96 protein-coding genes and 5 pseudogenes (1 of these 101 running past the window's edge) are annotated in these 115,343 nt (G+C 58.8%); 62 read left to right on the top strand and 39 right to left on the bottom strand.

What is annotated here, in order from left to right; translation table 11 throughout:
* Positions 1-241, bottom strand: partial view of a P-type conjugative transfer ATPase TrbB gene (gene trbB / locus RHSP_RS32750; RefSeq protein WP_004129936.1) — the 5' end (the start) only. It extends 737 nt beyond the left edge of the window; only the first 241 of its 978 coding nucleotides appear in the window; the start codon lies at positions 239-241; the stop codon falls past the left edge of the window.
* Between the two features lie 10 nt (positions 242-251).
* A complete protein-coding gene (gene traI / locus RHSP_RS32745) occupies positions 252-878 on the bottom strand; it encodes an acyl-homoserine-lactone synthase (RefSeq protein ID WP_004129933.1) in 627 nt (208 codons plus the stop codon).
* 389 nt (positions 879-1,267) lie between these two features.
* On the opposite strand from traI, the gene repA reads away from it, so the two are divergent.
* From repA to RHSP_RS32725, 4 genes are all read left to right on the top strand, one after another.
* Entirely contained in the window at positions 1,268-2,458 is a 1,191-nt protein-coding gene (gene repA, locus RHSP_RS32740; RefSeq protein ID WP_004129930.1) for a plasmid partitioning protein RepA, read from the top strand.
* Between the two features lie 84 nt (positions 2,459-2,542).
* Entirely contained in the window at positions 2,543-3,538 is a 996-nt protein-coding gene (gene repB, locus RHSP_RS32735) for a plasmid partitioning protein RepB (protein ID WP_004129927.1), read from the top strand.
* 156 nt (positions 3,539-3,694) lie between these two features.
* The gene (gene repC, locus RHSP_RS32730; protein ID WP_004129924.1) at positions 3,695-4,939 is read left to right on the top strand and encodes a plasmid replication protein RepC; all 1,245 of its coding nucleotides are present in this window, start codon (positions 3,695-3,697) and stop codon (positions 4,937-4,939) included.
* Positions 4,940-5,090: 151 nt separating this feature from the next.
* The gene (locus RHSP_RS32725; RefSeq protein WP_004129910.1) at positions 5,091-6,386 is read left to right on the top strand and encodes a hypothetical protein; all 1,296 of its coding nucleotides are present in this window, start codon (positions 5,091-5,093) and stop codon (positions 6,384-6,386) included.
* A 9-nt stretch (positions 6,387-6,395) separates the two neighbouring features.
* Here RHSP_RS32725 and RHSP_RS32720 read toward each other — a convergent pair whose 3' ends face one another.
* Together RHSP_RS32720 and RHSP_RS32715 are read right to left on the bottom strand one after the other, a co-directional pair.
* Positions 6,396-7,601: a hypothetical protein gene (locus RHSP_RS32720; protein WP_004129907.1), complete on the bottom strand. Its 1,206-nt coding sequence runs from the start codon at positions 7,599-7,601 to the stop codon at positions 6,396-6,398.
* Between the two features lie 26 nt (positions 7,602-7,627).
* On the bottom strand, positions 7,628-8,776 hold the full coding sequence (locus tag RHSP_RS32715) for a site-specific integrase (protein WP_004129904.1): 1,149 nt from the start codon (positions 8,774-8,776) through the stop codon (positions 7,628-7,630).
* Between the two features lie 199 nt (positions 8,777-8,975).
* On the opposite strand from RHSP_RS32715, the gene RHSP_RS32710 reads away from it, so the two are divergent.
* The 6 genes from RHSP_RS32710 to RHSP_RS32685 all read left to right on the top strand — a co-directional run bounded on the left by RHSP_RS32710 (position 8,976) and on the right by RHSP_RS32685 (position 17,635).
* Positions 8,976-10,130, top strand: coding sequence for an RHE_PE00001 family protein (locus RHSP_RS32710; protein ID WP_004129902.1), 1,155 nt, complete (start codon positions 8,976-8,978; stop codon positions 10,128-10,130).
* A 329-nt stretch (positions 10,131-10,459) separates the two neighbouring features.
* A complete protein-coding gene (locus tag RHSP_RS32705) occupies positions 10,460-12,397 on the top strand; it encodes an HAD hydrolase family protein (RefSeq protein WP_004129899.1) in 1,938 nt (645 codons plus the stop codon).
* The gene (locus RHSP_RS32700; RefSeq protein WP_004129896.1) at positions 12,394-13,521 is read left to right on the top strand and encodes a phosphoribosyltransferase-like protein; all 1,128 of its coding nucleotides are present in this window, start codon (positions 12,394-12,396) and stop codon (positions 13,519-13,521) included. Before RHSP_RS32705 ends, RHSP_RS32700 begins: the two co-directional genes overlap by 4 nt.
* Positions 13,522-13,528: 7 nt before the next feature.
* Entirely contained in the window at positions 13,529-15,442 is a 1,914-nt protein-coding gene (locus RHSP_RS32695; protein WP_004129894.1) for an ORC-CDC6 family AAA ATPase, read from the top strand.
* Positions 15,443-16,540 carry a hypothetical protein gene (locus tag RHSP_RS32690; RefSeq protein WP_004129891.1) on the top strand — a complete coding sequence of 366 codons (1,098 nt, stop codon included), beginning with the start codon at positions 15,443-15,445 and terminating at the stop codon, positions 16,538-16,540.
* An 18-nt stretch (positions 16,541-16,558) separates the two neighbouring features.
* A complete protein-coding gene (locus tag RHSP_RS32685) occupies positions 16,559-17,635 on the top strand; it encodes a carbohydrate kinase family protein (protein ID WP_004129889.1) in 1,077 nt (358 codons plus the stop codon).
* Positions 17,636-17,645: 10 nt separating this feature from the next.
* On the opposite strand, the gene RHSP_RS32680 is transcribed toward RHSP_RS32685, so the two are convergent.
* The 11 genes and pseudogenes from RHSP_RS32680 to RHSP_RS36150 form a co-directional block, all read right to left on the bottom strand.
* Positions 17,646-17,885, bottom strand: a complete 240-nt coding sequence (locus tag RHSP_RS32680) for a hypothetical protein (RefSeq protein ID WP_004129887.1) — start codon at positions 17,883-17,885, stop codon at positions 17,646-17,648.
* Complete coding sequence (locus RHSP_RS32675; protein ID WP_004129886.1) at positions 17,875-19,488, bottom strand: patatin-like phospholipase family protein; 1,614 nt, start codon at positions 19,486-19,488, stop codon at positions 17,875-17,877. The genes RHSP_RS32680 and RHSP_RS32675 overlap by 11 nt, the downstream gene beginning before the upstream one ends.
* A gap of 402 nt (positions 19,489-19,890) precedes the next feature.
* A complete protein-coding gene (locus RHSP_RS32670; RefSeq protein WP_004129884.1) occupies positions 19,891-21,597 on the bottom strand; it encodes a UvrD-helicase domain-containing protein in 1,707 nt (568 codons plus the stop codon).
* Between the two features lie 5 nt (positions 21,598-21,602).
* Positions 21,603-23,381: an ATP-dependent nuclease gene (locus RHSP_RS32665; protein ID WP_004129881.1), complete on the bottom strand. Its 1,779-nt coding sequence runs from the start codon at positions 23,379-23,381 to the stop codon at positions 21,603-21,605.
* Between the two features lie 163 nt (positions 23,382-23,544).
* Positions 23,545-24,429 (bottom strand): hypothetical protein, encoded by an 885-nt coding sequence (locus RHSP_RS32660; protein WP_004129878.1) that lies wholly within the window; start codon positions 24,427-24,429, stop codon positions 23,545-23,547.
* Positions 24,430-24,726: 297 nt separating this feature from the next.
* Complete coding sequence (locus RHSP_RS32655) at positions 24,727-25,335, bottom strand: hypothetical protein (RefSeq protein ID WP_004129870.1); 609 nt, start codon at positions 25,333-25,335, stop codon at positions 24,727-24,729.
* Positions 25,332-25,664 carry a hypothetical protein gene (locus tag RHSP_RS32650; protein ID WP_004129867.1) on the bottom strand — a complete coding sequence of 111 codons (333 nt, stop codon included), beginning with the start codon at positions 25,662-25,664 and terminating at the stop codon, positions 25,332-25,334. Before RHSP_RS32650 ends, RHSP_RS32655 begins: the two co-directional genes overlap by 4 nt.
* Positions 25,665-26,009: 345 nt before the next feature.
* A complete protein-coding gene (locus tag RHSP_RS32645) occupies positions 26,010-27,626 on the bottom strand; it encodes an amidohydrolase family protein (RefSeq protein WP_240535562.1) in 1,617 nt (538 codons plus the stop codon).
* A 179-nt stretch (positions 27,627-27,805) separates the two neighbouring features.
* Positions 27,806-28,972 carry an endonuclease/exonuclease/phosphatase family protein gene (locus tag RHSP_RS32640; RefSeq protein WP_240535561.1) on the bottom strand — a complete coding sequence of 389 codons (1,167 nt, stop codon included), beginning with the start codon at positions 28,970-28,972 and terminating at the stop codon, positions 27,806-27,808.
* 212 nt (positions 28,973-29,184) lie between these two features.
* Positions 29,185-29,690: pseudogene (locus RHSP_RS32635) on the bottom strand (SOS response-associated peptidase family protein); the annotation flags it as partial.
* Complete coding sequence (locus RHSP_RS36150; RefSeq protein WP_246451478.1) at positions 29,689-29,991, bottom strand: hypothetical protein; 303 nt, start codon at positions 29,989-29,991, stop codon at positions 29,689-29,691. The pseudogene RHSP_RS32635 and the gene RHSP_RS36150, both read right to left, overlap by 2 nt.
* 122 nt (positions 29,992-30,113) lie before the next feature.
* Between RHSP_RS36150 and RHSP_RS32630 the strand changes: the two are divergent.
* A pseudogene (locus RHSP_RS32630) lies at positions 30,114-30,422 on the top strand (hypothetical protein); the annotation flags it as partial.
* Positions 30,423-30,734: 312 nt separating this feature from the next.
* Here the strand turns inward: RHSP_RS32630 and RHSP_RS32625 are convergent.
* Together RHSP_RS32625 and ligD are read right to left on the bottom strand one after the other, a co-directional pair.
* Positions 30,735-31,508, bottom strand: coding sequence for an SOS response-associated peptidase (locus RHSP_RS32625; protein WP_004129855.1), 774 nt, complete (start codon positions 31,506-31,508; stop codon positions 30,735-30,737).
* A 61-nt stretch (positions 31,509-31,569) separates the two neighbouring features.
* Positions 31,570-32,622, bottom strand: a complete 1,053-nt coding sequence (ligD, locus tag RHSP_RS32620; RefSeq protein WP_004129850.1) for a non-homologous end-joining DNA ligase — start codon at positions 32,620-32,622, stop codon at positions 31,570-31,572.
* On the opposite strand from ligD, the gene RHSP_RS32615 reads away from it, so the two are divergent.
* From RHSP_RS32615 to RHSP_RS32600, 4 genes and pseudogenes are all read left to right on the top strand, one after another.
* Positions 32,621-32,806: a hypothetical protein gene (locus RHSP_RS32615; protein WP_037155997.1), complete on the top strand. Its 186-nt coding sequence runs from the start codon at positions 32,621-32,623 to the stop codon at positions 32,804-32,806. The two genes, ligD and RHSP_RS32615, sit on opposite strands and share 2 nt — an antisense overlap.
* Positions 32,807-32,898: 92 nt before the next feature.
* Complete coding sequence (locus tag RHSP_RS32610) at positions 32,899-33,651, top strand: ImuA family protein (protein WP_004129847.1); 753 nt, start codon at positions 32,899-32,901, stop codon at positions 33,649-33,651.
* The gene (locus tag RHSP_RS32605) at positions 33,572-35,083 is read left to right on the top strand and encodes a Y-family DNA polymerase (protein WP_037155994.1); all 1,512 of its coding nucleotides are present in this window, start codon (positions 33,572-33,574) and stop codon (positions 35,081-35,083) included. The genes RHSP_RS32610 and RHSP_RS32605 overlap by 80 nt, the downstream gene beginning before the upstream one ends.
* A pseudogene (locus tag RHSP_RS32600) lies at positions 35,080-38,335 on the top strand (error-prone DNA polymerase). Before RHSP_RS32605 ends, RHSP_RS32600 begins: the two are co-directional and overlap by 4 nt.
* Positions 38,336-38,522: 187 nt before the next feature.
* Here RHSP_RS32600 and RHSP_RS32595 read toward each other — a convergent pair.
* The 16 genes and pseudogenes from RHSP_RS32595 to RHSP_RS32520 form a co-directional block, all read right to left on the bottom strand.
* Positions 38,523-39,545: a TRAP transporter substrate-binding protein gene (locus RHSP_RS32595; RefSeq protein WP_004129841.1), complete on the bottom strand. Its 1,023-nt coding sequence runs from the start codon at positions 39,543-39,545 to the stop codon at positions 38,523-38,525.
* Positions 39,546-39,594: 49 nt separating this feature from the next.
* A complete protein-coding gene (locus RHSP_RS32590; RefSeq protein ID WP_004129840.1) occupies positions 39,595-41,466 on the bottom strand; it encodes a TRAP transporter large permease in 1,872 nt (623 codons plus the stop codon).
* 775 nt (positions 41,467-42,241) lie between these two features.
* Positions 42,242-44,083 carry a methyl-accepting chemotaxis protein gene (locus RHSP_RS32585; protein WP_240535560.1) on the bottom strand — a complete coding sequence of 614 codons (1,842 nt, stop codon included), beginning with the start codon at positions 44,081-44,083 and terminating at the stop codon, positions 42,242-42,244.
* A gap of 441 nt (positions 44,084-44,524) precedes the next feature.
* A complete protein-coding gene (locus RHSP_RS32580) occupies positions 44,525-45,802 on the bottom strand; it encodes a DUF3422 domain-containing protein (RefSeq protein ID WP_004129836.1) in 1,278 nt (425 codons plus the stop codon).
* 164 nt (positions 45,803-45,966) lie between these two features.
* Positions 45,967-46,800: pseudogene (locus RHSP_RS32575) on the bottom strand (NAD-dependent epimerase/dehydratase family protein).
* 98 nt (positions 46,801-46,898) lie between these two features.
* The gene (gene otnC / locus RHSP_RS32570) at positions 46,899-47,546 is read right to left on the bottom strand and encodes a 3-oxo-tetronate 4-phosphate decarboxylase (protein WP_004129830.1); all 648 of its coding nucleotides are present in this window, start codon (positions 47,544-47,546) and stop codon (positions 46,899-46,901) included.
* Entirely contained in the window at positions 47,543-48,817 is a 1,275-nt protein-coding gene (gene otnK / locus RHSP_RS32565) for a 3-oxo-tetronate kinase (RefSeq protein ID WP_004129826.1), read from the bottom strand. Before otnK ends, otnC begins: the two co-directional genes overlap by 4 nt.
* 3 nt (positions 48,818-48,820) lie before the next feature.
* Entirely contained in the window at positions 48,821-50,299 is a 1,479-nt protein-coding gene (locus RHSP_RS32560) for an aldehyde dehydrogenase (protein ID WP_028753517.1), read from the bottom strand.
* Between the two features lie 14 nt (positions 50,300-50,313).
* A complete protein-coding gene (locus RHSP_RS32555; RefSeq protein WP_004129810.1) occupies positions 50,314-51,024 on the bottom strand; it encodes a haloacid dehalogenase type II in 711 nt (236 codons plus the stop codon).
* Entirely contained in the window at positions 51,021-51,350 is a 330-nt protein-coding gene (locus RHSP_RS32550; protein WP_004129808.1) for a putative quinol monooxygenase, read from the bottom strand. The genes RHSP_RS32555 and RHSP_RS32550 overlap by 4 nt, the downstream gene beginning before the upstream one ends.
* The gene (locus RHSP_RS32545; RefSeq protein WP_004129804.1) at positions 51,347-52,462 is read right to left on the bottom strand and encodes an isocitrate/isopropylmalate dehydrogenase family protein; all 1,116 of its coding nucleotides are present in this window, start codon (positions 52,460-52,462) and stop codon (positions 51,347-51,349) included. Before RHSP_RS32545 ends, RHSP_RS32550 begins: the two co-directional genes overlap by 4 nt.
* Before the next feature lie 12 nt (positions 52,463-52,474).
* Complete coding sequence (locus tag RHSP_RS32540; protein WP_004129802.1) at positions 52,475-53,185, bottom strand: GntR family transcriptional regulator; 711 nt, start codon at positions 53,183-53,185, stop codon at positions 52,475-52,477.
* A 28-nt stretch (positions 53,186-53,213) separates the two neighbouring features.
* On the bottom strand, positions 53,214-54,074 hold the full coding sequence (locus tag RHSP_RS32535; protein WP_004129798.1) for an NAD-dependent epimerase/dehydratase family protein: 861 nt from the start codon (positions 54,072-54,074) through the stop codon (positions 53,214-53,216).
* A gap of 29 nt (positions 54,075-54,103) precedes the next feature.
* Positions 54,104-55,081, bottom strand: coding sequence for an ABC transporter permease (locus RHSP_RS32530; protein ID WP_004129795.1), 978 nt, complete (start codon positions 55,079-55,081; stop codon positions 54,104-54,106).
* Positions 55,071-56,654, bottom strand: coding sequence for a sugar ABC transporter ATP-binding protein (locus RHSP_RS32525; protein WP_004129793.1), 1,584 nt, complete (start codon positions 56,652-56,654; stop codon positions 55,071-55,073). The genes RHSP_RS32530 and RHSP_RS32525 overlap by 11 nt, the downstream gene beginning before the upstream one ends.
* A gap of 54 nt (positions 56,655-56,708) precedes the next feature.
* Entirely contained in the window at positions 56,709-57,839 is a 1,131-nt protein-coding gene (locus RHSP_RS32520) for a substrate-binding domain-containing protein (protein WP_004129791.1), read from the bottom strand.
* 443 nt (positions 57,840-58,282) lie between these two features.
* Here RHSP_RS32520 and tkt point away from each other — a divergent pair, with 443 nt between their 5' ends.
* The 5 genes from tkt to derI are packed head-to-tail and all read left to right on the top strand — an operon-like array spanning position 58,283 to position 63,648.
* Positions 58,283-60,292 carry a transketolase gene (tkt, locus tag RHSP_RS32515; protein WP_004129789.1) on the top strand — a complete coding sequence of 670 codons (2,010 nt, stop codon included), beginning with the start codon at positions 58,283-58,285 and terminating at the stop codon, positions 60,290-60,292.
* Complete coding sequence (locus tag RHSP_RS34430) at positions 60,289-61,311, top strand: class 1 fructose-bisphosphatase (protein WP_004129787.1); 1,023 nt, start codon at positions 60,289-60,291, stop codon at positions 61,309-61,311. Before tkt ends, RHSP_RS34430 begins: the two co-directional genes overlap by 4 nt.
* 6 nt (positions 61,312-61,317) lie before the next feature.
* A complete protein-coding gene (fba, locus tag RHSP_RS34425; RefSeq protein ID WP_004129785.1) occupies positions 61,318-62,367 on the top strand; it encodes a class II fructose-bisphosphate aldolase in 1,050 nt (349 codons plus the stop codon).
* Positions 62,368-62,409: 42 nt separating this feature from the next.
* A complete protein-coding gene (locus RHSP_RS32500; protein ID WP_037155982.1) occupies positions 62,410-63,180 on the top strand; it encodes a triose-phosphate isomerase in 771 nt (256 codons plus the stop codon).
* 12 nt (positions 63,181-63,192) lie between these two features.
* On the top strand, positions 63,193-63,648 hold the full coding sequence (gene derI / locus RHSP_RS32495) for a D-erythrulose-4-phosphate isomerase (protein WP_013984669.1): 456 nt from the start codon (positions 63,193-63,195) through the stop codon (positions 63,646-63,648).
* A gap of 216 nt (positions 63,649-63,864) precedes the next feature.
* Here the strand turns inward: derI and RHSP_RS32490 are convergent, their stop codons facing one another.
* A complete protein-coding gene (locus tag RHSP_RS32490; RefSeq protein WP_004129783.1) occupies positions 63,865-64,566 on the bottom strand; it encodes a FadR/GntR family transcriptional regulator in 702 nt (233 codons plus the stop codon).
* 100 nt (positions 64,567-64,666) lie between these two features.
* Positions 64,667-65,461, bottom strand: a complete 795-nt coding sequence (locus RHSP_RS32485; RefSeq protein ID WP_004129782.1) for an SDR family NAD(P)-dependent oxidoreductase — start codon at positions 65,459-65,461, stop codon at positions 64,667-64,669.
* 151 nt (positions 65,462-65,612) lie between these two features.
* Between RHSP_RS32485 and RHSP_RS32480 the strand changes: the two genes are divergently transcribed.
* From RHSP_RS32480 to RHSP_RS32420, 12 genes are all read left to right on the top strand, one after another.
* Entirely contained in the window at positions 65,613-66,965 is a 1,353-nt protein-coding gene (locus RHSP_RS32480; RefSeq protein ID WP_004129781.1) for a four-carbon acid sugar kinase family protein, read from the top strand.
* A gap of 10 nt (positions 66,966-66,975) precedes the next feature.
* Positions 66,976-67,863, top strand: a complete 888-nt coding sequence (locus tag RHSP_RS32475; protein WP_004129780.1) for a beta-keto acid cleavage family enzyme — start codon at positions 66,976-66,978, stop codon at positions 67,861-67,863.
* Positions 67,864-67,932: 69 nt separating this feature from the next.
* Positions 67,933-69,465, top strand: a complete 1,533-nt coding sequence (locus RHSP_RS32470; RefSeq protein ID WP_004129779.1) for a sugar ABC transporter ATP-binding protein — start codon at positions 67,933-67,935, stop codon at positions 69,463-69,465.
* A gap of 38 nt (positions 69,466-69,503) precedes the next feature.
* Positions 69,504-70,466 (top strand): ABC transporter permease, encoded by a 963-nt coding sequence (locus RHSP_RS32465; RefSeq protein WP_004129777.1) that lies wholly within the window; start codon positions 69,504-69,506, stop codon positions 70,464-70,466.
* A 95-nt stretch (positions 70,467-70,561) separates the two neighbouring features.
* Positions 70,562-71,560 carry a substrate-binding domain-containing protein gene (locus RHSP_RS32460; protein ID WP_004129775.1) on the top strand — a complete coding sequence of 333 codons (999 nt, stop codon included), beginning with the start codon at positions 70,562-70,564 and terminating at the stop codon, positions 71,558-71,560.
* Positions 71,561-71,624: 64 nt separating this feature from the next.
* Complete coding sequence (locus RHSP_RS32455) at positions 71,625-72,659, top strand: aldo/keto reductase (RefSeq protein ID WP_013984674.1); 1,035 nt, start codon at positions 71,625-71,627, stop codon at positions 72,657-72,659.
* Positions 72,660-72,664: 5 nt separating this feature from the next.
* Positions 72,665-73,948, top strand: a complete 1,284-nt coding sequence (gene oiaX / locus RHSP_RS32450) for a 3-oxo-isoapionate-4-phosphate decarboxylase OiaX (protein WP_013984675.1) — start codon at positions 72,665-72,667, stop codon at positions 73,946-73,948.
* Between the two features lie 3 nt (positions 73,949-73,951).
* The gene (locus tag RHSP_RS32445) at positions 73,952-74,932 is read left to right on the top strand and encodes an aldo/keto reductase (RefSeq protein WP_004129768.1); all 981 of its coding nucleotides are present in this window, start codon (positions 73,952-73,954) and stop codon (positions 74,930-74,932) included.
* A 121-nt stretch (positions 74,933-75,053) separates the two neighbouring features.
* A complete protein-coding gene (locus RHSP_RS32440) occupies positions 75,054-76,010 on the top strand; it encodes an L-threonylcarbamoyladenylate synthase (protein ID WP_004129766.1) in 957 nt (318 codons plus the stop codon).
* Positions 76,011-76,267: 257 nt separating this feature from the next.
* Positions 76,268-77,311 carry an aldo/keto reductase gene (locus RHSP_RS32430; RefSeq protein WP_037155979.1) on the top strand — a complete coding sequence of 348 codons (1,044 nt, stop codon included), beginning with the start codon at positions 76,268-76,270 and terminating at the stop codon, positions 77,309-77,311.
* Positions 77,308-77,814: a hypothetical protein gene (locus RHSP_RS32425; protein ID WP_234705240.1), complete on the top strand. Its 507-nt coding sequence runs from the start codon at positions 77,308-77,310 to the stop codon at positions 77,812-77,814. The genes RHSP_RS32430 and RHSP_RS32425 overlap by 4 nt, the downstream gene beginning before the upstream one ends.
* A complete protein-coding gene (locus tag RHSP_RS32420; protein WP_004129760.1) occupies positions 77,786-78,652 on the top strand; it encodes an N-acyl homoserine lactonase family protein in 867 nt (288 codons plus the stop codon). Before RHSP_RS32425 ends, RHSP_RS32420 begins: the two co-directional genes overlap by 29 nt.
* Before the next feature lie 105 nt (positions 78,653-78,757).
* Here the strand turns inward: RHSP_RS32420 and RHSP_RS35815 are convergent.
* Positions 78,758-78,914, bottom strand: a pseudogene (locus RHSP_RS35815) (Re/Si-specific NAD(P)(+) transhydrogenase subunit alpha); the annotation flags it as partial.
* A gap of 232 nt (positions 78,915-79,146) precedes the next feature.
* Here RHSP_RS35815 and RHSP_RS32410 point away from each other — a divergent pair.
* Complete coding sequence (locus RHSP_RS32410; protein ID WP_037155973.1) at positions 79,147-79,920, top strand: DeoR/GlpR family DNA-binding transcription regulator; 774 nt, start codon at positions 79,147-79,149, stop codon at positions 79,918-79,920.
* 108 nt (positions 79,921-80,028) lie between these two features.
* Here the strand turns inward: RHSP_RS32410 and RHSP_RS32405 are convergent, their stop codons facing one another.
* Both RHSP_RS32405 and RHSP_RS32400 read right to left on the bottom strand, forming a co-directional pair.
* Complete coding sequence (locus tag RHSP_RS32405; RefSeq protein ID WP_004129756.1) at positions 80,029-80,730, bottom strand: RibD family protein; 702 nt, start codon at positions 80,728-80,730, stop codon at positions 80,029-80,031.
* Between the two features lie 29 nt (positions 80,731-80,759).
* Complete coding sequence (locus tag RHSP_RS32400) at positions 80,760-81,611, bottom strand: SDR family NAD(P)-dependent oxidoreductase (RefSeq protein WP_004129754.1); 852 nt, start codon at positions 81,609-81,611, stop codon at positions 80,760-80,762.
* Between the two features lie 449 nt (positions 81,612-82,060).
* Here RHSP_RS32400 and RHSP_RS32395 point away from each other — a divergent pair, with 449 nt between their 5' ends.
* The 22 genes from RHSP_RS32395 (at position 82,061) to RHSP_RS32290 (ending at position 104,882) form a co-directional block, all read left to right on the top strand.
* Complete coding sequence (locus RHSP_RS32395) at positions 82,061-82,843, top strand: SDR family NAD(P)-dependent oxidoreductase (protein ID WP_004129752.1); 783 nt, start codon at positions 82,061-82,063, stop codon at positions 82,841-82,843.
* Between the two features lie 11 nt (positions 82,844-82,854).
* Positions 82,855-83,598, top strand: coding sequence for an SDR family oxidoreductase (locus tag RHSP_RS32390; RefSeq protein WP_004129750.1), 744 nt, complete (start codon positions 82,855-82,857; stop codon positions 83,596-83,598).
* 349 nt (positions 83,599-83,947) lie between these two features.
* Entirely contained in the window at positions 83,948-84,853 is a 906-nt protein-coding gene (locus RHSP_RS32385) for a LysR family transcriptional regulator (RefSeq protein ID WP_004129742.1), read from the top strand.
* A gap of 311 nt (positions 84,854-85,164) precedes the next feature.
* Entirely contained in the window at positions 85,165-86,667 is a 1,503-nt protein-coding gene (locus RHSP_RS32380) for an aminoacyl-histidine dipeptidase (RefSeq protein ID WP_004129739.1), read from the top strand.
* 9 nt (positions 86,668-86,676) lie between these two features.
* Complete coding sequence (locus RHSP_RS32375; protein WP_004129736.1) at positions 86,677-87,144, top strand: cupin domain-containing protein; 468 nt, start codon at positions 86,677-86,679, stop codon at positions 87,142-87,144.
* Entirely contained in the window at positions 87,144-87,548 is a 405-nt protein-coding gene (locus tag RHSP_RS32370) for a cupin domain-containing protein (RefSeq protein ID WP_004129732.1), read from the top strand. Before RHSP_RS32375 ends, RHSP_RS32370 begins: the two co-directional genes overlap by 1 nt.
* Before the next feature lie 92 nt (positions 87,549-87,640).
* Positions 87,641-88,711, top strand: coding sequence for a sugar ABC transporter substrate-binding protein (locus tag RHSP_RS32365; RefSeq protein ID WP_004129729.1), 1,071 nt, complete (start codon positions 87,641-87,643; stop codon positions 88,709-88,711).
* Positions 88,712-88,770: 59 nt separating this feature from the next.
* Positions 88,771-90,306, top strand: coding sequence for a sugar ABC transporter ATP-binding protein (locus tag RHSP_RS32360; RefSeq protein ID WP_004129726.1), 1,536 nt, complete (start codon positions 88,771-88,773; stop codon positions 90,304-90,306).
* Positions 90,299-91,273, top strand: a complete 975-nt coding sequence (locus tag RHSP_RS32355; RefSeq protein ID WP_004129723.1) for an ABC transporter permease — start codon at positions 90,299-90,301, stop codon at positions 91,271-91,273. Before RHSP_RS32360 ends, RHSP_RS32355 begins: the two co-directional genes overlap by 8 nt.
* A 10-nt stretch (positions 91,274-91,283) precedes the next feature.
* A complete protein-coding gene (gene araD / locus RHSP_RS32350; protein WP_004129720.1) occupies positions 91,284-91,988 on the top strand; it encodes an L-ribulose-5-phosphate 4-epimerase AraD in 705 nt (234 codons plus the stop codon).
* 7 nt (positions 91,989-91,995) lie between these two features.
* Positions 91,996-93,612, top strand: a complete 1,617-nt coding sequence (locus RHSP_RS32345) for a ribulokinase (protein ID WP_004129717.1) — start codon at positions 91,996-91,998, stop codon at positions 93,610-93,612.
* Between the two features lie 43 nt (positions 93,613-93,655).
* Positions 93,656-94,573, top strand: coding sequence for a LysR substrate-binding domain-containing protein (locus RHSP_RS32340; protein WP_013984691.1), 918 nt, complete (start codon positions 93,656-93,658; stop codon positions 94,571-94,573).
* A gap of 423 nt (positions 94,574-94,996) precedes the next feature.
* A complete protein-coding gene (locus tag RHSP_RS32335) occupies positions 94,997-95,680 on the top strand; it encodes a GntR family transcriptional regulator (RefSeq protein WP_013984692.1) in 684 nt (227 codons plus the stop codon).
* An 88-nt stretch (positions 95,681-95,768) separates the two neighbouring features.
* Positions 95,769-96,656: an NAD(P)-dependent oxidoreductase gene (locus tag RHSP_RS32330; protein WP_037155965.1), complete on the top strand. Its 888-nt coding sequence runs from the start codon at positions 95,769-95,771 to the stop codon at positions 96,654-96,656.
* A 190-nt stretch (positions 96,657-96,846) separates the two neighbouring features.
* Positions 96,847-97,176, top strand: a complete 330-nt coding sequence (locus RHSP_RS32325) for a carboxymuconolactone decarboxylase family protein (RefSeq protein ID WP_007636579.1) — start codon at positions 96,847-96,849, stop codon at positions 97,174-97,176.
* 79 nt (positions 97,177-97,255) lie between these two features.
* Positions 97,256-97,639 (top strand): hypothetical protein, encoded by a 384-nt coding sequence (locus RHSP_RS32320; protein ID WP_004129699.1) that lies wholly within the window; start codon positions 97,256-97,258, stop codon positions 97,637-97,639.
* A complete protein-coding gene (locus RHSP_RS32315; protein WP_004129697.1) occupies positions 97,636-98,532 on the top strand; it encodes an alpha/beta fold hydrolase in 897 nt (298 codons plus the stop codon). Before RHSP_RS32320 ends, RHSP_RS32315 begins: the two co-directional genes overlap by 4 nt.
* Before the next feature lie 25 nt (positions 98,533-98,557).
* On the top strand, positions 98,558-99,724 hold the full coding sequence (locus RHSP_RS32310; RefSeq protein ID WP_004129694.1) for an ABC transporter substrate-binding protein: 1,167 nt from the start codon (positions 98,558-98,560) through the stop codon (positions 99,722-99,724).
* Positions 99,725-99,814: 90 nt separating this feature from the next.
* Entirely contained in the window at positions 99,815-101,368 is a 1,554-nt protein-coding gene (locus RHSP_RS32305) for a sugar ABC transporter ATP-binding protein (protein WP_037155962.1), read from the top strand.
* Positions 101,365-102,339 carry an ABC transporter permease gene (locus tag RHSP_RS32300; RefSeq protein WP_004129689.1) on the top strand — a complete coding sequence of 325 codons (975 nt, stop codon included), beginning with the start codon at positions 101,365-101,367 and terminating at the stop codon, positions 102,337-102,339. The genes RHSP_RS32305 and RHSP_RS32300 overlap by 4 nt, the downstream gene beginning before the upstream one ends.
* A gap of 12 nt (positions 102,340-102,351) precedes the next feature.
* Complete coding sequence (locus RHSP_RS32295) at positions 102,352-103,371, top strand: ABC transporter permease (RefSeq protein WP_004129685.1); 1,020 nt, start codon at positions 102,352-102,354, stop codon at positions 103,369-103,371.
* A 23-nt stretch (positions 103,372-103,394) separates the two neighbouring features.
* Entirely contained in the window at positions 103,395-104,882 is a 1,488-nt protein-coding gene (locus tag RHSP_RS32290) for an NAD-dependent succinate-semialdehyde dehydrogenase (RefSeq protein WP_004129672.1), read from the top strand.
* Positions 104,883-105,648: 766 nt separating this feature from the next.
* On the opposite strand, the gene RHSP_RS32280 is transcribed toward RHSP_RS32290, so the two are convergent.
* Complete coding sequence (locus RHSP_RS32280; RefSeq protein WP_004129670.1) at positions 105,649-106,755, bottom strand: NAD(P)-dependent alcohol dehydrogenase; 1,107 nt, start codon at positions 106,753-106,755, stop codon at positions 105,649-105,651.
* 662 nt (positions 106,756-107,417) lie between these two features.
* Here RHSP_RS32280 and RHSP_RS32275 point away from each other — a divergent pair.
* The 7 genes from RHSP_RS32275 (at position 107,418) to RHSP_RS32245 (ending at position 114,868) form a co-directional block, all read left to right on the top strand.
* A complete protein-coding gene (locus RHSP_RS32275) occupies positions 107,418-108,506 on the top strand; it encodes an ABC transporter substrate-binding protein (RefSeq protein ID WP_004129668.1) in 1,089 nt (362 codons plus the stop codon).
* Between the two features lie 56 nt (positions 108,507-108,562).
* Positions 108,563-110,089 (top strand): sugar ABC transporter ATP-binding protein, encoded by a 1,527-nt coding sequence (locus tag RHSP_RS32270; RefSeq protein WP_028753489.1) that lies wholly within the window; start codon positions 108,563-108,565, stop codon positions 110,087-110,089.
* Between the two features lie 9 nt (positions 110,090-110,098).
* A complete protein-coding gene (locus RHSP_RS32265; RefSeq protein WP_004129665.1) occupies positions 110,099-111,040 on the top strand; it encodes an ABC transporter permease in 942 nt (313 codons plus the stop codon).
* A gap of 5 nt (positions 111,041-111,045) precedes the next feature.
* On the top strand, positions 111,046-112,044 hold the full coding sequence (locus tag RHSP_RS32260) for an ABC transporter permease (RefSeq protein ID WP_004129662.1): 999 nt from the start codon (positions 111,046-111,048) through the stop codon (positions 112,042-112,044).
* Positions 112,045-112,106: 62 nt separating this feature from the next.
* The gene (locus RHSP_RS32255) at positions 112,107-113,207 is read left to right on the top strand and encodes an NAD(P)-dependent alcohol dehydrogenase (RefSeq protein WP_004129660.1); all 1,101 of its coding nucleotides are present in this window, start codon (positions 112,107-112,109) and stop codon (positions 113,205-113,207) included.
* Between the two features lie 11 nt (positions 113,208-113,218).
* On the top strand, positions 113,219-113,530 hold the full coding sequence (locus RHSP_RS32250; RefSeq protein ID WP_037155958.1) for a putative quinol monooxygenase: 312 nt from the start codon (positions 113,219-113,221) through the stop codon (positions 113,528-113,530).
* 75 nt (positions 113,531-113,605) lie between these two features.
* Positions 113,606-114,868, top strand: coding sequence for an NAD(P)/FAD-dependent oxidoreductase (locus RHSP_RS32245; protein ID WP_004129653.1), 1,263 nt, complete (start codon positions 113,606-113,608; stop codon positions 114,866-114,868).
* Positions 114,869-115,343: the final 475 nt, after the last annotated feature.

Here is a 115,343-nt window from a genome sequence, read left to right as displayed (position 1 = left end):
GCTCGTTATCGACCTCGGACTGGAGCGAATGCGCCACGGTTCCGATAATCATTTCAGCACTTGCGGACGACATTTCTCCGGCGGGTACAACGCCATGGCCGAGTCGTTCGATGAACAGTTTGCCGTCCGGATTGAGCATGATTTCGACAACAGTCGAATCATCGAGCGCGACGCAGAGCTGATCGCCGAGCGCCTCCTGAAGCTTGCGGACGAGTCGAGGATGAGAACGAAGCTGGTTCACGGTTTTCTCCTTATGCTGCCTGACCCAGCGGACCATTGAATTGCGAGCGATAGCTGGACGGGCGGAGCCTCAGAAATGTTTCTACGTTCACCGGAAGGATCCCGGCGATGGCTGTAGTCACGCCGATACGGCTCGGATCGCCGATGCGCTGAAGCGGCCAGCCGACACGACCGAGAATGCGTTCGAACCGCAGGTCGGTCACCGTCACGATCTCGGTGATGCCGTTTGCGAGGCACCACTCGGTGATGCCGGCAAACATCGTCAGCGTTGCCTCATGCACTGAGCCTGCCCCCCTGCCCTCTTCAAGGGTCGTATCCACGCAGAAGCGGGAGCTCTCGATCATTGCAGGGTGTGCGTTCAGTCCGTCGCTCGGTAGCAGCGACGGAAAGATGTTCGTCACCATCGTCGGGCCAACGGCCGGCAGAAGCCGCGCGCAGCCGCTCACGTTGCCGAGGTCGGAGACGGCCAGGATGTAAGTGGGGTCAAGAGTATCGAAGCCGTCCGATTCCTCGCCATATACGACGTTGACCTCCCAGCCCAACCGCTCCGCGAAGACGCGAGCGCGTAGCTGGTGATGTTGCTGGATGAGCCGAGCTTCGTGAACATTCCGCGGTTTGTTGAGCGCGAAAACCTGCATGAATTTCTCCGTCGTCGTTGATCGGCTGAGAAGTCAGCATGGAACGGTACTGCGCGGTAGTTGGAGGATCATGCAATGACTGGCGAGTGAGTCGCTCCATGATGAGCGCCTTGTTTGCGGAAATCATGCCTCGTCGCCCTTAACGCGGTCGGCAAGTTTTGCAGGATTCACAGATAAACAGATAGAGAACGCCGCAGAACCTCTGGCTTGTTAACTCACGATTATTAAAGGAAAATCGGGCGGGATCGAATTTACCTGCGCGATGGCGTTAACCTCTTGTTAACCTTAAATGTCTTGCGGCTAGGTGGGAATCGGGAGATAGTTTCGCAAATGATGGCGTTCTAGCCATTTTTTCGAAAGTGTAGTCCTCCGGGGAATTAGTTCGCGAAATGACCAACATGTTGCCCAACAGATTTGATATCGAGATCGCCCAGCAAGGGGCGAAGATCTCAGGTGCGTTGCACATGTTGCGCAGCCAGCAGTATCCGCCGGACGCCCGCAAGGGACTGCGCAAGTTTCAGCTTGCGGAGGTTGCCGACTTCATGGGAGTAACCCAGACTCATCTCAGGCAGATCCATGCCGATGGCAAGGGGCCTGAAATAGAATCGGTTGGCGGACGCCGCTATTATACCGCCGATCAGATGCTTGAGCTCCGTGATTATCTTGAGGCCAACAAGAAATCCGACAAGAGATACTATGTTCCTAAGCGCAGAGAGGGCGAGCCGATGCAGATTGTGTCGGTGGTCAACTTCAAGGGCGGAAGCGGCAAGACCACAACGGCCGCACATCTTGCACAATATCTCGCCCTCACCGGGCATCGGGTGCTCGCGGTCGACCTCGATCCCCAGGCATCCCTGACCTCCCTCTTCGGGATCCAGCCGGAGCTTGATGATACGGCGTCTCTATATGAGGCTCTTCGCTTTGACGACGAGCGCAAGTCGATCGCCGATGTCATCCAGCCGACCAATATTCCCGGACTGGATGTCGTGCCAGCAAACCTGGTTCTTCAGGAATACGAGTATGACGTGCCGCTGGCGATCTCTTCCAAGAAAGGTGAGGACGGCCGACTGTTCTACATGCGGATCGCCAGCGCTCTGAAGCAGGTCGATGACAAATACGATGTGGTCGTCATCGATTGCCCTCCTCAGCTCGGTTATCTGACCATTACCGCGCTCATGGCGTCGACCGGGATCCTCATCACCATTCATCCTCAGATGCTGGACATCATGTCGATGAGCCAGTTTCTGATGATGCTCGGCGGGATCATGGGGCCCGTCGCCGAGGCCGGCGCCGAAATGCGTGTTCAGTGGTTCCGGTACCTCATCACGCGATTTGAACCCACGGATATCCCGCAGGCTCAGATGGTCGGGTTCATGCAGTCGATGTTTGCACAGCAGATGCTGAGAAACCACGTATTGAAGTCAACCGCGATTTCCGATGCGTCGATCAAGAAGCAGACTTTGTACGAGGTCGAGCGGGGTGAATTCGTCCGGGCGACATACGACCGGGCAATGGAGAGCCTGAACGCAGCCAACGCGGAGATCGTCGAGCTCATCCACGGCGTCTGGGGGCGAAAATGAGAGGATTGTCAGCCGTTTTTTTTAACGTTTTGTTCAACGTCGTCAGTGGCTTGTCGGTGTTGACCGCAGGTTGGGAGGGAACTCATGTCCCGTGAAAATCCGTTCGCCAAACTAGATATGGCTTCGATCTCGGCAAATCAAACGCCGACAAAGCCAGGCTACGGAATGACCGGAGCTGCGAAGACAGTTGTTCGCTCCATCGAGGATATGGCGGAGAGTACCAAAAAGCTTATGGAGGGTGAGGTAATCGTGGACCTGGATCCGCGATTGATCGACGTGTCCTTCGTCGCCGACCGACTGTCAGATGACGGCGAGGAGTTTCAGGAACTGCTCCAGGCTATCAAGGAGTCGGGTCAGATAACGCCTATTCTTGTTCGCCCGAGCTCGACAGATGCCAAACGATATATGGTCGTGTTCGGCCATCGTCGCCTGAAAGTCGCTCGCGAGCTTGGAGTGCCGGTCAAGGCAATCGTTAAGAAGCTCGACGATATTACCTCCGCCATTGTGCAAGGACAGGAGAACGCGGCCCGTTCAAACCTGTCTTTTATAGAGCGCGCGTTCTTCGCTCAGAACCTGATTGCGTCAGGAATGACAAAGGAAACGGTTCGTTCGTCACTCGCCGTCGATGAGGCAATGCTCTCCAAGATGCTTGCAGTTGTCGAGGCGGTGCCCGCGTCAGTGATCCAGGCTCTGGGTGCATCTAAGAAGATCGGGCGCGACAAATGGCTCAGCCTTCGGCAACTGGTTCTTGCCCCTGCCCTGTCCAAGGTTGCAGTAGAGCATACGGGGTCTGCTAACTTTCAAGAGCTTCCTGAAGGTGAGCGGTTCGATGAACTCCATGACTACCTGAAGCGATACAAGGCCAAGTCAGCTGCAAAGAAGCCGAAGGCAAACGTCCCCGTCCGGGAATGGACCTCTACCGATCGCGCACTAAACGTGGTGATGAATTCGAAGGCAAAGAAAGTTGCCATCGAGCTTACGAATGTTGAAGCCAGGCCTTTCAGCGAATGGCTGTCTTCCCACATGGGTCGTTTGTACGAGGAGTACAAAGGATCGAAAACTGAAACAAACGGAGACTGAACCGCAAAAGAAAAAGGCCCCCAAACGGCGAACCGTGGAAGCCTCTCTCGTCATCTCTAGCAGGATCGAGAATCGCATTTCCCGGAATCACAGTCAAGAGTCTTGGCGCCGATTTGGTGAGCGGATTTCCTTTGCCTGAAGCAAGGTGAGTGAAAAATGCAGACGGGACATGTGACGACGCCCTTTGGGCGGCGGCCGATGTCGCTTGCCCTGGTCAGAGGCCAGATGGCGATCGACAATCCGCAGCCAGGCACGCGTATCGAAAAGTGGAAAGTGTTTCGTGACGTGTGCGAGGCACGGGAACGCCTGGGAATCCAGGACCGGGCACTTGCCGTCCTTGATGCCCTCCTGACCTTTCACCCTCACGCGGAGCTCGATCCGAGCCAGGGGTTGGTCGTTTTCCCATCCAACGCCCAGCTGTCCGTGCGTGCCCACGGAATCACCGAGACGACACTCCGCCGACAACTCGCGGCACTTGTCAATGCCGGCCTTATTCTGCGGCGCGATAGCCCGAACGGTAAACGTTATGCGCACCGCAACCGCGATGGCGAGATCGAGCAGGCTTACGGGTTTGACCTGAGACCGCTGCTGGCTCGTGCCATGGAGCTCGCCCTGATGGCGCAGGACGTCGCCGCCGAACGCGCTCGTTTCCGCCGCGCAAAGGAAGCCCTCACGATCTGCCGTCGCGATGTGCGCAAGCTGATCTCGGCTGCCGTGGAAGAGGGCGCTACAGGGAACTGGGAACGGGTGGAATCTGAGTATGTCAGTATTCTCGCCCGCCTCCCACGCTATCCGAACCGTGCGCAGGTCGAGATTACGCTCGACGAGATGGAGCTCTTGCGGGACGAGGTTCTCAACATCCTGGAAACACAGCTAAAAACTGAAGATATGTATGGCAATGCCATTCACAATGCCTGCCACATACAGAATTCAAATACCGAATCCATAAATGAAATTGAACCTAGCTCTCGAAAAGAGCAGGGCGAAAGCTTGGCGGATGAACCTCTGACGAAGAATGAGCCGAACGGAGGACCGAAGACGAAACCTGAGCCGATCAAGGCATTCCCGCTCGGAATGGTCCTTCGTGCCTGCCCGCAGATCGCTGATTACGGACCCGCCGGGCGCATTGAGCACTGGCGCGAGCTGATGAAAGCGGCCGTCGTCGTGCGATCAATGCTCGGCGTCAGCCCCTCAGCCTACGAGGAGGCCTGCAATGCCATGGGGCCGGAGAATGCGGCAGTTGCGGTGGCCTGCATTCTGGAGCGGTCGAATTTCATAACATCTGCCGGCGGATATCTGCGGGATCTGACCAGGCGCTCGGAGCGCGGGGAGTTTTCGCTCGGGCCGATGCTGATGGCTCTCATAAAGGCAAATGACGGCGGACATCGAAGGTCCGCCTGACACGGGACTGCGCCATTGACGACGGGCAAAACGCGATCGGCTTGTGGCGCTGGAGCATCAAAACTTGTCAGCCGTTTTTTTTAGTGATTTCCTATGGCAATACAGGTAGTTATCAGCGTTGACTATCGAATTCCTGCGAGGACCTGCAACAATGTGGAAGGCAAAGCAGAAACAGCTAGCGGTCGAGCAGATCAATGGTCATATCGCGAAACCCCATCCCTTGGTCGTCGGTCGTGCGCCTGAGAACACCGAAATGCTGTTCACGCCGGCCGAACTCTTCGGTGCTATGGCGCAGTGCTCCAGCAGAGCGAAGATGGACCAGCGTGCGGCTAGGGCTCAGGTTCAGATGTGCCGCCACCTTATCGCCAGACACGTAGATGACAAAAATGATCGTTTCGCATTGTTGGACACTGCCCGCACCCTCAAGGACTATGTCGGGAAGGTAATGACCGGCTTGGTTGGCGACGGTATTGCCTATCTGCAGATGGTTCGAGATGGCTATCGATGGGTAGATCATTTCGAAAACCACGCCGTTCATGGCAAGCCGCCGACCACCCGGTCACCCGACTATGTCTTTAGTCGCACAGGGGATCTGTTCGTCGCCCTTGCAGAGTCCAAGGCAACAAAGGGAGCTTCCAGGGCTGCTTTTACAAAGACTGTCAGGGACGGCTATTGCGAACAAGTCGAACCCTATCTGGGCCGCAAGATAGGCACCTGGATCGCGTCGCATGGTTATGCCGTCGGCAGCTGGATGAAGTCAGTGAAGAAGGCAGAGATATTCATCGACCACACGGTGAGTTCGGATCCGCCATCCGGTAACGACAAGGACCCTTCCGACCAGTCTGATCCCCGCGGAGTTCGGTTCGGCAGCTATTGCGGTGTCCTGACCCTCCTGTTCGGACCTGACATCGGAGAGGCGGCACGCGATCGCCGCTGGAGACCCTCGGAGCAGAACTTCACCACCGTTGACTGGCTTGGCCGGACGTGGATGGTCGGGGAAGACGCCGAGTGGGAGCCCTTGGTCGTCACTGCCGAAGATCATCTGATTTTCAAATCGGGACCGGTTCGATTTGTGAATGGTATGGCGCTGGATTTGGAAGTTGCTGGGCGTGTCTTTGCTTTGATCGAGTCGAGCGAAGGGGACCTGGATCTCATGGGAGAGCTTCCGGAATTCCCTGCCGATATCATCGAGGCAGCTAAGCGTTCCGGAGGCGCAGTCTTTCCGGACGGGTTTGCCGTTCTTGGTCGGGAGGGAGAGTTGAGCCACTATTCGCGGATATCGGTGAAGCCACCGTCGCAGGCCGCGACTGCCCTGGTTAAGACCGAGCGCCCGACCGATGCCCTGTTCGCTGAGGGAATTCCATTGATCGAGGCTCGCTCGTATACAAGCCCCGACGCTAAAGTTGTTAAGGAGAACCAGGCCCTGCTCTACCTCACTACCGACTAGCGATGGTGCCTAAAGGCATCCCGTGCCGCCTAGCTTTATTCCGTTCGACAACCCATCATTATTGTCGTGTTCATCCTCGGCCTCGCGTTCGAAGTCGGGAATATCCCCATCGTCTGGAGCGATATCCGGCTGCATCGATTTTTCATACTCGTAGGTGGGGAAGGTGATATCCATCGTGACAGTACGGTGCGGCTGAGCCTTCAAATAGCTTTCGACTATTTCTCTCTTTGGCTGGCCATCCGCGATTTTCAAGAGGTATGCGCTCTCAACGGCCTTTGGGTCCCGCTTGAAGAGGTCCTCTCGGAACTGGGCTTCCTCGTTTTTCTGTCCCTCGTAAAGCCGCTCTGGTTCAATAATTAGGCCGTCCAGTCCGCGAAGGTTGAAAAAATGAGAGAGAATGAGCAACGTCCAAGGGGTCGGATGCACCCGATTGGCAAATAGCGTTTTCATGTTCGTAGGTAATGTGTGAGTGAGCCAGAACCCAGAACGCCAGTACACCGAAGGCGCCCCTTTGTTGACCCCAGTTGCTTCAATAGTCTTGAAGAGCTTTGAGCTGCTTGCGTATCTAAGAGCGCCGGAAGGACAATACAGGTGGTATAGAAGGCCGCGATTGCCTACCAGAGAGCGAAGTCGATCAATTGCGTTTGGCTGTCCGCTAGTTCGACTGAAAGAAGCGCGTAGATCCCATTGGTCACTGTCAGGTGGAACTTTGGCGACCTTCGATTGCATGAAATAGGTTGCGGTCCACTTTTTCATTGCGGGGTTGATTTGGCTAGGATCGGTGAAATTGATGTTTAGACCATAGTCCGCCTGCGTAACATCTCCTTCGTAGTTTTGCGTGTAGCGTTCTGTCTTGAACTCAACACCTATCGGAAATCCTTCTCCAACGAGCTGTCGGACATCGCGCTTCAGGTCGTCGATGGAAAATTCGATATTTGGTACCGGCTCGCCGTTCGCGTTCAGACACCAAAGCAGGCGATCTGTAACACCATTTTCGTCGGCGCGTTTAAGCGCACTGACTTCATATGAAATGCATCGATCAACCGACAATAAGAACCGGTAGACCGGGTTGAGTAAGACCCTTGGCAGCATGAAACCCGTCAACCGTTGAAGATCTGCGCAAAGTGGCGGCAAAACATCTAAGATTGCGTTTCTCAGTCGCCATCTTCCGAGTAATTCAGGAGCGCTCCGGCCGTTTGTCGAATTGATAAGCATGCTCGTGAACACCACGAGCTCGGACTTCACAGCAATCTTGTCGCTCGCCCGGTTCGTCTTGAGGCGTTGTTATAGTAACTCGACGCCTGTTGAACCGAACGATGCCGCGACTGCTCCATCGCCTCAGGAAGAGGGATACCCCGGTTGGCGGCTTCCGTCAGGTATCCTGACCGCAGGCCATGTGCCGAAAACTCCCCAGGCTCCAGTCCAGCCATGACCGCCCGCTGCTTGACGATATCGTTGACCGCCTTCGGATCGAGGGCACGGCGGCTGACATTGCCCCAGCGATCGACCGCCCGGAATATGCTGCCGCTGTCGATCTTGGCGGCCACCAGCCAGGTATTCAGCGCATCCACCGGCCGGCCGCTCAGATAAACGACCTCATCGTGCTCGATCCCTGACGTTTTGGTGCGACCCAGATGGATGGCGAGAGAGGGGAGGGGAGGACCACCCTCGACGGCGATTGGCGGTTCGACCGAGAGCTGCTCCCTTCGCAAACCGGCAATCTCACTGCGGCGGCGACCGCCCGAGGCAAAACCCACCATCAATATTGCCCGGTCGCGGACATCGCGCAGGCTGTCGGTGCCACAGGTAGCGAGCAGCTTTGCCAGGACGTCACCGGTGACTGCCTTGGCGCTCTTTCTTTTTCTTGGTCGTGGCGTCGCGCGGACAGCGAGGCGTATTGCGGATTTCAGCGAAGGGGAGGAGAAGACACCCGTCAGCCCGCGCCATTTTGTCAGCGTCGACCAACTGGCAAGCCGCCGGCGCACCGTATCGGGCGCGTGCGGCCCGGGAGATCTAAGGAAGCGTTGCTCGCGCAGGCTCTGCTCGACATCAGCTGGCATGCCGTGGTGAGGATCGATGTCGCGCTGGTCAGGCTGCCAGAGATGGTGGGCGACGAATTTCAGCAGTAGCGCTTCTGGCGCCGGCCAGGGGAGGGAGGCTCCAGTCGCGGCCAGCGACCAGGCCTGCAGATAGGCAAGGTCGGAGGTGAGGGCGCGCAGGGTGTTTTCGCCCATGCCCTCGTTGACCAGGTGGCGGAGCGTTTCGATGTCCTGGTCGGTCAACAGTTCGGCCAGTTCGTCGCGCCGGTCGATCGGCAGCACGCTGGCGATGGTGTCGAGTTCGTGGGCGCGGCGTTCGACGGCGGTCTTGGAATGGGAAGACTTGGCCACGAAAATCGCTCCGGTTCAATGGTTTTGACGGCACTGAGACTGTGCTTTGCAACGGTTTTCGCTGATTTGGGGGAAGAAATCAATCACTTCCGATAAGCAGTACTTATCGGAAGTGACAAGTTGCCTCGGCAACAACATCCAGTGACGGACACTAAATCTAAGATAGCGACGGTTTAGTAAATCATTTACCATATTTTCAATGCGTTACGATTTCGCCAAATTGCCCCTCCAGACCCTATCGCGGCCGGTTTCGGACGCCGCATCGTCACTGTCACGTCTCGACGAGCGCATCGCCCGATCGACGGTCGGCTCCGGCTTCCTCGATCGCGCCCACTTTTCCGATGCCTGCGCCTCGCTGTGGCTCGACGGCGAGCTCGTCCATCTCGAGGACCTGGTGCTGCACGACGCCGGCCACGACATCCGCACGCCGACCCACGAGCTGACAATCGCCCGCGACGTGCTTCGCAGCCGCCGGCGACTCGCGGCGCAGCCACCCGGCTGGGCGCTGCGCCCGGATGGTCTGCGCGCCTTGCGCGGGCAGGGGTGGCTTGCACCATCACACGACGACGACGGAGCAGTTGATGGGATCGCCCAAAACACCGTGCCGTTGGCCGCACCCGCTGCAGACGCGATCGGCGGAGGGGAGGGGGACGATCCGGATAAGGATCCCAACGATCCCCTGGCGGAACACCTGGCCGAAATCGACGCCGTGATCGCCCGCTCGGAAGCAGCGCTAACCGAAGCCAAATTGCCCGGGCCGCGCACTACGCGGGACAAAGATCCGCTGGTCTACGATCTCGATTGGGACGAGGACGCACGGCTCGACGAATGGCGCGTCGTCCTGGGCGAAACCGAAGGCCTGCCGCCGGTGTTGCGCGCCGCGCTGTTGCTCGACGCCTGGAACGACCTGCAGGTCCTGCAACACGCGCCCTGGCTCGGCCGGCTGCTGGCTGCCGAAACGCTGCGCCATGCCGGCCTCACGACCGGCGCCCACCTCGCCGCGATCAATCTCGGCCTCAAATCCATTCCCGTCGAACGGCGTCGGCATCGCGCGCGCGACACCCGCCTGCTGGCGGTCGTTAACGGCATCATTACGGCCGCGGAGCTCGGTCTCAAGGAGCATGACCGGCTGGCGCTCGCAAAACATATGATGGAGCGGCGCCTGGTCGGCCGGCGCTCTTCCTCCAATCTGCCGGGTCTGATCGAGCTCGTCATGGCGCGGCCGCTGGTCTCGGCCGGCATGGTCGCCGAGACGCTGAAGGTGACGCCGCGAGCGGCGCTCAGGATCGTCGAGGAGCTTGGGCTCAGGGAGATGACGGGGAGGGGGAGGTTTCGGGCGTGGGGGATAATGTAAGGGTCTTTTCTTTGTGCGCCGCAGCCGCGGATCGGAGATCATCACAATCAAGTCGCATCAAACGTCAATACAACTCATGCTTTACAGGAGATCACAAAACCATACGAAAATACATACACATAAGCGAGCGAACAAAAATCGGGACCTCTTAGTGAGGGCGCTTCTTATAGTTGTTGATGACGTCGCGGTAACGACTTGGGCCCGTTGAATCTCCCGCTGTTTTCGAAGAGATTCAAGCCACAGGGAAAGACTCGACATCACAATCTGCTGTCGGAGCCAAGAGCGGTCGAATCGACAGGAGCGAGGCGATCAGCCTGTACGAGGAGATCATGGCAAAACCGTACGCGAAGGAAATCGACAGCCTAGAAGCAACATTTGCTTGGGCGAAAAGCAAGGATATTGACGATCTGCGGGCGGCGATCCGCACTGCAGGCCTTTTCCCCCTCCAGGCGATCGGTTCCGGTGGTTCACTCACCGCCGCGCATGCGCTTGTTACCCTCCATCAGACATTTACCGGTCGTCTTGCCTCGGTGTCGACACCGCTTGAAGTTTCCGCAGACCCACTCGTCGGCGTGTCCCATTGGCTATTGAGTGCGGGTGGCGGAAACGTGGACATCATCGCAGCCGCAAAAACACTCGTGACACGCGAGCCGCGCCAGCTCGCGATAATGTGCGGGAGAGAAGACAGTCCGCTTGCCGATCTGTGCCGCCGCCATCCCTATGTGGACCTTTTGATCGCACCGCCGCCGGCCGGCAAAGACGGATTTTTGGCGACCAATTCGTTGCTAGGCTTCATCTCGCTTCTCGCTCGGGCCTACGCCTTCGAGCACGATGGCGATCGAGAGTGGCATGCAGCGGTCGCGATCGTCGATCAGCTGCTTTCTGCGCAAAGTGATGCGGTCGCGTCCTGGCGAGCAAAAACCGGCAGCCTTTGGTCGCGCGGCACGACGCTGGTAGTTCATGGCCCGATGACGAAGGTTGGCGCGATCGACCTAGAATCGAAATTCACCGAAGCGGCTCTTGGGAATCTTCAACTCGCAGATTATCGAAACTTCGCGCATGGCCGCCATCATTGGCTCGCCAAGCGAGGAGACATCAGCGGAGTGCTGGCCCTGGTTTCAGATCATGACCGTGCACTGGCGGAAAAAACGCTGGACCTGATCCCTGGGGACATACCGAAAGCCGTTGTCGACCTTCCCGGTACGCCTGTCGCTACCATGATCTCTTCACTCATCGCAGCCCTGAGGATCACCGAGTGGGCAGGCCTGGCGGTGGGAATCGATCCAGGACGGCCAGGCGTGCCGGATTTCGGGCGCAAGCTCTACAATCTGCCCCTGCCGCGGTCCGGGAAGACCAAGCTTGCCCTTTCGATTGGCTCTCGCGACGAGGCCGCGATATCCCGAAAGGCAGGCAAGACTGCCGCCAGTATGGACGGAGAAGAACTTGCTGGCTGGAAGGGCGCTCTGACGGCTTATCGTAAGCAGCTTGTGAACAAGCGATTTTCCGCCGTCGTATTCGACTATGATGGCACGCTTGTTGATACGCGGCATCGTTTTCAGCTGCCACGTCAGGACATCGTCGCTGAGCTGATCCGGATCCTGAGAGCCGGTGGTCGCGTCGCGATTGCCACCGGGCGCGGTTCGTCCGTTAGGAAAGATCTGCAAAAGGTGTTGCCGGAACGATACTGGGACGACATCCTCGTCGGTTATTACAATGGAGCAGAAATTGCGCCATTGAGCGACGCGGCCGTCCCTGATGGAATGGCGGCGTGCTGCCTCGAACTCGCGTCTCTGGCGATTGCGCTACAGCGCCATCCAGAGCTCGCCAAATTCGCCGAACAGACCGACCGGCAGTTTCAGATCACGCTTCAGGCGAAGACTGACGTGGGCGAGGGGAGGCTATGGGACATTGCCCATCAGGTCATCCTGGCGACCGAAAGCGAGGGCGTGAAGGTGACGCGCTCAAGTCATTCCGTGGACATCGTTGCGGCCTCGGTTTCGAAACTCAATGTCGTCGAGAGACTGAGGGGGCAATTGGGGCCGACTCCGATCCTTGCGATCGGGGATCGCGGCCGGTGGCCGGGCAATGACTTCGAGCTTCTGCGTGGCGAAGATTCGCTCAGCGTCGACGAAACGAGTGTTGATGCTGCAAGCTGCTGGAACCTCGCCGAAGCTGGGCAACGCGGCGTGGAGGCGACACTGGATTATATCAGGCATCTCGAGGTCGTGGACGGGCATCTCGGCTTTGTGAAGGATGCGCTGACGTGAACGAAGGACTTGGGCTGCGGATATTGAGCGAGATCATGGCCTGGGACGACGACCAGGCCAGGCGCGAGTTCAGCTGGTTGCGTCTGATGTCGAAGCTGAAATACGACGGCTATCGCGATTTTCAAGCGGGTATGCGGTTTATTGAAAGCCTTGGTACTTGGCTGCAGCAGTTTGATCCCAGCGAGCGCCCCACGGCCTACGCGTTCGTGCGTCAATCCCTGATCTATGTGGGTCAGGCAGAGATGAACCGCCTCGTGGAGCAGTTCTATCCGTCCGTCGTGCGTGAGCGCATCATCAGCATGGTCGCGGCGGAAAAGGGAATTCCGCGCTACCGGGTCTGGGCCGACAGCGATGCGAGAGATGCAGCCGATCGCTTGCGGCGGCAGACGCTCTTCATGGGATTGAGTGACGGCGCCAGGATTGATGGCATCAGGCATAGTAATGTCGGCATCCTCACCAACGAGCAGTTTGTACTGGCGACCCAGCTCGACGAAGACAAATGGCAAGATCTGATCGACGATCTTCGCAAGGACCTCAAGGATCCGGACGCACAGTTCAGGCTGGTTTACTTGATCGACGATTTCGTCGGGACCGGGACGTCGTTCCATCGTTGGAACGAGAAGAAGCAGAAGTGGTCCGGAAAGCTTTCGCGCTTCAAGGAATCGCTTGAGAATGTCGTCGGTGCGCTTTCGGCCAAGGTGTTGTCCCCCGATTGGGAACTCTGCGTGCACCACTATATCGCGACGCATGCGGGCGCTGGCGAGATGGTCAGGCGGGTTGGCGACGCTAAGGACGCTTTGAAAACGGAGGGATGGACGGAGACGATCAATTTCTCGTTTGGGGCGGTTCTGCCGCAGGATCTTCCAGTAGACAAAAGCCCCGCGCCATTCGAGGGCTTCATCGCGCTCACCCAGAAATATTACGACCCGAAGATCCAGACCGAGCATACGGATGTCGGAGGGGTCGAGCACCTGGGACTCGGCTATGGCGGATGTGCCTTGCCACTGGTTCTCGAACACAATACGCCCAACAATTCCGTCGCCATACTCTGGGCAGAGACCGAGGGTGGCGAAGCAACGCCGGCAATGCGTCCGCTCTTCAGACGAAGGCAGAGGCATTCATAGGATCATCATGGTCAATCCCTTCGAGAAACGCGCAACCGAATATCTACGCGACGATGAGGCCTTCCTCGCTGTCGTTACCCCTGAGCCCTTGGCGACCTTCTTCCAGAAACACGCTGAGGAGGGAAAGCTCTATGATCGACTGACAACGATTATTGGGACGCCCGGGAGCGGAAAGACGACCCTTGCGCGGCTCTTTCAATATTCGACATTGCGCACGCTTTTGCGAAATCGCGGCCAGGATATCTATGACGATCTCATCGACACGTTGACGGCCTGTCGGGCGATCACGACCGGGATGCCGTCGGTCATCGGTGCCCGCCTGCCGCTTGAGGGTGAGTACCGCGAATTCTGGGAGTTTCCATATCCCGATGAGCTCAAGAGCGGACTGATGACGGCTCTCCTCCAGGCCCGGACGGTGTTGGCCTGGATCAGGGACGTGCAGTTGGCGGGGGCATCGATCGACGACCTCGAAATCGTGCCGAGACCCGACGCCGATGCGGCGCTCACCGCCATTGGCGGGACAGGTGCGCGGGGGGTGCTGGAGCGGGCGCGGGAAATCGAGCTTGCGATCTACAATATCTCGGCCGCGCTGGTTCCACCTGAGATTGACGAGATCGACAGGGAAGTTGCCGCGGCGGCCTACCGCCCGTTCGATGTCATCGAGACGTTCCTCCTCAAGGAGCACAACCAGTCATCGGTCCTGAAGCCGCTGGTGATCTTCGACGACGCCCACAGCCTGCATCCGGCGCAGTTCCAATCCCTTCAACGTTGGCTCAGCCGGCGCGAGTTGCGAGTCTCGCGCTGGGTGCTGACGCGCCTTGATGCCCTGACGCCGGCAGACGTGCTGGTTGAAGAAAACGAGATCGCGCACGCTGATGAGCCAGGCCTTAAAAAGTCTCGCGAGACAACCACGATATGGATGCAAAGCGGAGGAGATCGACTCAATCAGCGCCGAGCCTTTCGCAAGATGGCCAAAGGGATGGCCAATCGGTACCTCGCGCAGATGGAAATTTTCCACCGTCGCCGGCTCAACGATCTTGGAAATCTGCTTGCGACCTATATCGAGCCGATTTCGCAATCGAAGCGGGAAAGGCTTGCAAGCCACGTCGATAGTCTGCAATGGCGCTTCAAGATCACCGCGGAGCGAAGGACCGGTCTTGAACAGGACATCGCCAACTATCTGAAGGACACAGCCGAAGACTGCGAAGAGATCCGACTTTCCATGCTCGGCGTCCTTTTCCAGCGTTACGCCAAACGCGTGCCGCAGCAGGGACTTTTCGACGATGCCGGGCAGGACGTCGAACCGTCACGCCCGCTCATCGCGGACGACAAGGTCTTCGAAGGCGCGAAAATCCATCTACTTCACAAGCAAGATCGGCCCTATTTCTATGGTATCGATCCGTTATGTGACGCGGGCTCCGAAAACGCCGAACAATTCCTTCAGCTCGCCTCTCGGTTGGTTGCGCAATCCGAGACGCAGCTGATCCGTTCGAAGTCGCCAACCTTAAGCGCGAGCTCGCAGCATTCGCTCTTGCGAAATCGGGCTGCCGAAATGATCCGGGAGTGGGATTTTCCGCACCATCAGCAGGTCAAGAAGCTAGCGGATGGGATTGCGGCGGCTTGCGTCAAGAAGAGCCTTGAGGGTAACGCGTCGCTTGGAGGCGGCGCCAACGCCTTCGGCATACCGCAGGAAGAGTTCTACGAAATTCCTCGCAACCAGCCGGAGCTGGCGCGCATCCTGCAATTCGGCGTGGCATATAACGCCTTCGTCCTCGTTCCCAACCACGGCACCAAGAAGCGTCTCTGGGTTCTCGTTGAGCTGGGCGGTGTGCTTTTGCTTCACAACAGACTGACGCTCAAGCGCGGTGGTTTCCTTGAAAAGCGGACCAACGACCTGGTGCGCATCCTAAACGAGGCTTAAATGGCGCGCGACTGGCGGTGGGACCCCTGTATTTCTCATAGCGGCGACGCTGTTTCCGGATTCATTGACGATTATTTTGCTGATACGAAGCGCAAGGTCATCGTGATCGCCGGGGCAGGCTTCGATCCCCGCGCCTGCGTGATATCGCGAAAGCTGGCCGCCGGCGGGGCGCCGCTACGCGGTCTGTTCCTCCAGGAAAACCGTCCGGATCCCTCGCCCGAACTCGTATCGCGGGCTGCGAAGAATATTGCCGACTTGCAGACGATCGTGCCAAATCACGCGCTTGTTCCTGTCGATATCTTCGGCAGCGACCTCGCCGTGATTGGCGGTCGAAACGTGGCGCGAGCTCTTGCTGGCCAAAATTTTGACGGCATCACGGATGTCGTCGTCGATGTGAGCGCCCTATCGGTCGGAACCAGTTTTCCGATCATCCGGCTCCTCGTCGAGTATAGCGAGCGGGGCAAGGGGCCACAGAACCTCCATTTGCTCGTCGCGCACAATCCCGCTCTCGACGGCGCGATCAAGACGATCGCCAGCGATTCCCCCGGCTATGTTCATGGCTTTGTCGGCGGCCTTACGCTCAACAAGTTCGCCGGGGCGGCCAAGCTTTGGCTGCCGCAGCTGGCGACGGGGAAGCGCGCCGCTCTGGACCGCCTCTATGATTTCGTCTCGCCGCACGACACCTGCCCGATTCTGCCATTCCCATCCATGGACCCGCGGATCGGGGACCGCTTGGCGGAAGAATTCATGGTCGAACTCGACAGCGCCTGGTCGGTCGATACTCGTGACATCGTCTACGCCGATGAGCGAGACCCTCTCGATCTCTACCGGACGATCTTGCGCCTCGACGACCTCAGAAAACCAGTCTTTTCTGAGGTCGGCGGCTCTCGTTTGGTGCTCTCGCCGCTCGGCAGCAAGGTGATGGCACTTGGGGCGCTGATGGCTGCACTCGAGCGGAATTTACCAGTCGCTTACCTTGAGGCTCTAGGATATGATTTAGAGGCATCAGTCTCGGACGCCCCAGATTCACCGCATCTGGTTCATATTTGGCTGGAGGGAGAGGTCTATCCTCAGCCAAGGCCGCAGTTACATACATGATGAAAGGACGAAGGTGTTATGCCGATCGTCGTCGACAGACCCAAAATTTTCGGCACCGGGCTAGTGGCCCTTGATCTTGTCATCGGCCTCGATCCGAACACGCCGGTACAATCCTGGGCGGGCGGCACCTGCGGCAACGTCATGGCCATCATGTCTTATCTGGGCTGGGACGCCTACCCGATTGCCAGGATGAACGGTGATCCTGCGTCCGAACGCGTGCGTACTGACCTTTCATCGTGGGGCGTGCATCTCGATTTTGTCAACTGCGCGCCGACCGGCCACACGCCGATTATCATCCAGCAGATCCGGCGCGGACGTGATGGGACCCCGACGCATCGCTTTCTCTGGAGCTGCCCGCATTGTGGCCAGCGGCTGCCCAGCTACAGGCCGGTCACCCAGGCTTCGGTCGAAGCCATCGTTCCACACCTTCAAAATTCGTCCGTTTTTTTCCTCGACCGTTTATCGCGCGCCGCCCTGACACTTGCCGAGAGCGCAGTCTCGGCGGGCGCAGTCGTCGTCTTCGAGCCATCCGGAAAAACGGACGACAAGCTTTTCGCGGAAGCGCTGGGTTTGGCGCATGTGGTCAAATACTCGGATCAGCGCCTCGCCGACGCGGGACAGGCCATGTCTGAGGGGACAGCGACGCGTGTCGAAATTCAGACGGTAGGAGCCGACGGCCTTCGATATCGCCACCGGCTCGACGACAAGGTGTCGCCATGGATAGTTGTGCCCGCCTTTCCAGTTGCAAACCTCGTCGATAGTTGCGGATCAGGGGACTGGTGCACCGGTGGCTTCCTGATGAAAGCCGCTGGTAGCGGGCTGAGCGGTTTGATGAGCATTGGCGAAGCCGGGCTAAACGAGGCGCTGCGATTTGGCCAAGCCCTTGCCGCCTGGAATTGCGGTTTCGAGGGCGCGAGGGGAGGCATGTATCTCGTTTCGCGACCGGATTTTGATCGGCAGATACGCTCCATTCGCGAGGGACGTCCAACGCTGGCGGCGATCGACCGGACAATCAAGGTTGGTGCGTCGGTTGCTTGTCCAGCATGCCCGGACCAACCGGATAAGCTGCCTCCTGCTGCCCGGTCCGCGGCCTAAGACCCTTTCGTTATTTCAGGAATAAGCCTGTTTTGGCATTGCGGCTACGCACGACAGGCCGCGGGTCAGATTCGACGCTCGCTTCGAATTCGCGAATCTTTTTGGCAAGTTCCGATGCTTTGCGTGCATGATCTGTCGGCTCTGACGCCAGATATTCCGAATACTTGGTTTTGACGGCCGTGCGGACGGCAGCACTGGAGCCGCTTCTGGAACCGGTTTTGGCTGTTCGCGAAAGCATTTTAACGGCCATTGAGCAATTCCCTTTCCACTGTTCTCAGAAACTGGAACTCCTTCAATATAAGAGCTTCCAGCGTATCCAGCAACTCCTGCTGGACATCCTGGTCGAAGTCGAGCTCGACGTCGCTGTCGAGCGTCACAACGACTTTCGTCCGGGCATCGATCTCCAGAGGAACGCAGAGGACCCAGCTAAGATCCCGCCATATCAGTTTTCGCAACCAACGATCCTGCGGAGCCGAAAGACTTCGGTTCCAGACCTCTTCATCACTCTTCGATACGTAAAGTGTCTCATTCTGCCTCCAAGCGTCTCCGATCAATGAGCGTTCGAGAGGTAGACAAATCCTCTCGTCGGACAGGTCGGCATATCCGGAACTGAATTCAAGCCGGACGGTGCGATTCCGTGGCCCGATCGGGATTGCGATGGCGATGCGCGTTGTAAATTGCCGATCGGGGGACGCGGCTGCGGCAAATGCGGCTTCGATAAATTCGTGGCACTTCAATGAGACCGCGTCGCACGTATCGTTGATGCTTCGCGGCAATTCGATCATGCGGGCAATGAGACTTCCATCGCAGAAGGTCTCAGTCTTCTGAACAATCTCCACGGCGCGCGTTCGACCGATGTCGAAGTCGAGAAGGCCGAGATCGACGACCAGACGCTCCGAAGTTAGGCGATCGACACCGCGTTTGTTGAGAATTCCCGACCCGAAGATCATTGTTCTGATGGCGGATCCGATCGTCCATGCTAATTGGGGCGGCCTTTTCACGCCGCCGACACTGATCTCGATGGCCGCCGTTAGGGCATCGCGATCGGTAGAACGCTCGTCGTCGAATGTCCAGGCCGGGAGATTGGAAACGAGCCCTCCGTCCATAAACCAGTTTCCGTCGATCCGTCGTGGCTTGAAGACTCCTGGGATGGCGATTGATGCACAGACCGCATCCGAGACGGCCACGTCTGGGCTAGTTTCGGCGGAGAATACCGTCAGCTCTTGCCTAGTGATGTTTGCGGCCACGATCTTCAAGGGTAGACGGCCCGCCTCCGCGAGGTCCTTGAACGTCACAGGTCTGCCGCGGCGCGAGCCATGATGTTTGACCGACAGCAACTGGTCGAGGCCGGTCTTGACGTTATCGAGAGATACGACGCCTCTCATAAAAAAGATTGCTGCTCCCGTCGCTATTAACAGTGTTGCGAGGAGAAGAGCCAGTGCCGGTTGCGGAAACAGCCAGAGACCGATGACGGCGATCGCGAGGACGGTGAAGCCAACCACCTTCAGCATCCAAATTCGAGCGAGCAGAAACCGGATTAATCTCAGCCTGAACCACGCATCATCGCCAAAAAGCTTGGCAGGCGTTTTCGCGGGCTGCTTAATCTGACCTGCATCAAGATTGTCAGGATCCAGGTCAAGTCGATCGAGAATATTCGCACCCGTCTTATCGGAAAAAATCTCCTCGGCGTCGTAGCCGGCGCAGGCGAGCGCCGCAAGAATCGCGCCGGCAGACGTGCCCGCTAGTCCCGAAATCTCGATACTGTGCTTAGACAATGAACGATAGGCGCCGACATGGCCAAGGCCTCGCGCGCCTGCACCTTCAAAAACGCAATATACCCGCTGCTTTTCCAACCGAAAATCCCACCCAACACGACGAGGCCATCAGCGTCGGCAGCTACAGTGCTAGCCGACAAATCTGCTCCTACACCAGCTCATCATCGATGTCCCGTTGGCAGCGTCCGTATTCATCAGATCTTGCACGGACGACCGGATGAAAAGTTTGCCCGCGGTGGTCAAGGCAGCTGATGACAGCAAGGTGGCGGGCAACGTTTATTCGATGATTTTCCCGGGCTCGGGCATTGTAAGGCCGAGCGCCTCGAAGGAGGCTATGGCTGCTACGCGGTCGCAGGTCACGTCATGAACAAGATAATGGCCGTCAAATAGCTCCACATTTTTTATCAGAGCCGGTGAAGCGGCGTTACCAGAATTGCGGACCGAAGTGATGCTTGCGGCGTCGTGTTGGTCACGGTTTTTTTAAGGAAGGAGCTGGCATGGCTGGATTTCGGGCGTCATGATCGTCAGCGCGCGCCGAGCCCGGGTGGCGGCGACATGGAGGTTGAAGCGGGCAGACCGTTCGCCATCGGCGCCGGGTCTCTGAACGTAGCGTGAGAACAGGCCTTCGAAGACGATGACCTCGTCGAATTCCTTTCCTTTTGCCTTGTGAATGGTCATCACAGTGACACCCTGCTCGGGACGGGTGGTCGCCGCGAATTGGTCCTCAACGACGGCGGCCGCCAGCAAGGCGCGAGCGTTGTTGTAGCTGCCATGAGTGCGCCATGCCTCCGCGAGCTTCGATTCAATCCGCGCGCCGCGTGTTAGAAGCCGCAAATGGCGGGCTTCCTTCGCGAGCGCCTTGAATTCATCCCGGTCGTTCGCGTCGAGCTGCGCGCGCACCGCGCGCCAATCTGACCAAGGATCCCCCGTCAGTTGGATCGCTTCAATGTTCGCCAGGAGGCTTCGAACGCCCGGACCGATACCGCGCGCGCCGAGCCCGTTGAAACCCCGAGCACGGACGGCCCGGGCAATGTCTTTGTACCGGCCTGCCTTTCGGATTGCCGTCGCGGAAGCCTCTTCTGAGCGGCCTAGTTCGAATGCAGCCAAGCCCTCCAGTATGGCGGCGGCATGGTCTTGATCGCTTGGACGCGGCTCCATTAGGAGAGCAATCAGGTCTGCAGCAAGCATGGGGCCTTCGGCCGCGACCAGAATGTCGACCGGATAGGCAGGAAGGCCGTGGGCTGCCTCGGCCATGTAATGGAAGACGCTTGCCGCCAGGGCGTTCGCTGGCACGAGGACTGCGAGGGACCAATCGGGATTCCGGCGCAGCCGCGCGACGGTTCTGAGGATTTCCTGTTTGAGCGGGCGGAGGCTTCGGCCGCGATATCGCGAGACGGAAACGCCTGCATAGGCTGCAGCCGTATATTCACCGGCAATAATGTCATTGGCAAATTGTGCGATCGCCGTGCCGGGACTGCGATTGTTTTCGCTGGCAAAATCAAAGGGCGTTGGGTTAAACGCGGCGATGAATTCATCGAACCGGCGCGGGTGCGCGCCCTTGAAGTCATATATCCTCTGCTTTGGATCGCCCAGCGCGATAAGGCGACTATGCTGCCCGAGCTGGCTGATCATCTGCCATTCTTCGGTATTCGTGTCCTGAAACTCGTCGACGATGATCAGCGGATAGGCCCTGGCATAGGCCCTCGCGAGCATCGGGGCTGCTCGGAAGAGCTCGGTCAATAAGGTCGGAAAAAGATCGAAGGCGATCAAGCCTTCCGTGTCGAACAGCTCTCGTTGCCGGGCCGATCGAGCGTCCCCATCGAGACCTGCAAGATGCGCCCGGGCCTGCGCGGGCAAAAGCAGAGTCACCCCTTGTTTGGCGCAGATGAGGTAGCCGTGGCTCTTCAATATCGTCCAGGCGAAGCCGTGATAGGTGTTGATCTCGATGCGAGACATCAGTGCACGAGGCAGCGTGGCGGTCGCCTGTTCAGCGACGCGCGCCACAGTCGCCCGTGCGAAACTGAGGAACAGCGCCTTACCCAGCGGGCCCAGCCGCGCTGCATCGAGATCGGCACACGCCTTTGCAAGCGCGATGGTGGTCTTGCCTGACCCGGCGCCGCCCCGAACAAGGATATTGCCGTCTGTGCGGAGCAGACGTTGTCTGTGTTCGCATAGGACCAACGCCATTGCGATCACTCGAAGATATTGGGTTGTGCTGGCGGCGGTGGTGGTGGCGCGGCCAAGTTCTTGAGGGCGCTGATGATGCCCAACATGGTCTGCGGAAAATGCCCAACTTGGCATTGTTCCAGGAAAACGGTGAGATAATCGTCGCCCTTCTTATGCTTGAACAAAGCCACAAAGGCAGGGCGGTAAGTCTCGTCTGGCGAGCCTTGCGGCGGCACGAGATTATTCAGAGCCTGCGGCCATTCTCCTACGTCGACGAAGAAGCGCACGAACCAGGCTTGCATCGCAACCGACACCTCGGCGGCAAGCAGGTGTTCGAAGCCGGCATAGGGCTGTTCGAAAGTAGAGTCACAGGAGGCGACGATCGCCTGTCGCTCGGCGTCGGCCTGTTGATCGAAAATCGTGGCGACGGTTTTTCCGAGGCTGCGAAAGAACGTGGCGAACGAAGCGACCGCTGTCTGTCCGCCGGCGTCGAATGGAACCCATCCGAGTGAATCGAGCCGCTGGTAGTGTGCTGGCGCAAGTTCTGCGGCTCGACGGGCGACCGCGCTGTAGGCAACGAGTTCGGTCTTGCCTTCGACGACGATGACGCGACGGGCAAGAAGAGCCTCGCAAAAGCGTGTACGAAAACCATCGCGGAATGTCTTCAGCTTCAGGTTTTGGGGAAGCTCGATATTCGATCCGGTGAGGACACCCGCTGCGCTGCGGGTCATCACCATCATCTGTTCCGGCTGGAACTGCTCGATCACATAGGGGGAGTGTGAGGTGAAGAGGGCTTGGGCTGCGATGCCTCTGACCTTGTCGACGACGCGCTTCTGCACGTGGGGTGGAAGTGAGAGTTCGGGCTCCTCCATCGCAAAGATGACGCGACCGTTGCGACGCTCGGCGATCAGCCCCAGCATGGCGAGCACCAGCGCGTTGATCGTCCCTGAGCCTTGATGCTGGAAGGGAGCGGCATAACCGGGAACACCGGTCGCGAGGAAGGATTTCAGGACGCGCCGCAGATCCTCGCGCGTCAATTCCGAGACGCGAAGATGAGGCGCATCGGCCCATTCGCCCGGGACGATGTCGCGCATAGCGTCGCGAATGGCGGTCAGAATGCGGCCGAACTCAGGGTCGTTGGCGCCGACGACATCGAGGTCGCGGAGCTGCCGCAGCAGCCCTTCCCACATGCGGGTACGCACTTCGTAGGTCTTGAGAATGATGTCCAGGAGCGAGCCACGTTCCATCGAGAGCGCTCGGTTCCCGGTTCGCAGTGCGCGAAGGTGAAGAAAGCCGAATTCGCGTTTGTCGCTGGAACGGCACTCATTGATGGATGTGCCGTCCTCATGCCGTGGCACGGCGAACCATGTCTTGGCGGTGAAGTCATCGTTCTCCGGGTCGTAGGCCCCTTCGAAGCGGATGCGGACCGCGGGCTCGATGCCGGGCTGGCCAAGATTTACTCCCTGACCGGCCCCGAGGAGCGAGCGGTCGGCCTGCCGCCAGAATTCGAGATTGTTGCGGAACTTCGTGCAGTGCTGCTCATCCAAGGCTGCAATGACAACTTCAACCTTGATGTGTTTTTGTAGAGCGCCCTCCACGGGCAAATAATCGCCGCCGTAAAAGTCGTGCTCGTCGATGGCTTGCGTCCGGGCCAATCGGTCTGCGCCGATGGCGAGTTCTATCGCCTCGAATACTGTTGATTTCCCGGTATTGTTGTCGCCGAGCAGGACGGATGTTCCAGAAAAATGGACCTCGGCCTGCTTAATTCCCCGAAAATTCTCGATTTGAACCCGAGCGATGCGCACAATACCCCCCGAAAGCCCCGCCTAGTTGTGATTCTATCAATAGCATTCCGCACCGAGCTTGTCCGACGTGACTAAGTAATCAATGCGGCATTTGCACTCTATGAGAGTGTAATTTTGATCACGGCGAAAGGTTTTGCTAGACGGAGAAAGTCACGATCTAACCCTAGAGTACGAAAGTCTGCCGCGGCCCAGGCCAATCGTCGTTCTCCATTTGAAGGGCGAGATCCGCGCTGGCGATGCGCCGCAAGCTCGATGCCGCGATGAACTGTACACCCAAAGCGAGCTTGACGACCTGCAGCCGCTTCAAGCCTGCAGGCTTGTATCGGCTTTCGACATAGGGCGGCAGCGCGGCAACAACGGCTTGGACACGCGCGTCGTCGCGATGTGGCCGCGTGCCCGCCATGCGGAGGGCAAGCAGCGACAGATTGTGCCCGTCCTTTCCTCTCCTGAAGGACTGAGGGTCAACACCGTCCCAGACGAGAGCCGCTTTCATCGAGAGTTCCGCGACCATGCAAATCGGCTGAATGACAGAGTCATGGCTGAACGTCGTCGGCATCGTGTTCGCCACGTCTTCGATGTTCGATCGCGCCATGCGCCAGAGCGTGATCGCCGCCGGAGCGCCGTGCTCAACTTCATTCAAGCCCATGGTGAGATCATGGAGGTCAGCGACCGCGAGAGCCATCTCACCGGCGATTGTCCGGTCCTGCCGGCACCAATTCCGCCATTCCTCCGCGCTGCTGAAACCGGACAATTCCCAAGGCTGAAGCAATCGTTCGCCGAACACAACTGGGAAAGTGAGCTTTCGAACCTGGTCGACGGATGCAGCGAACCCGATGCCAGCGCCCGGCCAACTCGTGGTGACTTCGGGCATCATGGCGGTGTAAGCGTCCATGATCCGTTTGACGTCAGGGTTTTCGCCAACACCCATGACAAAATTGGAGCCGAGCAGTTCCATTGCGGCACGAAAGGGCCGCTGATGGACGTGGACGCCTTCTTCAGCGTATTTCAGATCCAGCCGGCGAAGCTCGTCTAACGTCCATGCGGTCATGCGCTGCTTTCCTTATGTGCGATTTTCAGGTTTTCCGTATCGGCGGAAGTCCGTTTTTGCGGGTACGAACATCGAGAGATTGCGCTTGGCGCCGAGCCCGTAGAAGTCCGTTCATTCGTTGGACAGATCCCCGAATAGACCTATCATCAAATCGCCGTCGTAGAGCGAGAAAGGGTTTTCGACATAGTGGTCCCGATGGCGAGGCAGGGTGCGCCCATCATTCAGGGACCTGTCGGACAGATGCCAGCGGATGTGTATTGGCCACCAACAATCCGTTCACGCCGCCCGCCCGCCCGCCTAGGGAAGCCGCTTAATGAGGAGTTTGTCCCACACGTTTCGGAGCGGCTCCCTCAGCAGGTCGATGATGACGGAGTGATCCGCGAGGCTTAGCTCCGCGCCGTAGTCGACGATCCCCAGCCCAAATAGCCGCTGGTTCATGTAAATAGACGTCACACGCTCCGCATCGACTGGCAGTGATGGGTTCAGACTGGAAATGTACGGCACCCGGATTAGGTGGCTCATCTCGTTGAAAACGGTATTCAGCCGGGGGAGCACTAGCTTCATCTCATCTGCTTGAAAATCGTAATCGACACGACCGCGGTGTACGGAATCCCACGGCGTGACAACGATCATCTCGAGCTGACCGAAGTGCTCGGTCATCACCTTCCAATCGAAGCTGCTCAAAGAACCACCGTTAGGGTGATTATGCAGAAGCTTTAACTTCTCGCCATTCAGTAGCCGCGCCTTGATCTCGTCGGCCAAGTCTCCGCCTTCTTTCAGGTGGCTCGCATGATGAAGCACCTTTTCCCCGGCTTCATCCAGATAAATATGCTCTTCCGACGACAGCATTGGACCGATGTGATCAAGGATCGCCCGCTCAAGCGGCGTCAGCGTACTGAATGTCATGCGGTATCCTTGGCGCGCTCGATCGTGGCTTCGTACCGCCCATCTGGTAGCTTTTTGTAAAAAATCTTGCCGCCGCGCTTGTAGACCAGCACTTGGATCTGCCCCCACGTATCGATCTTCGTCAGGATTTCGTTTGCCACAACCGGATCATGAATGATGCTCGATGGCGGCAGCTCGAAGCCGGTCTCAAGGTTCGGGGCAACTCCGGGGAATGTTTCGGTCCTTGCGTCCACGGGGATATCAGACGCGTCGATGGTGATCGTGTAGACACCGCCGTTATCGATGACGCTTCTAATGACGTTGAACTCTTCTTCTAAAAACTTGGCCATTTTCCCTCGTATACGCCTCGCACTCTCGAATCTTTCCGGTATTTCGTGGACAGTCATAGCAGATTGCAATCATATCACGAGAAACGCGCGCATGAGTTTCGATTCGGACAGGAGGGTCTTCGTCAAAACTGCTCGAGGAGCCGTTGCATAATGCCGCCGGCAATCTAACCATGGCGAGAGCTGAATTCACACAACTCGGAATTATGTGAGATAGGAATAGCTTGCATAACTGCTGTTGAAGCCCTGCAATCTCCAATTCAATCAACTTGTTAACTGACCTTGTGCAATGGGACTGACGGTTCGAGTCCTTTCACGGCGCTCACGACCGAGCCGGTCGCTGCTTATTCACCGACCAAAGAGACGGGCGACCAGGCGCGAGCTTGCAAAGGGAAGGCGACCCTCATCCAGTCCATTTGTTCGATAGTAGGCGAGAAGCCGCTCGCGCCCCAGGCTTCCCCGTTCCAAGGGAAGGAAACGAAGCGCGTTGCGACGGAAAATCTTGTCGCAAGTATCGTCCGAAAGACCGCAGTCGGTGCGCAGAAAGGCGTTCACGCTTTCGATATAGTGACTATAGCCTGCCTCCTTCCCGAGCATGATCCAGTCGCTTCCGTAAACGATGTGATCGCAACCACTATCGAATTTTTCCAGCCATTTGTTGAAGGACTTCGCAAGGAAGTCTCGTTCTTTCGAGCCGGCCGAAAGCACCTCGGAAAAATAGCTGATGTCGGCGACCACGTTCCGGCCCGGGTTTTCCTTGATGAATTCACCGAGCCGCCATTCCCAACTGCCATCCGGCAAAAGCATTCCTTCCCGTCCAGCCGACCGTGCGCTGAAACGACCGAAATGCGCGATACAAACCCGTAGCTTGGGGAACTCCTTGAACACGGGGATCCAGTAGGCGGGATCGCCCCGCTTTGCATAATCTGGACCGGAACCGTTCGACGAATAGCCATGAGCCAATATTGGGGCATCGACATCGACACAGAGCTTGTAGAGGTCTCGAAGCGCAGCATCGAGTTCCTCGCTGGGGTCAAATCCCAGGCTCTTCACTGTTCGCTCCGGATATGGCGGCTGGTTGCCCGTGGGACGAAAGCCCATCGGCGGGTAGAGCTTGATGCCGACGAAGCCATGTTTCATCAGAGCCGAATAGGCAGTCGCAAGCGAGCTTATACTGCTTTTCCCTTTCCGGAATGCCACTTCCCGGAGCGGATCAAACCCCATGTAGCCGTGGACGACGGGACCGGATTTCGCTTTCGCCATGCGCTGCGAAATCCGATCCATCACCACCATCTGCCGGGGTAAGGGCGAAAAGTCTACATCTTCATAGAGCCACTCATCATAATCGACGAGCGCCGGCGTCAACAGCACCGGATTGAAGTCCTGTGCCTTGCTGTCGGCAACCAGGCGATCAACAAGGACGTACCGGTAAAGGCGAAACAGACTGAACCAATTGAGATAGCGCCCCACAGGATCTTGCCTCAGGAAAGCGCGCTGGCTGGCTCCGCGGGCTTCTCCGATCGTGAGCGGTTCGTTGGCGCGCAGAGTCTTGATCGGGTCACCGAGCATATAATTGAGGAACTTTTCCTCGGAGATAGATGATCGTGTCGCCAGATCGCCCGGGGCTGTCATCGTAACGATCCGCCGCCTCTTCCGATCGAGTTCCAGGAGATGCTGGCTTGTGTCTTCGACCGCCGCCGCGCGCGCTTTGTCGACCGTCAGAGAAGCGGCTTTTCCGTTCCGTCCGGTGTCGAGGAACGCGATTTCCTCATCCGCCGTCGGTGCGCTTCCCGTGCCGAGCAGCTTCAGAAGAAGTGCGATGAATTCGTCGGTCACGTCAGGATCACGCACTGCGAGAATGCGGGCGACCGACTGCTTGGGAAAATCTTCGAAGACGACTTGTCGCAGGAAGCGGGTGGTCGGGAGATCCGACGCATTGAAAACGTGGCAATGAGCGTCGACCAACGGGACGCCTTCGCCCGGTACCGACGGGCTCGGTCGTCCGCAACCCGTAGTCAATGCGACAGCAGACAAAGATGCCTGCGTTAGAAAAGCTCGACGTAGCATAATCATCCCCCAACTCGGCCCCGATGCAATGCAGACATGAAATCCCGCCAAGCGTTCTGATCGTCACAGACGAGGGTTCAAAAATTCAGCCGGGCGATCATCGGGCAGTGATCCGAAATCGCCAATACCTGGTCTTTCCCGTTCGGGGTGCCTGCTTTGTTGCCACCAAGGTTTCCGATGCTCAAATGTTCGGCCGGGCCGTCGCTTTTGATTCCGGGCCCGACGAGGATGTGATCAAGGCCTACCGGATTGCGGCACCCGAGATAATTGTCCGAGGCGAGAAGCTGTGTTTCCGGCGGGGTCAGGTCGCGGATTTCGGCCTGGGTGCAAAGTGCCTGCCCAGCATCGCTGATCTGGCAGTGCTCGTCGAGAATCTTGAGATCGGCGGCCGCTGGCTGCCCATCGGCCACTTCTTCTATGAGAGACCGGGACAACACCCCCGCCGACCGCGGCGACGAGGTCCCGCTGGCGTCGGTCCTGGCCGGCCGCTGGTCGCGCAGTTCATGCCAGAAGTTGCGGTTGAAATCGCCGAGGAGGACCATCCTGGCGCCGTCGGCTGCCGCGTTCTCGACCCAACGTTCGAGCGGATCAATCTGTTGCTGCAGGATCGTGCAATCCTTGTCCGATCCCTCCAGGTTTCCGCCGTCGAATGGCGACACGCAGCTCGACTTGAGGTGGACATCCATGATCCGAAACAGTTTCCCATCGATCCTGAGGGTGAGCGCAAGGCCTGGGCGTGGCCGCTTGTCGTCGGGATTGGTGGGAAGGCTAAGCGCGTCCTCAATGGTACAGGACACCTTTTCGCCCAGCGCTTTCTTCCATGCGATGACCAGGCGCTGCACCTTGTAGCCGGTCACCGGACAGAAATCGTAATCGCTACCACCGTTCGGAAGCACTTCCCGGACTGACTGCTCGCCACTGACTTCCTGAAAGGCGATAATGTCGGCTGGTATGGAACGAGCGATGAAGTTGGCGATTTGCTCCTGCCGCTTGCGGTAGGCCTCGAGATTGACGCGAACGGTTCCGCCAGCGGAGTAAACATTGCAGACGGGCAGGCGGCTGACGTCCCATCCCTCAATCTTGAACGCGTCGACGTCCCATCCCGGTTTGAACCCCGCCTCTTGCGATGCTTTGAACTTGCCGGTGGCGGGATCTTCGACATAGTTCTTCGAACATTCGCCGATCCACTGCCGCACTGTTTCCATGTCCATGTGCCAGCCGAGGTTCCAGGTGGCGATCGTCACCTGGCTTGCCAGGGCGTCGACCGATCCGAACAAAACTATTAGGCATGCTGCCAGATACCGGATCATCGACGCCCCCTTCGCCTCAAAGTTGATCGAGAGGAGTGAATTACAATTTGCTAATCTGCGCAAGAGTTCTGGTACCGCGCCGGCAGCTATTTTTAAACATTCTCACGATCGGCAGCCGATTAGGGTGGCGCTGGAGTTATTCCGGTTCAGCCGACCCGCTGCACAAAAAGGGTGCCCACCGGGAGCGGCTTGATCAACGACTTTCCGGAAACAGCGGGGTCAAGCCAATCTGCCCGGGAGCCGCGTTCCAGGATGACGATCTGCCGATCGTGGTAAGGGGCGAGTCCGGCCCCGGCGCCATCGTCAGCATGGTGAAAGCCTTTCCGACCTCCGGCGTGTCGCGCCAGATGCCGGCAATGCAGAAGATCAGCTCGTCCTTCTTCGTGAACAGCCACTTGTCCTTGCGCTTCTTTTTCGGATCCTCCGGACCCGTGAACTCGTAAAAGCCATCGGCAACGATTAGGCAGCGATTGGAAGCGAACTCCCGACCTTCCGACGGGAAATTATACACCGGCCGCTTGTTCGGTCCGGGCCAGCTCCAGCGCCGCTGCATGAGCTCGGCCTCATCGCGGGCTCCGTCGATCGTCCTGACGATCGGGCCGATATCGGTAATCTTGATGTCCTCGCGCGCTTCGAGGTTCGGCGCGCCTTCACAGCAGATGCTGCAGGTTCCAATGGACCGGCAGAACCAGACAGCGGTCCGGCTCGATCTCGTCGATGGAAACTCTGATCTGCACGGCGTTTGCGGCTTTGAACATTGCCCGAATGAATAAGGTTGGCGGAATATCGTCAAGAAGGCTGCCCGATTGTGGCACTGTATTTGAATTGGATCGTCCCTTGATGGCGATCTCTGCCGGCTTGCGCAGCCTTCGAGGCGTACTATCTCTGGTGTAACCCCGAACTGGAGCGTCGTCATGGATCGAAGCGCGGCCGATACCCTGTCGGAATTCCACATTGAGATTCTTCCGCCGGACCGCGAAGAGAAGTGCGCGGCGGATGCAACGACCTGTCCGTGTTGTCGATGGTTACGTCCGGCGTCGAGCATGGATGACGATGGTTGCGGGATCTGCGACGAATGCCTGGCACCATGACCGCTGGCGGCAAAACACCTCCACCTGTTCTGGCGACGTTTGAAGACGCGCTTGCGAAATTTCCGGACGGCTGTGTCGGCGGATATTTTGGTGGCCGGCCATGGGGCGTGACCGTCAAGCGGTCGGAGGATGGCAAACGGATCTGGCTCTATGGCGAGGAGCTTAGCGGAACAGATATCGTCAGCTTCAACCTCTATCGATTGGCTGAACCGGGTTCGATACTGAAACCGTGCGAAATGTCCTCCGACAAGGTAATCGAATTCGTTCTCGGTTTCGAGCCCAGCACGGGAAAGCTGCGTCTCGAAAATAATGGCCGAAAAATAAGCAGAGGATCTATGTTGCGTTGCAACAGGCGCATGGCTGTACTGCAATCTGAGCGCTGGCGGTCGGAGCAGCCTCTGGTATTCTCAGATCATCGAAGCGATGCACCTCCTCCCGCAGAGCTTCGTGTTTCAGGTGACCCATTCCTCCTCCCAAAGGGCGCCTGACGGAACAGCGGCACTCCTCCTCCCAGCCGTTGTTCAATTCTTTCGAAAAGCCTGCCGCACCTCCTCCCGCGGCAGGCTTTTTCGTTTTCCGATACAATCAAGCTCTGAGTTCAGACGTCAAAGCAGACTGCCCTGTTCCACCGGCTCTCCGGATGTCGAGACGATCGTGGAGCCATAGACTTCGCGCGACGAAATGATCAGCGCGTCATCCGGTAACGGGCGGGCGAGATCCTTGGCCTCATCCCAAGGCGCCCGCATCCAGGTGTCGGTCTCTTCCTTCGTCAGTAGCAGGACCGGCATGGCCTTCTCATGGATCGGCTTCACCAGGCTGTTGGGATCCGTGGTCAAAAACCCATAGAGGTCGTCGGTTGTCAGGCCGTCCCTGACTTTTCGGACACTCTGCCACTGCGGCACATGGATGCCAGCGAAAAACATCAGCGACTTTTGCTCGTCGCGGGCGAACCAGGCATTTGGCACCTTGCCACCTTCTTCCTGGCTGGCTGGATCCGGTTCCGCGAAGCTGGTGACCGGGACGAGACATCTGTTTTCGACGCCGAACCATCGCTTCCAATGCGGAAAACTGAGCTTGCGCACGTTGGTCGTACCGCGGTCGGGCTCCATGCGGATCAGCGCTTCGAGATCGAATGGCTTACCCTTGGCCGCAAGTTTCTCGGCCTTGGCTTTGGCCGTCTTCTCGAGCGCGAAGCGCGGGGAGGGCAGTCCCCAGCGCGCATGGACCAGTTGTTTCTTCCCGTCCGCGGTATTGCGGACGATCGGCCCCATCTGATCGGGGTTCATCTGGTATGCCGGCATCAGGTTGATCAGGCTTTCGGCATCCTGGGCCCACTTCGCGACCCAGTCCCTGTCTTCCATGCGATAAAGGTTGCACATGCTAGATATCTACTCCACCGAGCACGAATGGGCGACAATCTAGCGTATAAGGCTGATTTCGCTAGTCGAGCCGGAAGACGTCGGCATTGTCCTGCCGTTCTCGCAAACCCTTGTAAGACGGATGGCGAAGTTTCCCATCCCACGTCCAGGCGCGGAACTCGATCTCGGCGATCAGGGTCGGTTCGACCCAGACAATATCGGAACTTCCGGAATAGGGCAGGGGCGGCTGCTTTCGCTTCCAGCGTAGCTTGTCCAGCATCTTTCGCAACCGGATGGTTTCCGTTTCCTTGAAGCCTGTGCCGACACTTCCAACGTGGACGAGATCGGCTCCGCGATAGGCAGCAAGCACCAACGAGCCAAAGCCGGCAGGGGACGCCGAAGACATCTCATAGCCGACGATGAAGAGAGCCTCGCTCTGGACGCACTTGATCTTCACCCAATCCCCGGTCCGGCCGGAGCGATAGGGCCGGTCGAGGTGCTTGCCGACGATGCCTTCCAGGCCGAGGCGGCAGACATGCTCAAGGAGGACGGCTGGTTCGGCGTCGAGTGTTTCCGATAGCCGAATGCCACCGTCTTTGCCGGTCAACAGGTCATCAAGGAGATGTCGGCGCGACCGGTATTCAACACCCCGCAGATCGTGTCCATCGAAATAGATGAGATCGAAAGCGTAGAAGATCGCATCAGAAGCTCGGTTACCCGCTTGTTTGCCAGACGCGCCGAGCGATTGCTGCAGCAGCCCAAAATCCGGCCGCCCCTCTGCGTCGAGCACAACGGCCTCGCCATCGATGATCATCGTCGCCGGCCCGAGCGCGCGGGCCGCTTCTAGGATCGCCGGAAACCGGTGCGTCCAGTCATGGCCGCCGCGGGTGAGGATCCGGATACCCTGCGGCTCGATATGAACGGCGAGGCGATAGCCATCCCATTTCACCTCCCAGCTCCACTTGTCTCCCTTTGGAGGATGGCTCTTCAATTGCGCCAGCGCGGGCTCGACGCGGTCGGGCATCGGATCGAAAAGCAGCTGCGGCTGGGCCGGATTTCGCTTCACGCGCGGCTTTGAGCGGATCGGAGCCTCGGTGTCACGAACGAGCGGTTTTGATCTCGGAGGCTTCGTCATGGCGGCAGTTCAGCAGAAGAACCTTAAAGACACTGTGACGATACGCCATTTGTCCCCGCAATCCACACCGAAGAGGCGCGGGCGCTCCGAAAAAAACTCAGCCGGCGCTACCGGCCTGATTCTCATGGATATTCTTCTAATTCCTCATGTTCAGGATAATATTCCCATCCTTCCGGTTGCTTGACTCTTCAGTTCGGTGGGAACAGAAACAGAACATCAGCATTTTGCTCGACATGATGTCGGCCGCCAACACGACCTTGAAGGGAGCCGTGAACGATGACTGCTGCCCGCGAAAGGGTGATTTCCGATTTGCGCGAGCGCATCGCCTCGCTGGAGGGCGTGTCAGCCAGAAAGGCTGGCTGTCTTTCCTTCGGCGTGCCGGAAATCGATGCGGTCCTGCCAGGCGGTGGCCTTGCCTATGGCGCCCTGCATGAGTTTGCCGGCGGCGGGCAAGGCACGGTGGATGGTGCCGCGGCAGCGCTTTGCGCAGCTGGCATCGCGGCGCGCACCAAAGGTCCTGTGGTCTGGTGCCTGACGCGGCCGGACCTGTTTTTTCCCGCACTCGCTGAGGTCGGGCTGCATGCGGACCGGGTGATCTTCGTGGAGTCCGACAAGGAAGAGGATGTGCTCGCCAATATGGAGGAGGGGCTGTCCTTCGGCGGCCTCGGCGCCGTGGTCGGTGAACTCGTCCGCCTGCCGATGGTCGGCTCGCGCCGGCTGCAGCTGGCGGCCGAGAAAACAGGGACGATGGCGCTCGCCGTCCGACGCTGGCGCAGGCAGACGGAGGCGAATGATTTTGGCCAACCGACGGCGTCGACCACGCGGTGGCGGGTCAGCGTCATGCCGTCGGAGGAGCTGCCAGTGCCGGGTGTCGGAAGGCCCCAATGGTTGCTGGAACTGATGCGCGTAAAAGCGGGTGAATGTGCTGAATTTCTCGTAAGGGCGTGCGATGACAAGGGTTGTCTCGATCTATCTCCCGGATCTGCCGACGGATCGCATTCGTCGCGCCGATCCGTCCATTCCGCCTGAACAGCCAATCGCCGTGATTGCCAGGAGCGGCTCGAAGCGCTGGGTGTCGGCCGCCGACGCGGCCGCCAGACTAGCCGGCGTTCATGTCGGCATGCCGGCGGCGAAAGCGCAGGCGTTGTTCCGCGGCCTGATGCTGGTCGATGCGGATCCTGAAACGGATGCCGCAGCACTCGAGCGGATCACGCTCTGGGCTCTGACGCTCTATTCCCCGATCGTCGCGGTCGATGGGATCGATGGCATTGTCATGGATACCGAGGGTGCCGATCACCTGCAGGGTGGCGAACTGCCGATGGTGACGAAGATCGCCAATCAGTTTCTGGCCAGAAAGCTCACGCCCCGTGTCGCTGTCGCCGACACCTGGGGAGCAGCTCATGCCTGCGCGCGCGCCATCAGTCGGGATACGGTTATCGTGCCCCTCGGTGAGACCGTGCGCGCCGTCGAGAAACTGCCGATATCGCTGTTGCGCCTTCCCGGGAAGGTCGTCAGCGACCTTCGTACGCTCGGCTTCCAGACGATCGGCGAATTGGCCCACACGCCGCGCGCGCCGCTGACGCTTCGTTTCGGCCCGGAGATCGGCCGGCGGCTCGACCAGATATTCGGCCGTATCCCGGAACCGATCGATCCGATCCGCACCGCCGAACTGATCGAGGTCAGCCGTGCTTTTGCCGAACCGATCGGTGCTGCCGAGACGATCGACAAATATGTCGGCCGGCTGGTCGTGCAACTGATCGAGGAACTGCAAAAGCGCGGCCTTGGCGTTCGCCGAGCGGATCTGATCGTCGAGAAGGTCGACGGAACGCGGCAGGCGATCCGCGCCGGCACGGTGAAGCCGGTGCGCGATGTCGCCTGGCTGACGAAGCTGTTTCGTGACCGGACGGAAAAGATCGAGCCCGGCTTTGGGATCGAAAAACTGACCTTGGTCGCCGTCATGGCGGAGCCGCTGGAGGAGCGCCAGAAATCCTCATCGCTGGTCGAGGACGAGGTCATGGACGTGACGCCGCTGATCGATATCTACGGCAACCGTGGCCAGCGTGTTTATCGGGTGGCGCCGGTTGCCTCCGACGTGCCCGAGCGCTCCGTCCAGCGGATCAGTGCCGCGGCTGGTCCGATCGAAGTCACCTGGGTCAGCCATTGGCGCCGGCCGGTCCGCCTGCTGGCGCGCCCGGAGCTGATCGAGGCCATCGCGTTGCTGCCGGACCGTCCGCCGGTCTCCATCACTTGGCGTGGCAAGCGCCGGAAGGTCAAGCGGGCCGATGGGCCCGAGCGGATTTTTGGCGAGTGGTGGCAGCGCGACGCGGAGATGGAAGCGGTGCGCGACTATTTCGTCATCGAGGACGAAGCTGGCGAGCGTCTTTGGGTTTTTCGCTCCGGTGATGGCATCGATCCTGAAACCGGTAGCCACCGCTGGTTCATGCACGGGATCTTCGCATGAGCTACGCCGAGCTGCAGGTCACCACCCATTTTTCCTTCCTGCGCGGTGCAAGCTCCGCGCAGGAACTGTTCGAGACCGCCAAGGCCCTCGGTATCGAGGCCCTCGGCGTCGTCGATCGCAATTCGCTGGCCGGGATTGTGCGGGCGCTCGAGGCGTCGCGCGCCACCGGTTTGCGCCTCGTCGTGGGTTGCCGGCTCGATCTCACTGATGGCATGTCCGTGCTGGTCTACCCGACGGATCGCCCTGCCTACTCCAGGCTCACACGGTTGATTACGCTCGGCAAGTCGCGCGGCGGCAAAAACAACTGCATCCTGCACTGGGACGACGTCATCGCATATTCCGAAGGCATGATCGGCATCCTGATGCCGGATCTGCCGGATGACACCTGTGCGCTCCAGCTGCGCAAGATGGCCGAGGTTTTCGGCGATCGCGCCTATGTGTCGCTTTGTCTGCGGCGTCGGCAGAACGACCAGATGCGGCTGCATGAAATTTCCAATCTTGCGGCACGGTTCAAGGTGAAGACTGTGGTCACAAACGACGTTCTCTTCCATGAACCAGGCCGCCGGCAGTTGCAGGACATCGTCACCTGCATTCGCACCCGCACGACGATCGACGATGTAGGCTTCGAGCGCGAGCGCCATGCCGATCGATACCTGAAGCCACCGGAAGAAATGGAGCGCCTATTTCCCCGCTACAGCGAGGCGCTCGCGCGGACAATGGAGATTGTCCGTCGGTGCAAGTTCTCGCTTGAGGAGCTCACCTATCAATATCCGGAGGAGGCGATCGTGCCAGGCAAGGACGCCCAGGCCTCGCTCGAGCACTATGTCTGGGAATGCGTGCCAAACCGCTATCCCGAAGGTCTGCCACCTGACGTTCTGAAAACAGTGCGGCACGAGCTCGATCTGATCCGCACCATGAAATACGCCCCGTATTTTCTCACCGTCTTCTCGATCGTGCGCTATGCGCGCTCCCAAGGCATAATCTGCCAGGGCAGGGGTTCTGCGGCCAATAGTGCCGTCTGCTACATTCTCGGCATCACCAGTATCGATCCCTCAACCAACGATCTTCTGTTCGAGCGCTTTGTCAGCCAGGAGCGCGACGAGCCCGGATATCGATGTCGATTTCGAACACGAGCGGCGCGAGGAGGTCATTCAATGGATCTACCAGACCTACAGCCGAGAAAAAGCAGCACTCTGTGCGACCGTCACCCGCTACCGCGCCCGCGGCGCGATCCGCGATGTCGGCAAGGCGCTCGGCTTGTCAGAGGACGTGATAAAGGCGCTGTCGTCGGGCATGTGGTCCTGGTCGGAAGAGATCTGCGACCGCAATGTCCGGGAGCTCAATCTCAATCCGGATGATCGCCGTCTGGTGCTGACCCTGAAACTGGCGCAGCAGTTGATGGGCGCGCCGCGTCACCTCGGTCAGCATCCCGGTGGTTTCGTGCTCACTCATGATCGGCTCGATGATCTGGTGCCGATCGAGCCGGCGACGATGAAGGACCGGCAGATCATCGAATGGGACAAGGACGATGTTGAAGCGCTGAAGTTCATGAAGGTCGATGTGCTGGCGCTCGGCATGCTGACGTGTATGGCGAAAGCGTTCGATCTGATCCGCGAGCATAAGGAGGATGATCTCGATCTGGCGAAAATCCCGCAGGAGGATCCAGCCACTTATGCGATGATACGCAGAGCAGACACGCTCGGCACCTTTCAGATCGAAAGCCGCGCGCAGATGGCAATGCTCCCGCGTCTAAAACCCCGTACCTTTTACGATCTCGTCGTGCAGGTCGCGATCGTCCGGCCCGGACCGATCCAAGGCGACATGGTGCATCCCTATCTGCGGAGGCGTGAGGGGAAGGAACCTGTCGAATATCCGACGCCGGAACTTGAGGCGGTGCTTGGCAAGACGCTTGGCGTGCCATTGTTCCAGGAGAGCGCTATGCGGGTGGCGATGGTCTGCGCCGGTTTTACCGGCGGCGAGGCCGACCAGCTCCGCAAATCGATGGCGACCTTCAAGTTCACCGGTGGCGTTTCGCGGTTCAAGGACAAGCTGGTGTCGGGAATGGTGAGGAATGGCTACACGCCGGAATTTGCCGAAAAAACATTCTCCCAGCTCGAAGGATTCGGCAGCTATGGATTCCCGGAATCCCATGCGGCGTCGTTCGCGCTCATCGCCTATGCCTCCAACTACGTGAAATGCCACTACCCGGACGTCTTCTGTGCGGCGTTGCTGAACTCGCAGCCGATGGGTTTTTATGCGCCGGCGCAGATCGTCGGCGACGCAAGGGCGCACGGCGTCGAGGTGCGGCCGGTCTGCATCAACCGTTCCCGGTGGGATTGCACGCTGGAGCGTATCGGCAGTTCGGGCCGGCACGCCGTCCGTCTTGGATTCCGGCAGGTGAAGGGATTGGCTGTCGCTGATGCCGCGCGGATCGTCGCGGCGCGCATGAACAGCGCCTTTGCCTCCGTTGACGATATGTGGCGCCGATCTGGCGTTCCGTCGGAGGCGCTTGTCCAGCTTGCAAAGGCCGATGCCTTCTTGCCAACGCTGAAACTTGAGCGCCGCGATGCGCTCTGGGCGATCAAGGCGCTGCGCGACGAACCGCTGCCCTTGTTTGCGGCCGCGGCCGAACGGGAAATGGCTGCGATCGCAGAGCAGCAGGAGCCGGAGGTCGCGCTTCGACAGATGACGGACGGCCATAACGTCATTGAGGACTATAGCCATACCGGCCTGACACTACGGCAGCATCCGATCGCCTTCCTGCGCAAGGATCTCGCGGCGCGCAACATCATCACATGTGCCGAGGCCATGAATTCGAGGGACGGGCGATGGGTCTATACCGCTGGCCTCGTCCTGGTGCGGCAGAAGCCGGGATCGGCCAAGGGTGTCATGTTCATCACCATCGAGGACGAGACTGGGCCCGCGAACCTCGTTGTCTGGCCGACACTCTTTGAAAAACGCCGGCGGATCGTTCTCGGATCTTCGATGATGGCGATCAATGGTCGGATTCAGAGGGAAGGGGAGGTCGTCCATCTTGTTGCCCAGCAGCTGTTCGACCTGTCTGGCGACCTGGTGGGCCTTGCAGATCGTGATCAAGAGTTCAAACTGCCGACGGGGCGGGGTGATGAGTTTGCCCATGGTGGTGGTCCAGATCCACGGGATAAGCCGAAGCCGGTGGTAACCCCGCGCGACATGTTCGTGCCTGACCTTCATATCGATACGCTGAAGGTGAAGAGCAGGAATTTTCATTGATATTCAGTTTGGAAAGCGAGTCGCTGGTTCACACCCTTTCAAGGCGCCCGAGTATGATCCGCCGGCGCCACCCGCTGCACGCGATTGCCACAAAGTCACGAAAAAAGCCGGGTCTCGTGATGTTCTCACGAGACCCGGAAGTCGGCCGGACAGCCGGCCTCTGGGAGAACATATACCTTCTAGGGGCCTACGTGAGTTTCCCTACCGTCTTCTCGAGAATTGCCCACAATTCCTCGCCATATTTTTCGCGCCAGCCGGTGTAGAAGCCGCCGTCGCGAAGTTTCTGCCTGAACGCCTCAGTGTCGGGCTGATTGAATACAAGGCCCTGTTTGGCCAGGACGTCTTTGAGGGACTCCGACAACTTGGCCATATCTTGGCGCTCATCAAGCGCGGCTAGGTTGATGTTGCGGCTCACGACCTCCTGCACATCCGCCGGCAGGCTTGCCCAGTTGCGCTTGTTGGCAACGCAGAAAAACGCGTCCCACATGTGCCGGGTTAATGCGCAGTATTTTTGGACCTCGACAATATTTGCGGTCTTGATGTTCGCCAGCGAATTTTCCTGTCCATCGACGACCTTCGTCTGAAGTGCAGAATAGAGTTCGTTGAAATTAATGGACGCCGGAGCTGCCCCAAACGTCTGGAACATGGAGGTCCACAGCGCTCCGACTGGAACGCGGATTTTCATACCGGCGAGATCTGCGGGCGAGTTGACTGGGTGCGTGCTGGTGGTGATGTGCCGGAACCCGTTGTCCCACATCTTTTCCATCGGGAGGAGATTCACCTTTTCGATGAGCTTTTGCAGAGCGGCACCGAGTTCACCATCCATCGTCTTCCAAACCGTATCATAGTCCGGGAAAATGAAGCCGAGACCGTAGATCGAGGCCGCCGGGACCATCGTGGACAGTACATTGATACCAGAGTTCAGGAACAGATCGATGCCGCCTGCTCTCACCTGCGACAGCATATCAGTGTCGCTACCAAGCTGGTTGTTCGGGTAGACCTGCAGTTCCACCCGCCCGTTTGTCTCGTGTTGGATGCGTGCTGCCGCCTCCCTTGCGCGCGTGGTGATCGGATGGGTCTCGGCCAGATTGAACGCGAACTTCAGGGAATACTCGGCTGCGGCCGCTCGCTTCATCGAAAACCCGAGCGCCGTGGCGCTGAGACCAAGCGTCGTCGTCACTGTGAATGCGCGTCTTGTCAGATTTACCATTTCGTTCTCCTCCAAATAAGCTCTGTAATTTTGGTTGGTCGAGGTCGGGCTACAGGAAGCCGATCGAGAGCCACGGAACCGCAGCAACCACAGCAAGACCAATGGCCATGGCGACGATGTAGCCGACGATCGGTTTCATGCCGGCGTCGGGGCTGACTCGGCTGATTGCACAGGCAGCGTAGTAGCCAACACCGAAGGGTGGAGCGAAGAGGCCGATACCCATCGCCAACACGACAACCATGGCGTAATGCACCTGATGGATGCCCAACTGCTGAGCAACCGGGAACAGCAACGGTGCGAACAGTACGATTGCGGGTATCCCCTCGAGCACACTGCCGAGGATGATGAATATGACGATCGAGACGATCATGAACGTTACCGCACCGCCCGGGAGCGTTGAAAGGTTTTGAGCCAGCGCTGTCGAGAAGCCTGATTGCGTCAGGCCCCAAGCCATCGCCGTGGCCGCGCCGATAATCAGAAGGATAGACCCGGACAGGCTCGCCGTCTCGACAAGCATTGGCTTGAGCCGGCGCCAGTCGAACTGACGATAGAACACCAGACCCGCGACAACCGAGTATGCAATGCCGATCGTCGAAACTTCTGTCGCCGTGGCGACACCTTCGATGACGGCTGAACGGATAACGAACGGAAGCGCAAGGGCAGGCAGTGCAGCGAGGAGCAGCTTGCCGATCTGCCGTCGACTTGCCCTCTTGACGTGACTCGGGTCATCGTTGCGGCAGCGCCAGCGCACCAAGAAGCAAAGGGTTACCGCCAGAATAAGGCCGGGGAGAAGACCGCCGGTGAACAGCGCGGCGATCGATACCCCGGTTGCGGATCCCACTGTAATCAAGACGATGCTAGGCGGGATTGTCTCAGTCTGGGCGCCCGTCGCCGAGAGAAGTGCGACAAGATCGCCTTCGTCTGCGCCGCGCTCCTTCATCTCCGGAAACAACACGGGCGCGACGGCGGCCATGTCGGCGGCCTTCGATCCGGATATCCCAGATACAAGATACATCGCAGCCACCAGCACGTAGTGAAGCCCGCCGCGCACATGGCCAAGTAGGCTGGCGAGGAACGCAACCATAGCCCGCGCCATACCCGTCATCTGGATAAGTTGGCCGAGAAACACAAACAGAGGGATCGCAAGAAGGATCAGATGGCTGACACCTTCGTCGATCCTGCCGACAATTATTAGAGGCGGCGTTCTGGTGGTCAATATAAGGTAGCCGAATGTAGCGATCGCGAATGAAAAGGCGATCGGCACGCCGCCGAAAACACACGCCGCAACGCCGCCGACGAAGAAGATGAGAAGATTGAGGTTTCCAAGACCGACGAAGACCGGCTTCAGCGCCCAAAACAGGCAGAAGACCGCTGCAACGGCAGCAATCGCACCGAGCGCTAGACGGAGATTCGAGCTCTGCAGAAGCCGCAACACCGCGAAAACAAGCATCAAAGCGAAGCTCGTCGGCAACGCCGAGGCGCGCCATGAGTTCTGAATATCCATCGCGGGCGTCCAGACGTAGGACTCTTCGGTGGCATATTCCAGAGATGCGGGCAGGATCAGCACGAGGAAGGCAAGTGCCGCCGCGACCGAAACCAGTTCAACGAAGCGGCGTGTATCGCCCTTCAATGCGGTGACCACCGCCGTCATGCGCATGTGTTCCTGCCGCTGAAAAGCGACGGCCGAACCAAGCATGGCAAGCCAGAGAAACAAGATTGACGCCAGTTCGTCCGACCAAACCAGCGGGACGTGGAATACGTAACGAGCGACGACGGCCGAAAACAGCAGAAGAATTTCGCAAAGCACCAGAAGTGCTACCGGTATCTCCAGGCATTTTACCAAGGCATGTTCAATCTTGCGTGCCATTGCTGCCAAGCTCGACGTCCTTGCAACATCTTCGATGACTCCGTGAACAGTCATAGTGGCCTCCCCATTCGGTAAGGCCTGATCGTTTGCGTGCGGGTGCAACGCAGTCGGGTATTTCTCAAAACCTGTCCTCCCACGCTCGCGCGGGCGCACTGCTCCTGCCGGAAAAGCCGGTCAAGGTTCCGGAGTGTTCTCTAAAGTGCGTTCCCACGAATTCCGCGCACTGTGCTCCTCTGCGCGTAGGTATAAGGTATGATGTCATACCCAATATGGCAAGCACTTTTTCTGCCGTTTGGTGGAGTCTTGAAGGGCAACGAGTACGGCCTCCGTCGAGGCATCGATCGGTCACTGGATTGATCGCAGAGAATTGCCCTCGACCACATCGAGGTTCCACTGCCTTGTGTGCACAAATGTTAGGAGATCTTGGAGCCGACGAGTCCTGTTTGGCGACCAGGGCAAGCCGCATCCTATCATCGCGCCGTCGCAACTCGACTCCCGAAAACGGCAACCGAACGCTTGTGCCGGCTCGATGTCCCTATTCCGTCCCTAGTCGTTCGAGAGCGGCGAACCTGGCGCGTCTTAAGTGGAGAACGTGCCTTGCCGGCTTAAAACGCCGGGCCGCCTTATTGACCTTCCGGTTAATAAAAAGGCGCCTCAAAAATTCCGGCCGCTTACCGCAGGTCAGCGGCCCTCTGAGTTTCCAGCGCCGCCAATCTCCCCTCCGTAGATTGCTGCGTCGTCGGGTTCCGGTCCTCGGCAGATGCTAGTCCCTCTGGGGGAGGGAGATCACACCGGGCATAAAATGAAAGTCCTGCTTTGCATCGGCTTGCTATGCCACGACTAGATAAAGCGTTGGCTCCTCTGCGCGGTTCGTCTTTGCCGGCCCATCGGCAATTTGGAACCTGGATAGCATCTCGAAAAGCGATGCGGTCTCCTTCGCGAGATTGTTCACGGCAGCAGTCGACTCTTCCACCATAGCTGTGTTCTGCTGTGTCGCTGATTCGATCTTACCGACTGAGAAATTGATTTCCTTGAGCCCGTCGGCTTGAACGCGAGAAACCTGAGCAATGGCGTCGACGTTCTGATTGACGCTCTGCACCTGAACAACGATTTGGCCCAAAGCGTTGCCGGCCTGTTGCACACGCTGGACCCCATCATTGATATGCAGGTTGGATATTTTGATCAGAGACTTGATTTCTTTCGCCGCCGCCGCAGACCTTTGCGCCAGGTCTCTGACCTCCTGCGCTACTACCGCGAACCCTCGGCCAGTCTCCCCGGCCCGAGCCGCCTCAATGCCTGCGTTCAAAGCCAAAAGGTTTGTCTGAGATGCGATTTCATCGATGACACCGATAATATTGCCTATTTCGACCGAAGAAGACCGAATGTTTGTCATGGCCTCAATAGTCTCGCGCATTATGGTGCCTGACCTCTCGGCATGTTCCTTGGTCTCGCCGACGAGGATCCCTGCTGCGTGAGCTTTATGGCTTGCGTCCACCACCTGCCTTGTCATGTCTGCGAGGACAGAAGCCGTTTGCTCGACGACTATAGCTTGCTGCTCCGTTCTCACCGCGAGTTCGTTCGAGGAAGCACGGATTTCTTCAGCCCCCGCAGCAATCGCCTGCGCATTGTCGTTTACTTCGGACATTGCATCGCGAAGCTGGCTAATCGCTGAATTGAAGTCCAATCTGAGCGGCTCAAGAGCTCCCGTGAAAGGCCGATCAAGCTGAATGTGAAGGTTGCCTTTCGATAACTGCCTCAGTGCATCGGCAACTTGTTCGACGGCGGAACTGGTCTGTTCGGCAGCCCGCTGGCGCTCCTCTCCTTCGTTCTCCAAACGCCGCCGCTCGGCATCCTGTCGATGATGCTCGGCGACCGCATCGCGCTCCGCTTTTTCTGAAAGATGATTCTTAAGGCCGGATATCTGCCGCGCGAGCTGACCGATTTCATCCTTCCGTCGCTCGAGTATTTGGTCAATTTCCATGTCGCCGGCGATCATTTGCAGGACTGACTGCTGTAGTTTCGCCAGAGGCACGATGATGGAGCGGATAGTGAGCGATGCCGCGGTTACTCCGAACAAGGCAGCTATGCCGAGCGCAGCTAGCGTCAGAAATTTAAATTCATCAGAAGCTGCTTTAACTTTGCCACCAACGCCTTGGTTTAGAGCTTGCTCGTAATCGATCAACTTGTTCAGAGCACCAATCCATGCCGTCAACTTGGGTCTCAGTTCATTTAAGAGCAGCGGCTTTGCCTCGTCTCTTTTTCCGTCGAGCGTCAACTTGGTGACGTCGGCAATCAAAGGCTCGGCGTCATTCTGAAAAGCCGTCAGACCCTCAGCGAGGCGACGCTCTGCGGGGGTGCTGGCGACGTCGGAATTAACGGCCTTTTGCAACTCCGCGAAGTTGGAAGCGTAGGATGCCTGTAGCTTTCTCATCATCACGATTGTCGTGGCTTGATCCGTATTCGAGTCAGTCAAAACGATGTCGCGCAATGCTACCGCTCGATCGCGGACCGAGCCCAGCATATCGATGCCATTCCGAAATTTTTGGCTATTACTGCCATTTATGAGGCTGAGCTTCCCGTTGATCTCGTCGACCTGGCTGATTGACGAAAGAGACAGAACTCCCATTGCGCACAACAGCAACCCGAATGCGATAGACAAACGTATCGCCACGCCAAATTTCCGAATCCTCCACATTATTTCCCCTCCGCCCGAGCAAACCTTTTGAACTCCGTATGAGGTATAACCTTATACGTAATACCTTAACCGAAATTGAAGGGCGCAAAGGCCAATGGAGGATACGATCGAAAGAACCCTCAGCCGGCTGGCGAGCGGATCAAGGCTCTGGCCGACTACGGCTATTGCGTAGGCCGATCAACCGGATCAAAGCTCCCATCGGAATTTTCGGCAAAGCTAAAAGTGCGTCGTCTCTGGCATTATTGATTGTCGCCGACGTCGTGGTGGCGAGAATGCCTGCCAAATCTTAGATTCAAAACGCAGTCCCCGAGCGAGCCATTACCTGAAGAAGAGATGACCGCCTCCGCTGAACCGCCTCGTGGAGATACTCAAGAGCTGCTTGATTGATCGAGTTTGTTGAGGCGAGGTTGCGCGCCGCTAGCTCTCTGCTTTCAGCGCATGCTTGACGCGCAGAATAGTGATCACAACAGATCCCACAACGACCGGAACAGCGACGAGCATGATCATTGGATCGAAATGGAACCCAGCGTGGTCTGCCGTTTCATACACGAACTTCAGCAAGCTCAACAAATAGTAGCTTATTGCAATGATCGAAAAGCCTTCGACCGCGCGCTGGATCTTGACCTGCGTCGCGGCGCGATCAGCCATGGCCTGGATCTGTGTCGCGTTCTGGAATTCGATCTCGACCTGAATTCGGGTTTGCAACAAGTCGAGCAAGTGCATCGCGGCCCTCGATAGTTGCTCAAGCCTCAAGGCGGTCGCTTCACAGGTACGCACCGCTGGCTTGAACCGCCGCTCCACGAAGGTACCGAAGCGTTGAAAGCCGACGACGTGCGTTTCCCGTAAAAGCGCGATCCTCTCCTCAACGATCTTGGCGTAGGCTGCGGTTGCGCCGAACCTGTTTCTGGTCTCGGCGGTGGCCGAAATGACATGGGATGAGAGAGCGGTAATCTCCTCGAGCAATTGCTTGTGCTGATGTGCGGGCGTACGAAGATTGCGATTGGTCAGTTGAACCAACTCCGTGTCATATCCGCCGAGAAGCGGGGCGAGACGACGCGCTTCCGGCAATCCGAGAAGCGCCATGGATCTGTAGGTTTCGATCTCGAAGATCCGGCGTACCATGCGCCCCAGGCGGTGTGCGTTCAGGTCCTTGTTGAACAGGATAATTCTACTTGAATTGTCCCCTCGAACACGAAAATCGGAGCAAACCTGCGCCGCGCCCCCACCGATCAATGAGGCGGCGGTATCACCGAAGCCGAAGGTTTCCAGCACCGGTCCCAGCTTGTCAGGAGGGTTCCCGAGGACAAGGATGCTGACGTGACAAACGAGCAGCGGTGAGTTCAATCCTGCGAGCTCGGCAAAATCACTTTCAAGGAGGTCAGATTCCGGCCAGCCCCCTGGCTCGCTGTCAAGTTTCCGGACGCGCGTAACCGTCACGAATTCAGTGTGCCTTTCGACTCTAACCGAAATCGTGCCATCAGCTTCGAGACTGTCGTGGAACTCCTTGATCACACCGTCTATGGGCATGAAAGCAACGTGCTCAACAATTGCCGGACCGGTGAAATAGATCGACGGTCGAGCGTGAAGCTCGGAGTTGAAGTCTGCCGTCTGCTGTTTGAAAGCAGTTGGACGAGAGATCTGTACACAAGGAGACGTCGTTGCCGACGCTGCTTCTTCCGCACCCTTCGAAATCACGTCTGTGTTCCCCATTTTCAGAAGTGCAAACACCGGCGAACCTTATGAAGCGAATGCAAGCAACTTGGAAGCCCGCCCGGATATGATAAATCTGCTGATCCGCGTTCGACCTTCTTTTGAAAGGTCACAGCAGCCTAAGAAGCTAGGAGACCCCCGCTGGTATGTCACGCCAGCTGTACTTCGGGCGATATCATAGAACGTCTCGGGGCCACTAGGCTTGAGACAAGACTGCCATGTTCAGCACGTTGTCCTTGTAGCGGTACATTGGGATAATAAGCAGCCCTAAGGGCACGTGTGGGCCGCGCCAACACGGTATCATCTGCTGCTATCACGAAGTGATGGAAACCATTGAGGCTTGCGTTGAGCGCAAGCGAAATGGCCTGGGCACAGTCCCGTCTGTCAACATAGGACCACAGGTTCCATTTCTGAACGCCGGGATTATCTTCGCAAGCTTTCATTGCATCATATTGGTGGGGCTCTTTTACCCAAGAAAACCGCGGGCCGATCATTTTGAGCGCGGGATCCCAGCGGCAGAATTCGGCTGCGACGGATTCGTCTACAAGTTTGGAAAGCGCGTAGCTACTCTCAGGCTTCGAGGTCAGCTTGTCATCGACCGGAAAATAGGCAGGTGGATCGTCAAACGGGACGCCCAGCAAGGTCTCACTGCTCGCAGAAACAATGTTCTTTATGCCCGCGATCCTTGCAGATTGGAAAACATTGTAGCTGATGGCGGTATTGGTGTGAAATATGTGCGTGCTCGCAGCGACTTTCGCGCCTACTATCGCAGCAAGATGGACGATGCCCTAAATCCCGGATTCGATATCGGCGACCGCATCAAGGACCTGGCTATAGTCCCGCATATCGACGCGGGCGAACGGGCACCTCATGTCGGATGACGGCACCTCGTCGATTCCGATGACCTCGTGCCCCTCTTCGAGAAGGCGTTCAATCGCCGCGCGCCCGATTCGTCCGCTGCTTCCAGTGACCAGAAGTTTCATGGCATTTCCCCTTTACGGGCCGCACAATGGCACGAACGAGAGTGCAGGTTACGGCACCCAGACCCGCTGGGTTCCTCCTGGTTCGTAACGCGCTCCTGTCACCTCGAGAGATTGATCAAGGTGGCCCTTTCCTCGGCGGTGAGCGGCCGGACCTCGTGGTTCTGCAAGAGCAAGAAGAGCTTCGCCGTTTCCTCCAACTCCTCAGTCGCGTACTGGGCGTCCTTTAGGGACTTGCCCGCGACGACAGGTCCATGGTTTGCCATCAACACCGCATGATGGTTCGCGGCGGCGGCTCCCACCGCCGCCGCCAGCGCTTCGTCTCCGGGAGGAAAATACGGCACGAGCGGCAGGAAACCGATACGCATGACATAGTAGGCGGTCAGGGGCGGCAGAACGTCGCGCTCGTTGACCTGCTTCAACAAGCTGACGGCAACCGAATAGGTTGAATGCAGGTGGACGACGGCTCGGCGATTGTCCTTACCGCAATACATGCACTTGTGGAGGAACGCCTCCTTGGTGGGCTTGTCACCTCCGACATGCACGCCTTCCGCCGAAAAGCAGGACAGCCGTGCTGGATCGAGCACGCCCAACGAAGCGTTGGTGGGCGTCATCAAAATTCGACCGTCCGACAGACGGACGCTGATGTTGCCGGTCGATCCTGCGGTCAGCCCGCGGTCGAAGAGCGAGCGACCGACCTCGACTATCTCGTCGCGGACCTTCGTCTCTTCAGATATGGAGCCTATCATCGTAGCCGGTCCCAAGCGTTCATGAAGAAGTCCCGTTCGCCGAAGTTGCCGGACTTCAACGCGAGCGACAGAGATCGCCCCTGGCTCTTTGCGTGTACCCACGGCACTCCGGGGGCGATTTCGTTGCCAATCGAGAGCTGGTCGACGCCGAGCGACTTCACCACCGCTCCCGACGTCTCGCCGCCGGCGACGATGAGATCGCTCACACCCTTCTCGACGAGCCTTCGCGCGATTGAGGAGAGGGCGGCCTCGACCATCTCGCCGGACTGCGCGGCGCCCAACTTGCGTTGGTTTTCCTTCACCTCGTCGGGCAGAGCCGTCGCATAGATGAGAACAGGCTTGCGGCCCAGACGGGACGAGGCCCACTCGACGGCCTCGCCGACGACATCGCCGCCGTCCGCCAGCTTTGAGAGGTCGACGCGGAAACCCTCGTGGTCTGCGAGCATCGCCTCTACCTGTCCGTTGGTTGCGACCGAGCAGCTACCGGAGACGACGGCTCTGTAGCCTTCTTCCAAGTCAGTCGTAACGGCAGCGTCGCGGCTGTTCCCGCCGGCAAGAAGAACACGAGCCAGCCCATATGCCAGGCCCGACGCACCGGTGAACAGCACGAGATCCTTGAATGCCTGGGCAATCTCGACAAGGTCCTCGTCAGCCAGGGCGTCGATGACGACAATACGCGTGCCGTCGCCGTGAATGGGGGCGGCCCATTCGGCGATGGCGGACGCCCCTTGCTTCACCGTCTCGTAATAGCATCCGGTGATTTCGGCCCGCGACTGCGGCCCGAGCACCCGCAGCAGGTTCGCGTCTGTCATCGGCGTCAACGGATGATTGCGCATGCCGGACTCGTCCAGCGGCACGTCGCCGACGAACAGGTTGCCCTTGTAAACCGTCCGGCCGTTGGCAGGGAAGGCGGGGCAGGCGATCGTTATGGATTGGCCAAGCTCCGCAAGCATCGCGTCGGCGACCGGGCCGATGTTGCCCTTCGCCGTGGAATCGAACGTCGAGCAGTACTTGAAGTAGTACTTCTGCGCGCCACAGCCACGCAGCCATCGCAGCGCGGCCAAGGACTCCTCGACCGCCATTTGCGGAGGTGTCGTTCGAGTCTTGAGGGCGACAACGATTACGTCGGCGTCAATGTCCCTGTCGTCTTCAGGAACGCCGATCAGCACCGTCGTTTTGAGGCCGGCGCGCGCGAAGATGTTCGCGACGTCGGTCGCTCCCGTGAAATCGTCGGCGACGCAGCCGACCAGCAACTTTCCGGCGGCCACCATGAATCACCTCATGATGAAGGGGTTGGCGACGTCTTCAGCGGTGGAGATCATCACGCTCTTCGTCTGCATGTAGTTCTGGATCGAGGCGATGCCATTCTCGCGACCGATGCCGGAGTGCTTGTAGCCTCCCAGCGGCGACATATAGCTGATGACGCGGTAAGTGTTGACCCAGATGGTGCCAGCCTGGATAGCGGCCGAAACCTTCAGGATACGACGCATGTCCTGGGTCCAGAAGCCCGCGGCCAGCCCGTAATTGGTGTCATTGGCAATATGCACGGCTTCCTCATCGCTGTCGAAGGGGATGACCGCCAGAACCGGGCCGAAGACCTCCTCCTGCGCGATGCGCATGTCGTTTCGGACCCCGGAGAAAATCGTAGGTTCGACGAACCAGCCCCTGGAGAGCTCGGCATTGTCCGGCCGCCCCCCACCGAGAACGCATTCGGCGCCTTCGCCTTTTGCGATGTTGATATAGCCGAGGATCTTCTCGAGTTGCGGCGGCGTCGTCACGGGGCCAACCTGCGTCGACGTCAAGAGCGGATCGCCCATTCTCGCCGTTTTTGCGAGGTTGACGATCTTCTCGAGAAACTGGTCGTGGATCTTTCGCTGCACGAGCAATCGTGAGCCCGCAATACATGTCTGTCCGGTGGCAGCGAAGATGCCGGAGATCACCCCGTTGACGGCATTGTCGATCTCCGCATCGTCGAAGACGATGTGCGGGCTCTTGCCGCCGAGTTCAAGCGTAACCTTCTTGAAGTTGCGCGCTGCAAGCTCGCCGATCTTGCGCCCGGTGCCTTCACTTCCCGTGAAAGCGATCTTGGCGACGTACTTGTGGGTCGTCAGCGTCTCGCCGACATCTGCGCCGAACCCTGTAACGACGTTGAAGACGCCCGCGGGAAAGCCAGCCTGCTCGACGAGCTTTGCGAACTCAAGGGTCGAAGCAGACGTGAACTCCGAGGGCTTTGCCACGAATGTGTTCCCTGCGGCGAGTGCCGGTGCCAGCTTGTAGGCGAGCAGCAGGAGAGGGGAGTTCCACGGCGTAATCCCGACGCAGACGCCGAGCGGCTCATTACGAGTGAAGTTGAAGGTGTCCGCCTTATCGATCGGGATGACCGCTCCTTCGATCTTGTCCGCCAGCCCGCCGAAGTAGTAGTACCACTGCGGGATGTATTTGAGCTGAAACAGCATCTCGTTGATGAGCTTGCCGTTGTCCGTAACCTCGATCGTCGCGAGATGCTCCGCATTCTCGGCGATCAGATCGCCAAGACGCCGAAGAAGGTGTCCGCGGGCGCTCGCGGTGAGCTTCGGCCACGGACCACTCGTGAAGGCGCGGTGCGCAGCCTCGACTGCTCGTTCCGCATCTTCCCTGCCGCCCTTCGGAATAGCGGCCCAGGTCTGCCCGTTGAAAGGGTTCTTCGTCTCGAACGTATCTCCGTTGGCAGCGTCTTCCCACTTGCCGTCGATGAACATCTTGTATGTCTGCATTGTCTTTCTCTCTTCTAGCATCCGAGTTGTCGGGCGAGGTCTTCGAGATCGTCGGCGACGTAATCCCAGCGCTGCTCGGCTGTGAGGTCGGTCGTCTGGCCCTCGCCGTATTCGGTGGGTCGTGCGATGAATGCGGTTTTAAGGCCAAGGCTGCGCGCGGCGGCAAGATCGTAGTTGTGGGCAGCGCACATCATGACGGCCCCGGGCTCCAGATAAAGGAGTTTGCAGACCCCGAGGTAGGTCTCAGGATCGGGCTTGTAGTGCTGGAAAAGCTCGCAGGAGAACACGTTGTCCCACGGCAAGTCGGCATGCTTTGCCATATTGACGAGAATCGCGACATTGGCGTTGGACAGAGGGCCGATGATAAACTTCGACTTCAGCCGGTGTAGCCCGCGCGATGTGTCGGGCCAGCCGTCCAGGCGATGCCAGACCTTGTTGACGTGCATCATCCGGTCGTGGTCTAGTTCGGCCAGCCCCATCTCTGCGAACACTGCCTTCAAGGCATCGAAGTGAAGTTCGTCCAGGTTCGTCCACGGCAACTCGCCGCTGCGCACCCGCGCTTTCTGGGGATTGTAATGGTCTCGCCAGCGGTCGACGAGACCGGTCCAGTCGATCTGCAGGCCCTCCGCCGCGCCCCAGGCGGTGAGATCGCGGATGATCGAACCCCGCCAGTCGACGACAGTGCCGAACGTGTCGAAGACAATCGCCTTGACGCTGCTGGTCATCTCGCGCCCTCCTTCTTGTGGGACGAAATGCGCTCGAACGTTTCCACTCGCTTTTCGGCCACCCAATCTCGAACCATCGCATCAAAGCTCGTGAAGTGCGGCGTCTTCAGGTGGAAGTCGAAATCGGCTCTTGAGCCATAGACTTCATAGATGTAGATTCGCTCGGGCCGCTCAGGATCGCGGCAGACATCGAACACTTCGCAGTTCGGTTCGTCGCGCAGCGACGTCGCCGCATTCTCGATTATCGCCGCATCGAAATTATCGGCGAACTGGTTTCGAACGACGAACTCTACGACCACGACAAAGCCTGTGGATGCCGAACTCATGCGACCTCCTTGCGGACGGCACCCAGAGCGCCGATCACGCTGCGCGTCATCTCCGCGCAATTGGCGCTTCCGCCATACTCCATTGGAACCGCGATCTTGGTCGACAAGGTGTGCTCGACCGCGGCCTCGATCAGCCCGGCGGCGTCAGCAAGCCGCTGATCCCCGTGCTTCACCGCCAGCCAGTCGAGCATCATCGCTCCCGACAGGAACATTGCGCCCGGATTGGCGACGCCCTTGCCCGCGATATCGGGAGCGGTCCCGTGTGCCGGCTGGAAGAGGCCGTGCGTATCGCCGATGTCCGCCGAAGGGGCCATACCCATGCCGCCGATCAGACCGGCCGCAAGGTCGGAAAGGATGTCGCCAAACATGTTCTCGGTCACCAGCACGTCAAGCGTCCAAGGCTTCTTCACCATGTTGAGCGCCAGCGCGTCGACATAGGCATAGTCCTTCTGCAACTCGGGGTGCTTGGCGGCGATCTCATCGAAAACCTTCCGGAAGAAAGCCATCGAACTGAAGACATTCGCCTTGTCGACGCAGGTCACCGTGCCGGCCTTGCCGCGACGTTTGCGCTGGGCGGCCAGCTGGAAAGCGAATTCGGTAACGCGCTCGGTGCCGGCCCGCGTGATCTGCATCGTGTCGTAGGCCTCTTGGTCGTTTAGCACTTCGCCACGGCCACGCGCATAAAACAGTCCTTCTGTCTGCTCGCGGACCAACACGAAGTCGATTCCTTCGGCGCGAGGATCGGACAGCACTTTCGGAAGGCCGGGAAACCACCGGATCGGACGGACACCTGCAAACAGGCCGAACTCCATGCGCAGGTCGAGCTGCGGAATGATTTCCGTCCCGTCCGGGAAGCGGATGTCGGGCCAGCCCATCGCGCCGAAGAGGATTGCGTCGGATGTCCGGCAGCCCTCGAGCGCGGCGGCGGGCAGGGCCTCGCCGGTCTCCGCGTAGTGCTGGGCACCGGCCTGATGCGTCTCGAACACGAGCGGTGGCGCGCCCGCCTGGCTGACGGCGGCGTCGATCAATTCCAGGCAGGCAGGCATGACTTCCCTGCCGATCCCGTCGCCGGGAAGGACTGCGATCTTGAGAGTGTTGTACAACGATGACATTTGAAACCTGTCCTAGAGGTGGTTGAGGCCGAGGCGCTCGAGAAGGTCGAGCAGTTCCTTGCCTGCCCGCTCGCGGTGCGCCTTGTGAATGTTTCTTGCTTTTTCGCGGTCGCCTTCGCGGATTGCTTGCACGAGTTCTGCATGTTCGCGGGTTGAGTTAACCGGCTTGGGACGCATCTTCAGCGTCACCATCCTGACGCGATGTGCGCGGTCGATGAAATTGAGGACGACCGACTTGAGCATCTGGTTGCCGCCAAGGTCGAGCAGTTGCTCATGAAATCTTGCGTCCGCCTGCGCCCAGCGCTCCAAATTATCTTGTGAAAGCGCATGGTCCATGTCGGCCGTCGCCTTTTCGAGACCCCGGAGTTGATCCTCGGAAAGCTGGCGGCTGGCGGCAAGCTCTGCAGCCGTACTCTCGAGCGACGTCAGGATTTCGTAAATTTCCTTCATGTCAGAAATAGAAATCGGCAGAACCCGCATTCCGTGCCTCGGGATCACCGAGACAAGTCCGTCCTGCTGGAGGCGCATGAGCGCCTCCCTTACGGGCGTCCGGCTCATCCCCAACTGGGACGCGACTTCCTGTTCGGTCGCCTGGTAACCGGGCGCCCACTTGTTATCCAGGATGAGCTGGCGCAACCGAAGGTGGGCTGTCGCGGTCATTGTTTTCGCGAAGGCGTCCTCTTTGATCTCTGAGACCGGTGCTGTCTGTTTCCTGGTCGGCATTTTCTTTCCCTTCAAGCTGGCTGATTTCTCAGGAGCCTACATATTTTCGCCAGCTATGTTCAGGCTGGTATCCGAGAACGCTCTTTGCTTTGTCGATCGACAGCAAGGTTTCGTTGTTCCCGATCTGCTTCTTGAACGGGACCCCCGGATACCACCTCCTGACGAGTTCCTCGTTGGAGGTGGTCATGACCCCATCGTCGTTTGCGATGATGAACACCTCGGCACCTTTGCCGCTCCACTCGAGCGAGCGACGGATCGCCTGTGCCCCGTCGCGGGCGTCGATATAGGTCCAAAGGTTGAAGCGTCTGCTGCCCGGGTTCTGCTCGAAGGCCGGGAAGTCCGCATACTCGCTCTCGTCCATAACGTTGGAGAAGCGTAGGCAAACGATCTTGAGCTCGCTGTCCCAGCGGCAATACTGCTTTGCCATCTCCTCGCCGAGATGCTTCGAGAGGGAATAGGAGGTTTCCGGGCGCGACTGATAATTCTCGTCCGCCGGCAGATAGTCAGGCTTGATCTCGTAAGGAATGCCGAGCAGGGTCTCGCTCGACGCCCACACGATGTTCTTGATGCCGAGCAAGCGGCATGACTCGAAAACATTGAACGTCGAAATGGTGTTGACCCGGAAAACATCCGCAGGAGCAACGCGCCCCGGCATCGGCACAGCGGCCAGATGGACGACGGCTTCAGTGTTGCGATTGTGGTCCCAATCAAAGCCACTGATCGCCTCGATCGTGGCGCGCATATCCTCGAAATCGACCCTGACGAAGGGGCAGAGGTTTTCTGGCGGAGCGATCGTATCCGCGTTGATGACGTCGTGGCCGCTCTCAACCAGATGCTTGATCGTGGCTCTACCCAGTTTGCCGCTGCCGCCTGTGACTAAAACTCTCATATCGTAATACCTCCGTAGAACCTTCCAGGTTAGCGGCTTCGGCCGACCGCCACAGCCAGGATGATGAGCATTCCGCGCGCGATGAGCTGCTGGCTGTAGTCGAGGCCGCCAAGAATAAGACCGTTGTTGATGACACCGATGAGCAGGGCACCGACGATGGAACCGATCACGGTGCCGCGTCCGCCGAATAGGCTGGTACCGCCGAGAACCACGGCTGCAATGACAGACAGCTCATCGCCTTCGCCAAGCTGGAAGCGTCCAGACTGCAGGCGTCCAGCATAGAGCATGCCAGCGATCGCAGCGGCCATCCCCGTCAGTAGCAGCACCTGGAACTTGATTTTCCGGACATCGACGCCGCTGTAGCGAGCTGCGACCGAGTTTCCGCCTGCCGACATGACCTTGCGGCCGAACGGTGTCTTTCGGAGCGCGATATGGGCGATCGTGCCCAGAACGGCGACCCAGACAACGAGGACAGGAACAGGGCCGATGTTACCGGAACCAAAGACGAAAATGAACGTATCGTTGATAATTGGAACAGGCGAAGTGCCGCTTACCCACATTCCGACCCCTCGCGCGATCCCCATCATGCCGAGTGTCACCAAGAACGACGGGATGTTGAGATAGGCAGTCAGGCCGCCGTTTACGGCGCCTACCAGCAGCCCGAGGGTCAAGCCCGCGAGAATGCCGGGGAATAGACCGTACTTGCTCAGCACCAGGCCAGCGACCACCGACGACAGTCCGGCTATGGCTCCGACCGAGAGGTCGATCTCGCCCGCCGAGAGTACGAACGACATTGCCATGGAAACGATGGCGACGATCGCAGTCTGCCGCAGGATGTTGAGCAGGTTGTTTGAAGATAGGAATCCGCGATCCTGCAGCAGGATCGCGAAGACGATGAAGATGACGACGAAGCCGATGTAGACGACGTAGTCGCGCCAGTTGCTGTGCCACGGCCGCATGTGGGTTGCATCCGTCTCTGTGTTCAATGTCTTGGCTTCAGTGGACATTTTGGGTTGCCTTCTGAATCGCGACCTGCAGACCGAGTTCGGTGCGGATCAGCGGAGATTGAGTTTCGTCGCCGGCAATCGTGGCCCAGCTTTCGATTTCGTCGCGCTCGATTTCGCGCGCGAGACGTCCGTTGTTCATGACCAGGATGCGGTCACTTGTTGCCAGAAGCTCGGCTGGTTCCGACGAGATGACGATGACGGACTTTCCGGAGGAGGCGACGCTCCGAATGAGTTCAACGATCTCGGCCTTTGAACCGATGTCTACGCCTGCTGTTGGTTCGTCGAGAATGACAACCGAAGGATCAATCGCTAGCCATTTGGCAATAACGATCTTCTGCTGGTTGCCGCCGGAAAGGTTCCTGACCTTATTGTCAGCGGACGGCGTCTTGATCCTCAGTTGCTTGATGAGATCGGAGGTCAGTGTTCCCTCGCGTCGACGGTCGATGAAGGGACCGCGGACGAGCTGACCGATCTGCGGCAGTCCAAGATTGTCGCCCACGCTGTGCTCGACAACCAGACCTTCCTCGTGGCGGCTCTCCGGAACAAGCACAATGCCAGCCTTGATCGCATCCGAAGGTGACTTGAACTCAACGGCAGTGTCGCCGAGTTCTACGGTTCCCGCAGTTTTCTTATCGACGCCGAAAAGAAGGCGGGCAAGCTCGCTCCGGCCAGCGCCCATGAGGCCTGCTATTCCCACAATCTCGCCCCTGTGAACGTCGAAGCTGACATCGCTGGGTTTTCCCGAAGGGCCCGAAAGGCCACGTACGCTCAGCGCGGGTTTGCCGCTGCGATCAATGGCGCGCGCCTGGTATTGGAAACCGGTGACACGCTTGCCGACCATGTGCTGCACGATCGAGTCGAGCGTGAATTCGGATGTCTTCCCGGAGGTCACGTTCTGACCGTCACGCAGAATTGTAATCTCGTCGGCGATCGTCATGATCTCGCTCATGCGATGGGAAACGTAGATCACGGCTGTTCCCGCCGCAGTGAGCTTCTTCAACATGCCGAACAGAGTGTCGGCTTCCTGTGCGCTCAGCGACGAGGTTGGTTCGTCAAGGATAAGGATCCTGGCGTCCTGGTGGATGGCCTTGGCGATCTCGGTCAGCTGGGCCTGGCCGGGGCTGAGTTCAAAAACAGGCGTCCTCGGATCAACCCTGAGGTTGAGTTGGCCGATGATCTCGGCTGCCTGTGCGATTTCCCTGCGCTCGTCGACCAAGATCGACAGGCGGCGGGGCTCCCGGTTGAGGAAAATGTTCTGGGCGACCGTGAGGGTGGGGATCAGGCTGAGGTCCTGGAAGATCATCTCAATGCCGAGCCTGCGGGAATTCTCCGGAGAGCTTGACGACATGTGTTCGCCAAAAACCTCGATGGATCCCTCCGTGGGTGTGACCACGCCCTGCAGGATCTTCAACAGCGTAGACTTGCCGGCGCCATTTTCGCCGACCAGCGCATGGATTGTCCCGGGTTGGATCGTCAGGCTGACACCGCGCAATGCGTGCACGCCGCCAAACGATTTCCTCACGTCGCGCATCCTGACGGCGGCGAGGGTTTCGGTGACTGCTTGAGTGTTCATGGTCGTTGTCCGCCGCTGGGGACGGGGAGCGGCCGGAGCCGCTCCCGCGCACCGTTAGTTCATTGCGTCGGTGAGAATCTTCGGTGCCTGGTCGCCGTTCGACTGCGGCCACGCCTCGATCAGGTTATCGCGGGTCACCGCAAGGGCCGGGAGCACGACGTAGGGAGGTGCGTCCTTTCCGAGTAGGGCGTATCCGGCAAGGATGCCCTCGGCATAACCGGCGCCGTACGGACGCTGGGATCCGGTTCCCTTGACGTAACCCTTCTTAGCCATGTCGATCGAGATGTTGACGCCAAGGTCGCAAGTGGTGATGACGAGGCTCTTGGACGCGCCCGCTGCGCGCGCCGCTGACAGGACGCCTTCTGTTGGAACGTCCCACACGGCCCAGATGCCATTGAGGTTGGGGTGGGCCGTCAGCATTGCGGAGGCGACGCGCTCGGATTCGCTTGAGAAATCAGGGCCTCCGACACCGGTCTCCTGGACGATCTTGATATCCGGATAATCCTTGATCGCTTCCTTGAAGCCGACCACGCGTTCTTTGGTGGCAAAAAGGTCGGACGCATGCGGGATGAGACCGATTTCGCCCTTGCCGTCGAGCGCCTTGGCCATGAGCAGTGCGGCGACCTTTCCCATCCCGCGGTTGTCGGAAGAGACGAGGCTCACATAGTCTTTGCCAGCCTTCATCCCGGCGCCGGTCTGGTCAAGGAAGATGATCTTAATGCCAGCGGCAGCAGCTTTCTTGTATGCTGCGGCCGTGGCTGACTGCTCGGCGGGAACGGTGATCATGACGTCAGGTTTGAGCGCCATGACGCTTTCGATGTCTGAAACTTGCTGCTCCGCGCGATATCCAGCATCAGTCGTCGCAACGATTTCGACGCCGAGCTCTTCCAGGGCCTTCTTTTGCCCGGCCATCTGGGCCTTGGCCCAGTCAGACGCCGTGTAGTGCATCACAATGGCCGCTTTGGCATGCTTCGCCTTGATCTTTTCGATCTCCTCGGCGGATAGCTTCAGGTCGCTCGCGAGGGTCGCTTTTTCGCCGTTGGGCCCGCTTGCCGGGTGACTTTCAATATCCTTGATCTGTTTATCGACATCGATCGCGAAGGCGCTCGGCGCATAGGCAGCGCTGCCGCCGAGGGCAGTGGCAAGGGCGATCATCTGTAGGGACTTGCGCATCGTCATAGGCATTTCGGTTCCTCCCTTTAAGGCCTATTGAGTTCCTCGAATTCAATAACGTATACGTTAATGCATTTGTAAAAGCTGTCAACTGAAGAAATGTCGGAAACATCGGCGAGCCGAATTGAGCATCCCGCATTTGGGATGGTTTCAACCACCGTGAGTGCCCAACGCGGTAGTCATCACGGTGGTCGCCTTGTCCGTTTGCCACCAAACGGATCGAGGCAGACCGCCCCCATGAAATCGACCCGGAACGATCCTTACGGCTCCCGATCGACGCGGTAGTCAAATAAAAGCTATTGCGCAAATGGAGAGGTATAAGGTATGAGGTATGATGTCGATGGGCAGACTTTTTGCAGCTGAATGTGATATTGTTATGTTTGTCGTATAGGATACGTTATTTTGTGTTTCGATATTGTGATATCCAGAAAAGTGCGCCACATTAGTCGCGGTTTATGAGGGAGGAAGAATTGACAGCAGCAGTTTCGATCCGCGATCTCGCGAACGCTATCCGTGTCCTGTCGATCGACGCGGTTGAGGCCGCAAAGTCCGGGCACCCCGGAATGCCCATGGGCATGGCTGATGCGGCGGCGGTGCTGTTCGGCCGGCACCTCAAGTTCGATTCAAGCGAACCTGGCTGGCCGGACCGCGATCGTTTCGTCCTGTCGAACGGCCATGGCTCGATGCTGCTCTACAGCCTTCTGCACCTCACCGGGTACGAAGACATGACGATTGAGCAGGTTCGCAACTTCCGCCAATGGGGCTCCAAAACGCCAGGTCATCCCGAATACGGGCACACCGCTGGCGTCGAGACGACCACCGGGCCGCTCGGACAGGGGATCGCGTCGGCTGTCGGAATGGCTATCGCGGAGCGGCGCCTATCAACCGAATTTGGCGCAGCGCTTGTCGATCACCGGACCTACGTTTTCTGTGGAGATGGGTGTCTCATGGAAGGTGTTGGTCAGGAAGCTGCTTCGCTGGCCGGCCACCTGCAGCTCGGCAAGTTGATCGTCCTTTACGACGACAACTCCATCACCATCGACGGCTCGACCGCAATCGCGTTTTCGGAAGATGTGCTCGCGAGGTTCGACGCCTACGGATGGCACACGCAGCGCGTTGACGGTCATGATCCGGATGCGATCGACGCGGCGATCTCGCAGGCGAAGACGGAAGGATCCAGACCATCCCTCATAGCCCTGAAAACCATCATCGGATACGGCTCTCCGTCAAGGGCAGGAACAAGCTCCGTACATGGTGCACCGCTCGGCGCCAGCGAAGCCGCCGCGACGAAGGCAGTCTATGGCTGGACGGCGGACACTTTCGAGATTCCTGCTCCAATCCTCAAAACTTGGCGCGAAGTCGGCGCGAAGGGCGCCAAGGCGCGCAAGGACTGGCAAGCGCGGCTCGAAGCAGCGGGCGCAGATGTCAGAAGTGAGTTTGAACGCCGCACCGCCGGCTCATTGCCAGCGCGATATGAGGAAGCGGTCAACGCCGCCAAGGCAAAGCTGCTCGACAAGCCGCAATCAGTGGCAACGCGTAAGGCAAGCCAGATCGCACTGGAAGCGCTGACGGAGCTGCTTCCGGAAATGATCGGCGGGTCCGCTGACCTCACCCACTCAAACTTGACCCGGGTTCCGGCCGTCGACAGCGATTTCACCGCCGCTGCAAGCGGGCGGTATGTCAGCTATGGCGTTAGAGAGTTTGCCATGGCCGCCGCGATGAACGGTATGGCGGCTCACGGCGGCGTCATACCCTATGGTGGCACGTTCCTCGTCTTCTCGGATTATTGCCGCAATGCCATTCGTGTGGCGGCTCTGATGGGCGTCCGCTCTATCTTCGTGATGACGCATGACTCGATCGGTCTTGGCGAAGACGGTCCGACGCACCAGCCGGTCGAGCATCTTGCCAGCCTCAGGGCAATGCCGAACTTGCATGTATTCCGGCCGGCCGACACCATCGAGACGCTGGAATGCTGGGATCTTGCAATAACCAGCAAGAACACGCCGTCGGTTTTGGCGCTCTCGCGGCAGAATGTCCCGCAACTGCGCGCCCAGCGTGACGGCATCAATCGCTGCGCACGGGGAGCCTATGTGCTGCGGGAAGCGAGCAGCGAACGTGCCGTCACAATCATCGCCACTGGAACGGAAGTCGCGCTTGCGATCCAGGCTGCCGACGAGCTTGAGGCGAGAAACGTTCCCGCCGCTGTCGTCTCGATGCCGAGCTGGGATCTCTTCGAACAGCAGCCCAAGGATTACCGCAGCTCGGTCCTCGGCAACGCGCCGCGCATTGCCGTGGAAGCGCTCTCGAAGTTCGGCTGGACTAGGTATGTCGACAGCGAAGACGACGTGATTGGGATGTCCGGCTTCGGAGCGTCTGCGCCGGCCGAGACGCTGTACGAGCAATTTGGGATCACGGGTGACGCAATCGTCACGCGCGCCCTAGCAAGGATAAGGGGCAAGCAATGAGCGCGCCGGCGACACCCGGAAATGACGAAGCGGGCGTCCAGTATGGTTCTGTCGATGAGTACCTCTCGACCTGGGCTGCTGAGGATTTGTCCCGTCAGGGGGTGGCGGCTCTAATCCACGGTGTGTTGGATGGCGCCTGTCTTTTATCCGCACGCATCGCAGCCGGTTCCCTGGAGGGCGATCTGGCCCACCTTGTCGGATCAAATACCGACGGTGATGCGCAAAAGGCAATCGACATCGCGTCGCACGAGTTGTTCGTCGAAATACTCGCACGCGCAGGCGCTGCCAGGGTCCTGTCCGAGGAGGCCGACGCGCCAGTTATGCTCAATGGCCAGCATTTTGCGGTCGCAATCGATCCGATCGACGGTTCAGGCAATGTCGGGCTGGGCACGCCCGTCGGCACGATCTTCTCGATCATGCCTTTCTGCGAAGCTGAAGATCCCTTTTTAACCCCTGGAAAGCGCCAGGCCGCGGCCGGTTATGTCTCATTCGGCAACACGGTCGATTTGGGCTTTTCGGTCGGTGAGGGTGTGCTGCTGGCGACGATGCATCCCCAAACCGGCGAGTTCCTGATCGTCAAAAGGCAGGTTCAGATACCTCGCGACACGTCCGAGCTTGCATATAACGCTTCCAACCACCGTCACCTTCACCCTGCCATGAGCCTGTATCTTCAGGATTGTCTGACCGGCAAGGAGGGAACGCGCGGCCGCGATTTCAACATGCGTTGGCTCGGATCGGCAGTCGGAGAGCTCCACCGGATCCTGATCAGGGGCGGTGTGTTCTTCTACGCCGGCGACAAGCGACCCGGCTTTGAAAATGGGCGCCTTCGCCTGGTGTATGAAGCGAATCCGATCGCGTTCCTGATGGAGCAGGCCGGGGGGCGGGCCACCGACGGCACGACCGCCATCCTGGACAAGATCCCGACCTCTCACCATTGCCGCACGCCGCTGGTTTTCGGTTCGGCGACGGAGGTCGACGTGATCGCAAGCTATCTCAATTCCAATCCAACCAGCGAGTAACACGTCATGGCCAGGATTACTCTCCGCCAGCTGCTGGATGATGCCGCCGAACACGGCTACGGCGTCCCGGCGTTCAACATTAACAACATGGAACAGGCGCTTGCCATCATGGAAGCGGCCGACGGAACGGATTCGCCTGTGATTCTCCAGGCGAGCCGTGGGGCCCGAGCCTATGTCAACGACATCATGCTCAAGCACATGATGGAGGCTGTGACGGAAATCTATCCGCATATCCCCGTTTGCGTCCATCTTGACCACGGAAACGAACCGAGCACCTGCGTCACCGCGATCCAGCATGGTTTTACGTCCGTCATGATGGACGGATCGATCCTTGCTGACGGGAAAACCGCGGCGGATTGGGACTACAACGTCAAGGTCACGAGAAGCGTCAGCGACACGGCCCATTGGGCAGGGGTTTCGGTGGAAGGGGAGCTTGGCGTTCTGGGCTCGCTTGAGACCGGTACGGGCGAGGCGGAAGACGGTCACGGCGTCGAAGGCAAGCTCGATCCGCATCAGCTTTTGACCGATCCGGAGGAGGCGGCGAAATTTGTCGCGGAGACCAAGGTGGATGCGCTTGCCGTCGCAATGGGCACCAGCCATGGCGCCTACAAGTTCTCACGCCGGCCGGACGGTGACGTGCTGGCAATGGATGTTATCGAGGCGATTCACCGGAAACTTCCGAATACCCATCTCGTCATGCACGGTTCGTCAAGCGTGCCGGAGGAGTTGCAAGAAATTTTCAATCGCTTCGGCGGGCGGATGAAGCCCACCTGGGGCGTGCCGCTCGAGGAAATCCTGCGCGGCATTCGGCATGGTGTGCGAAAGGTCAACATCGACACTGATTGCCGCATGGCAATGACCGGGCAGGTGCGCCGAGTGCTGTCCGAAGATCCGACAGAATTCGACCCTCGCAAATATTTGAAGCCTGCAATGACGGCGCTTTCAAAGCTGTGCCGCGAGAGATTCGAAGCTTTCGGAACGGCAGGACGCGCAAGCTCCATTCATGTTGTGCCGCTCGCGGAAATGGCGAAGCGGTATCGAGCCGGCTCGCTCTAGGTCGGCCAACATCCATTTGAACGCAAACGTGGTGAAGCGGCGATGACCGAGAAGAAAACCCTCTGGATTGGCACCAGCTGGAAGATGAACAAGACGCTTGCCGATGCCGCGCAGTTTGCGCACGGTCTCAGGGCCGCAGACATCACGTCCCATCCGCGCATCCAGCGCTTTGTCATCCCTCCTTTCACTGTTGTCCGGGAAGTGAAGACCACGTTGGCGGGCACGTCGGTGAAGGTCGGCGCGCAGAACATGCATTGGGACGAGGAGGGCGCCTGGACGGGCGAGATTTCACCCTTGATGCTCAAGGACTGCAACCTCGACATCGTCGAGCTTGGTCACTCCGAGAGGCGTGAACATTTCGGTGAGACGGACGTGACGGTAGGACTGAAAGTCGGGGCGGCGGTTCGCCACGGCTTGATCCCGCTCATCTGCATAGGGGAGACACTTTCCGAACGCGAGGCCGGGCGAGCCCGCGACGTCCTCGAGCGCCAGGTTCGCGGCGCGTTGGGAAGCCTTTCTACCGACCAGAAGCACAAACCGATACTGCTTGCCTACGAGCCTGTTTGGGCCATTGGCGTCGATGGGATCCCCGCGACAGCGGACTACGCCGACGCCCGCCAGGCCGAGATCATCGCGTTCGCGGAAGCCGTGCTCGGCCGGCGCATTCCCTGCCTTTACGGCGGTTCGGTCAACGCGGACAACTGCGAAGAGCTCATATCCTGCCCCCATGTCGATGGGCTGTTCATCGGCCGCTCGGCCTGGAAGATCGAGGGCTACCTCGACATCCTCGAAAAGTGCGCGGCCAAAATCTGAGGAGTGATGAAGATGAAAATTGCAGTAGCAGGCGACAGCGCGGGCGAAGGCCTCGCCAAGGTCCTCGCCGATTATCTCAAGGACCGTTTCGAGGTGTTCGAGGTCTCCCGGACGGACGCCGGTCTCGACGATTTCTATGCGAACCTCTCCGACAGGGTCGCCAACGGCGTGCTCGACGGCACCTATGACAAGGCCATCCTGGTGTGCGGCACCGGGATCGGCGTCTGCATTTCGGCAAACAAGGTGCCGGGTATTAGGGCAGCCCTCACACACGATACTTATTCCGCCGAGCGGGCGGCGTTGTCGAACAACGCCCAGATCATTACCATGGGCGCCCGCGTCATTGGATCGGAACTTGCGAAGACGATCGTCGACTCCTTCCTCGCCCAGAGGTTCGACGAGAACGGTCGCTCGGCCAGCAATGTTGCCGCCATCGACGAGGTCGATACGAAATACCACACCCGCTAGTTGGAAGGCTGGGCAAGCATTGCTCGCGGTCGACGCGCCAGGCGCAATCAGCCTGGCGCATTATCGTTTTCTGGCAATTTTCAGAACCCGGCGAATAGGCCGGGCGGCATACGGTATCCGGGCTTCGCGTCCGCCTTCAGATGCCGCCGGTGATGATCGCAGTGCGACCTGCGGGAAATGCAAGATGCGCCACGCCTTGACGTGATGCCCTGGCTGTCATTTCAGCAGGGATGTGCGGAAGTGTTCCATGTTTTCCTCGACGCTTTCGCGGCTGAGGTCACCGGTCTTTCTGTCCCGGATCATCTGAAACATGTGTTCGTGGAGATCGACTGCGCGCCATTTGCCACTGACCTCTAGCGATTTTTGCACCCAAGGCGCGACCATCGTCAGCACGAAGTCGGCGATCACGACGATCAACGGGTTTCCGGCAGCTTTGTATATTGCTCGGTGGAAATCGAGATCGGCCTTGAGGAGATCTTCGATCGCGGAGTTCGCATCCTCCGACAGCCTTTTTAGTCGGTCGATGCACTCTCTCATCGTGGCGAGGTCTTCGTCCGTACGCCGCAGCGACGCGAGTTCTGAACAGTTGCGGTCGAAAATGTATCGCAGTTCCATCAGCATCTCAGGCGTCGAGCTCTGAAGATAGAGCTGAAACATCGCGAGCGGCATCGCCGGAAGGCCTTCGTCCTTACGGATGTAATTTCCAAAGCCATGACGCGTCTCGACAAGACCCGAGACCGCGAGCGTTTTGATCGCCTCTCTGATTGGAGTGCGACTGATCCCGAGAAGCTGGGCCAGCTCTTTTTCATTGGGAAGTTTGTCACCAGGCCCGAGGTTGCCTTTGGCAATTTCGCCCGTAATGTAGTCGAGCGCTATGTCCAGCCGGCTTGGGATTTTCTTTGGGTCAACAGACAGCATTCCTGGTCACGCTCCAATCAGAAATCGAAAAGGTACGAGGTCATACCGCGTTTTACCGCTTGCGACAAATGCCGAACGTCGAACTGGCCACTTCTCCAGGTTATTCGCTGATTTGTCCCAGCCGCTTCGAGGCTTTTGGATCGAATGGGAACATGAGGCCAGCGGCCAGGAAGCCGCCGTCGACGTTCAGGGTGTGCCCCGTAATATAGGCAGCATCGTCGCTCGCCAGGAACACCGCGGCATCAGCGATTTCCGATGGTTCGCCATAACGGCGTTGCGGAACTAGCCGATGATAGGCGTCACGCGTTTCGACCGTGTGCATGACTTTCGAGACCTCGGTCAATATCGGGCCCGGTGCGATGTTATTCACGTTGATTCCCGATTCCGCGAGTTCGACCGCCATAACCTTCGTGAGGAGTTCGACGCCGGCCTTTGAGGCTCCATAGGCCGAACGTCCGACACCGCCCTTCTGACCGGACAGCGAAGCGATATTGATGATCCGCCCATAGCCTTTGGCGGCCATGATCCGAGCAAAGGCTTGCGCCACGAGGAATGTTCCGGTCAGATTGATCCGGACGACGCGTTCGAATTCCTCCCTTGAGCTTTCGAGAAACAGAGTGGTTGCGCCCACGCCCGCGTTGTTCACGAGTATGTCGACCGTGCCGAACCGGCCAATCGTTTCCTTAACGATCGTCTCAACGTCTTCGTTGACCGAAATATCGGCGCGGACGGCCAAAGCCCGCTCCCCAAGCCGCTCGGCGGCTTCGTTCGCCACTTCCAGATCGCGGTCGACGATAACGACATTCGCGCCTTCGCGAACATAGGCTTCAGCGATTGCCAGTCCGATGCCCCGGCCAGCGCCCGTCACCACGGCAGTGCGTCCAGAAAGTCTCATCTCGTCGTCCTCCAATTTTCTCGATATGAGGTATAAGGTATAAGGTATGACCTTGACAGAGTTATGAGCTGCTTCTATGAGTATTGTCAAGAGTGAAGCCCGGCTGATGTATGGAGGAAGATATCCTCGGCCGGGATATTGGGAGGATCCGATGACATCAGCTGGCAAGCTCAAGGCCGTGTTTTACGGCGACGACTTCACGGGTTCTTCCGAAAACCTGGCGCAGTTCCATCGCAGTGGTGTGAAGGGAAAACTCTATCTCGCACGCCCTTCAGCACGGACGGCGTCAACAGATTCTCTGTCTTATGATGTGCTTGGCTTCGCCGGTACCGCAAGGGCGTTGTCCGGCGTCGAGCTCGACGAGGAGCTTGACAGTGCGTTTTCGATCATGCGCACCCTCAACAGTCCGCTTATCCAATACAAGATCTGCTCTACGTTCGACTCATCGCCCACCGTTGGAAGCTATGGTGCTGTTCTGGCGCGCGCTGCGGCTCACTTCGGCAAGAGGGATGTTCCAGTCCTCGCCGCGACCCCGGACTTCGGGCGCTACACCTGTTTCGGAAATCATTTCGCGCGCTTTGCCGACAGGATTGAGCGGCTCGACCGGCACCCGAGCATGTCGCGCCACCCCAGGACGCCGATGCACGAGGCGGATCTGCGCATGCATCTGGCTGGGCAGACAGATAAGGAATTCGTCAACGTCACGCTTCCCGCAATCCGGAGCCGCTCGGCAATGGAGGAGCGTGTCTTCAAGGCCTTCCAAGAGGGGGCAGGGGTCATTTTCGATGGGCTCGAAAATGCGGATCTTGCGGCTGTCGCCGATCTGCTCTGGGCGCGGTATCCGACACGTCCGATGTTCGCGCTAGCAGCTCAAGGCTTGGCGCAACACCTCGGCGCTCTTTGGGCCCGCTTGGGCCTGCTATCGTCGGCGGAGCCCGTCAAGACGGAGATTGCCGGCGTCGAAAATCTACTCGTCTTATCAGGCAGTTGCGCCCTGCAAACCGGGCGCCAGATCGCGGTGGCCGAAGCTTCCGGGTGGAACCTTGTCCACTTGGATGTCTCGACAATCCGGTCCGATGATGATGCTGAGGCAGTTGCGCGGGAGGCTGCTTTGAAGGCGATCGAGAGCCTTGTGCGCGGTCGACCTACAATCATCTACACGGCTCGCGGGGAAACCGGCCGTCTGCCCGGCGGCGATGTTCCCGCGGAACGCTTGGGCGCCATCTACTGTGACGTTGCGCGTGCCGTGCGCCGCGCGGTTTCCTTGCCGCGGATCGTGTTTTCGGGCGGTGACAGTTCGAGCTATGCGGTGCGGACAATCGGCGCCGAAGCGCTCGAGATCGCCGTTTTTGACGAAGTTCAAAATTGCCATGTCTGCCGCCTGGATGCGCCGGGCGACGCCGAAGTCGATGGCCTCGAAGTCATGCTGAAGGGCGGGCAGATTGGTGCCGATGACTTCTTCCTGCGGGCAAAGGCGGGCACCTCTGGTTATCTGGCGGCGTAAGGAGCGAAAGATGCAAAAGAAAATCATCCTCGAAGCCAGGGTCAACGAGTACGCGCCGCGCACATCCAACCCTAATATCCCATACACCGCCGACGAGATCGTTGAGGCCGCCGTTGCAGCCCGCAAGGCGGGAGCGGCGATTCTGCACTATCATGCCAGGACAGCCGACGGCGGTGCGACAAACACCGTTGAGGCAAACGCCGAAATCATCCGCGAAGTCAGGCAGGCGACCGATCTACTCATCCTTCCCACGCTCGGCTTTATCTCGAATGATGCCGACGCCATGAAGCGCATCGACACGGTCGCAACCCTGGCATTGGACCCTGCTACGAAGCCCGATATTGCGCCCATCGATACCGGTTCGGCCAATCTCGAGCTTTGGGATGCCGAGACGCGCAGGTTCGAAAATCCAGAACGTTTGTATCTCAACACGACCGAAAGTCTCGCGCACTACGCGCGTACCTTGGCCGAAAAGGGCGTAAAGCCGAAGCTAGTTTCCTGGTCTGTTGGGTTCACGCGCCGCGCGATCGCCCTGATGGACGCGGGCCTTGTGAGGGGGCCCGCCTACTTTCTCCTGCACCTAACGGGAGGGCGATACATTACCGGGCATCCGCCGACCGAGGCGGGTCTCATGGCGCATCTTGCATTTCTGCCCGACGACCGGCCGATCGAATGGACGGTCAATTGCCTTGGGGGCAATCTGTTGAACATTGCTCCTGCGATCTGCCGTCTGGGCGGCCACATGGCTATTGGAATAGGCGACTATCCCTATCGCGAGTTCGGCACACCCACGAACGCGGAAGTCATATCGCGCGCTGTTGAGATTGCCCAAAAGGTCGGACGTGAGCCGGCTACACCCCAGGAGGCACGCGCGATCCTCGAACTGGACGGCGCGTAGAACCAATACGGCATGCGATCCGCACACACGCGGCATAGATTTCGATTTTACGAGGTATGACGTCATATCATGGTCAACGCAACTGAGAAGATAACAGTTCAGGGAACCGCGCAGTCGTTTTCGGCACGCGTGCTTCTGCGGGCCGAGGGCGTGGAAAAGTCGTTCAACGGCGTCCCAGCGCTCGTTGATGGCCGACTAACTCTAAAGGCCGGGACCGTCCATGCCTTGTGCGGCGGTAATGGCGCCGGCAAGTCGACATTCCTCAACATCACGATGGGACTGCTCCGCCGCGATGGAGGGATAGTGGAGATCGATGGCGAGCAGGTCGACTTCAAAAGCGCCGCTGACGCCTTGCGTCACGGCATCGCGATCATCACGCAGGAGCTTTCCCCCGTCCCCGAGATGACCGTCGCCGAGAACCTTTACCTTGGCCGCGAGCCGAAGCGACTTGGCGTGCTCGTCGATTTTAGCCAGATGCGCAGGGACGCCCAGGCATTCCTCGATGAACTCGGCTTTGAAGTCGACGCTGCCAAGAAGATGGGGGAGCTGAGCCTCGCCCAGATTCAGCTCGTCGAAATTGCGAAGGCTCTCAGCTATCGGGCACATATCGTCATCATGGACGAGCCGACATCTGCTATCGGCGAACACGAAGTCCATGTCTTGTTCAACGCGCTCCGCAAGATCACCGCGCGCGGTTCCGCAATTATCTACGTGTCTCACAAACTCACCGAAATCTTCGAGATCGCGGATGAGTACACAGTCTTCCGCGACGGCCGTTTCATCGAGACTGGAAACATCAAAGACATCGACCGCCGCCATCTTGTGACACAGATCGTCGGCCGTGAAGTCAAGCTGGTCGAGAAGGGCAAGCCTCTCGAAGACGCGCCAATCCTGCTTTCGGTCTCGAACTTGGCGCGCGGGCCTCATTTCCGAGACATCTCGCTAGACGTGGCGTCCGGCGAAGTGGTCGGGATCTACGGGCTGCTTGGGTCCGGGCGGACCGAGTTCCTCGAGACAATATTCGGGCTGCACTCACCAACGGGAGGCGAAGTTGTCTTCAACGGCGGTAAGGTCAAGCCAGGCAGTCCTAAGGACGCAATTCAACGTGGAATGGCGATGGTGACCGAGGATCGCAAGGACAGTGGTCTCGTGCTCTCGGCATCGATCGCCCACAACATCACGCTTTCATCGCTGGCCTTGATGGCCATCAGCGGTTTCATCCGCGGGGACAAAGAGCGCAGCGCGGTTCAAGACATGATCGTCTCGCAGAGGATCAAGTCGGCGTCGCCAGATGTTGCCGTCGAAACTCTGTCAGGGGGCAACCAACAAAAAGTCGTGCTGGCCCGGTGCCTTCTGACAAATCCAAAGCTTCTCATTTGCGACGAACCGACGCGTGGCATCGACGAAGGTTCCAAGCAGGAGATCTACGCGTTCCTGCGAGACTTCGCGGCGAAGGGCAACGGCGTCCTCGTGGTCTCCTCGGAGGCACCGGAGATCATGCAGCTCAGCGACAGGATCGCGATTTTCAAACAGGGGCAGCTCCTCAACATCATCGCCGGTGCCGAAGCAACGCAACAGACGCTTATGGACATGGCGAGCTGATGAGCGGTCATAGCCCCATTCACGGGAGGACTTGAGTAATGAATACCATCGCTGCGGCGAAGCCCGGAAACTTCCGCGCCGGGGAAATGATCAGGCAGTTCAGCATCGTTCTCGTGTTTTTCCTGATCGTCGCGTTCTTCGCGTTCGCGAACCAGTACTTCATGACATGGTTGAATTGGCTGAATCTCGTTCGCCAGTCGTCGATCAACGGCATTCTGGCGATCGGAGTGACCTTCGTCATCCTTACTAAAGGCATCGACCTATCGGTCGGCTCCGTAATGGCGCTCGCGGGCATGATCGCCGCCAGCCTCGTAACGGAGACCAACGAGCAGTTCGTGCTTTTCGGTATCTTTGCGGGCCTCGCGGCGGGAGCCGGCCTCGGCTTGGTGAACGGAGTGCTTGTTGCCGCGGTCAAGGTCCCGCCGTTCGTAGTGACGCTTGGCATGTTGAGCGTGGCCCGCGGGCTCACCTTGATCTTTTCGGAAGGACGCCCCATCCCGAATCTGTCGGATCCCTTCAAGTGGATTGGCTCCGGGCAGATCATGTATATCCCGGTACCGATCGTCATCCTGTTCGTCGTCTTCCTGATTGGATGGACCGTTCTAAACTATACGACTTTCGGCCGTTATGTGTACGCAGTTGGCGGCAACGAGAAGGCGGCTCGCACGAGCGGCATTTCCACCAAGGTGATCGTCGGTGCGACCTATGTGATCTCGGGCCTCCTGGCTGGTCTTGCGGGGCTTGTCCTGACGGCTCGCACTACCGCTGCGCTGCCGCAAGCGGGCATCGGTTATGAACTCGATGCGATCGCCGCCGTCGTGATCGGCGGGACGAGCCTTGCGGGCGGCCGCGGATCGCTGCTCGGCACACTGATCGGCGCGCTCATCATCGGCACGATCAACAACGGCATGGACCTCATGGGCGTGTCTTCATACTACCAGCAGGTCCTCAAGGGCACGATCATCGTGGTCGCGGTCATCGCCGACCAAATCCGCAAATAAGACCAATCCCGAAATTGCCGCCGGGGAAGGCCGGCGACAATGTCCGGCCCAGCGTGTCGCGTCCGGACGTATCTTAAACCAGAGGAGAATATGAAATGCAGATGTCTAGGAGGAACCTGCTCAATGCGGGTGTGGGTATGGCAATCGCCGTAGCGACGTTGGCTGGCGGGAACTTCGCCTTCGCGCAGGACAAAATTCGGATCGCGGCTCTCTCGTTCGGTGAGTCCGGCGAGTACATGAAGGCTTGGTCGACGGAAATCCAGAACCATCCCGCCGTCAAATCGGGCGAGGTCGAGATCACCGTTTTCGACGGCAAGTATGATCCACTGACACAGGCGAACCAGATCGACACAGCGATCACCCAACAATTCAACGCGATCATCATGTCACCGTTCGACCTCGAGGCCTCGGCACCGCCGATCGAAAAGGCCGCCGAAGCGAAAATCCCGCTTATCGTGTCGGCGCTCAAGACCAAGTCGACGAAATACACCGCGTCCATCATCGTTAACGATACCGAAGGCGGCCGGATCATCGCTGAGGAACTCGCCAAGCGCCTTCCGAACGGCGGCAACGTCGTCCTCATGGAGGGTCCGATCGGCCAGTCGGCCCAGATCGAGCGCCGCGCAGGCATCGACGCTGGTCTCGCCAAGTTCCCGAACCTCAAGCTCATCGAAGACAAGACAGGCAACTGGAGCCGCGCCGAGGGTCAGGCGCTCATGGAGAACTGGTTGCTCGCGCACCCGGGTGAGATCAACGGCGTCCTTGCGGAAAACGACGAGATGGCGCTTGGCGCGATCGAAGCCATGAAGAGCGCCGGCATCGATCTCAAGACCGTTCCCGTTCTTGCGATCGACGGCATCCCGGACGCAAAGCGCGCCGTGAAGAAGGGCGAGATGGCGGTCAGTCTCTACAAGTACGCCCGCGCCGAAGGCCAGGGCGCGGTCGACCTCGCACTGCGGGCGATCAAGGGCGAGAGCTACAAGCCACAGTCCGAAATCTGGGGCTCGCTGATGGAATGGAAGGGCGGCACCGAGAAGGACTACGTCGTGCCGTGGCTCGTGCTCGATTCCACCAATGTCGAGAAGTACATGTAATCGGACAACGGCGGACGGCCCATACGGCCGTCCGCCTTACACCAGGGAAATAGGATCGACCATCATGTTGAAGAGAAAAGTTGGAAAGACCGATGTGACGCTGACCTCGCTAGGGCTGGGTACCTCGCCGCTCGGCGGGTGCAATGTCGATGTGAGCTTCCAGACTTTCGAGGCGGTCGTCCTCAAGGCATACGACTTGGGTGTCCGCTATTTCGACACCGCGCCCCTTTACGGCCTTGGAAAGTCCGAGCATTCCCTCGGCCATGTCCTTCGCAACAACGATCTCATCGGCAAGGTCGTGGTCAGCACCAAGGCGGGGCGGATACTCAAGCCGGAAAGCCGCGCAAAGCGCGCCGAGAGCCTTTACGGCATCGACTGGGTGAAGGCGCTGCCATTCGTCGATGACTACGACTATTCCTATGACGGCATCATGCGCGCTTTCGAAGATAGCCAGCAGCGCCTGGGTATGGACCACATTGACATCCTCTATCTCCACGACGTGAGCGGCGAATGGCACCGCGAGGCGTATAGCACCCACCTTTCGGCGCTGAGATCGAGCGGTTACAAGGCGTGTGACGAGCTGCGCAGCACAGGCTCCGTGAAGGCCATCGGCCTCGGCGTCAATGAAACCGCGTCGGTCCTGCAGGTGGCAGAGGAATTTGATCTCGACTGCTCCATGGTCGCCGGGCGCTACACCCTGCTCAACCACGGCGCTCTCGATCATTTCTATCCAGAAATGCAGCGTCGCGGCATCGGTATCATTGCGGCTGGCATCTACAACTCCGGCATCCTCGCCGAGGGTAGCAAGTCGATGACAACCACCCGCACCTACGATTGCCAGCCCGCGCCTGAAGCGATCGTCCGCAAGGTCGAGGCGCTCGAAGCCGTCTGCGAGCGCCATGGCGTCTCGCTTGCGACTGCAGCGACACAATTTGTCTACGCACATCCTGCAGTGACCGCGGTGGTTCAGGGAGCGCTGGCGCCCGAACACGTCGCCGCAAACGTCGCCGCGATCTCGACGCCGGTTCCGGCTGCGTTCTGGGCCGACCTGAAGTCGTCCGGCCTCATCCCTGAAGCCGCGCCAGTTCCGGAGGCATGATAGCGATGGATCTGGCTCAGCGCAGGCCCTCGGACATTCTGGTCACCTATCGGATTGAGACCGCCGGGAGCGCTGAGGCCTTGGCGGTCAAGATCGGAAGCGACCAGTCGACGGGTACATTTGTTGACCTGCCCGGAGAGACGCCGCAACTGAAGGCGCGCGCGGCCGCGCGCGTGGTCGCTTTCGAGAAACTGGACTCTGTTGAGGTTCCCTCGCTCCCTGCAGCGGGCGAAGTCTTCAACCGAGCGGAGACAACAATCGCCTATCCCCTGGAGGCTGTCGGAACTGACCTCGCGGCAGTCACCACGGTTGCATTGGGCGGGGTCTGGTCGATCAAGGAATTCACCGGGCTGAGGGTCATCGGCCTGCAGCTGCCTCCAGAGTTTGAAGGCGTCTACCCGGGGCCTCAATTTGGGATCGAAGGCTCCCGGCGTCTGACAGGCGTCTACAATAGGCCAATCATCGGCACGATCATCAAGCCCGCGCTCGGCCTCACCCCGGACGAAACGGCGCAGGTGGTTGCTGAACTCGTCGCGTCCGGTGTCGACTTCATCAAGGACGACGAGAAACTGATGTCGCCACCGTACTCCTCGTTGGAGGCGCGGGTGAAAGCGATCATGCCGATCATCCGGGATCAGGAGCAGCGCACCGGCAAGAAGGTGATGTATGCCTTCGGCATTTCCGACGTCGATCCCGACGAGATGGTTCGCAAGCACGACCTGGTCGTGCGCGAGGGTGGAAACGCCGCTGTCATCAACATCAATTCGATCGGCATGGGCGCTTTTCTGTTCCTGCGTCGGCGGTCGTCCCTTGTCTTGCACGCCCATCGCAACGGCTGGGATCTTCTCACCCGACATCCTGGTCTTGGGTTCGATTTCTCGGTCTACCAACAGCTTTGGCGACTTCTCGGCGTCGACCAATTCCAGATCAACGGCATTGCCGCCAAATACTGGGAGCCGGACGCGTCTTTCGTTCAGTCGTTCCATGATCTCCAGAAACCGATCTTCAGTGATGCCGACCGCCCGTTACCGGTCGTTTGTTCGGGTCAATGGGGTGGACAGGCGCCTGAGACCTATCGAAGGACGGAGCAGACGCTTGACCACCTTTACCTTTGTGGTGGTGGCGTCGTCAGCCATCCCGGCGGGCCGTCGGCGGGTGTCAGAGCGGTTCGTGCGGCCTGGGATGCCGCGGTCGCCGGAATCGATCTCCATGAATATGCCAAATCTCATCCAGAGCTGGCGCAGTCGCTCGCCAAGTTCGGCTCTAAAACCGTATCAGAAGGAAGATGACAGATGGAATATCGTCGGCTTGGCCGGTCAGGTCTCAAAATTTCGCAACTGGTTCTTGGTTGCATGAGTTTCGGCGTCGCCGATCGCGGCAACCATGCTTGGACCTTGTCCGAAGACGACAGTAGGCCATTTATCAAAGAGGCACTCGAACAGGGCATAAACTGCTTCGACACGGCCAATGCCTACTCGGACGGCACCAGCGAGGAGATCATCGGCAAGCTGCTCAGGGAGATGGTGCAGCGTGATGAGGTTGTCATTGCCACCAAGGTCTACGGCAAGATGCGCAACGGAGCGAATGCGGTCGGACTTTCCCGCAAGGCAATCATCGCGGAGGCTGAGGCCAGCCTCAAGCGGCTGGCGACCGACTACATCGACCTCTACCAAATTCATTTCTGGGACAATTCGACCCCGATCGAAGAGACGCTGGAAGCGCTGACCGATCTCGTTCGAAGCGGCAAGGTTCGCTACATCGGAGCCAGCAATTGTTACGCATGGCAATTTGCGCGCGCGCTCTACAAGTCGGACGCTGCCGGATGGTCGCGTTTCGTTTCGATGCAAGCTCAGATGAACCTCCTTTATCGCGAGGAAGAGCGGGAGATGTTGCCGCTCTGTAAAGCTGAAGGGGTGGGGATCATCGCGTTCAGTCCGCTGGCTCGCGGGCGCCTCAGCCGGCCTTGGGAGGAAAGCAGTTTGAGGTCCGAGACCGACAATGTCACCGCTCGGTTCTACGGTCACGCGGACGAGGCGGATCGCCGCGTCGTAGACGTCGTCGCAAAGATTGCAGACGACAAGAACGTCCCACGATCCCTCGTTGCGATGGCGTGGCTTAACACAAAGGCGGGCGTGACGGCTCCTATAATCGGCGCAACGAAGCTACAGCATCTGAAGGATGCCGTCGCTTCCTTGGCCGTCAAGCTAAGCGACGACGAGGTCCGCGAACTCGAGGAGCCATACGTGCCGCATAGCGTAGTCGGCTTGAACTGAGTTTGGCTCAGCGGGGACGACGTTGAGGCTGTCAGGAGGCACGCCGAACCGGGCCTCCTGAGCCAATGGCTTTGGTCGTATCGATCTCTGCTCCCTTCCAGAACCAGCGCGAGGAAAAAAGATGACCACCACCCGTCATTTTGACGTCAGCGACAGCGCGATTGAAGCTGCCGCCCGGCTCATGCGAAATGGCGAAGTTGTCGCGTTTCCGACGGAGACGGTTTACGGGCTCGGCGCGGACGCCAGCAGCCCCGCCGGGATCGAGCGCATCTATGAAGCCAAAGGACGCCCGCGGCATAATCCCCTGATTATCCACGTTTCGGACGTGGAAATGGCGCGCAGGATGGCACATTTCAATCCGGAGGCAGAGTTGGCTGCTGCCAGCTTTTGGCCGGGACCTCTGACATTGCTCCTGCCAAAGCGGGAAGACGCGGGGCTCGCAACCGCAGTTACCGCGGGCATGAAAAATGTCGCAATCCGATTTCCCTCGTCGAGTGTCGCCCAACGGCTGATCCGGGCCGTCGGATTTCCGGTGGCAGCGCCTTCAGCCAATCGTTCCGGGAAGGTCACCTCGACCCGCTTCGTGGAAGTTGTCCGCCAGTTGGACGGACGGATTTCGGGAATCGTGGAAGAAGACATATGCGATCACGGCCTGGAATCGACTATTCTGTCTTTGGTCGGATCTCCGATCATTCTACGCCACGGGTCAGTTCCGCGGGAGGCACTGGAAGCTTTACTCGGCCCGATTGACGAGGACACTGGGCCCCAAAAAGTCTCGGCACCAGGCCAGCTAAAGAGCCATTATGCTCCGGAAGCCGCCGTTCAGATGAATGTCGACCGTCCTGCCGCCAATATGGTCTGGGTCGGTTTCGGACCGGAGTGCGAGGGCTGTCAATTGACGCTGTCTTCTTCCGGTGACCTTCAGGAAGCTGCCCGCAACCTCTACACCGCCATGAGTGAAGCCGACGCCTTGGCCGGCGCGAGTGACATGATTGCATTCGCCCCTGTGCCTCTGATTGGCCTTGGCAGGGCAATCAACGATCGGCTGAGACGAGCTGCCGCGCCCCGTTGCGCGTAGGCGGCATTTTTAAGCAATTCGCAAAATGCGGATGGCGGCATGCAAAAAACGCTTGCCTCTATAGGTATGACCTTATACCTTACACCTTGCCGATTGAGGAGTCAGGCCACGGAGGTCCATCAAGCATTTCTGGTGTGGTTGGCGGCAGACGCCGGCGACATGACACGCATTTGGGACACGGGCTTTACCCGAACAATGACGGCATGGCGGAAGCTACATCGCTTCGACGCCTCCTATCGACATCTAGGGATGATCACATGACCGAACTTGAAACTAGGCCGCTCGGAAAAAGCAAAGTGCAGGTAACTTCGCTTGGGCTAGGCACAGTGCCGCTCTCTGGCTTCAACGCCGATGTCTCCTACGACGAATTCGAAGCGACCATCCTCGCCGGGTATGCGGCCGGCATCCGCTATTTCGATTGCGCGCCGATGTATGGATTCGGCAAGTCGGAGCATTATCTTGGCCATGCCCTCAGGGCGAACAAGCTGCGCGAAAACGTGGTGGTAAGCACCAAAGTCGGACGCGTATTGAAGCCCGCAAGCAGGACGAAGAAGTTAGAGACCGTCTACGGCATCGAGTGGATCGACCCGCTTCCGTTTCTCGATACCTACGATTACACCTATGACGGCGTGATGCGCGCATTCGAAGACAGCCAACAGCGCCTCGGCCTAGACTATATTGACGTTCTTCTCGTGCATGACGTTGGTCGGGCATGGCACGGCGACCAGAGCGAATTCTATTGGAACCAGTTGCGGGCCTCCGGTTACAAGGCACTGGACGAACTTCGCTCCAGCGGAGCCGTATCGGCCATTGGTCTGGGTGTCAACGAGGCCGAGTCTGTCGTGGGTGTCGCCCGTGAATTTCCGATCGACTGCTCGTTGATCGCCGGCCGCTACACCCTTTTGAATCATGCCCCGCTTGAGGCCGCGTTCGACGAGTTGCTCCAGCGGAACGTCTCCGTGATCGCCGGCGGGATCTTCAATTCCGGGATCCTCGCGACCGGCGTAAGCGGTCCCGCGGCCACTTACGATTACGGCAAGGTTCCGGCGGCCGTCGTCGAAAAGGTCAAGGCCATCGAGAGCATTTGCTTAAGATATGCGGTGAGCTTGCCTGCAGCGGCGATGCAATTCGTCTATGCGCATCCGGCAGTGGCCACGCTGGTCATGGGTGCAAAGAGCGCATTGGAAGTCGAGCAGAACGTCAAGGCGATCAACGAGACAATACCCGGTGCATTTTGGGACGCTTTGACTGAGGCGAGCCTTCTTCCGTCAAACGCTCCGCTGCCGACGGCTGTACGATGATGGCCAGCGGAGGCACCGTTTTCGGCGGCTTCCGCTGTGAAGCGCTCGTGGGTTCGGTTCCATCGCCGGAGGCGCGCGCATGCCTCGAGGCGCTCGTCAGGACATATGGCGAGCTCCTCGCGATCTACTCCTTCATGCATATGGCATTGAGGGAGAAGAGCATGCGCCTCTTGATTGGAGAACTCGCCAATCGCGCCACAGAGATAAAGCGATCCGTCCGTTCCTCGCTTGCGGGCTTGCGCGGTCTCGCGGGGCAGGGCCACGCACTCTCCCATCTTGGACGGGCAGATGGCCTGCTTGTCGAGGCGGAGGAGCACCTGCAGCGCGGTGTCCTGGTTTCAGATGCACCCCTGCTGGGGCTGCTTTCAAATGCGGCGATCGAGCTGAAACGATCGGCCGCCATCTTAGGCACGTCGACCTTCGACACGACAGCATGCTGTGGAGGGTCCCTACTTGGACATGGGGAGGAAGACCATGGGAACGCATTCGATCTGGGTGCTTGAATACTCTCGAAGCCCGGTGCACCCGGTCAGCGGGGTTTTTTACGGCGCCCATAATCAGGGCACGATGAACCTGCCGTTCGCATACATACTCATCAAGTCAGGAGATGCAGTCGTTCTGGTCGATGCCGGTCACGACGTCGCCGATTTCGGAGGCCAGATCGCCAACTCAATCGGCGTTACCGGTTGGACGCCTCCGGAAATCGTTCTCGGGGAATGCGGGATCAGGCCCCAAGACGTCACGCATGTCATCCTCACGCACGCGCACTTCGATCACATTGGCGGCCTAAAGTTCTTCCCAAATGCTAAGATTTTCATTCAGAAGAAAGAATTGGAATCCTGGATGTGGATTCTGGCAAAGGGTCGGCGCTTCCGTTCATTGCAGGCCGGACTGAATCCGGCGGATATCCTCTATCTGACCCAGGCAAATATCGAAGGCCGCCTGGAACTGGTGGAGGGAGAGCGGGAAAACCTAGTGCCAGGCGTTCATGTCTATCCGGCATTCGACACCCATACCGCAGGATCGCAATATGTGGTGGTGGAGACGGGCGGTGGAGACGGCAAGTTTGTCCTGTCCGGCGACGTCATCTACACCTACAGCAACCTCACGGGTGAGGACGCCACCGATCCCTGCTTTGTGCCGCCGGGCCTTGCCAATGGCAGCCAGACACGTCTGATCGAGTCCGCCGAGGAGATGCTCAAAATCGTTGGTATGGACGAACGACGAATCGTTCCCATGCACGAGGAGCAGCTGTCAAAAATCTATCCGTCGCGCCTGACGGATCGCCAGCTCATGCTCGTCGAGATTTGTGTGGCCGACGGAGACGTATCAAGAGTTTGATCGATTTGAAGCAGCGCGAACACCAAGCTGCATCGTTCACAATCGTCCTTCCAAGGCGATAAGCAGAGAAAAGGCCGGGTGTCAGTGACACAGGCCTTTTCCAAACACCTTGCCCGCTGCGGTGATCTGCCCGGTGAAGAAGCCCTATATTCGCGCCCGCTTTGATGACGGCCCGGTAGCCCACGATGTTGACCATGGAGGACAAGGCCTCCATCTTCCGTGCGCGGCTGACGCGCGGGACCATCTCCATGGCGATGACATTTGCGCTTGAACCCCCAAACCATCCTGTTTCGTTACAAAATGAGCGCCTTCGGCCATGCATGGAGCGGTGCAATCGCGCCATCATGCGTCTTCACGTGTCCCAGTATGCCAGCAGCGTCAGTGGCGTTGTCGAATAGAGCAAGACAAACTAACGAAAAATGATGTTTGCATGTGATTTGTAGCGGCGGATCTTGATGTTAAAGGATCGGATTAGTGCGCCGGAGGACTAAAATATGAAGAGAGATGATCGGAGGCAGGCCATTATGGACCTGTTGGTCGCGCAGAGGGTGGTGGATCTCGACGACCTATCCGATCGGTTCGCTGTATCCAAGATGACCATCCACCGGGATCTGGATGATCTTGAGCAGGCAGGGATGCTTCGCAAGGTCCGTGGCGGGGCAACGATCGAGGCAGGAGGCCATTTCGAAAGCGATTTCCGGTTTCGCCAGCAGCAGGAGGGCGAGGCCAAGCGCCGGATGGCCGAGGCCGCCCTTGAACTCGTCGAGCCCGGCATGACGGTGATGGTCAACGACGGATCTATGGCGTCGGTGCTCGGGGAATTGCTGCCACAGAGGAGGCCGCTGACGGTGATCACCAACAATGCGGCGGTCATCGATCGGCTCAAGACGGAATCAGGGATCAACCTGATTGCGGTCGGTGGACGCTATTCGATGAAGTTCAATGGTTTTTTCGGCGTCGTCGCCGAACAGGCACTGTCGCGTCTCAGCGCCGACATCGCCTTTATCTCAACGCCGGCAGTTTCTGGATTGCGCGTCTACCATATGGATGATGACGTTGTCCGCTCGAAGCGAGCGATGATTGCAAGCGCCGCGCGTCGCTGCCTGCTCTTAAACCATAAGCGCTTCAATCATACCGCTCTTCATGTCCTGGCCACCATTGACGAGTTCGAAGTTATCATCACCGACCAGGAACCGTCAGTCGACGTCCGCGCGGCTTTGGAAGGAGCCAATGTGCCACTTCGAGTGGCATCGCAGGAGAGCAAGTGAATATCGCCATCCTTCGGATAGATGCCGCGCAAGGCGGCACCTGTCCATCTCAAGCTGGGCCCTCCGATTGGGGGGATCCCTTCTACAGTCTTCTCCTATGGACGTCTCCTACGGACGTCCAACGCGATATCTCAGATGGACGGAGCCGAGGCCAGCGGCTTCGGCGCTGATAAACGTGAGCCTCGCCCCGCCGGCAAGCCCATCCTCACCGCCCTCGAATATGGCCGGTGTATTCGACTTGCCTCCGATCGCAGGGAAGATGACTAGGCTGACCTCGTCAACAAGACCCTCATTCAAGAAATGGCCATTGGTTTGCGCCCCGCCTTCCAGCATCAAGCGCTTCACACCGAATTCGGTGCCGAGAACATCGAGCGCGTTTTTCAGATCGACGCCATCTTTCTCCGATACGATATAGGAAACGCCAGCCTGGGTGAGGCCCGCCAGGTAAGCATCATCCACGTCAGATCCTGTCAGGACGATAAGTTGAGCACCCTCAATGTCGTTCTTGTCCCAGCGTAGCCGACCGTCCTTATCAACGATAACAGCGAACTCGTTGGCATCCGGGTTGGCGTTATGGATCGGCCGCGGTGCTGTGCCGGTTGTTTCATAGGGACGGTCGACGGCGTCTGCGAATTCCTCGCCTGTCGCTCTTCCCGAAAGCCAGGCGTCGGCACCAATCTTCTCATGCAGGTCGTCATAGACCTTCACGAGTTCCTCCACCGAATGGCCGGTCGCCTCGGCCCAATCATTGACGATCAATCGACCGTCCAGTGGCGACATCATGTGACAGATTACATGGGGTCTGGGCATTGGATTACTCCTCTACAAACATTCCACCGTCAGTGGTCTGCCTTCAACCAGGCTGCGAATTTATCCATCCAGTCGGGGTGCCAGCGTGAAAGCGCCGGCCGGTTCAGGATCATGTCGTCGGCCGCCCAGCGGATCCGTCTGGCATCGATCGCAGACGTGACCGCGTTATCAGGACAAATGATGTAAAAGTCCTCGTCGAGCAGACGGGCCAGGAAGTATTCCACCAGCTGCTCTGCGGTCCATGCCTCATCGGGCATGGCAGCGCCCTTCGGCTTGAGTGCGATGTTCATGGGTGTCCACGTGTAGCCAGGGACGAGGAGATGAGCCGATACACGACCTCCCGTCTCCTTCAAAAGCGCGTGCGACAGCTGTTCGGTCAGCACCTTGACAGCTGCCTTTGCCACCGAATAGGCGGCATTGCCTGGAGGAGTTGTAATTCCTTCCTTGGAGCCGAGGTTGACGACCGCCGATGGTCGGGCTGCCTTGATCAGGTAGGGCACGAAGACGTGTTGTGCGGCTAGAACACCTCCGAAGTTTACATCGATCTGGCGTCGCCACTTTACAGGATCATCCCAGGGGCCGGCTCCTTGCGTAATGCCCGCGTTGTTTACAAGGATGGCCACGTCGCCAAACCGAGAGAGCGTTTCGTCCTGCAACCTCGTCAGTGTCGATAGATCCGAGACGTCGCCGCTCACAACCAGAGTGTCCGTATCGAGTGTCGAGGTAACATCATCAAGTGCGTGGGTGTCGAGATCCAACAATGCGAGCTTCATGCCGCGGGCCGCGAGAGCCCTCGCGATTGCCAAGCCGATGCCCTTCGCAGCTCCCGTGATGACCGCAACGCGGCCAGGAGCAACGATACTGTTCATTCTCTCGCTCATCTTTGTCTTTCCCGTCATTGGACGTCACCGCTGGAAGGTGTGCCGGACACGCCGTCGCGGTGGATTTTCTCAGCCGAAGGCACCAGCGCAAGAAGCGCACCAGCGCTACGCGGGCGCTTGTGTGGTCGGACCATATCTGCTGGCTGCGAACGACAGCTCATCCTCCTAACAACATAGGCCACTCCGCCGACCACTTGAAGTGAGCTGGATCGCACGCACCGATGAGGGGTGTTCACTCTTGGGTGCCTTCGTGACGTCGGGAATGCCTCGTCAATTTGGCTGCGGACGCGACCAAAAGGTCCCTCACTCCTGGTATCTGCCAGATCGGTGGTTGATTTTTGCTCACCGCCCCGATCGATTTTGCTCATGTAACCAACCGGCTCCACGGGCATTAGGTCACCGGCGCCTCGAGGCGATCGTGGTGCTGATAAAACCAAAGGAGTGAAATCATGACTGGTAATAAACCACTCGCAATGGTCACGGGCGGCTCATCTGGAATAGGCTTCGAGCTTGCCAAACAATTCGCCAAGAATGGATTTGACGTTGCTATTTCAGGCTCAAGCGACAAGGTAAACGAGGCCGCCGATGCGCTACGAAGCCTTGACGCCGAAGCGTATCCGTTCAAAGCGGATGCCTCGACATACGATGGCGTTGAGGGGTTCTGGACCTTCACGGAGGGGCTGGGGCGCCCACTGGAAGCCGCGGCTCTGAACGTGGGTATCGGTATCGGCGGCGCCTTCGTCGATAACGATCTCGAGGATGAGTTTCGCCTGCTTGCAATCAATGTCACTGGGACCGTCCATATGGCCAAACGCGTCGTCCAACATATGGTCAAGAACGGCCGCGGCAGGATCCTCATCACCTCCTCGGTTTCGGCGACCCTGCCCACGCCATACGAAACCGTCTACGGCCCGTCGAAGGCATTCGGTTACATGTTCGCGGAATCTCTGCGCGAGGAGTTGCGCTCGACCGGGGTCACGGTGACGGCACTCCTTCCGGGCGCCACCAACAGCGACTTCCACGCGCACGCTGGGATGGGCGATACGAAGCTCGGTGGCCAGCAGAAAAACGACAAGACGCTCGTCGCCAAGCAGGGCTTCGAGGCCCTCATGAACGACATCGACCATGTCGTCGGCGGAGACCAGAAAACCAAGCGGCAGGTGTTGGAAAACCGGACAACCCCAGAGCCTGTTAAAGCCGCCCGGCAAGCCGAACTGACCCAACCGCAGTGAAGGAGCACATCATGGCACATCTGAAAGACAAGGTCGCAATCGTCACGGGAGCTTCCTCGGGCATTGGAGCAGCGACCGCCAGAGGATTGGCGGAAAAAGGTGCGCGCGTCGTCCTTGCCGGCCGCAATGAGGAACGCCTCAGTCAGATTGTCGAAGACATCGCCGGTTCCGGAGGTATTGCCAGCTACAAGGTTGCCGATGCCACGGATTTTGAGAGTACCAAGGCCCTCGTCCCGTTCGCCACGACGACGTACGGCCCGGTCGATATATTGGTCAACAATGCGGGCCTCATGCTCTTTTCCTATTGGAAGGATGCCGCGGTCGGCGATTGGAACAAGATGATCGATACCAACCTGCGTGGCTATCTACATGCGATTGCCGCCGTGCTGCCGTCGATGTTGGAGCGCCGGTCCGGCCGCATCCTGAATATGAGCTCTATCGCCGGCGTTCATGTCGGCGAGGCGGCAGGCGTTTATGGAGCCACGAAGTTCTTTATACGCGGTATCACCGAAAGCCTCAGAAAGGAGGTGGGCGTGGGAAGTGGGATCCAGGTGTCTATGATCAGCCCTGGCGTGATCGATACCGGCTGGGCCGACAAGGTTCATGACGAGACGGGCAGAAAGATCGCCGGAGAGCTCAACAAGCAAGGTATTCCGCCGTCGTCGGTGGCTGAAGCCGTGGTCTATGCCCTAGATCAGCCCCCGGAGATCACGATCAACGACATTGTCGTCCATCCAACCCGGCAGGACTGGTAGCCGGCGTTTTCGAAAGCTCAGAACTTGAACCTCCGGGACCGTCAGGCCGCCCGCGCGGAGGTGGTATCCGTTCCAACCGGTGCCGTCTCTCGTGGCTGTGGACAAGATGATCTTCATTGCATGACGATTAATCCCGGAGGTGCTATTATTCAACGACCCGGCCCATCTCCCGTCGTAGCTCCCCGAATCCGACATGGATCAACTAATGTCAAATTTTTGACTGCTTCCGTGGTCATCACATACCAAAGCCAGGTTAGTTGAATAAGGATTGAAGATACCAGCCGTCTGAAGCAAGGTCGGCGTCGGCCAGGACGATCTTATTCAGTCGAAGTGGGAGTATCCATAACTCATGGTATCCACGCGGGCCGATCTGGCCGACCTTGAAACTTTCGTCGCGATCGCGAGGGCGGGGGGGTTCCGAAAGGCGGCCGCGCTTCGCGGCGTTTCCGGCTCCGCTCTCAGCCACTCGATCAGGGGTTTGGAGGCCCGTCTCGGCGTCCGTCTGTTTCATCGGACAAGCAGGAGCATCAGTCTCACCGCCGCCGGCGAAGTACTGCTTGCCGAACTAGAGCCCCGTTTCCTCGGCATCCAGGCTGCGATGGATCTCCTGGACAGTTTCAGGAGCGGTCCTACGGGCAGGGTGAGAGTGACCACGCTGCGTGACGCCGCCGAGCTGTTGATCGCTCCTCGACTGCACAGTTTTCGCAGCAACTACCCCGATGTCGAGATCGAAGTCAGCGTCGAGGATCGCTTTATCGATATGGTCGCCGAGGGTTTCGACGCGGGCATCCGCTATGGAGGAACAGTTCCCGAGGGGATGATCGCGTCGCGTCTGACTGCCGAACTTGAATGGATCGTCGTCGGCTCTCCAACCTATCTCAACGAACGAGGGCGGCCGGAGCGGCCGGAAGATCTCTTGACGCACGAGTGCATCCGGATCCGAACCGGTACAGACCACGTCTGCAAATGGGAACTTGGCGACGGAGACCGCATGGTTACCCTAGACGTCCCTGGACTGCTCACGCTCGGGGATTCAGAACTGTCCATCCGCATGGCGCAGGAGGGGGGCGGTCTCTTTTACTGCCTGCGCGCACGCGTCGAGGACAAACTGGCGGCTGGTCTGCTCGAAGTGGTGCTGCCGGACTGGTCGTCTACTGGGCCGGGTTTTCATGCATACTACGTTTCGCACCGACAGGTGCCGTCCGCGCTCCGGACGTTTCTCGACCACCTTAAGGCGCCGCTTCCGGACGATTGAAGGGACCTCGCGAGCCAGCTCCAAATTACGCAGATGCCTACATGGTATCCGAAACTCGTAGAGGTCTCGGCCTGCGCTTCAATGGATGCGTTAGCTTATACTATAACGAATTCAGATGAAAAAAGCTCATCTATTTTATGAAATATTGCGTTTGAAATAGGAGCTGAAAGCAGAGATGGTTCGATGCGTGGAGGGCATCTGAACCTGGATCGCCTTAGCGCGTAAGATGAGATGCAATACGGTTTACGAGGTCGCCGGACTAGGGCGAGGGAAGAAGTATTGCGCAGATGCCGTATTAGGAGGAGGGCCGAATGAGTTTCCCCGCTGGAAAAACTGTAGATAAACGCGACAATTCTATTCTTGCTGGTCTCGAACCGGCGATCTTCTTTGGCTTTTTCGAAGAGCTGAGTGCGATCCCGCGCGGTTCTTACAACGAGAAGCAGGTCAGCGATCACATCGCCGATTTTGCCCGGGCACGCGGCTTCGAGGTTTACCAGGACGAGATCTACAATCTCCTCATCAAGAAGCCGGGCACACCCGGCTACGAAAACTCGCCGACCGTCATTCTTCATGGGCATACCGACATCGTCTGCGAGAGCGACGAGGGTGTTGACCACGACTTTGAGAACGAAGGCATCAAACTTCAGGTTATCGGCGATTTCATCCATGGGACGGGGACAACCCTTGGGGCGGACAACACCGTTGGTGTGGCTTTCGCAATGTCGTTGCTGGCATCCGACGATATCCCGCATCCGCCGCTTGAAGTCGTCCTGACGGTTCAAGAAGAAGTCGGCAAGGGCGGCGCACAACACTTCGACGGCACAAAGCTTAGCGGTAAGCGCCTTCTCGACATGAACTGGCACGATCCCAAGTCGCTTTTCGCAGGCTGCGCTGGCGATATTTCAGTGCGCTTCAAGATTCCGGTTCAGTGCGAACCGCGCGTTTCGGGGCAGGCCGCCCTTTCGCTGCGGATCTCCGGCCTGAGCAGCGGTCATTCCGAATTCGACATCCATCTTGAACGCGCTAACGCCATCGTCCAGCTCGGACGGCTGCTCCGGATTGCCATCCGGGATGCTGGGGCCAGCGTAGCCGAAGTCAAGGGTGGCGTGAACCGTTACGTTATCCCGGGTGAGGCGGAGGCGATCATTTCGATCGATGCCTCGCGGATTGTCGATCTCAGACAGAGAATTGAAGCGGAAGCGGCTTCGATTGCGCTTGAGTACAAAGCAAGCGATCCCAACCTCAAGGTCACAGTCAGCGAGTCAGGGAGGCAGATTACTGAAGTCTTCTCGGCTCAGTCCGCCCGGGCGCTGGTCGATGCCCTGAACCTGCTTCCCAACGGCGTCCAGAGCAAAAGCCTTCAAGTCGAGGGCCTCGTCGAGAGCTCCAACACCGTGGCGTTGCTTTCAAGCGATAAAGAGGCCATCGAAATCGTCAATACGGTCCCAAGCGCCGTCAGCTCCCGTCGCTACAACATCGTCGACAAAATCCGGCAGCTGTCAGAACTCATCGGCAACGGCGCGAGCGTGGAGACATTCGCGGATTGCCCGGAATGGCCATACAATCCTCATTCGCGAATGCTCAACGCCGCCAAAGCCGCTTACGAGCGCGAGTTCGGCGAGCAGCCACATGTGGAAGTCTCTCACTCCAGTCTCGAGCTCGGCCTTTTTCGAAAGAAGGTTCCTGACATTGACATGCTGTCGATCGGACCGGAAGCGTTCGACGTCCACACCACGCGCGAGCGCCTCAACCACACGACAGTCGATCCGACCTGGCGGCTTCTCAAGTCGCTGCTCCGCGAACTCCGGACCTAAGGTACTAAAATGCCAAAACTGCCAAGCTACTTCGGCAATTTCCCACATCCGCCCAGCGAAAAGAAGCCGGTCCATCTGACGCGCGATAGCTACAAGATGTTCATCTATACGGGGACGAAGCCGTACTCGAGCGACCTCAACTACCTGCTCGCCAGCACGGACCAGCAGACCACTGGCATCTATCAGCTCGCGCCGGGAAGCAACTTCGACCCGGCCGACATTCACGCGGGTGACGAGGTGTACTATGTCCTCGAAGGTGTTGTGCATCTCCTAAACCCCGAAACCGGGCAGACAGAGGAACTCGGACCCGGTGACGCGGTGCTTATCCCCAAGGGCGCTCCGCATCGCGGCTATAACTTCAGCGACAAGGCTGCAGTTATCCTGTTTTGCATCGCACCGCGTATCTGGGACGAGAATGGCCCTCCGACCGGCTATGACGGGCCGACGCGCCTCTATAAGCACGAAGGGAGAGCGTGATGAGCCTTGAGAAACTCGGAGCCTATCCAGTAGACGGCGCTCAGGCGCGCAAGAGGGGCGACCTGGTGAAGGTCGCAAAAAGCGATCGTCTGAACATCGTCTCCGGCCGCGATCATCCCGTTCTCATCCAGTTCTGCGTCAGCAACGATTACATGCACGTCGGAGAGCTGACTATCCCTGTGGGTGGCGTTGGACCGCGCGCGAGCGAACCCGACAGCCATGGAGGGGACGCAGTCTTCTACGTTCTGCAAGGCCCCGCAACCTTCTATTTGGCGGATACCGACGAAACCTTTCACATCCGTGACGGCGAGTCTTTCTTCCTGCCCGGCGGCATCAGCTACCAGTGCCTAAACTACGGCTCCAACCCGATCCGGATGGTCTTCACGATCGCACCGGGACTGTAAGCCGAAGATTTGAATCTCAGATTGCCAAGCTTCGCCGCGGACCCGTTCCGCGGTTGGGAAAACTTTGTCTTGTCACCACCAGGGAGGATCATGTGACAATTTTCAGACGGACGTTAATCTTCGGTGCTGCTCTCGGGCTCACCGCTTCGCTTTCCTTCAGCCCAGCGCTTGCACAGCAGTTGGATTATTCGAAGGTGTTTCCTGGCATCTTGATGGACAAGGACATCAAGCCCACAGGCCAGGAAGTCAAACCCGCTAAGAAGGATAACCGCCCGCTCAAGGTCGGCTTCCTGCCGACGGCGATGGACACCTACTATCAGCGTGTTCTGGCTGGCGTGAAAGAAGAAATCGATAAGCGCGGTGGCGACGGCACTATCCAGCTTCTCGTGCAAGCTCCGAGCAGCCAGTCTGCCACGGACGACCAGATCAGGACCATGGAAGCCTGGATCAACGACGGTGTGGATGCGATCGCGGTTGCCTTATACAACGAAGGCGCGTTGCTGCCCTCCATCCGGCGCGCCACCGAGGCGGGCATTCCGATCTTCCTCTTCAATTCACCCGTCGCCGACAACCCATATTATGTCAGCGATATCGGCTACGACCAGAGTGACGGTGGTCGTGCGCAGGCGCAATGGCTGGTTGACACCTATGGCGACAAGGAAGTCAAGCTCGGGATCCTGGAGGGCCTGCCCGGTCCGCATACGAGCCAGCGCATGAAGGGTTTCAACGAGGTCATCTCGAAGCACCCCAACTTCAAAATCGTCGCTCAGCAGCCGGCTGGCTGGGTGCGTGCCCAAGGCCTGTCGGTGACTGAAAACATGTTCACCGCCAACCCCGATATCGAAGTCCTCGTCGCGCTCTACGACGAGATGGCCCTTGGCGGTCTGCAGGCTCTCAAGGCTAAGGGGCTGAACGGCAAGGTGGCAATCGTCGGCTACGAAAATATGAAGGAAGCCAACGACGCGATCCTCACCGGCGACTTTGCAGCAACGGTCGACACCGGGGCCAAGGAAGAAGGTCGCAACATCATTCGAGCGGTGGATGAGTTCGTGATGAAGGGCACCGCCCTGCCGAAGAAGATCTTCGTGGCGCCCAAAACCTACGATGCGAAGAACATCAAGACCTTCGATCAGAACGACTACGTCTACGTCCAGCAGAAGTAGATGTGACAGTACGCGGCCCCGCCTCGCGCGGGGCCGCCCACTCAAAAAGGGCGACCTGAATGACAAACGCTCCGCTGCTCGAGATGAAAGGCATTGCCAAACGCTTCGGCAACACGAAGGCGCTTGATGGCATCGAGCTCGTACTCAATCCCGGCGAGGTTCTCGGCCTGGTCGGTGAGAACGGCGCAGGCAAGTCGACGCTCATGAAAATCCTCTCTGGTGCATATGCACGCGACGAAGGCACCATTGCTGTCAGAGGTAAGGTGGTCGATCTGAACAATCCCAAAGACGGGTCCAGGGCCGGCATCGCGATCATCTACCAGGAGCTGAGCCTGTTTCCGGACTTTGACGCCGCCGAAAATATATTCGCGGGCAGGGAGCTGCGCCACGGGCGTGCAAGTGCATCACCGCTTGACCATCCGGCCATGCGGGCAGCCGCCTCGCGTATCCTGAAGGGCGAGTTAGGCGTCGACGTACCTCTCGACAGGCCAGTTCGAGAGCTTAGCCTCTCGCATCGGCAGATGATCGAGATCGCCAAAGCCATTAGCAGCAACGCCGACATCATCATCATGGACGAGCCGACCGAAGCGCTCGAGGAGGTCGAACGCAAACAGCTGTTCGCCATCATTAAGAAGCTTCAGCAGGCCGGTAAAGCTCTCATATATGTGTCTCACCGGATCCAGGAACTCCTCGGCATCGTCAGCCGCGTGATGGTCTTGCGCGATGGCAGCGCGGTCGCAGACCTGCCCGTATCGGAGCTCGACGTAGACAAGGTCGTCAGTGCGATGATCGGCGGCTCTCTCGCAAAACAGTTTCCTCCCCGCGTCCCGGCAAGGTCCGAACCCTCGTTGGACGTTCGCGGTTTGACGAAAAGTGGTGTCTTCGAAGACATCACCTTCTCGGTAGCCCAGGGTGAAATCCTCGGCGTCACGGGTCTCGAAGGATCAGGCAAGAGCGCGCTCCTGCGGGCGATCTTCGGGCAGATCCCGCATGAGACCGGCTCGATTCTGATCGACGGAAAGCAAGCGGCGATTTCGGACCCGACGGACGCTATTCGTCAACACGTCGCCTTCTTGCCCGCCGAACGTAAAACCGAGGGGATTTTTCCACAACACAATGTCGGCTGGAACCTCTCTATCGCCAACCTTCGAACGCTCGGCAAAATCACGTTGATGCCGAAAAAGGAGCGCGAGATTGCCTCCGGCTACATCGCCAAGCTCGGCGTGAAATGCGACGGCCCCGGTGCCGACATCACATCGCTGAGCGGCGGTAACCAGCAAAAAGTCATGCTTGCTCGCTGGCTGCTCACCCGGCCAAAGGTGCTCATGCTTGAGGAGCCAACGCGTGGCGTCGACGTGCGTGCCAAGGCCGAGGTCTACACCCTCATCCAGGCTGCTGCGAAAGACGGCTGTGCTGTCATCGTGGTGTCCGCCGACAACGCGGAACTTCTTGGACTGTGTCACCGGGTCGCGGTCATGTTCGAAGGACGGATCTCGGCGGTCGTCGATGCGGCGACCTCCAAGGAAGAAACACTCGCTCTTCATTCGGTGAGGCCGCCGCAAGGCCATCATCTTCAGGGAGGTATCCATGGCTGATATTGCAGCTACACGCCCGCGCTCGCCCCTTACGCTCGCACGCAGCGGCGGCAATGCCGGCGTTTATCTGGCCTTCGTCGTTCTTCTGGTGGCGCTCGGCTTTGCCGCTCCGCGGTTTTTCACCTTCGGCAACTTGACTGACGTTCTTCGTCAGGCGGTCCCTATTGCCGTAATCGCGTTTGGAACGACCTTTGTGATCGGGATGCGGGGCATCGACCTCTCCGTCGGTTCGACACTCGCGCTGAGCGGTCTTGTGACCGCAAACCTGATTGTGCTTGGCTATCCCGTTCCTCTGGCATGCGCAGGCGGGATTGCGGTCGGTGCGGTGATCGGACTGGTGAACGGCATCCTGATCACCAAGGTCGGGATCACGGACTTTATCGCCACAATGGCCATCATGGTCATCAGCCGCGGTATCGTGATGGTCTACACTCAGGGTATTCCGATCGTCGGAGCCTCCGACCCCGCCTTCCGAATGATCGGCCAGAGCTATGCCGGCGGTGTTCCTGTTCCGGTCATTCTGACCGCCATCGTCTTCGCGATCGCCTTCTACCTTCTCTATTACACGCGTTTCGGCCGTTTCGTTCTCTCGATCGGCAGCAATCCGGACGCTGCCCGGCTGGTCGGCATCCCCACGGACAAGGTCAAGATCGCCGTTTACGTGCTGGTCGGGGTCCTCTCGGCCTTCGCGGGCGTTCTGCTCACCTCGCGCCTTGAAGCCGCCATGCCTGAAGCCGGCCAGGGGTACGAGCTGGATGTCATAGCTGCCGTGGTTATCGGCGGAACGGGTTTGTCCGGCGGGCGCGCCACTCTTTTTGGAACCGCCGTAGGTGCCGTTTTGATGGCGGTCGTCCGCAACGCGCTCAACCTGCTCAACGTGAACACCTTCTGGCACCAGGTCGTCATCGGCACGATCATCCTGATCGCCGTGGCAGCCGATCGTTTCAGTCGCCGCCAAAAGGTCTGAGGAGACGATGATGAAATATTCCGAGCTCCGCAAGTCCGTTCTTGATGCAAATGCCGCGCTCTACGATAGCGGCCTTGTCATCTCGACGTTCGGTAACGTCAGCGCTATCGACCGCGAGAAGCGTGTTGTCGCCATCAAACCGAGTGGCGTTTCCTATACGGCAATGCAGGTCGCAGATATCGTTGTAACCGACCTCGATGGCAATATCCTAGAGGGCACGCTGCGACCATCGTCTGATCTCGATACGCACCTGGAACTCTACAAAAGCTTCAAGTCTATCGGTGCCGTGGTCCACACGCACTCGTTCTTCGCGACGGTGTGGGCCCAATCCGGCCGGGGTATCCCTGCCATGGGAACGACCCATGCCGACTATTTCAACGGAACGATCCCCGTTACTCGCAAGCTGCGCGACGACGAAATCATAGACGGTTACGTCCGCAACACCGGCAAGGTCATCGTCGAGGCACTCGGAAACAATGCGCCGCTCTCCGTCCCCGCAGCCCTGGTTAACGATCACGGTCCCTTCTGCTGGGGCAAGGACGCAGCCGACGCCGTTCATAACGCGGAGATGCTCGAGGCTGTCGCCAAGATTGCCTTCCACGCCCGGCAACTGAACCAGGACGATCCAGAAATTTCCGACGCTTTGCTGGACCTCCACTATCAACGCAAGCACGGCCAGTCGGCGACCTACGGCCAGCCAGACAGTTCCAAGTAGGATTATCATGTCGATTGTAGCAGGAGTTGATTTCGGAACTTTGAGCGTGCGGGTAACGCTGGCTGATTCCGAGAAGGGTTCCCTTGGAACCTGCGTCGCGGAATATCCTCTCGAGCGGCGTCGTTCCGATCCCGACCTGGCAACGCAGTCCCACGTAGATCATATGGAAGCGCTTGTGCTGGCGATGCATCGAGTGATCGACGAATGCGGCGTAGATTCCAAGGAGATCCGTGCGATTGCGGTCGACACGACGGGGTCCTCGGTGTTGCCTGTCGACAAAAATATGCAGCCTTTGGGGGACTACTACCTCTGGTGTGATCACCGCGCCAAAGCGGAAGCCGAAGAGATAACGGCGATGGCGCACGACATGCACATTGAAGCAATTGAATGGTGCGGCGGAACCTATTCCCACGAGTGGGGCTTTGCCAAGCTTCTCCACTGGATGCGCCACAATCCCGACCAGCGCGAGCGCTTTGGGACCGCCGTGGAACATTGCGACATGGCGGCCGCGGTCCTCACCGGAGTGACCGACACGGCTCGCATGGTGCGCAGCGTCTGCGCCATGGGACACAAGTGGATGTGGAACCCGAAATGGGGTGGCTTGCCCTCGCAGGCTTTCTTGTCCCGCGTCGATCCGCTTTTCGACGGCGTGCGCGAGAAGATTGGCGGAACATATCAGACCTCTGCTTCGATCGCAGGTGGGCTCAGCACATACTGGGGCGAACGACTCGGCCTGACCCCCGGGATACCAGTTCCCACGGGTGCGTTTGATGCCCATTGGGATGCAATTGGCGCTGGCTGCCGTCTGGGGGACGTCGTCAATGTGATCGGTACGTCGACCTGTATCATTGCCGTTAGTGAACGTGTGAAGCTAATCCCCGGTGTTTGCGGCGTCGTCCCAGGGAGTGCACATCCAGACCTTGTCGGAGTTGAGGCAGGCCTGTCTGCGACAGGCGACCTGTTCGATGCAATAGCACGACGTGCCGGCACGACGGTGTCCAGGCTCGCTGAAGGCCTGGAAAGCATCGAAGGCGGAAAGACCGGTCTGATGCGTCTCCCCTGGGACAACGGGGACCGGACGGTTCTCGTCCGCTCCGACCTTGGTGGAATGACGCTTGGCTGGCATCTCGGCCATACAGCGCAGGACGAACTGTATGCCGCGATTGAAGGTACGGCTTTCCACACACGGGTTGTCCTGGAGCGGATGGAGCAGCACGGCGTTCCAGTCAACCGCGTCATTAATGGGGGAGGTATCCCGCAAAGGAACGACATCCTCAACCAGATCTACGCCAATGTTATAGGCAAGCCCATATTGGTCCCCGACGGTATTCCGACCGGTCTCGGTTCGGGAATATTCGCCGCTCTTGCATCCAAAGATCATGGATCAATCGAGAGCGCTCAGGCAGCCATGTGCGTGGGCTACAGAAAGTTTGAGCCTGATCCGAGCACGCGCGGACGTTATGAGACCCTCTATCAGCTGTTCAAGCAGGTCTATATGGGCTTTGGCACCTCGAGCCTCGCAAACTTCTCGCAAGTTCTCGGAGACATCAAGCGGATTGCTGCAGGTGAGAGTATTCGGTCCGAGTTTGGCCACCGTGCCGCGCGCAAGGTAGCATTGCTATGACCCGCTGTGCTCTTAGATCAGATGTCTATGGATCGAGAACGTGATGACGTCACTTCCATCCATTCGTGCAATACAGTCGTTCGTCGCAGCCGGCAGAAAGGGTTCATTTCTCGAGGCTGCTGCTCAGCTGCAGCTTACTCCGTCGGCGATCAGCCACCAAATCAGGCTGATGGAAGACGACCTTGGGGAAAAACTCTTTCACCGCATTGGAAGGAACGTGTCGCTCACCGAGATTGGCGAGCGATACCACCGTGATCTTTCAGAAGCGCTTTCGATGATTGAGCAGGCGACCGATGAGGTGTGCCGGCGCAACAGCGTCGACGTCCTGAGCGTCGGCTGTGCTTCAAGTCTGGCTTCGCTATGGCTTATGCCAAGATTGCCTCGGTTCGAAGAATTGTATCCCTCGATCGAAATCAGGCTTCTGTCTACATCGGATCCTGCAAAATTGTCCGATGGCTCGGTCGATGTCGATATCTGCTACGGCAGCGCTCCTCGACTGGGCTCTATCGCGGCGGAGGAGTTCCCCCTTGAGACAATCGTCGTAGCCTGCTCTCCCGAGGTGGCGAATGGCGAGCGGCCCATACGCAAGCCATCGGATCTGGTGGGCCACACCTTAATCAAGTCGGAGCAGACGCTTTACAGCTGGCAACAATGGGCGAAGGACCACGGCTTGGCGATTGACGTCAATCGCGGCGCTCGATTTCGCGATGCGTTTATGGCGATTGCGACCGCTGTCGAAGGACGCGGCGTGTGCCTGGAGAGCTACCGGCTTCTTGAACGGGATGTGGAAAGAGGTAACCTCGTCCTTCCGTTCGGGATGACAGGCCCCAACCTTCGTTGCCACACGCTCACATATGTCCGCTCGCGGCTCAGATCAGAAAAGGTCAACGCGTTCAAGCAATGGCTCGAAAACGTATGGCTTGAAGACACTGCCTCGGCTGAAATGCGGGCGCGAGGCTGATCGAACCTCTGACGGGCAGCAAGATCGTCCGGCGTTCTTTGAAACGCCGAGACAGCAATATGCGTGATGCCCAACCTTCTCTTAGCCATGCCTCGAGATTTTTTGAAGTTTTTGCGATTGCGAGGCGAGCGGCCACCGAGCACGATATGCGCCGTCTACTGTCCTTCTCACCAGTCTCTGCGCTGACGACTTCAAGGCCATAGCTGTAGGACCGTGTCAGATCGCGCTCCCGGCGGCGCTATCCGCGAGTTAAGAGCCCGCAAGTCTATGGCTGTCAGACACGACGAGCAGGCAAAGCTGTCGCGAAGAGATCAACTGAGACTGGCAGCTCTCAGACAATCTGGATTGATATTAAGAGCGAATGCCTCCATATGTAGAGAATGATTTAGCGCGGCGTGAGCCGATTACAGGTGTTGGCGGGCGATGCAGACGGACCTACAGATATCCAGACAAAGTGCGACTTTGCGCGTAAAAGTTGAGGAGACTCTGCGTCAGGCGATAGCCAGTGGGCGATTTAAGCCCGGCCAGCGACTGGTAGAGCGAGAACTTTGCGAAATGCTGGGCGTCGGCAGGACCTCGGTTCGCGAGGCAATGCGACAGCTCGAAGCTGAAGGCATCATCACAAGCTATCCCCATAAGGGGCCGGTCGTCAGTACGATCACTTACGAGGAAGCGCAGCAACTCTATACTGTTCGGGCTCTTCTTGAAGGATTCGCGGGTCAGCAGTTCGCTGAGCATGGCACTGCCGCGGACATAGCGAAACTTCAAGCCGCAGTGGTCGAATTCGAAGCCGCTGCCGAAAGTGGCGTCGGTGCGCGCCTCATAGATGCGAAAAACGCGTTTTACAACTGTTTGATGGACGGCAGCAAAAACGTGTTCGTAAGGCAAATGCTGACAGCTCTGCATAATCGGATAAATCTCCTTCGAATGACAACCATGACGCAACCGGGACGGCTTGCGCATAGCATTGCCGAAATTAGGGATATTGCGAACGCAATCCAGAATCGCAACGGGCCGTTGGCGGCGGCGGCCTGCAAATTCCATATCGACCAGGCTGCCAAGGTCGCACTTGAATACCTCCGGAAGAACGCAGCGCCAGAAACTTAAAATTTCGATTGACAGATTGTCTGATAATCTTTTTAATCCTCTCTGAAGGAAGGCGGGTTTCATTGCTCGCACGCGTCCGGAGGAAAAAATGCCATCGACACTCAACGCAACGCGCGTGGCCTTTATAGGGCTGGGCGCGATGGGCCAACCTATGGCTCAACATCTCATTTCGGCGGGCTTCGATGTCGTCGGTTTCGACCTCTCGGAAGACGCCAAGATAAAGCTCGCTGATGCGGGCGGGCGAGCCGCCGAAACGATTTCTGACGCCATGGTCGGGGCCAGTTTCGTGATCACCATGCTTCCGAACGGCAAGATCGTGCGCGAGGCGCTGCTGGCCGAAAACGCCTGTGGCGGCCTGAAGCAGAATGCCGTCGTCATAGACATGAGTTCGTCTGCTCCAAACGACACAAGGGAACTCGGTCTCGAACTTGCTTCTCGTGGCCTTCGGCTGGTTGACGCCCCGGTCTCCGGAGGCGTCAAGCGCGCCGTTTCCGGCACCTTGACAATCATGGCCGGTGGGGAGGATGCTGATATCGAGGAGGCCGAGCCGCTGCTGAAGGCAGTGGGACAACAGGTGTTCCGGACGGGGCCAGTTGGCTCGGGTCACGCGATGAAAGCGATTAACAACTTCGTATCCGGTGCAGGTGTGCTGGCGGCGATCGAGGGTGTCCTTCTTGGACGTGCCTTCGGCCTGGAGCCGGCGACGATCGTCGATATTCTCAACTCGTCGTCTGGAAAGAACAACGCCACCGAAGTGAAGATGAAGCAGTTCATCCTCTCTGAGACGTTCGGGTCGGGATTTGCCATTGGCCTGATGGCCAAGGATATCCGCATCGCCGCCGATCTCGCCAAGACGCTTGGTCTTCGCCTCGATGCTCTCGCCAGCACGGCAGACGCCTGGGATGCTGCACAGAAGGCGCTAGGCCCATCCGAGGACCACACCCGCATCATCCGATACGTCGAAGATCACAATTAGCCCCGGAAACTCGCGAATTCGGGCGAAACAGACAGATTGTCGGACAATCAGTTGATCTTGTCATAGACAGTAAAGCTAGGAGCGTTGTCGAATGACCGCCACGAAAGAAACGAAAGTGAAAACACACGGCAAGGAGCGGCCTGTCCCTTCGAAACAGTTCGCTCAAGGGCTGGCGACGCGTCGTGAAGTCATGGGCGATGCCTATGTCGACGCAGCACTCGGTAAGGCGACCGACTTCACCTGGCCTATGCAGCAGCTCGTCACTGAGTATTGCTGGAACGAGATCTGGAATCGACCAGGCCTCGACAGGCGCGCGCGGTCCATTCTGAACCTTGGCATGATCTCCGTTCTCAATCGTCCGCATGAGCTCAAGGGGCACGTGCGCGGCGCGATCAACAACGGCCTCACCAAGGAGGAAATCCAGGAGATTTTCCTGCAGGTCGCGATCTACGCCGGCGTACCGGCGGGCATCGACAGCTTCCGAAACGCCCAGGAGGTCTTCAACGAAATGGGCATCTGAAGCCGCCGCCGCTGGGCGTGGCGGAAAATTTTGAAAGGCGTGGATCGGCCGCGCCGTTTTAACCAGGGAGGAGCCGAACTTGGCCATCGATCTCGAGAAGTTCAAAAAACTGGCGCTGGAGGACTTCGAGTTCAAGCGCGAAACCCGTTATCTCAACGGCATTATCAAATGCGATTTTCCTAGCCGCAGCGTCGCACTCCACTTCGAAGACGGCAAGATGGTGAAGGTCGAAGAAGCCGCCTACGACGACGAGAAGTGCAAGATCGTCATCCGGGGCACGGGTGAACAGTGGGACGCGCTTCTCCAGAAGAAGCCGCGGCCGTTTTATCAGTGCCTGCAGTCGTCAAACATCAAACACGGTCTGTTCCTTAGCAACAATAACGAAACCTTCGCGTATCTCCCTGCGCTCAATCGCATGACGAACCTGATGCGCGAAGCCCGCCCGGAAGGAGTAGCAGCATGACCAGGCATGATCCAATCACGGGCCGTTACGTCTACCTGACGATCGAAGGCATCGAATATCGCGTCTATTACGAGGAAGCCGGAGAGGGCATTCCCTTGCTTGTCGGTCATACGGCGGGCTCCGACGGCCGCCAGTACCGCCACACGCTCTGCGACGAAGACGTGACCAAGAACTTCCGCGTCATCGCGTTCGACTTGCCCTATCACGGGAAGTCTCTTCCTCCACACGGCGTTCGCTGGTGGGAGAAAGAGTACAACATGACCAAGAAGTTCATGATGGATTTCCAACTGGAACTCTCTAAAGCCCTTGGTCTGGACCGCCCCGTTTATATGGGTAGCTCGATGGGCGGACATCTTGCTATCGATCTGGCGTCGAATTACCCCGACAACTTCCGCGCTACCATCTCCGTCGAAGGGGCACTGCGCTCGGCTGCCGAATATGTCGATGTCGGCATGGCAGGCATTCGGAAAGAATTCGACAACCCAAACGTGAACCGCACCTCCATCGGCGCGGCCATGATGCTCAATATCTCGCCCTACTCACCAGAAGCCAATGTCCGCGAAATCCAGTGGGAATATAGCTGCGGCGGTCCGGGCGTCTTCGCAGGTGACCTCTATTACTACTACTACGACCACAATGTCTCACCCGAAGAGGCGAGCAAGATCGATACGTCGAAGTGCATGCTGTACTTCCTGACGGGCGAATACGATCCGAATACCTCCCCGGCCGACACCAAGATCGCCGCCGATCTCGTCAAGGGCAGCAAGTTCTGGACGATGGAGAAGCTCGGTCATTTCCCGGTCACCGAAGACTACACCGAGTTCAGAAAATACCTGCTGCCGATCCTCGAGGAAATCCGGCAGGCATCCGCAACCAGGGCGAAAGTCGCCTGAAACAATCTCTTGGGAGGAGCATCCAATGAGACGGAGTTTAACCGGAACCATGGGGGCGCTGATCGCGGTCAGCGCCCTGACGACCACGGCCTGGGCTGACGGCGTCGACCAGCTCCCCGCCAACGAGAAGAAAATCTACGAGGTCGTCGACCCGCAGGTTCCGCTCGGAGCGAGTGCCTACAAGGACTTCAAACCGAAGAAGGGACCGCCCTGGAAGATCGGCTACGCCAGTAGCTATGCCGGCAATACGTGGCGCGCAGCGGCCCTCGATGCCGTCATGAATGACCTCTTGCCGCGCTCCAAAAAAGCGGGGCTCGTATCTGAAGTCGTGGTCACCCAGTCCGACCTCAAGGACGCCGTCCAGATCCAGCAGATGCGCCAGATGGTTGATGATGGTGTTGATGCCATCATCATCTGCTGCTCGAACGTCACCGCTCTCAACCAGACGATTGAGTACGCCTATAAGGCAGGCGTTCCTGTCTTCTCGTTTTCAGGATACGTGACGTCGCCTTACGCGATCAACGGCGCTGCCAATCACGCGCAGGGCGGGGGCCAGATGGCCACCTGGCTCGCAGACAAGATCGGCAAGAAAGGCAACGTGCTTCTCGTGTCGGGCATCCCTGGCTTCGCCTCATCCGACAGCTTCGACAAGGCCGCCAAAGACGCGCTGGCAAAGTATCCCGACATCAAGATTGTCGGCGAAGTGGCTGGCAAGTGGACCGACCAGGTAGCACAGGTCGAGGTGCAGAAATTTCTGGCGACGAACCCCATCCAGATTGACGGTATTCTGACACAGGGCGCGCAGGAGAACGGCGTGTTGAACGCCATGCTCCAGTCGGGCCGCGACATGGTGCCGATTACGCTGGGCGGCGAGGCTTCGGCGGCATGTTACTGGCGCAAGAATCCGGAATGGATTGATGCCGGCTTCCATATCTGGCCGCCGCGCCGCGAGATGCAGCAGATGTGGGAGATCATGCTCCGCACGCTCGAAGGGCAGGGGCCAAAGGTGCAGTCCTTCCTGCGCCCAGTCCTGCCGTTCACAATCGATGACGTTCGCGCTGCGATCCCCGAGGATTGCGATTTGAACTCGACTGATTTCGTCGAACCGAAGGCGGACGGATGGTTCCCAAGTGCGATTGCCGACCAGTACTTCGAGCGTCCTGCCGATCCCTGGAAGCCGGTAGCCCAGTAAGCCGGATCCGCCCGGTGGCTTAACCGCCGGGCGGGACCTTGGATGATCGTAAAAGCCGCCTTGGCGGACGTTGCGGGTGGGAGGTCTGCGATGGGCAGCGAGATAACAGTCAGAATGATAGATGTCGCCAAGGCGTTCGGGGAGACGAGGGCACTCAAGAAGTGCGACTTCGAGGCCCGCGCCGGAGAGGTGCACGCCATCGTCGGCGAGAACGGCAGCGGCAAGAGCACGATGACCAAGATCATGTCGGGCGTTTTGCATCCGGACGCAGGCAAAGTCACGATCCTGGGTGAAAAGGTTGCCTCGCCCGTCGACGCCAAGCGGGTCGGCCTGACCACCATCTTCCAGGAAGTCCTGGTTGCCGACGAGGCCAGCGTGTTCGAGAACCTCTATGTCGGTCGTGACGGTGTCTTTCGTTCGCAGTCGACCGGCGATCGGCGGACAGAAGCGGCTGAAATCGTGGCGCGGCTCGTCGGAAAACCCGTAGACCTCGATCAGCTGGCAGGCAGCCTCCCACTCAGCATCAAACAGTGGATCGTCATCGCCCGGGCTATCCTTCGCAAGCCGCAGGTGCTGATTCTCGACGAATCTTCGGCCGCGCTCGACCTCGACTCGACCCTCCGGCTCCATGCGGAAATCGACCGCCTTCGTGCCGAGGGCGCGACGATCCTCATCGTCACCCACCGGATCGCCGAACTCGTGCGTATCGCCGACCGTGCGACGATCCTGCGTGATGGGATAACTGTCGGTACGCTCGGAAAGGACGAGATTACCGAGGAAAACCTGCTGTCCATGATGACGCCGGCAGATCGGCGCGCCAGCGATGCGACAGAATACGCCTCCCGAATGAAGGCGCTCTCGGCCCCTCTAATACTAACTGCGACAGGTCTCGCCGCGCACCGGTCGGCGCGCCTGTTCGATTTCGACCTTCCCAAGGGGAGCATCGTCGGCGTAGCCGGGCTTGATGGGCAGGGGCAGGACGCTTTTATCCGCGCCTTGGCCGGCATCATCCAGCCGTTCGGTGGCGAGGTGAAGGTCCGCTCGGTGGATACGGACAAGATGGTCCCGCTGCGATCGCTCGACGATGCTGCAAACCTCGGTGTTTCCTACGTCTCCGGGGACCGCAAGCGCGAGGGTATTTTCCCGCAACAAAGCATCTTCGAAAACCTCGCCATCGGTGTCTACAGGAAGAAGCTCGGCCCCCTGGGTGTAATCCGCAAGCCCACGCTGAAACCGATGTTCAAGCGCGAGGTGGATCGTCTGCGCATCAAGATCGGCAGCCCGTCGAACAGGATCACCTCACTGTCGGGTGGCAACCAACAGAAGGTGCTCATCGGGCGCGCCTTCGCAAACGATCCCCAAGTCATCCTCCTGAATGACCCCGCCCGCGGCGTCGATCTCGGCACCAAGCGCGACCTCTACCGCGAACTCCGCCTGTTTGCTGAAAAAGGCGGCAGTGTCATCTACCTGTCGACTGAGATCGAGGAGTTCATCGGGTTTGCCGATCGCGTCGACGTGTTCTTTGGGGGAACGTTGTTTCGATCCCTGACCGGCGAGGAAATCGCCGAGGCACCAATCCTCGCCGCTATGTTCGGGAAAGCCCGGGACGCTTCCGTTGATTTCGATCTGGAAAGGACCGCATGATGTCTGCAACCGCTTTCCGTCAAGTCACGCAGGACCGCTCGCTGTACGTTCCGGCCGGGCTTTTCCTTGTCCTCCTTTGCGCCGTCGCCTTCCGTGGCCAAGGTCTGTTCACGAACAATGGTCTGGCCGGAGCCATTCTGGTTGCAACGCCGCTGATCCTCACCGCGCTCGCGATAACACCGATCGTCATGGCGGGCCGCGGAGCCGTGGACCTTTCCGTCGGACCGCTGATGGGCTTCATCAACGTCACGCTCATTACGTGGCTGGTCGGCAACGGCATCACGCACCCTGTCGCCATCATTGCCTGGGCGGTGGGATTGGGAGCGGCGTTCCAGTTGGTGCAAGCGCTCGTGATCATCTACGTGCGCGTCGCGCCCATCATCGTCACGCTCTCCGGTTTCCTCGTTCTGTCGGGCGTCAACCTGATGGTCATGTCGCGTCCCGGCGGTGTCGCTCCAGACTGGATGCTAAGCTGGGGCGCGGGAACGAGCGTATTTTCGCCTGTCCTGTTGCTTCTGCTCGGCGCTTTCGCAATCTGGGGCGTCCTGAGGGGCACGATGTTTTACCGCAACCTGCGGATGACAGGCGCTGACGAGCGGATGGCCTATACCAGCGGTGTGCAGGTCGACGTCGTGCGCATCATCGCCCATATGGTCGGCGGCGTTTTTGCCGGGCTCGCCGCATTGAGCTACACCGCGCTGATCTCATCCGGCGACCCGACCCAGGGCAGCACCTACACGCTGCAAGCAGTCACGGCGCTGGTCCTTGGTGGCGCCAGTCTCTCCGGGGGGCGCGGCGGTGCGCTCGGCTCGACGCTCGGCGCGATCAACATGTTCCTCATCTCGTATCTTCTGTCCACTTTCAACTTCGGTACGGTTTCGGGCTTCGTTACGCAAATGGCCTTTGGCCTGATCCTCGTTGGATCACTTCTCGTGAACGTCTTCGTCATCAGCCGCCGCACTGTCGCGTGAGGGAGTAAGGAAATGATCTCCACTGTCTTGAACACAGAAATCGGCGCGGCCCGTGGCGCCAGCCCTTTGCGCAAGCACAAGAGTATTTCGATCGGCTTTTGTCTCCTTGCATGTCTGCTCATTCTTGGAGCGCTGCTCGTGCCGGGCTTCGTGTCGCCGCAGAACGCGCGATCGATCCTCCTGCTCGCCGCCTTCCTGGGGCTGGCGTCTGTCGGGCAGACGCTCTGCGCGCTCGTTGGAGCGCTGGATCTTTCCATCCCATACATCATCGGTGGCGCCAATATCCTGCTTCCAAGCCTCATGGTGGCGGGTCTTCCGGCGCCCGTCGCCATGATCGTCGTGCTCGTCCTTGGCACTTTGGTCGGGGCTTGCAACGGCGCCCTCAGCTTCCGGCTGCAGGGTCAGGCGCTGATCATGTCGCTCGGCCTGGGTTTCGCGGCCGTCGGGGCGGTCCAGATCTACACCTCGCTCGGATCGCAGTTCGGCGGTACCGTCTTTGCGCCCGTCCCCGGATGGCTTCGCAACCTTTCGGCGTTCAACGGCAAGTTCTTCGGTCTGCCGTTTCCACCGGTTATCGTCATATGGGCTTTCATCGCCGTCGCCCTGGGCTGGATAATGCACAACACCTGGTTTGGCCGGAGCCTCTATGCTGTTGGCGGGAGCCGCACGGCCGCCGCCCGCCTCGGAATCTCGGAATTCAAGATCTGGACAGTGATCCACAGCGTCAGCGGGGCGATGTCGGCACTCACCGGAATGCTGCTCCTCGGTTTCTCCGGCGGCGGTTTCGTCGGGGTCGGTGATCCCTATCTGTTCACCACCGTGGCGGCGGTCGTTATCGGCGGAACATCTCTTCTAGGTGGTGCCGGCGGGTATGGAGCGACGGTCCTCGGCGTCCTCGTGCTTACTGTCCTGACCTCGCTTCTCGTCGGCCTGGGGCTCAGTTTCCCGGCACAACAGGCCGTCGTAGGGCTGCTGATCGTCCCCATGGTCGCGATCTACGCCCGCTCACCACACATCCGTAATCAGATTTGAACGTTGCATCGAAAGGAATATCAATGGCTATCTCCACCGCTCTACTGGATCGCCTGAAAGACCCCTCCCTGGTACGCGAGGAAATGCTGGTAGGAGGCGACTGGCGAAAAGAGGGCGCGAGCGGCAAGACGATCCAGGTCCACAATCCCTCGACTGGGGACGTGATTGCGAGCCTCCCGAGCGCAGGACTCCAGGACGTCCGCGAAGCCATCGACGTCGCCAAACTCGCCCAGAAAAAGTGGGCCGCACGATCGGGCAAGGAACGTGCCGGCGTCATGCGGAAGTTCTTCGACCTCGTCACGGCCAACACCGAGGACCTCGCGATCATCCTGACGTCCGAGATGGGCAAGCCTCTGGCCGAGGCACGCGGCGAGATCGCCTACGGCGCTTCCTACATTGAATGGTTCGGGGAAGAAGCCAAGCGTGTTTACGGGGACACCATTCCGGGGCATCAGGCCGACAAGCGCCTAGTAGTCATCAAACAGCCCGTCGGCGTGGTGGCGGCCATCGCGCCCTGGAACTTTCCTTCCGCCATGGTCTGCCGCAAGATCGCCCCGGCGCTGGCATCCGGCTGCGCCATCATCTTCAAGCCGGCCGCCGAAACCCCATTGTCGGCCCTTGCTCTTGCCATCCTCGCTGAGCGTGCGGGAATACCCGGCGGCCTGTTCAGCGTCCTGCCGACAGACAACGCCCGGATGTTCGGTGAAGAAGTCTGCTCGAACCCCGTCGTCAAGAAGCTGACCTTCACAGGGTCTACCGAGGTCGGGCGCATCCTGATGGCGCAGGGCGCACAAAAGATCATGAAGCTCAGCCTCGAACTCGGCGGCAACGCTCCCTTCATCGTCTTCGACGATGCCGACCTCGACGAGGCCGTGGAAGGAGCGATGCTGTCCAAGTTCCGCAATGCCGGCCAGACCTGCGTTTGCGCCAACCGTCTCTACGTCCAGAGCGGGGTTTACGACCGCTTCATAGAAAAACTGGCGGCGCGGGTTTCTGCGCTCAAGGTCCTTGACGGGTTCGAGGATGGAGCCACCATCGGTCCGCTGATCAACGAGGATGCAGTAGCGAAGCTCTACAGCCACATCGATGACGCTGTCGGTAAGGGTGCGAAGGTCGTTGTCGGCGGTGCAAGGGACGAGCGTGGTGGCACCTTCGTCCAGCCGACGCTTCTCTCGGAAGCCACAAAGGAAATGAAGGTCGCACGAGAGGAGACCTTTGCGCCGCTCGCCCCGGTCTTCAGGTTCGAAACGACAGACGAGGTCATTGAACTGGCCAACGACACCGAGTTCGGTCTCGCTGCCTACTTCTACGCCAACGACCTTCGAAATGTCTGGAAGGTTACGGAGGCCCTGGAGTACGGGATGGTCGGCGTCAACACCGGCCTGATCTCGACGGAGGTGGCACCGTTCGGCGGCGTCAAGCAGTCGGGGTTCGGCCGCGAGGGCTCAAAATACGGCATGGATGACTTCCTTTCGATGAAATACGTCTGCATGGGCGGCATACAGTCGTAGTCCAACGGTTGGTGGCGCGTCTTAAGGCTCGCCACCCGCAATGTTTTAGCTGGTCACGGAGGCCCGATGACACATTCTGCAGTAGGCGGGGAAACTCTTGGTCAAGACCGCGCCGACAGCCTTCAAAAAGAGGCGGTCGACCGCGAGCAGGACCCGGCCGATCACGCTGCCCAGGCGAACGTCGAGGGCAGAACGGCAATGGAACGTCGGAACGTGCGGAGAGAGGCAGGCGCTAGACTCACCTTTGTGCTGGGTCTGTCTGCTTAAGGCTCGCGTTGACGCAACGTCTGATGACCCATCTCGATAGTTTCGTAGGTATTTTTCGACGGGACGAGGACAGCGCGCCACCGGCCGCTCGCTGGCAAGATCATCACCGGTTGTCTGGCATTTTCCTGGTGGCACGTTGACGCAAGGCGCACGTGTCGGGACGCTCGTGCCTGCCCGCCCCAGTGCTCTTATGACTAAAGGGCAGCATCAGTTGAACCTCACTTCACATTTGCAGATTCTGCAATGGCTTGCGGCCGTCAACTGCCGCAAGGCCCTGATGCGGCGGTCACAGATCGCCGAGAAACTGCGCCGTCGCAGACTAATATTTTGACCTGGAAGAGCTCACTCTCGTTACCGCGACTTGGTCGCGTTGCAATGATGAAACGGTGTTGCGCCTCACACCTGCGTTCCAGAGTGTCCGGGCGAGACCGTGACGACCACGGCCCCGCCGGACGTTGCCTTGGGAGGCTGACTTCTGGACAATGTTCGTGACGAGAGCTTAGTGCTTCATGCGCAGGATCGGCTTGATGACCTTGCCGCTCTCGGAATCGGCCATTGCCTCGTTGATCTGGTTGAGATCGTAGAACTGGACGAGCTTGTCGAACGGGAACCGTCCCTGCTGCCAGTATTCGATGAGCTCGGGTATGAATTTGGAGGGAATGCTCTGGCCTTCGACCACACCGACGAGCGTACGGCCGAACAGAAAGTTGCCGATATCGACGATCCCTTCCGTTCCGAGTGCGGACGATCCGACCAGTCCACAGGTTCCTGGGGTGCCGAGGCAATCGACCGCTTGGCGAAACACCTTCGGCGAGCTCGTGCATTCGAGACTGAAGTCTGCGCCTTCGGGAATGATTTCCCTGATTGCCTTGACGCTATCCCCATTTCGGGCGTTTATGATGTGGGTTGCACCCAGTTCAATCGCCAGTTCGAGACGTTCATCGTTAAGGTCGATCACGATGATGGTCGAGCATCCGGCGATCTTCGCCGCCATTACGGCTGCCATGCCGACCGCACCCGCGCCGAACACTGCAATGGAAGATCCCGGTTGGGGCTTGAGGCAGTTGAGAACCGCTCCGGCGCCCGTTTGCAGCCCGCAGCCCAGCGGTCCCATGAGTTCGAGCGGAACATCTTTGGAAACCTTGACCGCATTGCGCTCGCTGGCGATGGCGTAGGTGGCGAAAGAAGACTGCTCGAAGAAGCACCCGCTGATCTGGGTACCGTGTGAATCATGTAGCGGGCAACTGCCATCCGGCCGGGTGCCACGGAAATTTCTGCCGAAAAAGTCTTCACAATAATAAGGCGTGCCTCCCCGGCACTTCTCGCATTTCCCGCAATATGCGTAGCTTAGAGCCACGTGGTCACCGGGCGAAAGCCCTTTTACATCGGCCCCGACCACTTCCACGACGCCGGAGCCTTCATGGCCGAGAACCACGGGCTGCGGTACGTCATATCCTTGGTCGCGAACAACCATGTCGGTGTGGCAGACACCGCTCGCCACGATCCGGACGAGGATTTCGTCGGGGCGAGGTTGATCGATCCCGATGCACTCCAGAACAAGAGGCTTTGCCTTTTCGCGCGAAATTGCAGCGTATGCTTCTTTCATAAAATGACTCCTTCAGTGCGCGCTCGGCCGGTGGGTGACACTTGTAGGAGTTAGCAGACAATCAGTCAATTATCTTTAGTGAACGAAATGCTCGCTGGGGCCATGCCAGCGCGCTACACGACACATAAAGAAACAAAGCAATGTAATATCAATTGCTTCCTCAGGGCAATGCGGCCGACTAGATCTTGGTCCGAATTGGGGGCTGTCTGAAAACTGGAATTCACCTGACAGATTGACTGAGTCTGACGTGACGTTCATCGAACGCTCCGGCTGACGGTGGTGCCCATATTTCCTGCCTCGCAGCCTCGTTTTCCGGGCAATGGTAGCGATCATGGCGCCAAACTTCCTTTTCATGAACCTCGCTGGCGAGGCGCGGTCTCCTCTGTTTCCTCTTGCGCGCTCTTGGGGTGAGGTGACGGACGGTTGCTTTGTCTTATTGCTATATCGAACCGAGCCGCAATAAAAGAATAACTAAATCAGCGTGATAACACAGACGACACGTCGAAAAGCCGAAATTCAAGATAGTTTATTGACAGATTGTCTGCTTATTCATAATGATGCGATCTGCCGTTTGGGGAGAATTCGGCGATGGCTGGAAGATAACGGCGCTCCAGGTCGCAGACAAAATGGCCGCGTTGGGTGGCAAGAGGAGGAGACTTCTGATGAAAAGACGTACATTCCTGCAGACGGGCAGTGCCTTGATTGCAGCGGGCGCGTTCGGAATACCGGGCATCCTGCGGGCAGACGATACGATCGCCCTGCTGCCCGACACTTGGCCGTCCGAAGGGGAAAACCCCGTCGTCGAAGCTGGTAAGTTCGCCAAGGCAGGTCCCTGGAAGATCGGTCACAGCCACTATGGCCTGGCCGGTTCAACGCACACCTATCAGACCGCGTTCGAAGCCGAATACGAGATTAGCAGGAACAAGGCCCGTGTCGCCGACTATCAATTCCGAAGCGCCGACCTCAACGCCTCAAAACAGGTCGCCGACATCGAAGATCTGATCGCACAAAAAGTCGATGCAATCATCATTGCGCCGCTTACAACAGGCTCGGCCGTGGAAGGCATCAGGAAGGCAAAGGCCGCCGGCATTCCGACGGTCGTCTATCTCGGTCGCGTCGACACCGAGGATTTCACGGTGCAGGTCCAGGGCGACGACTTCTATTTCGGTCGGGTGATGGCTCAGTTCCTGGTCGACAAACTAGGCAACAAGGGAAAAGTGTGGGTGCTGCGCGGCGTCGCCGGGCATCCGATCGATGCTGATCGTTACGCCGGGGCGATGGAAGTCTTCAGCAAGTCCGGTCTCCAAATCACCTCAACCCAGCACGGCAGCTGGTCCTACGAGGACTCAAAGAAGATCGCCGAAAGCCTCTATCTCTCTGATCCCGATGTCGCCGGGGTCTGGACTGACGGCGCAAATATGTCGCTCGGGGTCCTGGACGCGCTGCAGGAAGCCGGGGCTTCCACCATTCCACCGATCACGGGAGAAGCCCTGAACGGATGGATGCGTCGTTGGAATGATGAAAAGCTCTCTTCGATTGGGCCCATTTGCCCTCCGGCTCTTTCGACGGCAGCCCTGCGGGCGTCCTTCGCGCTTCTCGAAGGCAAGCCGATCCAGCGCAACTGGACCAACCGGCCCAAGCCGATCGTCGACGAAAATCTTGCACAGTTTTACCGCTCCGATCTCACGGACGCTTACTGGGCCCCGACAGAAATGCCGAATGAGAAGCTCCTCGAGTACTTCAAGGCCTGACGCATGGAGGGCGCGGACAAAGCGCGCCGTCTTCACCCTCGCAGATGGAAGTGTTCATGAGTATGCTTGTCGAGATGGTCAGCATCAACAAGTCCTTTGGTGCGACCAAAGTCCTGTCGAATGTTCAATTTTCGCTTGAACGCGGCTCCGTCCACGCGTTGATGGGCGAGAACGGGGCGGGAAAATCCACGCTGATGCGAATTCTGGCCGGCGTCTATCAACAGACCGCTGGACGCATCCGTCTGCGAGGAGAAGAGGTGACCTTCCGGTCCCCCAAGGAAGCGCGTCTCGCCGGGGTGTCGACAGTGTTTCAGGAGTTCACCCTGATCCCCAATCTCACGGTCGCCGAAAACATGTTTCTTGGACACGAACCGCGGCGTGCCGATGGGTCGATAGACACCGCCGAGGTCGTCGAGCGATCCCGCAAGCTGCTTGCCGACGTTTTCCCTCAACTGGACGCGACGGCGATTGTGGAAACGCTGACGGTTGCCCAGCAGCAGGCAGTGGAAATCGCCAAAGGCCTGACATCCAATGCCGATGTCTTCATTTTCGATGAACCGACCGCGGCACTAAACTCAACGGACGTCGCTCATCTCTTCAAGGTCATCCGCGATCTGAAGGCGCAAAACAAGGCTGTCGTCTACATCTCGCATCGGATGAACGAGGTGTTCGAACTGTGCGACACCATCACCGTCATGAAGGACGGGGCTTGGGTAAAGACAGCCAGGGCAGAAGACTTTAATCTCCAAACGCTCGTGGCAACCATGGTTGGACGCGAACTTCAGAGTTTCTTTCCGCCGAGGGCACAGGCCATTGGATCGCCGATGCTCGTCGTGGCAGGGCTTCGTCTCAATGACCATGGCCCGCCAGTCGGTTTTTCCGTACGCACGGGCGAGATCATCGGGCTCGCCGGGCTGGAGGGCCAGGGGCAGCGTGAAATCATGCGTGCGGTCGTCGGGGTCGAACCCGCCGCAGCTGCGAGCGTCCAGCGTCGCCGCGACGACAGCATGATCGATGTGAACGTATCCTCAGGCTTTTCGAGTGCCATCTCAGCGGGCATTGGTTTCATTCCTGAAGACCGCAAGCAGGAAGGCCTGTTTCTTCGGCTTCCGATCTACGACAACATCGCACTTGGCAAGCAGTTGAACCGGAACATGGCGAGCGTTGCATGGCGTTCCATCTCCAGGGTTCACGATGTCATAAAGTCGCTCCGTGTTGCGGCTGCCGACCCCGCCTCGCCCGTCGGCAAACTTTCGGGTGGAAACCAGCAAAAGGTGCTTCTGTGCCGCTGGCTGCTTTCGGGGGTCGATATCCTTGTCATCGAGGAGCCGACACGGGGCGTCGATGTCGGCGCGAAAGCGGAAATCTACAAGCTGCTTCGCGATTTTGCCGATCGTGGCGGTGCAGTGATCGTCTCGTCGCGCGAGCACGCCGAACTGATCGGGCTGTGTGACAACATCCTGGTCGTTCACGACAAAAAGATCGTCGGGCAGATGCCCGCGCTCGATGCCACAGAGGAAACCATCCTGGGAACCGCACTAGGTTCGAACTTCGCGCACGATCCGCGCGCCGCTGTTCATTGAGGAGGATACATGAATACCATCGCAAACTTCCTGAAGACTCCTTACCGGGCGGGTGCGATCCGGCTGTCGATCGGGACGCTATTCGTGCTGGTGGTCGCCTCGGTCATCCTGCTTCCAGAATTTCTGGCGCCGGAGAATCTGTCGAACCTGCTGGCCCAATCTACTGTTCTTGTCATTTCTGCGCTCGGCCAGACCTTTGTGATCCTGACGGGCGGCCTGGACGTTTCCGTTGGTTCGATCATCAGCGTGACGACCACGATCATGACACTCGACATGCCAGAGGTTGTCCGTGTCGTGCTTTGCATTGCGGTTGCGATCGCATTCGGACTGGCCAACGGATACGGCGTAGCCAGGCTTAACGTCCACCCGATCATCATGACCCTGGCAACCATGGGGATCGGCCAGGGACTGGCGCTTATCATTCTCCCGATCCCCGGCGGGAAGGTGCCTGATTGGCTGTCGGCGTCAGTCGCGGGTTCGGTCGGGCCCGTGCCAAACTCGCTGCTCTGGCTGATCGCCGCCACCGTCGTTGCTGCCTGGATGCTTTATCGCAGGCCGTTTGGCCTTTACCTGTTCGCTTCGGGGGGTAACGATTTCAATGCCCGCATGAATGGCGTCCCGGTCGAGCGCACAGTCATTAAAGCCTACATCCTGTCGGCGCTATTTGCTTGTGCTGCCGGGATGTTCCTCGCGGGCCGCCTTGCCTCGGGCGATCCCAAGGGGGGTGCTACCTTCGGAATTGAATCCGTTACCGCAGCAGCGCTCGGGGGTGTTCACCTAGCTGGCGGTATCGGTAGCATCCTCGGCACTGTCGCCGGCGCGGCTATCCTCGGCATCGTCAACAACGTGATGAACCTCGCCAACGTCTCGGCATTCCTCCAGTCGGTCGTGAAGGGCCTTCTGCTGCTGGCACTCGTCGTTTCGCAGCGTCGCAAAACGATCGGACTTTGAAAGAGATGGACCTCTCGATGACCACAGCAGATGCGAAAATTGAGACGCCATCCCGCACTCTCACCGCCAAGCGCACACTTTCCTGGGTGCTCGGCTTGCCCCCGGCATATTACGTGCTCGCAATCCTGATCGCTTTGGCCCCCGCGGTAAGTGCGACGCTGATCAATCCGAACTATTGGTTCGTGATCCTGAAACAGTCAGCGCCGCTCGGGATCGCGGTGCTGGCGCAATCTCTTGTCATGCGGGTGCGTTCTATTGATCTCTCGGTCAGTGGCGTGTTTGCTTTTTCGATCTATCTCGCCAGCTCCGGGCTCCTCAACAGTTACCCGCCCTTCGTCACGGTCCTGATGACGATCGTCATCGGCCTTGCCGTCGGTCTGATCAACGGCGCCCTCGTGGCCTATGTCCGCGCCTCCGCGGTCATCGCGACGCTGAGCGTATCGGCGATCCTCATCGGGATCGTCCAGTTCATGAGTTCCGGCCGTGCACCGGGTTCGACACCAAGCTGGCTTCGCGTCCTGACGAGCGGGAACATCTACGGCCTGTCTTACTCCGTTATCGTCTGGATCGGGATTTCCGTGGTCGTCGCACTAGCGTTCCGCTTCCTGATCCTCGGGCGCTACTTCCGCGCTGTCGGCGACAATCCGAGGGCGGCGGAGATAACAGGCATACCTCTGGCTCGAACGATTTTTGTCTCGCATACGCTGGCGGGCACGCTGACGGGCATCGCCGCCCTGGTTCAGGTGTCTGCGCTGGCCGTTGGAACGATCAAGCCCGGCTTCGACACCTTCATGAACGCTCTCGCCGCGACGATTCTCGGTGGGGTGACGTTCGGCGTCGACCGCGGCGGCGTCGCGGGGCCTTTCGTGGCGGTCGTCGCCTTCAGTTTCCTATTTGCGATGTTGACCGTGTTCGGCATCCAGGAGCCCGGCAAGCTTATCGTCCAGGGCGGGATCATCGCTCTTGCGGCGATCATTTACGGCGCACGTGTCGGTCGCGTCTAGCCCGCACAGGATGCCAGACAGGTCATTCCCGGTGTCAACGCGGGAGAATGCAGGAGAAAAGCATGGTGAAGATAACGGCGGCTGTGGCCGTAAAACCGAAAGCTCCGCTGGAGTTTCGTGAACTTGAGCTGGCGGATCCCGAAGGCAATGAAATTCTTGTGCGAACGGTCGCGACGGGCATCTGCCATACGGACCTGTTGCTCCGTGATGGGATTTTTGGGCCTCCCGCCCCGGTCATACCGGGACATGAAGGTGTTGGCATCGTCGAAGCCATCGGGGCGGACGTCCAGGGTTTAAGAGTGGGCGACCACGTTGCGCTCAGCCAGAGTTCATGTGGCTTCTGCGGCGATTGCCGGCGCTCTCACCCGATGAACTGCCAGAACTACACCCAGTACAATCTGACGGGGCTTCGTCCGAACGGCAAAAAGGCCTTGCTTTGTGATGAAGTCGGCATCGGCAGCAACTTTGTCGGCCAGTCATCCTTCGCGACCCACATCCTGGCGACTGAGAACAACGCCGCGCAGCTTCCCAAGGATTTCGACCTGACGAATGCGGCCCCGCTCGGTTGCGGCATGGCAACGGGGGCAGGTACCGTCATCAACGCCATGAAGCCGGAGATCGGACAAACCATTGCCGTGTTCGGCGCCGGAGCAGTGGGCATGGCTGCGGTGATGGCCGCCAAGGTCCGGCGGTGCAGCAAGATCATCATCATCGACCTGAACGAGCAGCGTTTGGCGATGGCCAAGACGTTGGGCGCGACCCATGCTATCAACGGCAGGGACCCAGACGTCGTGGAGCAGATCCACGCCTTGACGGGCGGCGGTGCCGATTTTGCGATCGATGCCGTGGGTATCATTCCCGTCATCCTGAATACGATCAAATGCACGCGGGCAGGGGGCCATGTCGTCCTCCTCGGGCTCGACGCGCTCGGCAAGGATATTCCAATCCCGCTGGACCTCATGGTCTTCAACCGGAAAATTCAGGGTGCCATCCTCGGAGACCAGATCCCCCAGCTCTTCATTCCCCAACTGGTCGAGCTGAACCAGGCCGGCCTATTCCCGTTCCAGAAGCTGATCACAAAGTATCCGTTCGAGAAAATCAACGAGGCCGTCGCCGATGCCGAAGCTGGCCGCGTGATCAAGCCCGTCATCGTCTTCAATTAGGAGCTTCCCACATGCCATCGAGCAAGTCCGACGAACAGCATCTCATTGTTGAGTTTAAAACATCGACGCGTAACCGGGACCGTGTCAACACACTGCTCCAGGAGTTTGTCGGCCCTGCCCGCGAGGAAGAGGGCTGCCTCTACTACAATCTCTACCAGCGCTCCGACGAGCCGAATACGTTCTTCATTCTCGATGGTTGGGCAAACGAGGAGGCAGCCGCGCGTCACGGAGAATCTCCGAACGTCAAGCGTGTTCTCGAACCGTTGCTTCCGTTGCTGGAAAGCCCCCCTTCCATCATTGTGAGCAGTCGCATCAGCGACTGAGCTTGCGATTGTGCAACACCGAAAGACGCGCTTGATCCGAGGCGGGTTTTTTCCAAAGGCTCGCGGGAGGACGAAATGGAGCATCGAGTTGTCATCGTGGGAGGCGGTTTCGCCGGCCTCCAATTGGCCAAGGATCTCAAATGTCCAAACCTCTCGATCACGATCATCGACAGACGCAATCATCACCTGTTCCAGCCGCTGCTCTATCAGGTCGCCACGACCGTCCTGGCGACCTCCGAGATTGCCTGGCCCATTCGCGCAGTATTTCGTGGAAGGAAAGATGTCACGACGCTTCTTGGCGAGGTCGTGGGCGTCGATGTCGAGAAGCGGCTCGTCTCGCTCAAGGGCGGCCATGCCATTCCCTACGATACCCTTGTTCTCGCAACGGGGGCCCGTCACGCGTATTTCGGCCGGGATGAATGGGAGCCCTTCGCGCCCGGACTGAAGGCGTTGGAAGACGCCACCACGATCCGCCGTCGCCTTCTCCTGGCGTTCGAAAAAGCGGAGCTGGAAACCGATCCCCAAGCGCGGGCGGGGCTGCTGACCTTCTCGATAATCGGCGCCGGGCCGACAGGCGTCGAAATGGCCGGGATCATCGCCGAACTGGCTCGAAGGACGCTTGTCGAGGAATTCAGAAACATCGATACGACTTCGGCGCGCATTCTTCTTGTAGAGGCAGGGCCGCGTATTCTGCCTGTTTTTCATTTGGCGTTATCGCAATACGCCGAGCGATCCCTTGCGTCGATGGGCGTCGAGGTTCGCACGGGAAGGCCCGTGACCGACTGCACCGAGGAAGGCATATCGATTGGGGACGAGTTTGTCCCGAGCCGCACGGTCATATGGGCGGCGGGCGTGCAGGCATCCAAGGCCGCCGTGTGGGTGGGGGCGGAGACGGATCGAGCGGGGCGTGCTATCGTGCAGCCCGACCTCACGGTCTTCGAACACCCGGACATCTTCGTTGTCGGCGATACCGCTAGCGTTAAGACCGGCGAGGGAATGCTGGTTCCTGGTATCGCGCCCGCCGCAAAGCAGCAGGGAAAATACGTCGCCCAAGTGATCAAGGCCCGCCTCAAACAGCGCTCAGCGCCGCCTGCCTTCAAGTACAGGCATCTTGGCAATCTTGCGACCATAGGACCAAGCTCCGCGGTGATCGATTTCGGCAGGCTGAGGCTCAAGGGCACCATCGCCTGGTGGATCTGGGGCCTTGCCCACATCTACTTTTTGATCGGAACAAGGAGCCGTATGGCGGTCGCGCTAAGCTGGCTTTGGGCATTTACCTCCGGCCACCACTCTGCTCGCCTCATTACCCAGAAGGAGACGCTTAAGGACGAGGTCTAGCCGCAGGGGCTGCAAACGATATTCTTCAGCTTAGAACCCAGCTTGTACAGCCGGCGGTCAAAGTCAATGCCCCGTCTGCCGATCATGACCGCTCTGAAGCGCAACCCAGAGCCGATTGGCCGGTGGTCAGTTGAGTTCAAGCAACGAATTTTGGCCTTCCCGTCTATGAGTATCAACTAAATTCCTAACGCCTCGATCGAGTACGAGATGGTAGTTCGACAATGACAACATGGAACCTTTGTCCTCTCCAGATGGCATCCTTGCGATGGCTGGCACGAGGGAAGACGATTGCTGTGATTGCCCAAATAGAGGGCAGGAGAGTAGACGATATCGAGCGCTGCTTGAACGATGCCTTGTTGCTGCTCGGAGTGGAGACCCTTGACGACGCTTTTCGAAAGATCGAAATAGCTCGCTGTGACCGAACTTAAAGCGATTTTAGCGCATTGACGGTATTTGGAATTGCCCGAGGGCGATT

The organism is Rhizobium freirei PRF 81, assembly GCF_000359745.1.
Lineage (GTDB): Bacteria > Pseudomonadota > Alphaproteobacteria > Rhizobiales > Rhizobiaceae > Rhizobium > Rhizobium freirei.
The sequence above is the reverse complement of the archived record's forward strand: the minus strand, read 5'-3'. Positions and strand labels throughout refer to the sequence as shown.

Coding starts and splice junctions, on each gene's coding strand:
- traI (WP_004129933.1), bottom strand. CDS start 878: ATGCAGGTTTTCGCGCTCAACAAACCGCGGAATGTTCACGAAGCTCGG.
- repA (WP_004129930.1), top strand. CDS start 1,268: ATGACCAACATGTTGCCCAACAGATTTGATATCGAGATCGCCCAGCAA.
- repB (WP_004129927.1), top strand. CDS start 2,543: ATGTCCCGTGAAAATCCGTTCGCCAAACTAGATATGGCTTCGATCTCG.
- repC (WP_004129924.1), top strand. CDS start 3,695: ATGCAGACGGGACATGTGACGACGCCCTTTGGGCGGCGGCCGATGTCG.
- RHSP_RS32725 (WP_004129910.1), top strand. CDS start 5,091: ATGTGGAAGGCAAAGCAGAAACAGCTAGCGGTCGAGCAGATCAATGGT.
- RHSP_RS32720 (WP_004129907.1), bottom strand. CDS start 7,601: ATGCTTATCAATTCGACAAACGGCCGGAGCGCTCCTGAATTACTCGGA.
- RHSP_RS32710 (WP_004129902.1), top strand. CDS start 8,976: ATGCGTTACGATTTCGCCAAATTGCCCCTCCAGACCCTATCGCGGCCG.
- RHSP_RS32705 (WP_004129899.1), top strand. CDS start 10,460: ATGGCAAAACCGTACGCGAAGGAAATCGACAGCCTAGAAGCAACATTT.
- RHSP_RS32695 (WP_004129894.1), top strand. CDS start 13,529: ATGGTCAATCCCTTCGAGAAACGCGCAACCGAATATCTACGCGACGAT.
- RHSP_RS32690 (WP_004129891.1), top strand. CDS start 15,443: ATGGCGCGCGACTGGCGGTGGGACCCCTGTATTTCTCATAGCGGCGAC.
- RHSP_RS32685 (WP_004129889.1), top strand. CDS start 16,559: ATGCCGATCGTCGTCGACAGACCCAAAATTTTCGGCACCGGGCTAGTG.
- RHSP_RS32680 (WP_004129887.1), bottom strand. CDS start 17,885: ATGGCCGTTAAAATGCTTTCGCGAACAGCCAAAACCGGTTCCAGAAGC.
- RHSP_RS32670 (WP_004129884.1), bottom strand. CDS start 21,597: ATGGCGTTGGTCCTATGCGAACACAGACAACGTCTGCTCCGCACAGAC.
- RHSP_RS32660 (WP_004129878.1), bottom strand. CDS start 24,429: ATGACCGCATGGACGTTAGACGAGCTTCGCCGGCTGGATCTGAAATAC.
- RHSP_RS32655 (WP_004129870.1), bottom strand. CDS start 25,335: ATGACATTCAGTACGCTGACGCCGCTTGAGCGGGCGATCCTTGATCAC.
- RHSP_RS32650 (WP_004129867.1), bottom strand. CDS start 25,664: ATGGCCAAGTTTTTAGAAGAAGAGTTCAACGTCATTAGAAGCGTCATC.
- RHSP_RS32625 (WP_004129855.1), bottom strand. CDS start 31,508: ATGTGCAACCTTTATCGCATGGAAGACAGGGACTGGGTCGCGAAGTGG.
- RHSP_RS32615 (WP_037155997.1), top strand. CDS start 32,621: ATGGCGGCAGTTCAGCAGAAGAACCTTAAAGACACTGTGACGATACGC.
- ligD (WP_004129850.1), bottom strand. CDS start 32,622: ATGACGAAGCCTCCGAGATCAAAACCGCTCGTTCGTGACACCGAGGCT.
- RHSP_RS32610 (WP_004129847.1), top strand. CDS start 32,899: ATGACTGCTGCCCGCGAAAGGGTGATTTCCGATTTGCGCGAGCGCATC.
- RHSP_RS32605 (WP_037155994.1), top strand. CDS start 33,572: ATGACAAGGGTTGTCTCGATCTATCTCCCGGATCTGCCGACGGATCGC.
- RHSP_RS32595 (WP_004129841.1), bottom strand. CDS start 39,545: ATGGTAAATCTGACAAGACGCGCATTCACAGTGACGACGACGCTTGGT.
- RHSP_RS32590 (WP_004129840.1), bottom strand. CDS start 41,466: ATGACTGTTCACGGAGTCATCGAAGATGTTGCAAGGACGTCGAGCTTG.
- otnC (WP_004129830.1), bottom strand. CDS start 47,546: ATGATAGGCTCCATATCTGAAGAGACGAAGGTCCGCGACGAGATAGTC.
- otnK (WP_004129826.1), bottom strand. CDS start 48,817: ATGGTGGCCGCCGGAAAGTTGCTGGTCGGCTGCGTCGCCGACGATTTC.
- RHSP_RS32560 (WP_028753517.1), bottom strand. CDS start 50,299: ATGCAGACATACAAGATGTTCATCGACGGCAAGTGGGAAGACGCTGCC.
- RHSP_RS32555 (WP_004129810.1), bottom strand. CDS start 51,024: ATGACCAGCAGCGTCAAGGCGATTGTCTTCGACACGTTCGGCACTGTC.
- RHSP_RS32550 (WP_004129808.1), bottom strand. CDS start 51,350: ATGAGTTCGGCATCCACAGGCTTTGTCGTGGTCGTAGAGTTCGTCGTT.
- RHSP_RS32545 (WP_004129804.1), bottom strand. CDS start 52,462: ATGTCATCGTTGTACAACACTCTCAAGATCGCAGTCCTTCCCGGCGAC.
- RHSP_RS32540 (WP_004129802.1), bottom strand. CDS start 53,185: ATGCCGACCAGGAAACAGACAGCACCGGTCTCAGAGATCAAAGAGGAC.
- RHSP_RS32535 (WP_004129798.1), bottom strand. CDS start 54,074: ATGAGAGTTTTAGTCACAGGCGGCAGCGGCAAACTGGGTAGAGCCACG.
- RHSP_RS32530 (WP_004129795.1), bottom strand. CDS start 55,081: ATGTCCACTGAAGCCAAGACATTGAACACAGAGACGGATGCAACCCAC.
- RHSP_RS32525 (WP_004129793.1), bottom strand. CDS start 56,654: ATGAACACTCAAGCAGTCACCGAAACCCTCGCCGCCGTCAGGATGCGC.
- RHSP_RS32520 (WP_004129791.1), bottom strand. CDS start 57,839: ATGCCTATGACGATGCGCAAGTCCCTACAGATGATCGCCCTTGCCACT.
- tkt (WP_004129789.1), top strand. CDS start 58,283: ATGAGGGAGGAAGAATTGACAGCAGCAGTTTCGATCCGCGATCTCGCG.
- RHSP_RS34430 (WP_004129787.1), top strand. CDS start 60,289: ATGAGCGCGCCGGCGACACCCGGAAATGACGAAGCGGGCGTCCAGTAT.
- fba (WP_004129785.1), top strand. CDS start 61,318: ATGGCCAGGATTACTCTCCGCCAGCTGCTGGATGATGCCGCCGAACAC.
- RHSP_RS32500 (WP_037155982.1), top strand. CDS start 62,410: ATGACCGAGAAGAAAACCCTCTGGATTGGCACCAGCTGGAAGATGAAC.
- derI (WP_013984669.1), top strand. CDS start 63,193: ATGAAAATTGCAGTAGCAGGCGACAGCGCGGGCGAAGGCCTCGCCAAG.
- RHSP_RS32490 (WP_004129783.1), bottom strand. CDS start 64,566: ATGCTGTCTGTTGACCCAAAGAAAATCCCAAGCCGGCTGGACATAGCG.
- RHSP_RS32485 (WP_004129782.1), bottom strand. CDS start 65,461: ATGAGACTTTCTGGACGCACTGCCGTGGTGACGGGCGCTGGCCGGGGC.
- RHSP_RS32480 (WP_004129781.1), top strand. CDS start 65,613: ATGACATCAGCTGGCAAGCTCAAGGCCGTGTTTTACGGCGACGACTTC.
- RHSP_RS32475 (WP_004129780.1), top strand. CDS start 66,976: ATGCAAAAGAAAATCATCCTCGAAGCCAGGGTCAACGAGTACGCGCCG.
- RHSP_RS32470 (WP_004129779.1), top strand. CDS start 67,933: ATGGTCAACGCAACTGAGAAGATAACAGTTCAGGGAACCGCGCAGTCG.
- RHSP_RS32465 (WP_004129777.1), top strand. CDS start 69,504: ATGAATACCATCGCTGCGGCGAAGCCCGGAAACTTCCGCGCCGGGGAA.
- RHSP_RS32460 (WP_004129775.1), top strand. CDS start 70,562: ATGCAGATGTCTAGGAGGAACCTGCTCAATGCGGGTGTGGGTATGGCA.
- RHSP_RS32455 (WP_013984674.1), top strand. CDS start 71,625: ATGTTGAAGAGAAAAGTTGGAAAGACCGATGTGACGCTGACCTCGCTA.
- oiaX (WP_013984675.1), top strand. CDS start 72,665: ATGGATCTGGCTCAGCGCAGGCCCTCGGACATTCTGGTCACCTATCGG.
- RHSP_RS32445 (WP_004129768.1), top strand. CDS start 73,952: ATGGAATATCGTCGGCTTGGCCGGTCAGGTCTCAAAATTTCGCAACTG.
- RHSP_RS32440 (WP_004129766.1), top strand. CDS start 75,054: ATGACCACCACCCGTCATTTTGACGTCAGCGACAGCGCGATTGAAGCT.
- RHSP_RS32430 (WP_037155979.1), top strand. CDS start 76,268: ATGACCGAACTTGAAACTAGGCCGCTCGGAAAAAGCAAAGTGCAGGTA.
- RHSP_RS32425 (WP_234705240.1), top strand. CDS start 77,308: ATGATGGCCAGCGGAGGCACCGTTTTCGGCGGCTTCCGCTGTGAAGCG.
- RHSP_RS32420 (WP_004129760.1), top strand. CDS start 77,786: ATGGGAACGCATTCGATCTGGGTGCTTGAATACTCTCGAAGCCCGGTG.
- RHSP_RS32410 (WP_037155973.1), top strand. CDS start 79,147: ATGAAGAGAGATGATCGGAGGCAGGCCATTATGGACCTGTTGGTCGCG.
- RHSP_RS32405 (WP_004129756.1), bottom strand. CDS start 80,730: ATGCCCAGACCCCATGTAATCTGTCACATGATGTCGCCACTGGACGGT.
- RHSP_RS32400 (WP_004129754.1), bottom strand. CDS start 81,611: ATGAGCGAGAGAATGAACAGTATCGTTGCTCCTGGCCGCGTTGCGGTC.
- RHSP_RS32395 (WP_004129752.1), top strand. CDS start 82,061: ATGACTGGTAATAAACCACTCGCAATGGTCACGGGCGGCTCATCTGGA.
- RHSP_RS32390 (WP_004129750.1), top strand. CDS start 82,855: ATGGCACATCTGAAAGACAAGGTCGCAATCGTCACGGGAGCTTCCTCG.
- RHSP_RS32385 (WP_004129742.1), top strand. CDS start 83,948: ATGGTATCCACGCGGGCCGATCTGGCCGACCTTGAAACTTTCGTCGCG.
- RHSP_RS32380 (WP_004129739.1), top strand. CDS start 85,165: ATGAGTTTCCCCGCTGGAAAAACTGTAGATAAACGCGACAATTCTATT.
- RHSP_RS32375 (WP_004129736.1), top strand. CDS start 86,677: ATGCCAAAACTGCCAAGCTACTTCGGCAATTTCCCACATCCGCCCAGC.
- RHSP_RS32370 (WP_004129732.1), top strand. CDS start 87,144: ATGAGCCTTGAGAAACTCGGAGCCTATCCAGTAGACGGCGCTCAGGCG.
- RHSP_RS32360 (WP_004129726.1), top strand. CDS start 88,771: ATGACAAACGCTCCGCTGCTCGAGATGAAAGGCATTGCCAAACGCTTC.
- RHSP_RS32355 (WP_004129723.1), top strand. CDS start 90,299: ATGGCTGATATTGCAGCTACACGCCCGCGCTCGCCCCTTACGCTCGCA.
- araD (WP_004129720.1), top strand. CDS start 91,284: ATGAAATATTCCGAGCTCCGCAAGTCCGTTCTTGATGCAAATGCCGCG.
- RHSP_RS32345 (WP_004129717.1), top strand. CDS start 91,996: ATGTCGATTGTAGCAGGAGTTGATTTCGGAACTTTGAGCGTGCGGGTA.
- RHSP_RS32340 (WP_013984691.1), top strand. CDS start 93,656: ATGACGTCACTTCCATCCATTCGTGCAATACAGTCGTTCGTCGCAGCC.
- RHSP_RS32335 (WP_013984692.1), top strand. CDS start 94,997: ATGCAGACGGACCTACAGATATCCAGACAAAGTGCGACTTTGCGCGTA.
- RHSP_RS32330 (WP_037155965.1), top strand. CDS start 95,769: ATGCCATCGACACTCAACGCAACGCGCGTGGCCTTTATAGGGCTGGGC.
- RHSP_RS32325 (WP_007636579.1), top strand. CDS start 96,847: ATGGGCGATGCCTATGTCGACGCAGCACTCGGTAAGGCGACCGACTTC.
- RHSP_RS32315 (WP_004129697.1), top strand. CDS start 97,636: ATGACCAGGCATGATCCAATCACGGGCCGTTACGTCTACCTGACGATC.
- RHSP_RS32310 (WP_004129694.1), top strand. CDS start 98,558: ATGAGACGGAGTTTAACCGGAACCATGGGGGCGCTGATCGCGGTCAGC.
- RHSP_RS32305 (WP_037155962.1), top strand. CDS start 99,815: ATGGGCAGCGAGATAACAGTCAGAATGATAGATGTCGCCAAGGCGTTC.
- RHSP_RS32300 (WP_004129689.1), top strand. CDS start 101,365: ATGATGTCTGCAACCGCTTTCCGTCAAGTCACGCAGGACCGCTCGCTG.
- RHSP_RS32295 (WP_004129685.1), top strand. CDS start 102,352: ATGATCTCCACTGTCTTGAACACAGAAATCGGCGCGGCCCGTGGCGCC.
- RHSP_RS32290 (WP_004129672.1), top strand. CDS start 103,395: ATGGCTATCTCCACCGCTCTACTGGATCGCCTGAAAGACCCCTCCCTG.
- RHSP_RS32280 (WP_004129670.1), bottom strand. CDS start 106,755: ATGAAAGAAGCATACGCTGCAATTTCGCGCGAAAAGGCAAAGCCTCTT.
- RHSP_RS32275 (WP_004129668.1), top strand. CDS start 107,418: ATGAAAAGACGTACATTCCTGCAGACGGGCAGTGCCTTGATTGCAGCG.
- RHSP_RS32270 (WP_028753489.1), top strand. CDS start 108,563: ATGAGTATGCTTGTCGAGATGGTCAGCATCAACAAGTCCTTTGGTGCG.
- RHSP_RS32265 (WP_004129665.1), top strand. CDS start 110,099: ATGAATACCATCGCAAACTTCCTGAAGACTCCTTACCGGGCGGGTGCG.
- RHSP_RS32260 (WP_004129662.1), top strand. CDS start 111,046: ATGGACCTCTCGATGACCACAGCAGATGCGAAAATTGAGACGCCATCC.
- RHSP_RS32255 (WP_004129660.1), top strand. CDS start 112,107: ATGGTGAAGATAACGGCGGCTGTGGCCGTAAAACCGAAAGCTCCGCTG.
- RHSP_RS32250 (WP_037155958.1), top strand. CDS start 113,219: ATGCCATCGAGCAAGTCCGACGAACAGCATCTCATTGTTGAGTTTAAA.
- RHSP_RS32245 (WP_004129653.1), top strand. CDS start 113,606: ATGGAGCATCGAGTTGTCATCGTGGGAGGCGGTTTCGCCGGCCTCCAA.